The organism is Endozoicomonas montiporae CL-33, from assembly GCF_001583435.1.
GTDB lineage: Bacteria > Pseudomonadota > Gammaproteobacteria > Pseudomonadales > Endozoicomonadaceae > Endozoicomonas_A > Endozoicomonas_A montiporae.
On sequence record NZ_CP013251.1, the window covers coordinates 5107633 to 5221379 of the forward strand.

Annotated in this window: 119 protein-coding genes, 1 tRNA gene and 1 pseudogene (2 of these 121 only partly in view); 48 read left to right on the forward strand and 73 right to left on the reverse strand. The window is 48.5% G+C overall.

The genetic code is table 11. The features are described 5' to 3' along the window. The 4 genes from galE to EZMO1_RS23580 all read left to right on the forward strand — a co-directional run. On the forward strand, positions 1-920 hold the 3' portion of the coding sequence (gene galE / locus EZMO1_RS23565; protein WP_034877856.1) for a UDP-glucose 4-epimerase GalE. Its footprint begins 97 nt before the window's first position; 920 of the gene's 1017 nt are visible here — the last part of the coding sequence; its start codon lies off the left edge, out of view; its stop codon occupies positions 918-920. A 30-nt stretch (positions 921-950) separates the two neighbouring features. Next, on the forward strand, positions 951-2000 hold the full coding sequence (locus EZMO1_RS23570) for a UDP-glucose--hexose-1-phosphate uridylyltransferase (RefSeq protein WP_034877855.1): 1050 nt from the start codon (positions 951-953) through the stop codon (positions 1998-2000). Positions 2001-2034: 34 nt separating this feature from the next. Next, positions 2035-3177 (forward strand): galactokinase, encoded by a 1143-nt coding sequence (gene galK / locus EZMO1_RS23575; protein ID WP_236632059.1) that lies wholly within the window; start codon positions 2035-2037, stop codon positions 3175-3177. 457 nt (positions 3178-3634) lie between these two features. Beyond that, on the forward strand, positions 3635-4690 hold the full coding sequence (locus EZMO1_RS23580) for an aldose epimerase family protein (protein WP_034877852.1): 1056 nt from the start codon (positions 3635-3637) through the stop codon (positions 4688-4690). A 28-nt stretch (positions 4691-4718) separates the two neighbouring features. On the opposite strand, the gene EZMO1_RS23585 is transcribed toward EZMO1_RS23580, so the two are convergent. After that, on the reverse strand, positions 4719-5732 hold the full coding sequence (locus EZMO1_RS23585; RefSeq protein ID WP_034877851.1) for a LacI family DNA-binding transcriptional regulator: 1014 nt from the start codon (positions 5730-5732) through the stop codon (positions 4719-4721). 613 nt (positions 5733-6345) lie between these two features. Here EZMO1_RS23585 and EZMO1_RS23595 point away from each other — a divergent pair. Continuing rightward, entirely contained in the window at positions 6346-7803 is a 1458-nt protein-coding gene (locus EZMO1_RS23595; protein WP_034877848.1) for an SLC13 family permease, read from the forward strand. Positions 7804-7852: 49 nt separating this feature from the next. Here the strand turns inward: EZMO1_RS23595 and EZMO1_RS23600 are convergent, their stop codons facing one another. From EZMO1_RS23600 to lptM, 8 genes are all read right to left on the reverse strand, one after another. Beyond that, positions 7853-8065: a hypothetical protein gene (locus EZMO1_RS23600; protein WP_034877847.1), complete on the reverse strand. Its 213-nt coding sequence runs from the start codon at positions 8063-8065 to the stop codon at positions 7853-7855. Between the two features lie 169 nt (positions 8066-8234). Further along, a complete protein-coding gene (gene udp, locus EZMO1_RS23605; protein WP_034877846.1) occupies positions 8235-9005 on the reverse strand; it encodes a uridine phosphorylase in 771 nt (256 codons plus the stop codon). Positions 9006-9110: 105 nt separating this feature from the next. Then, on the reverse strand, positions 9111-10121 hold the full coding sequence (locus EZMO1_RS23610) for an NADP-dependent oxidoreductase (protein WP_034877845.1): 1011 nt from the start codon (positions 10119-10121) through the stop codon (positions 9111-9113). A gap of 61 nt (positions 10122-10182) precedes the next feature. Beyond that, on the reverse strand, positions 10183-11097 hold the full coding sequence (gene xerC, locus EZMO1_RS23615; RefSeq protein ID WP_034877844.1) for a tyrosine recombinase XerC: 915 nt from the start codon (positions 11095-11097) through the stop codon (positions 10183-10185). Further along, positions 11097-11840, reverse strand: a complete 744-nt coding sequence (locus EZMO1_RS23620; protein ID WP_034877843.1) for a DUF484 family protein — start codon at positions 11838-11840, stop codon at positions 11097-11099. The genes xerC and EZMO1_RS23620 overlap by 1 nt, the downstream gene beginning before the upstream one ends. After that, positions 11837-12667, reverse strand: coding sequence for a diaminopimelate epimerase (gene dapF / locus EZMO1_RS23625; protein ID WP_034877842.1), 831 nt, complete (start codon positions 12665-12667; stop codon positions 11837-11839). The genes EZMO1_RS23620 and dapF overlap by 4 nt, the downstream gene beginning before the upstream one ends. A gap of 168 nt (positions 12668-12835) precedes the next feature. Next, positions 12836-14125, reverse strand: coding sequence for a diaminopimelate decarboxylase (lysA, locus tag EZMO1_RS23630; RefSeq protein WP_051790358.1), 1290 nt, complete (start codon positions 14123-14125; stop codon positions 12836-12838). Between the two features lie 217 nt (positions 14126-14342). Beyond that, positions 14343-14495, reverse strand: coding sequence for an LPS translocon maturation chaperone LptM (gene lptM, locus EZMO1_RS25980; protein ID WP_082212271.1), 153 nt, complete (start codon positions 14493-14495; stop codon positions 14343-14345). Between the two features lie 118 nt (positions 14496-14613). On the opposite strand from lptM, the gene cyaY reads away from it, so the two are divergent. The 3 genes from cyaY to brnA all read left to right on the forward strand — a co-directional run bounded on the left by cyaY (position 14614) and on the right by brnA (position 15488). Further along, a complete protein-coding gene (gene cyaY, locus EZMO1_RS23635; RefSeq protein WP_034877841.1) occupies positions 14614-14931 on the forward strand; it encodes an iron donor protein CyaY in 318 nt (105 codons plus the stop codon). 73 nt (positions 14932-15004) lie between these two features. Then, positions 15005-15277: a BrnT family toxin gene (locus EZMO1_RS23640; protein WP_034877840.1), complete on the forward strand. Its 273-nt coding sequence runs from the start codon at positions 15005-15007 to the stop codon at positions 15275-15277. Next, positions 15267-15488 carry a type II toxin-antitoxin system BrnA family antitoxin gene (gene brnA, locus EZMO1_RS23645; protein ID WP_034877839.1) on the forward strand — a complete coding sequence of 74 codons (222 nt, stop codon included), beginning with the start codon at positions 15267-15269 and terminating at the stop codon, positions 15486-15488. The genes EZMO1_RS23640 and brnA overlap by 11 nt, the downstream gene beginning before the upstream one ends. Before the next feature lie 99 nt (positions 15489-15587). On the opposite strand, the gene EZMO1_RS23650 is transcribed toward brnA, so the two are convergent. Continuing rightward, on the reverse strand, positions 15588-15914 hold the full coding sequence (locus EZMO1_RS23650; RefSeq protein ID WP_034877838.1) for a hypothetical protein: 327 nt from the start codon (positions 15912-15914) through the stop codon (positions 15588-15590). Positions 15915-15940: 26 nt separating this feature from the next. Between EZMO1_RS23650 and EZMO1_RS25985 the strand changes: the two genes are divergently transcribed. Further along, complete coding sequence (locus tag EZMO1_RS25985) at positions 15941-16093, forward strand: frataxin domain-containing protein (RefSeq protein WP_236632058.1); 153 nt, start codon at positions 15941-15943, stop codon at positions 16091-16093. An 84-nt stretch (positions 16094-16177) separates the two neighbouring features. Here the strand turns inward: EZMO1_RS25985 and EZMO1_RS23655 are convergent, their stop codons facing one another. Together EZMO1_RS23655 and tenA are read right to left on the reverse strand one after the other, a co-directional pair. Next, on the reverse strand, positions 16178-17284 hold the full coding sequence (locus tag EZMO1_RS23655; protein ID WP_034877837.1) for a porin: 1107 nt from the start codon (positions 17282-17284) through the stop codon (positions 16178-16180). Positions 17285-17867: 583 nt separating this feature from the next. Further along, on the reverse strand, positions 17868-18563 hold the full coding sequence (tenA, locus tag EZMO1_RS23660) for a thiaminase II (RefSeq protein WP_034877836.1): 696 nt from the start codon (positions 18561-18563) through the stop codon (positions 17868-17870). Positions 18564-18895: 332 nt separating this feature from the next. Here tenA and ftnA point away from each other — a divergent pair, with 332 nt between their 5' ends. Further along, positions 18896-19408 carry a non-heme ferritin gene (ftnA, locus tag EZMO1_RS23665; protein ID WP_034877835.1) on the forward strand — a complete coding sequence of 171 codons (513 nt, stop codon included), beginning with the start codon at positions 18896-18898 and terminating at the stop codon, positions 19406-19408. A 76-nt stretch (positions 19409-19484) separates the two neighbouring features. On the opposite strand, the gene elbB is transcribed toward ftnA, so the two are convergent. Together elbB and EZMO1_RS26375 are read right to left on the reverse strand one after the other, a co-directional pair. Beyond that, entirely contained in the window at positions 19485-20153 is a 669-nt protein-coding gene (elbB, locus tag EZMO1_RS23670; protein ID WP_034877833.1) for an isoprenoid biosynthesis glyoxalase ElbB, read from the reverse strand. Between the two features lie 120 nt (positions 20154-20273). Then, complete coding sequence (locus tag EZMO1_RS26375) at positions 20274-20528, reverse strand: hypothetical protein (RefSeq protein ID WP_145912719.1); 255 nt, start codon at positions 20526-20528, stop codon at positions 20274-20276. 450 nt (positions 20529-20978) lie between these two features. Between EZMO1_RS26375 and EZMO1_RS23680 the strand changes: the two genes are divergently transcribed. The 6 genes from EZMO1_RS23680 (at position 20979) to pgi (ending at position 28625) form a co-directional block, all read left to right on the forward strand. Then, positions 20979-22175 (forward strand): retropepsin-like aspartic protease, encoded by a 1197-nt coding sequence (locus tag EZMO1_RS23680; RefSeq protein ID WP_145912720.1) that lies wholly within the window; start codon positions 20979-20981, stop codon positions 22173-22175. Between the two features lie 591 nt (positions 22176-22766). After that, a complete protein-coding gene (gene pcnB / locus EZMO1_RS23685; protein WP_236632057.1) occupies positions 22767-24356 on the forward strand; it encodes a polynucleotide adenylyltransferase PcnB in 1590 nt (529 codons plus the stop codon). Then, a complete protein-coding gene (gene folK / locus EZMO1_RS23690) occupies positions 24353-24862 on the forward strand; it encodes a 2-amino-4-hydroxy-6-hydroxymethyldihydropteridine diphosphokinase (protein WP_034877830.1) in 510 nt (169 codons plus the stop codon). The genes pcnB and folK overlap by 4 nt, the downstream gene beginning before the upstream one ends. A gap of 215 nt (positions 24863-25077) precedes the next feature. After that, complete coding sequence (panB, locus tag EZMO1_RS23695) at positions 25078-25872, forward strand: 3-methyl-2-oxobutanoate hydroxymethyltransferase (protein ID WP_034877829.1); 795 nt, start codon at positions 25078-25080, stop codon at positions 25870-25872. 69 nt (positions 25873-25941) lie between these two features. Further along, on the forward strand, positions 25942-26793 hold the full coding sequence (gene panC / locus EZMO1_RS23700) for a pantoate--beta-alanine ligase (RefSeq protein WP_034877828.1): 852 nt from the start codon (positions 25942-25944) through the stop codon (positions 26791-26793). 167 nt (positions 26794-26960) lie between these two features. Next, entirely contained in the window at positions 26961-28625 is a 1665-nt protein-coding gene (gene pgi, locus EZMO1_RS23705) for a glucose-6-phosphate isomerase (RefSeq protein ID WP_086936440.1), read from the forward strand. 84 nt (positions 28626-28709) lie between these two features. On the opposite strand, the gene EZMO1_RS23710 is transcribed toward pgi, so the two are convergent. Next, the gene (locus EZMO1_RS23710) at positions 28710-29075 is read right to left on the reverse strand and encodes a hypothetical protein (RefSeq protein ID WP_034877826.1); all 366 of its coding nucleotides are present in this window, start codon (positions 29073-29075) and stop codon (positions 28710-28712) included. A 70-nt stretch (positions 29076-29145) separates the two neighbouring features. On the opposite strand from EZMO1_RS23710, the gene add reads away from it, so the two are divergent. From add to EZMO1_RS23735, 6 genes and pseudogenes are all read left to right on the forward strand, one after another. Continuing rightward, positions 29146-30138: an adenosine deaminase gene (gene add, locus EZMO1_RS23715; protein WP_034877825.1), complete on the forward strand. Its 993-nt coding sequence runs from the start codon at positions 29146-29148 to the stop codon at positions 30136-30138. Between the two features lie 240 nt (positions 30139-30378). Beyond that, positions 30379-31281 carry a hypothetical protein gene (locus tag EZMO1_RS23720; protein WP_145912721.1) on the forward strand — a complete coding sequence of 301 codons (903 nt, stop codon included), beginning with the start codon at positions 30379-30381 and terminating at the stop codon, positions 31279-31281. 196 nt (positions 31282-31477) lie between these two features. Continuing rightward, positions 31478-31582, forward strand: a pseudogene (locus EZMO1_RS28375) (AMP-binding protein); the annotation flags it as partial. Positions 31583-31666: 84 nt separating this feature from the next. Further along, entirely contained in the window at positions 31667-32779 is a 1113-nt protein-coding gene (locus tag EZMO1_RS23725; RefSeq protein WP_160174095.1) for a hypothetical protein, read from the forward strand. A 449-nt stretch (positions 32780-33228) separates the two neighbouring features. Continuing rightward, the gene (gene acs / locus EZMO1_RS23730) at positions 33229-35178 is read left to right on the forward strand and encodes an acetate--CoA ligase (protein WP_034877822.1); all 1950 of its coding nucleotides are present in this window, start codon (positions 33229-33231) and stop codon (positions 35176-35178) included. A gap of 19 nt (positions 35179-35197) precedes the next feature. Further along, positions 35198-35905, forward strand: a complete 708-nt coding sequence (locus EZMO1_RS23735; RefSeq protein WP_034877821.1) for an SDR family oxidoreductase — start codon at positions 35198-35200, stop codon at positions 35903-35905. A 46-nt stretch (positions 35906-35951) separates the two neighbouring features. Here the strand turns inward: EZMO1_RS23735 and EZMO1_RS23740 are convergent, their stop codons facing one another. The 6 genes from EZMO1_RS23740 to EZMO1_RS23765 form a co-directional block, all read right to left on the reverse strand. Further along, entirely contained in the window at positions 35952-36518 is a 567-nt protein-coding gene (locus tag EZMO1_RS23740) for an outer membrane protein (RefSeq protein WP_082212269.1), read from the reverse strand. Between the two features lie 115 nt (positions 36519-36633). Continuing rightward, positions 36634-36951 carry a stress response translation initiation inhibitor YciH gene (yciH, locus tag EZMO1_RS23745; RefSeq protein WP_034877819.1) on the reverse strand — a complete coding sequence of 106 codons (318 nt, stop codon included), beginning with the start codon at positions 36949-36951 and terminating at the stop codon, positions 36634-36636. A gap of 10 nt (positions 36952-36961) precedes the next feature. After that, on the reverse strand, positions 36962-37555 hold the full coding sequence (locus EZMO1_RS23750; protein ID WP_034877818.1) for an HD domain-containing protein: 594 nt from the start codon (positions 37553-37555) through the stop codon (positions 36962-36964). A 115-nt stretch (positions 37556-37670) separates the two neighbouring features. After that, positions 37671-38792, reverse strand: a complete 1122-nt coding sequence (locus EZMO1_RS23755) for a DUF2333 family protein (RefSeq protein ID WP_236632056.1) — start codon at positions 38790-38792, stop codon at positions 37671-37673. Positions 38793-38859: 67 nt separating this feature from the next. Further along, positions 38860-40812 carry a bifunctional diguanylate cyclase/phosphodiesterase gene (locus EZMO1_RS23760; protein WP_034877817.1) on the reverse strand — a complete coding sequence of 651 codons (1953 nt, stop codon included), beginning with the start codon at positions 40810-40812 and terminating at the stop codon, positions 38860-38862. Continuing rightward, positions 40809-41150, reverse strand: coding sequence for a hypothetical protein (locus EZMO1_RS23765; protein ID WP_236632055.1), 342 nt, complete (start codon positions 41148-41150; stop codon positions 40809-40811). Before EZMO1_RS23765 ends, EZMO1_RS23760 begins: the two co-directional genes overlap by 4 nt. 136 nt (positions 41151-41286) lie before the next feature. Between EZMO1_RS23765 and EZMO1_RS28380 the strand changes: the two genes are divergently transcribed. Next, a protein-coding gene (locus EZMO1_RS28380; protein ID WP_420809906.1) for an IS1 family transposase occupies positions 41287-42044 on the forward strand; the annotation gives its coding sequence in 2 pieces (ribosomal slippage) (positions 41287-41554 and positions 41554-42044; 759 coding nt in all). On the opposite strand, the gene EZMO1_RS23780 is transcribed toward EZMO1_RS28380, so the two are convergent. Next, positions 42032-42382: a transglutaminase-like cysteine peptidase gene (locus EZMO1_RS23780; protein ID WP_051790353.1), complete on the reverse strand. Its 351-nt coding sequence runs from the start codon at positions 42380-42382 to the stop codon at positions 42032-42034. The two genes, EZMO1_RS28380 and EZMO1_RS23780, sit on opposite strands and share 13 nt — an antisense overlap. Positions 42383-42514: 132 nt before the next feature. Between EZMO1_RS23780 and EZMO1_RS23785 the strand changes: the two genes are divergently transcribed. Further along, positions 42515-42591 (forward strand) — tRNA-Ile (locus tag EZMO1_RS23785). Positions 42592-43881: 1290 nt separating this feature from the next. Here the strand turns inward: EZMO1_RS23785 and EZMO1_RS27110 are convergent. The 16 genes from EZMO1_RS27110 to EZMO1_RS23860 form a co-directional block, all read right to left on the reverse strand. Then, a complete protein-coding gene (locus EZMO1_RS27110) occupies positions 43882-44028 on the reverse strand; it encodes a hypothetical protein (RefSeq protein WP_160174094.1) in 147 nt (48 codons plus the stop codon). 187 nt (positions 44029-44215) lie between these two features. Further along, positions 44216-44611 (reverse strand): HNH endonuclease, encoded by a 396-nt coding sequence (locus EZMO1_RS23790; RefSeq protein WP_051790539.1) that lies wholly within the window; start codon positions 44609-44611, stop codon positions 44216-44218. 492 nt (positions 44612-45103) lie between these two features. Beyond that, entirely contained in the window at positions 45104-45973 is an 870-nt protein-coding gene (locus EZMO1_RS23795; protein WP_034877815.1) for a helix-turn-helix domain-containing protein, read from the reverse strand. 68 nt (positions 45974-46041) lie between these two features. Beyond that, complete coding sequence (locus EZMO1_RS27475; RefSeq protein ID WP_145912723.1) at positions 46042-46230, reverse strand: hypothetical protein; 189 nt, start codon at positions 46228-46230, stop codon at positions 46042-46044. 160 nt (positions 46231-46390) lie between these two features. After that, positions 46391-47959 carry a YfjI family protein gene (locus tag EZMO1_RS23805; protein WP_051790349.1) on the reverse strand — a complete coding sequence of 523 codons (1569 nt, stop codon included), beginning with the start codon at positions 47957-47959 and terminating at the stop codon, positions 46391-46393. Further along, the gene (locus EZMO1_RS23810) at positions 47946-48947 is read right to left on the reverse strand and encodes a toprim domain-containing protein (RefSeq protein WP_034877813.1); all 1002 of its coding nucleotides are present in this window, start codon (positions 48945-48947) and stop codon (positions 47946-47948) included. The genes EZMO1_RS23805 and EZMO1_RS23810 overlap by 14 nt, the downstream gene beginning before the upstream one ends. After that, entirely contained in the window at positions 48944-49186 is a 243-nt protein-coding gene (locus EZMO1_RS23815) for a hypothetical protein (protein WP_034877812.1), read from the reverse strand. Before EZMO1_RS23815 ends, EZMO1_RS23810 begins: the two co-directional genes overlap by 4 nt. Next, positions 49183-49389, reverse strand: coding sequence for a hypothetical protein (locus EZMO1_RS23820; protein WP_034877811.1), 207 nt, complete (start codon positions 49387-49389; stop codon positions 49183-49185). Before EZMO1_RS23820 ends, EZMO1_RS23815 begins: the two co-directional genes overlap by 4 nt. Continuing rightward, positions 49386-49622 carry a hypothetical protein gene (locus EZMO1_RS23825; RefSeq protein ID WP_034877809.1) on the reverse strand — a complete coding sequence of 79 codons (237 nt, stop codon included), beginning with the start codon at positions 49620-49622 and terminating at the stop codon, positions 49386-49388. The genes EZMO1_RS23820 and EZMO1_RS23825 overlap by 4 nt, the downstream gene beginning before the upstream one ends. A 2-nt stretch (positions 49623-49624) precedes the next feature. Next, the gene (locus tag EZMO1_RS23830) at positions 49625-50248 is read right to left on the reverse strand and encodes an ash family protein (protein WP_034877807.1); all 624 of its coding nucleotides are present in this window, start codon (positions 50246-50248) and stop codon (positions 49625-49627) included. A 115-nt stretch (positions 50249-50363) separates the two neighbouring features. Beyond that, positions 50364-50759 (reverse strand): hypothetical protein, encoded by a 396-nt coding sequence (locus EZMO1_RS23835; RefSeq protein ID WP_145912724.1) that lies wholly within the window; start codon positions 50757-50759, stop codon positions 50364-50366. 65 nt (positions 50760-50824) lie between these two features. Continuing rightward, positions 50825-51067: a helix-turn-helix transcriptional regulator gene (locus tag EZMO1_RS23840; protein WP_051790346.1), complete on the reverse strand. Its 243-nt coding sequence runs from the start codon at positions 51065-51067 to the stop codon at positions 50825-50827. A gap of 174 nt (positions 51068-51241) precedes the next feature. Further along, a complete protein-coding gene (locus tag EZMO1_RS23845) occupies positions 51242-52096 on the reverse strand; it encodes a hypothetical protein (RefSeq protein WP_034877804.1) in 855 nt (284 codons plus the stop codon). Positions 52097-52190: 94 nt separating this feature from the next. Beyond that, positions 52191-52451: a type II toxin-antitoxin system RelE family toxin gene (locus tag EZMO1_RS23850; protein ID WP_034877803.1), complete on the reverse strand. Its 261-nt coding sequence runs from the start codon at positions 52449-52451 to the stop codon at positions 52191-52193. Next, entirely contained in the window at positions 52448-52645 is a 198-nt protein-coding gene (locus EZMO1_RS23855) for a hypothetical protein (protein ID WP_034877802.1), read from the reverse strand. The genes EZMO1_RS23850 and EZMO1_RS23855 overlap by 4 nt, the downstream gene beginning before the upstream one ends. Positions 52646-52713: 68 nt before the next feature. Continuing rightward, complete coding sequence (locus EZMO1_RS23860) at positions 52714-54108, reverse strand: tyrosine-type recombinase/integrase (RefSeq protein WP_034877800.1); 1395 nt, start codon at positions 54106-54108, stop codon at positions 52714-52716. A 439-nt stretch (positions 54109-54547) separates the two neighbouring features. On the opposite strand from EZMO1_RS23860, the gene EZMO1_RS27480 reads away from it, so the two are divergent. Continuing rightward, positions 54548-54781, forward strand: coding sequence for a hypothetical protein (locus tag EZMO1_RS27480; protein WP_222842162.1), 234 nt, complete (start codon positions 54548-54550; stop codon positions 54779-54781). 48 nt (positions 54782-54829) lie between these two features. On the opposite strand, the gene EZMO1_RS23870 is transcribed toward EZMO1_RS27480, so the two are convergent. The 14 genes from EZMO1_RS23870 to EZMO1_RS27485 all read right to left on the reverse strand — a co-directional run bounded on the left by EZMO1_RS23870 (position 54830) and on the right by EZMO1_RS27485 (position 70521). Then, positions 54830-55339 (reverse strand): hypothetical protein, encoded by a 510-nt coding sequence (locus EZMO1_RS23870; protein ID WP_051790343.1) that lies wholly within the window; start codon positions 55337-55339, stop codon positions 54830-54832. Between the two features lie 205 nt (positions 55340-55544). Further along, positions 55545-57062 carry a sulfatase-like hydrolase/transferase gene (locus tag EZMO1_RS23875; protein WP_145912725.1) on the reverse strand — a complete coding sequence of 506 codons (1518 nt, stop codon included), beginning with the start codon at positions 57060-57062 and terminating at the stop codon, positions 55545-55547. An 82-nt stretch (positions 57063-57144) separates the two neighbouring features. Then, positions 57145-58695 carry a transposase gene (locus EZMO1_RS25995; protein WP_082211531.1) on the reverse strand — a complete coding sequence of 517 codons (1551 nt, stop codon included), beginning with the start codon at positions 58693-58695 and terminating at the stop codon, positions 57145-57147. A gap of 175 nt (positions 58696-58870) precedes the next feature. Next, positions 58871-60472, reverse strand: coding sequence for a sulfatase family protein (locus EZMO1_RS23885; RefSeq protein ID WP_082212267.1), 1602 nt, complete (start codon positions 60470-60472; stop codon positions 58871-58873). A 176-nt stretch (positions 60473-60648) separates the two neighbouring features. Continuing rightward, positions 60649-61776: an MFS transporter gene (locus EZMO1_RS23890; RefSeq protein ID WP_034877797.1), complete on the reverse strand. Its 1128-nt coding sequence runs from the start codon at positions 61774-61776 to the stop codon at positions 60649-60651. A gap of 114 nt (positions 61777-61890) precedes the next feature. Then, positions 61891-62568 (reverse strand): 7-cyano-7-deazaguanine/7-aminomethyl-7-deazaguanine transporter, encoded by a 678-nt coding sequence (locus EZMO1_RS23895; RefSeq protein ID WP_034878648.1) that lies wholly within the window; start codon positions 62566-62568, stop codon positions 61891-61893. 65 nt (positions 62569-62633) lie between these two features. Next, positions 62634-63848: a cytochrome P450 gene (locus EZMO1_RS23900; protein ID WP_034877796.1), complete on the reverse strand. Its 1215-nt coding sequence runs from the start codon at positions 63846-63848 to the stop codon at positions 62634-62636. 102 nt (positions 63849-63950) lie between these two features. Then, on the reverse strand, positions 63951-64325 hold the full coding sequence (locus EZMO1_RS23905; RefSeq protein WP_051790337.1) for a YbaN family protein: 375 nt from the start codon (positions 64323-64325) through the stop codon (positions 63951-63953). 16 nt (positions 64326-64341) lie between these two features. Next, complete coding sequence (locus EZMO1_RS23910) at positions 64342-65157, reverse strand: NAD(P)H-binding protein (RefSeq protein WP_034877794.1); 816 nt, start codon at positions 65155-65157, stop codon at positions 64342-64344. After that, on the reverse strand, positions 65147-65575 hold the full coding sequence (locus tag EZMO1_RS23915) for a nitrous oxide-stimulated promoter family protein (RefSeq protein WP_051790332.1): 429 nt from the start codon (positions 65573-65575) through the stop codon (positions 65147-65149). The genes EZMO1_RS23910 and EZMO1_RS23915 overlap by 11 nt, the downstream gene beginning before the upstream one ends. 11 nt (positions 65576-65586) lie before the next feature. Next, a complete protein-coding gene (gene hutX / locus EZMO1_RS23920) occupies positions 65587-66084 on the reverse strand; it encodes a heme utilization cystosolic carrier protein HutX (RefSeq protein ID WP_034877792.1) in 498 nt (165 codons plus the stop codon). 19 nt (positions 66085-66103) lie between these two features. After that, complete coding sequence (hutW, locus tag EZMO1_RS23925; RefSeq protein ID WP_051790329.1) at positions 66104-67636, reverse strand: heme anaerobic degradation radical SAM methyltransferase ChuW/HutW; 1533 nt, start codon at positions 67634-67636, stop codon at positions 66104-66106. 77 nt (positions 67637-67713) lie between these two features. Continuing rightward, positions 67714-70041: a TonB-dependent hemoglobin/transferrin/lactoferrin family receptor gene (locus tag EZMO1_RS23930; protein ID WP_222842163.1), complete on the reverse strand. Its 2328-nt coding sequence runs from the start codon at positions 70039-70041 to the stop codon at positions 67714-67716. Between the two features lie 294 nt (positions 70042-70335). Next, on the reverse strand, positions 70336-70521 hold the full coding sequence (locus tag EZMO1_RS27485; RefSeq protein ID WP_152557057.1) for a hypothetical protein: 186 nt from the start codon (positions 70519-70521) through the stop codon (positions 70336-70338). Positions 70522-70720: 199 nt separating this feature from the next. Between EZMO1_RS27485 and EZMO1_RS23935 the strand changes: the two genes are divergently transcribed. From EZMO1_RS23935 to EZMO1_RS23955, 5 genes are all read left to right on the forward strand, one after another. Beyond that, positions 70721-71392, forward strand: a complete 672-nt coding sequence (locus EZMO1_RS23935; protein ID WP_051790327.1) for an energy transducer TonB — start codon at positions 70721-70723, stop codon at positions 71390-71392. Between the two features lie 45 nt (positions 71393-71437). Then, positions 71438-72127, forward strand: a complete 690-nt coding sequence (locus tag EZMO1_RS23940) for a MotA/TolQ/ExbB proton channel family protein (RefSeq protein ID WP_051790326.1) — start codon at positions 71438-71440, stop codon at positions 72125-72127. Beyond that, positions 72124-72546, forward strand: a complete 423-nt coding sequence (locus tag EZMO1_RS23945) for an ExbD/TolR family protein (protein WP_034877790.1) — start codon at positions 72124-72126, stop codon at positions 72544-72546. The genes EZMO1_RS23940 and EZMO1_RS23945 overlap by 4 nt, the downstream gene beginning before the upstream one ends. 174 nt (positions 72547-72720) lie before the next feature. Next, positions 72721-72918, forward strand: a complete 198-nt coding sequence (locus EZMO1_RS26390; protein WP_145912726.1) for a hypothetical protein — start codon at positions 72721-72723, stop codon at positions 72916-72918. Between the two features lie 57 nt (positions 72919-72975). Further along, positions 72976-73968 (forward strand): ChaN family lipoprotein, encoded by a 993-nt coding sequence (locus tag EZMO1_RS23955; protein WP_034877788.1) that lies wholly within the window; start codon positions 72976-72978, stop codon positions 73966-73968. A gap of 53 nt (positions 73969-74021) precedes the next feature. On the opposite strand, the gene EZMO1_RS23960 is transcribed toward EZMO1_RS23955, so the two are convergent. Genes EZMO1_RS23960 through sfsA form a run of 4 tightly spaced genes read right to left on the reverse strand, consistent with a single transcriptional unit; the run spans position 74022 to position 78415 of the window. Next, complete coding sequence (locus EZMO1_RS23960) at positions 74022-75512, reverse strand: hypothetical protein (RefSeq protein ID WP_034877787.1); 1491 nt, start codon at positions 75510-75512, stop codon at positions 74022-74024. 56 nt (positions 75513-75568) lie between these two features. Further along, positions 75569-76660 (reverse strand): DegT/DnrJ/EryC1/StrS family aminotransferase, encoded by a 1092-nt coding sequence (locus EZMO1_RS23965; protein WP_034877786.1) that lies wholly within the window; start codon positions 76658-76660, stop codon positions 75569-75571. Further along, positions 76657-77595: a Gfo/Idh/MocA family protein gene (locus EZMO1_RS23970; protein ID WP_034877785.1), complete on the reverse strand. Its 939-nt coding sequence runs from the start codon at positions 77593-77595 to the stop codon at positions 76657-76659. The genes EZMO1_RS23965 and EZMO1_RS23970 overlap by 4 nt, the downstream gene beginning before the upstream one ends. A gap of 52 nt (positions 77596-77647) precedes the next feature. Then, positions 77648-78415, reverse strand: a complete 768-nt coding sequence (gene sfsA / locus EZMO1_RS23975; RefSeq protein WP_051790323.1) for a DNA/RNA nuclease SfsA — start codon at positions 78413-78415, stop codon at positions 77648-77650. A gap of 358 nt (positions 78416-78773) precedes the next feature. On the opposite strand from sfsA, the gene dksA reads away from it, so the two are divergent. The 6 genes from dksA (at position 78774) to EZMO1_RS24005 (ending at position 87607) form a co-directional block, all read left to right on the forward strand. Then, positions 78774-79217, forward strand: coding sequence for an RNA polymerase-binding protein DksA (gene dksA, locus EZMO1_RS23980; protein WP_034877784.1), 444 nt, complete (start codon positions 78774-78776; stop codon positions 79215-79217). Between the two features lie 172 nt (positions 79218-79389). Next, the gene (gene gluQRS / locus EZMO1_RS23985) at positions 79390-80280 is read left to right on the forward strand and encodes a tRNA glutamyl-Q(34) synthetase GluQRS (protein WP_034877783.1); all 891 of its coding nucleotides are present in this window, start codon (positions 79390-79392) and stop codon (positions 80278-80280) included. A gap of 260 nt (positions 80281-80540) precedes the next feature. Beyond that, positions 80541-81872, forward strand: a complete 1332-nt coding sequence (locus tag EZMO1_RS23990; protein ID WP_034877782.1) for a WD40 repeat domain-containing protein — start codon at positions 80541-80543, stop codon at positions 81870-81872. 257 nt (positions 81873-82129) lie between these two features. Next, positions 82130-82882: a hypothetical protein gene (locus EZMO1_RS23995; RefSeq protein WP_034877781.1), complete on the forward strand. Its 753-nt coding sequence runs from the start codon at positions 82130-82132 to the stop codon at positions 82880-82882. Positions 82883-83171: 289 nt separating this feature from the next. Continuing rightward, positions 83172-86222: a sensor histidine kinase gene (locus tag EZMO1_RS24000; protein ID WP_086936441.1), complete on the forward strand. Its 3051-nt coding sequence runs from the start codon at positions 83172-83174 to the stop codon at positions 86220-86222. Further along, a complete protein-coding gene (locus tag EZMO1_RS24005; protein ID WP_034877778.1) occupies positions 86219-87607 on the forward strand; it encodes a sigma-54-dependent transcriptional regulator in 1389 nt (462 codons plus the stop codon). Before EZMO1_RS24000 ends, EZMO1_RS24005 begins: the two co-directional genes overlap by 4 nt. A 10-nt stretch (positions 87608-87617) precedes the next feature. On the opposite strand, the gene EZMO1_RS24010 is transcribed toward EZMO1_RS24005, so the two are convergent. From EZMO1_RS24010 to EZMO1_RS24025, 4 genes are all read right to left on the reverse strand, one after another. Further along, positions 87618-88010: a hypothetical protein gene (locus EZMO1_RS24010; RefSeq protein WP_034877777.1), complete on the reverse strand. Its 393-nt coding sequence runs from the start codon at positions 88008-88010 to the stop codon at positions 87618-87620. 51 nt (positions 88011-88061) lie between these two features. After that, positions 88062-88310 (reverse strand): hypothetical protein, encoded by a 249-nt coding sequence (locus tag EZMO1_RS24015; protein ID WP_034877776.1) that lies wholly within the window; start codon positions 88308-88310, stop codon positions 88062-88064. 16 nt (positions 88311-88326) lie between these two features. Then, positions 88327-88728 carry a hypothetical protein gene (locus tag EZMO1_RS24020; protein ID WP_034877775.1) on the reverse strand — a complete coding sequence of 134 codons (402 nt, stop codon included), beginning with the start codon at positions 88726-88728 and terminating at the stop codon, positions 88327-88329. Positions 88729-88915: 187 nt separating this feature from the next. Continuing rightward, a complete protein-coding gene (locus tag EZMO1_RS24025; RefSeq protein ID WP_034877774.1) occupies positions 88916-91126 on the reverse strand; it encodes an FAD-dependent oxidoreductase in 2211 nt (736 codons plus the stop codon). Positions 91127-91287: 161 nt separating this feature from the next. Between EZMO1_RS24025 and hemB the strand changes: the two genes are divergently transcribed. Together hemB and ppk1 are read left to right on the forward strand one after the other, a co-directional pair. Then, entirely contained in the window at positions 91288-92313 is a 1026-nt protein-coding gene (hemB, locus tag EZMO1_RS24030) for a porphobilinogen synthase (protein WP_034877773.1), read from the forward strand. A gap of 321 nt (positions 92314-92634) precedes the next feature. Continuing rightward, on the forward strand, positions 92635-94830 hold the full coding sequence (gene ppk1 / locus EZMO1_RS24035; protein ID WP_034877772.1) for a polyphosphate kinase 1: 2196 nt from the start codon (positions 92635-92637) through the stop codon (positions 94828-94830). A 46-nt stretch (positions 94831-94876) separates the two neighbouring features. Here ppk1 and EZMO1_RS24040 read toward each other — a convergent pair whose 3' ends face one another. Further along, positions 94877-95671 carry a carbon-nitrogen hydrolase family protein gene (locus EZMO1_RS24040; protein WP_034877771.1) on the reverse strand — a complete coding sequence of 265 codons (795 nt, stop codon included), beginning with the start codon at positions 95669-95671 and terminating at the stop codon, positions 94877-94879. Positions 95672-95777: 106 nt separating this feature from the next. Between EZMO1_RS24040 and EZMO1_RS24045 the strand changes: the two genes are divergently transcribed. Both EZMO1_RS24045 and EZMO1_RS24050 read left to right on the forward strand, forming a co-directional pair. Next, on the forward strand, positions 95778-96545 hold the full coding sequence (locus EZMO1_RS24045) for an NRDE family protein (protein ID WP_034877770.1): 768 nt from the start codon (positions 95778-95780) through the stop codon (positions 96543-96545). Positions 96546-96617: 72 nt separating this feature from the next. Further along, positions 96618-97031 (forward strand): hypothetical protein, encoded by a 414-nt coding sequence (locus EZMO1_RS24050; RefSeq protein WP_034877769.1) that lies wholly within the window; start codon positions 96618-96620, stop codon positions 97029-97031. 17 nt (positions 97032-97048) lie between these two features. Here EZMO1_RS24050 and EZMO1_RS24055 read toward each other — a convergent pair whose 3' ends face one another. The 5 genes from EZMO1_RS24055 to EZMO1_RS24075 all read right to left on the reverse strand — a co-directional run bounded on the left by EZMO1_RS24055 (position 97049) and on the right by EZMO1_RS24075 (position 101257). Then, positions 97049-97429: a DsrE family protein gene (locus EZMO1_RS24055; RefSeq protein ID WP_034877768.1), complete on the reverse strand. Its 381-nt coding sequence runs from the start codon at positions 97427-97429 to the stop codon at positions 97049-97051. 9 nt (positions 97430-97438) lie between these two features. Beyond that, a complete protein-coding gene (locus EZMO1_RS24060; protein WP_034877767.1) occupies positions 97439-97852 on the reverse strand; it encodes a DsrE family protein in 414 nt (137 codons plus the stop codon). 30 nt (positions 97853-97882) lie between these two features. Then, a complete protein-coding gene (locus EZMO1_RS24065) occupies positions 97883-98206 on the reverse strand; it encodes a Rossmann-fold NAD(P)-binding domain-containing protein (protein ID WP_034877766.1) in 324 nt (107 codons plus the stop codon). Between the two features lie 184 nt (positions 98207-98390). Continuing rightward, positions 98391-100667, reverse strand: a complete 2277-nt coding sequence (ptsP, locus tag EZMO1_RS24070) for a phosphoenolpyruvate--protein phosphotransferase (RefSeq protein ID WP_034877765.1) — start codon at positions 100665-100667, stop codon at positions 98391-98393. A 98-nt stretch (positions 100668-100765) separates the two neighbouring features. Further along, positions 100766-101257 carry an RNA pyrophosphohydrolase gene (locus tag EZMO1_RS24075; RefSeq protein WP_034877764.1) on the reverse strand — a complete coding sequence of 164 codons (492 nt, stop codon included), beginning with the start codon at positions 101255-101257 and terminating at the stop codon, positions 100766-100768. Positions 101258-101569: 312 nt separating this feature from the next. Between EZMO1_RS24075 and EZMO1_RS24080 the strand changes: the two genes are divergently transcribed. From EZMO1_RS24080 to EZMO1_RS24090, 3 genes are all read left to right on the forward strand, one after another. Continuing rightward, positions 101570-102226, forward strand: a complete 657-nt coding sequence (locus EZMO1_RS24080; RefSeq protein WP_034877763.1) for a histidinol-phosphatase — start codon at positions 101570-101572, stop codon at positions 102224-102226. 82 nt (positions 102227-102308) lie between these two features. After that, entirely contained in the window at positions 102309-103055 is a 747-nt protein-coding gene (locus EZMO1_RS24085) for a tryptophan 2,3-dioxygenase family protein (protein WP_034878633.1), read from the forward strand. Between the two features lie 3 nt (positions 103056-103058). Continuing rightward, entirely contained in the window at positions 103059-104186 is a 1128-nt protein-coding gene (locus EZMO1_RS24090; RefSeq protein ID WP_034877762.1) for an aminotransferase class V-fold PLP-dependent enzyme, read from the forward strand. A gap of 10 nt (positions 104187-104196) precedes the next feature. Here EZMO1_RS24090 and EZMO1_RS24095 read toward each other — a convergent pair whose 3' ends face one another. After that, the gene (locus tag EZMO1_RS24095; RefSeq protein WP_034877758.1) at positions 104197-105390 is read right to left on the reverse strand and encodes a class I SAM-dependent rRNA methyltransferase; all 1194 of its coding nucleotides are present in this window, start codon (positions 105388-105390) and stop codon (positions 104197-104199) included. Between the two features lie 40 nt (positions 105391-105430). Beyond that, positions 105431-105916: a GNAT family N-acetyltransferase gene (locus EZMO1_RS24100; RefSeq protein ID WP_034877757.1), complete on the reverse strand. Its 486-nt coding sequence runs from the start codon at positions 105914-105916 to the stop codon at positions 105431-105433. A 232-nt stretch (positions 105917-106148) separates the two neighbouring features. On the opposite strand from EZMO1_RS24100, the gene EZMO1_RS24105 reads away from it, so the two are divergent. Beyond that, positions 106149-106502, forward strand: coding sequence for a hypothetical protein (locus EZMO1_RS24105; RefSeq protein WP_034877756.1), 354 nt, complete (start codon positions 106149-106151; stop codon positions 106500-106502). A 10-nt stretch (positions 106503-106512) separates the two neighbouring features. Further along, positions 106513-107316 carry a phytanoyl-CoA dioxygenase family protein gene (locus tag EZMO1_RS24110; RefSeq protein ID WP_034877754.1) on the forward strand — a complete coding sequence of 268 codons (804 nt, stop codon included), beginning with the start codon at positions 106513-106515 and terminating at the stop codon, positions 107314-107316. Here the strand turns inward: EZMO1_RS24110 and EZMO1_RS24115 are convergent. Both EZMO1_RS24115 and EZMO1_RS24120 read right to left on the reverse strand, forming a co-directional pair. Continuing rightward, a complete protein-coding gene (locus EZMO1_RS24115) occupies positions 107296-108132 on the reverse strand; it encodes an amidohydrolase family protein (protein WP_034877753.1) in 837 nt (278 codons plus the stop codon). The two genes, EZMO1_RS24110 and EZMO1_RS24115, sit on opposite strands and share 21 nt — an antisense overlap. Positions 108133-108148: 16 nt before the next feature. Then, entirely contained in the window at positions 108149-108793 is a 645-nt protein-coding gene (locus EZMO1_RS24120) for an N-acetylmuramoyl-L-alanine amidase (RefSeq protein ID WP_034877752.1), read from the reverse strand. 156 nt (positions 108794-108949) lie between these two features. On the opposite strand from EZMO1_RS24120, the gene EZMO1_RS24125 reads away from it, so the two are divergent. Further along, positions 108950-109360, forward strand: a complete 411-nt coding sequence (locus EZMO1_RS24125) for a phnA protein (RefSeq protein WP_236632053.1) — start codon at positions 108950-108952, stop codon at positions 109358-109360. Between the two features lies 1 nt (position 109361). Here EZMO1_RS24125 and EZMO1_RS24130 read toward each other — a convergent pair whose 3' ends face one another. Continuing rightward, entirely contained in the window at positions 109362-109955 is a 594-nt protein-coding gene (locus EZMO1_RS24130) for a DUF938 domain-containing protein (RefSeq protein WP_034877750.1), read from the reverse strand. Positions 109956-110022: 67 nt separating this feature from the next. On the opposite strand from EZMO1_RS24130, the gene EZMO1_RS24135 reads away from it, so the two are divergent. Next, positions 110023-112524, forward strand: a complete 2502-nt coding sequence (locus EZMO1_RS24135) for a hypothetical protein (RefSeq protein ID WP_061509739.1) — start codon at positions 110023-110025, stop codon at positions 112522-112524. 8 nt (positions 112525-112532) lie between these two features. Here EZMO1_RS24135 and EZMO1_RS24140 read toward each other — a convergent pair whose 3' ends face one another. Continuing rightward, entirely contained in the window at positions 112533-112889 is a 357-nt protein-coding gene (locus tag EZMO1_RS24140; protein ID WP_034877748.1) for a hypothetical protein, read from the reverse strand. Between the two features lie 288 nt (positions 112890-113177). Here EZMO1_RS24140 and fliO point away from each other — a divergent pair, with 288 nt between their 5' ends. Continuing rightward, positions 113178-113600 carry a flagellar biosynthetic protein FliO gene (fliO, locus tag EZMO1_RS24145; RefSeq protein WP_034877747.1) on the forward strand — a complete coding sequence of 141 codons (423 nt, stop codon included), beginning with the start codon at positions 113178-113180 and terminating at the stop codon, positions 113598-113600. 106 nt (positions 113601-113706) lie between these two features. Here fliO and EZMO1_RS24150 read toward each other — a convergent pair whose 3' ends face one another. Then, positions 113707-113747, reverse strand: partial view of a hypothetical protein gene (locus tag EZMO1_RS24150; protein WP_034877746.1) — the 3' end only. Its footprint extends 304 nt past the window's final position; the window shows 41 of its 345 coding nt (coding positions 305-345); its start codon lies off the right edge, out of view — the gene reads right to left on this strand; its stop codon occupies positions 113707-113709.

Sequence of the window (113747 nt, forward strand, 5' to 3'; positions counted from 1 at the left end):
TATGCAACGCCAAGGAAGAATCCCTGAAACGAGTATCACACCTTGCTGGTCGTGAAATTGTTTTTAAAAATGTAGATATCCGCGATATTTCAGGGCTGAGAAAAGTCTTTTCATCCTATCCCATTGAAGCTGTCGTTCATTTTGCAGGCTTGAAGGCAGTGGGCGAATCAACCCGGCTGCCAATGAAATATTATGACAACAATGTCAATGGTACTCGCTGCCTGCTGGAAGTCATGAATGAATTCGATGTACGTCATCTGGTCTTCAGCTCATCAGCCACCGTCTACGGAGATCCGGAAACCGTTCCTGTCCGTGAAGATTCCCCTACTGGCACACCAACCAATCCTTACGGGCGCACCAAACTGGTTGTCGAGGACATGCTGAAAGACCTGTATGTGTCTGACAACCGCTGGAACTTTAGCCTGCTACGCTATTTTAATCCGGTTGGCGCGCACGAAAGCGGCATGATCGGTGAAGACCCTAATGGCATTCCCAACAACCTGATGCCATTTATTGCCCAGGTAGCTGTTGGCAAGCGTGAGCTGCTGAATGTATACGGCGGTGATTACCCGACAGAAGACGGCACTGGCATTCGTGACTATATCCATGTTGTCGATCTGGCTGAAGGGCATCTTGCAGCTCTGAAAACCCACTGGAGCGATACCGGCGTTCACACTTACAACCTGGGTACCGGAAATGGCAGCAGCGTATTGGAAATGCTGAGTGCTTTTGAAGTCGCCTGTGGCCACAGCATTTCCCATAAAATTGTCGAACGCCGTCCGGGGGATATTGCCGAATGCTATGCAGACCCATCCTGCGCCAACGAAAAGCTCGGCTGGAAAGCCTCCCGAACTATTGCGGAAATGACCGCTGACACCTGGAAATGGCAAACCTCAAATCCAGATGGCTACAGCGAATAGAACGAATAAAGGAAGTAAAGCGTGAATTCTATGAAATTTAATCCAGTCGATCACCCGCATCGCCGCTATAACCCCCTGTCAGGTGACTGGATTCTGGTTTCTCCTCACCGTGCTAAACGACCATGGCAGGGACAGGTAGAAAAGACAGCAAACGACATTCGTCCGGCTCACGATCCGGACTGCTACCTCTGCCCCGGCAACGAGCGAATTACCGGAGACAGTAATCCGGACTACACCCGGCCTTATGTCTTTGCCAATGATTTTCCGGCACTGCTGACCGATACGCCAGATGCCGCCGGCGAGTCAGACCTGTTCCGGTCATCCGGTGCCCGTGGCGAGGCAAAGGTGATCTGCTTTTCACCGGATCACAGCAAAACCCTGCCACAGCTGAGTGTTGAAGAGATTCGACAGGTCGTGGATGTCTGGTCTGAACAGGTAACAGAACTGGGCAGCCAATATCCATGGGTGCAGCTATTTGAGAACAAGGGGGCGGCAATGGGCTGTTCCAACCCTCACCCCCACGGGCAGATATGGGCCAGCAGTTTTCTCCCCAATGAAGCACGCAAGGAAGACGACAACCAGAGACAATGGCTGACCGACAAAAACACTAACATGCTGGTTGAATATGCCCGACAGGAGTCAGAGTCTGGTGAGCGAACAGTGGTTGAGAATGATGACTGGATTGCCGTTGTTCCGTACTGGGCAGCCTGGCCATTTGAAACCCTGTTGTTGCCCAAGCGTCATATTTTGAGAATGCCGGACCTGACAGACGCTGAACGTACGACACTGGCAGATATTATCAAACGTCTGACGACAAAATACGACAACCTGTTCCAGACCTCTTTCCCGTACTCCATGGGCTGGCATGGTGCACCAACAGGTGATGGCAGCTATCTACAGGAAAACTGTGAACACTGGCAATTGCACGCACATTTTTATCCACCGCTACTGCGCTCCGCTACAGTCCGTAAATTTATGGTGGGCTTTGAAATGCTGGCAGAATCCCAGCGGGACCTGACCGCAGAACAGGCAGCCGAGCGCCTGCGTGATTTGCCTGAAACCCATTATCTGAACGCCTGACAGGCACTCTTTACAGAAATTAAGAGCCATGGATATGAAACAACAATTAACTGCCCTGTTTGAGAAAACCTTTGGAGCACAGCCCGAGTTATTTTATCAGGCTCCGGGACGGGTCAACCTGATTGGTGAGCACACCGATTATAACGACGGTTTTGTACTGCCCTGCGCCATTGACTACCAGGCCATCATTGCAGCTACCCCAAGAGACGATCAGAAGATTGTTGTAACAGCGGCAGCTTTTGACGGACAAACCACCGAATTTGAACTGGCCCTGCCCATTGAGTCCAGTGAAAACGCCAGCTGGAGCAACTACGTCAGAGGCGTGGCAACCGCTCTGCTGGAACGGGGACTGGAGCTGAAGGGTGCCAATATGGCAATCATCGGTAACGTACCTCAGGGTGCCGGGCTGTCATCATCTGCCTGCCTGGAGGTTTGCGCCGGGTTGGCATTGACACGCATGGCCGGTCATGATGTCAGTCTGAAAGACCTGGCTTTAATTGGTCAGGAAGCTGAAAACCAATTCGTTGGTGTTAACTGCGGCATTATGGATCAGATGGTGTCAGCCCGTGGTGAGGAAGGCCACGCCATGCTGCTGGACTGCCGAAGTCTGGATACCCGCTCGGTTGCAATTCCGGAAGGCGCCGCAGTAGTGATTATCAACTCCAACAAACAGCGTGGGCTGGTTGATTCGGAATACAACACTCGTCGTCAACAGTGTGAGGCCGTAGCCAGACATTTTGAAGTGAAGGCTCTCAGGGACATCAGTGTCGACATGCTGGAAGCCCGTAAAGACGAGCTTGATGAAGTGGCATATCGCCGGGCTCTTCATGTGGTAACAGAAGACGTCAGAACCCTGGAAGCTGCGGAAGTGATGCCAAAGGGTGACCTGAGACGTATGGGTGAGCTGATGGCTGCGTCCCACGCATCCATGCGGGATGATTTTGAAATTACGGTGCCCGAGATTGACGCCATTGTCGATATCGTCAAGGCAGTCATTGGCGACGAAGGCGGCGTTCGCATGACCGGTGGCGGCTTTGGAGGTTGCGTGGTTGCCCTGGCTCCGGAAAGCAAGATTGAAGCGATCAAACAGGCCATTGATAGCCACTATAAAACCATGACCGGACTGGTCGCTGATATTTATGTCTGCAAGGCCAGCCAGGGTGCCTCTGTGCTCTGACTCTCCCCGCCCTATCGGGCGAGGGTTCTTGATCGCTCAAGAACGTTTCTGTTTCACAGTTCGTTGCTCAGGGAGCAGGCTTGGTTATCGCATAAAAGCTCCGCAGCGGGAGCTTTTACGATGGCGAATCAACCCATGCTCCCCAAGTCTCACACAAACTCCGCAGACTTGACATCCCGTGTGCCCCACGGTAGGTCTACAAGAGACAGAAGCAAGAGTAGCAAGCTACGTACAAATACTCAACCGGAACGCTCTGCGTTCCCGCCTTATATCACCGCCCGATTGGGCGATGCTTTACGGCGAAACTGGTAACAGAAACCCGACAATAAAAAGGTATCTGCAACCCTTTTTATTGTCTTATACCAATTCATGTTTAGAAGACGGAATTGGTATTAATAGCTTCCCACGACTCACGCCGGTTCTGACCGGCGTTTTTTTTCTACTTTTTGTGCTGACTATGACAATCAAACAAGCGTATTTTGGTCAAACTTCACGAGGTGAAACGGTTACCCGCTACACCATGACAAACGCTCAGGGAACTGAGGTGTCGATTCTGAATCTTGGTGGTATTATCCAGAGCCTGAAAACGGCGGATAAGAACGGTCACTTTGCGGATATTGTGCTCGGTTGTGACAGTGTTGCTGACTACGAACATCAATCAGCCTATCTCGGAGCCCTGTGCGGCCGTCATGCCAACCGAATCAGGGAAGGTCAGTTAGTCATTGATAGCAGGCGCTATCAACTGGCCTGCAACAATGGCCCCAACCATTTACACGGTGGTAGTCGTGGGTTTAATGAGCGCATCTGGTCTGTCAGCGCAGAGCATAACGATTCTGAATCCCGACTGATTCTGCGTTATCAGTCACCCGACGGTGAAGAAGGTTATCCGGGTAATCTGGACTGTGAGGTGACCTACTGCCTGAATAACCGGGATGAACTGACTATCAACTATCGCGCTGTTACTGACAAGACAACCGTCGTAAACCTCACCAACCATTCTTATTTTAATCTTAAAGGCTCAGGCAATTGCCTCGAACATGAGGTGCAGTTATTTGCCGACTGTTTTGTCCCTGCCAATGCCTCATCAATTCCACTTGGCGAGATACGCCCAGTCGCAGGAACACCTTTTGATTTCACAGAACCCAAGATGATCGGTCAGGATATAACGGCTGATGATCTTCAGCTATTACAAGCTCGTGGATATGATCATACCTGGGTATTGAATCAGGACAATTCTCCAATAAAACAATGTGCCATAGTCAAAGACCCCGGGAATGGTCGCCGACTGACCGTTAAAACCACTCAGCCGGGTGTGCAGTTTTATACGGGCAATTTTCTGGAGGATATCCCCGGAAAAGCAGGGCGCCGGTATAACCAGCAGGATGGTTTCTGCCTGGAAACCCAGCACTTTCCGGATGCCCCTAATCAGCCCGATTTTCCGTCAACCGAACTGAAGCCTGACGAAACATACCATCACACAACGGTGTTTGCTTTTGATCTATGGACAGACTGAAGGTAAACGGGGATTCAGTGCCTCTTTGTTACAACTGCCGAACGGACTCCCGGCTAACGATCTCGGGCGCAAACTCGAGAAGAGGGCTGCCTGAGTCTAATCCGTCACACAGTGACAGTGCCAGCTCTGCGGACTGTGCCGCCATTTCTTCAATGGGATAACGTACTGTAGAAAGCTCGGGGTTCAGGTATTTTGCCAGCAAAACATCATCAAAACCTAACACAGAGACATCCGCAGGTACCTGAATTTTCTTTTCCCTGAGAGCGGTCATACAACCGGCTGCCATAGCGTCGTTATAAGCAAAAATTGCGGTAAAATCGACCTTTCGCTCCAGAAGCTCCAGTGTGCCCAGATAACCGCCTTTTTCATCTGGCTGATTATCTGCCACCAACTTGCGATCCGGCATAATCCCGTGACTGATCAGTGCTTCCTGATAACCTTGCAATCGTTTTCGTGAATCTTCCAGCTCAAGGTGTCTGGATTCAGCGCCACGGGATAAAAACGCAATACGCTTGTGCCCATGTTCAATAAGGTAGCGGGTTGCCATTTCACCCGCCTTAAGATTATCCAGGTGAATGCATCGTCCTTCAAAGCCATGAATAAAACGATTAATCAACACTGCAGCAGGCTGAGACTGCAACAGCTCCATCACATGGTAATCCGCCAGGGATTTAGTATGTACAATCAGGGCGTCGCAGCGCCGTTCGATTAATGAGCGAATCGCTTTATGTTCCTGTTCAGGATTATGGTGTCCGGCATTGATTAACAGCTGCTTACCATGAGCATTTGTCACCTTTTCAACCCCTTTCATCATCAGGCTGAAAAACGGGTCCCCAAGATCGCCGACCACCAGACCAATGGTATCCGACTTCTGATTGACCAGTGCCTTGGCGAAGCTGTTAGGCTTATAGTCCAGCTCAGACATCGCCCGCAAAACGGCTTCTTTTTTCTTGTGGACAACACCAGCACTGTTATTGACAACACGTGACACTGTGGAGATGGAAACCCCTGCCAGTCGGGCAACATCTTTTATATTCGCCACTTTGAACCTCTGAAGCCAAGACCTTAATAGTCATATTGTGCCAGAATCTGGCATCGATATGCTGCCATCAGTCAATACTCTGAAAAGGTTTACAACATGAATGACTGAAAAAGGCAAAATATATGGGGATACTTCAGAGTAGCCATCACGATTTGGTTATCTTGAACCGACCCACAAGCGAACTGGACGGTTATTTGAGAACACTCCCTAGGAGTCTGTCCGAGAATAGTCTGCCCTACCGGCAACTGCTCCTGCGTTGCCCTAGCTCCGGCATCCATGCCGTCGTGCGGTCGTAGTAAATTGGTCTGAAAATCCGCTTTTGTTCGTCAAATAGCTCGCTATTCTCCTCTCAAAACCGAATTTTTATCCTCAATTTTCTACGATCCTCGCTACGGGCGCTATTCTCGGACAGCCTCCTACGTGTAGTGCACTTATACCCGTTCCATTTTCTAAACATGAATTGCTGTTAATGCATCATTCCTGAAAATTATCAAACCGTAGACCTCTATTTTCTGGAAAAATTCACACCTCGCACAAAAAAACTGATCCAGATCAAAAAATATTTCACAGGTTCCCGCACACTGAAGGGTATAACAATAAAAAGGAGGTCTTCATGACTACAGCTACTTCTGCCTTCACCCGTGGTGCGCCCGGATTATCCTACTGGGCCTCACTGTTTGCCGGTCCCATTATCTTATTTATGACCATTATTACCCCGCCACCTCAGGGCATGACACAGGACGCCTGGTACATGGTTGGTGTTGCAACCCTGATGGCTGTCTGGTGGGTTTCAGAAGTGGTGCCCATTCCGGTAACAGCGCTGATCCCCATGGTTGTGGTGCCATTGCTCGGCATTGCCAGTATTCGCGAAGTGACAGCCCCTTTTGCCAACCCCACCATCTATCTGTTCTTTGGCGGATTCATGCTCGGCATGGCAATGGAACGCTGGGATCTGCATAAGCGCATTGCCCTGAACATCATGCTGACAACCGGGGTTAAACCCAGCCGTCAGGTTGCTGGTTTTATGTTTGCCACGGCATTTCTAAGTATGTGGGTATCCAATACCGCCACCAGCGCCATGATGTTACCCATCGGGCTGTCGGTAGCGGCAATGATGAAAGGTACGGATGAAAATAAAGAACGCTTTGCCAAAATGCTGTTACTGTCTATAGCTTACAGTGCCAGTATTGGCGGCCTTGCGACGCTGATCGGCACGCCCCCCAATGCTCTGCTGGCCGCCTTCCTTAATGAAACGTATAACATTGATATCGGTTTTGCCCAGTGGATGATGGTTGGACTGCCCATTTCGTTCATGATGCTGGTTGCCACCTGGTGCTGGCTGACCAAAGTCAGCTTCAAAATAGACGACACTGAAAGTCCTGATGCCCGCAGTGTTCTCAGGGGGCAGTTGGACGACCTGGGACCACTGACGCGTGGTGAGAAAACCATTGGGATCATTTTTGCCCTGACCGCCATGGCGTGGATTTTCCGCCCCTTGCTCAAAGGGTATGTGCCAGGCTTATCGGATGCCGGCATTGCGGTGGCAGCGGCTATCAGCCTGTTTATCGTTCCGGTGAATCGCGATGAACGCATTTACGTTCTCACCTGGGACAAGGCGACCCAGATTCCATGGGGTGTGCTTCTGCTCTTTGGGGGCGGCCTGACACTGGCAGCGCTGATCAAATCAACAGGTCTGGCGGACTGGATTGCCGATGCCATGAGCATTGTTGGCGGCCTGCCTATCCTGCTGGTCGTTGCTTTTGTTGTAACCGTGATTATTTTCCTGACGGAGCTGACCAGTAATACCGCCACCGCCGCAGGTTTTTTACCCCTGATGGGCGCACTGGGTGTTTCTCTGGGCATCGACCCGATGATGCTGGCCGTCCCGGCGGCACTGGCAGCCAGCTGTGCCTTTATGATGCCGGTTGCCACACCACCCAACGCCATTGTCTTTGGTTCAGGCAAACTGGAAATCTCGGATATGATCAAGGCAGGATTTGCCCTGAATATTATTGGTGTGATTCTGGTGACTCTGACAGGTTACTATCTGGCTTCAGCTGTTTTGATTTAAATTGAGAGCGATAGAAAAGCCATGCTAACCAGCATGGCTTTTCGCATCATTACTTTGTAAAGTTTTCCGCTAATTGGGTCAGGGCTTTAAAGTCGCTACTATCAGAATCTGCTCCGCCCTCTGCACTTTCCAATGACTTCTTCAATTGATCTATATATAGATATTCTTCTCTTTCACGCCTGTTTGTTTTGCTTTTAATACCCGAAGCTGCATCCTGATCTCCTTTATTGGGACCAGGGATGTCCAACACAACGGCAGCCACATAACCAGTGTTTTCAGATAATCCACCTAAACTCTTTTCAACAACATCCTGTTCTTTTCAAAGACTATTCTGATAGTAGAGACAAAATTTTTTATAGAGAAGTTCCAGCAACCGTCCAGGTTGCTGGATAAGGGAACTACTTAACCGTCAAGATTATTTCTGACTTCTTTCACTGCTGATCCAGAAGCAAATCAGCGGCATTCACCACCACCCTGACCGCTCTGGCTTCAGCCTCGGCAATTTTCGACTCATCAGGTATTTCCTGACGGGTTCGGTTCACGATCACAGCAGCGACACAGCCAGCTTTTAATCCGGAGGCCGCACACATGGTAAGCAATGTAGCCGATTCCATTTCGTAGTTCAGCACGCCAAGCGCCTGCCACTCTTCCATAGAGCCCCGAAAACGGCGGATAACATGCCCTGTCACAGTATCGTAACGTTCCTGCCCGGGATAAAACGTATCAGACGATGCAGTAATGCCCACCTGATAATCCGCTGATTCAGAACGAACGGCAGACACCAGCGCCTCGGTGCATTCAAATGAAGCAACCGCAGGAAATTCCATAGGGGCAAAATGAGTGCTGGCACCATCAAGACGGACTGAAGCATTGGTGACAATCAGACTTCCGGGTTCGATATGTTCCTGAATGGCTCCCGTAGTGCCCACCCGTAGAAAGGTTGTGATACCCAGCTGAGCCAGCTCTTCTACAGCGATAGACGTTGATGGCCCGCCAATGCCGGTAGAACAGACGACAACCGGTTTACCATTCAGCTCAGCCAGCCACGATGTATATTCCCGCACACTGTTGAGAAATATCGGGTTATCCATCTGACTGGCAATGCGTTCAACCCGGGCAGGATCGCCGGGAACAATAGCCAAACTGGCTCCCTTTAGCTGGTCACGGGTAATGCCAAGATGAAAAACGGTATTCGCAGGCATCTGATGAACTCCTGTAGAGTGTTATCAACGCCTATGAGTATTGTTGGTATTTGCGTTTTCTGCACTGCTTAACGTCAAACAATGCAGAACTACACAGCCCGATGGTCAGGTCAGTTTGACCAGCATTTTTCCCGTATTTTTGCCCGAGAACAACCCGATAAAGGCTTCAGGCGCTTCTTCAATTCCCTGATACACGGTTTCTTTCCAGCTGACTTGTTCAGCCTGAATCCACTGCGCCATTTCCTGAACAAAGGCAGGGTAGCTATCCCAGTGATCGGTGACAATAAAACCCTGAACCTTAAGTCTTTTAACCAGAATCTGAGCCAGATTAGCCGGACCGGGTGCAGGGGCTGTCGCGTTGTATTGATCAATCATTCCACACAACGCAATACGACCATGATCGTTCATTACATCAAGCAAAGCTTCGAAGTGTTCACCGCCAACATTTTCAAAATAAACATCAATGCCATTGGGGCAATGCTTTATGATGTCGGAACGAAGGTTGTCTGTCGTCTTGTAATTCACCACGGCATCAACGCCAAGCTCGGACATCAGATAATGCGCTTTGGCATCAGAGCCAACACTACCCACCACACGACAGCCTTTTAACTTGGCAATCTGGCAGACAATGGAGCCAACCGCACCGGAAGCCGCCGATACAAAAACATGGTCGTCTTCTTTCAGTTCACCAATGTTCAGCAGCCCTGTATACGCTGTCATTCCCGGCATTCCCAAAACCCCCAGAAATGCCTGCACCGGCACTCCCATGTCTGGCAATGGCTGTAAGTCTGAACCGTTACTGACGAAATATTCTCGCCAGCCATTCATATGAGCCACCTTGCTCCCCACCGCAAAAGCCGGGTTATCAGACTCTATGACTTCACCAATGGCACCGCCATCCAGCACTTCACCCACAGCGAAAGGTTCAACGTAGCTTTTCTGTTCCGTCATACGACCACGCATGTACGGATCAACAGACATCCAGAGGTTTTTTACCAGCACTTCACCTTTTTTTATCTTGGCAAGCGGTGTACGAACCAGTTCAAAATGCTCTTCAGAAGGGATACCTTCAGGGCGTTGCCGAAGGTGGATGGCTTTATTATTTTCTATAGACATACCGATTAGCTCCACAGGCTGAACCCGTCAAGCGTACTTTGCTTCTTGAGCAATTACACGACTAATCTTTATTTTTTTTACGGGCTCTTGGGTGTGCCTTGTCGTATACATCGGCCAGATGTTGAAAATCCAGGTGAGTGTAAATCTGGGTGGTAGAAATATCACTGTGCCCCAGCAATTCCTGAACCGCCCTGAGATCGCCACTGGACTCCAGCATATGACTGGCAAATGAGTGCCTGAGCATGTGGGGGTGTACCGAAGTGGGCATGCCCTGCTCCTGCGCCTGTCGTTTAACCCGGTTTTGCACCTGTCGCTGACTGATACGCTCACCCTGCTTCGACAAAAACATCGCCTGCTCGTCTTTGACCGGAAACGTTGCCCGAACTGTCAGCCATTGCTTAACCGCATTTCTGGCTTTACTGCCAACCGGTAATAAACGTTCCTTACCGCCTTTGCCCAGAACTTTGACCTGCTGATACTCTTCTTTAAAACTCTCAAGATTCAGTCCGACCAACTCGGACAGTCGTAGTCCTGAGGAATAAAACAACTCCAGCATGGCCTGATCTCTCACCACCAGCGGATCATCGTCACTGTTTTCCAGTAACGCATGCATCTGATCGGTGTCGAGTGTTACGGGTAGTTTTCTTGAGGCTTTAGGCGCTGACAGACCTTTGGCGGGATTACCTTCAACCACTCCCTGACGGTTAAGGTAGCGAAACAGGCTACGAACAGAAGACAGCAACCTCTGCAGGCTTTTACTCTGTAAACCCTGACGGTGCAATTCCGCCAGCCAGTACCTGAGTCGTTTTTCCGAAATATCAGACCATGAAAAGAGTGCTTGCGCTTCCAGCCAAACCGTCAGTTTGGCCAAGTCACGGGTGTAAGCCGACAGTGTGTGGCGGGAGCTGTTTTTCTCGAATTTCAGATAATCCAGAAACGCATCAACATCCTGCTGAAAGGGTGTTTTTGGCTGCATCAGATAAACCGGCTTAACACACGACAGAGTACATCACTTAAATACCCCAGAAACAGGTTACCCATGGATGCCCTGAAGTGATTTTCATCACGACTGCCCAGCGCCACCACACCCACCGAATCGGGAAAGTTCAGGGGAGACAGCGCCACAGAGCCAATATTGGGGTGATCATTGGGAAACAGAAATTCCAGTTCTTTTTCTGCCAGACGCCCGCACACCACCTTCTGGCCACCGTTCAGGTTCACCAGCAACTCACCCAGTACCGAGTTGGCAATATCGGGGTTTTCAGTACGAACCGGGCTCTCTACAGGCTCTTTATTAAACAGAATCAGGGCATGAAACTCGACACCAAAGTCGTTTTCCAACCCATCACGAAGGGTTTCTGTAACCTGCTCCAGATCGCGGCTTTCGATCAATGCCAGAACCAGACGGCGGGAGCTGTCAAACAGCCGGTCGTTATCGTGAGCAACACTGATCAGACGATTCAAACGTTGTTTTAACTCGTCATTACGCTCACGGAGCAACATCAGCTGTCGTTCATAAAGGGAAATGGCAGAGCCGCGCTGATGGGGAAGGCTTAACGACATCAGCAGATCATCCTGTCCCATAAAAAAGTCAGGATTCTGCTGCAGATACTCAGCCACTTCTGCAGAAGTCAGCTCATCAAGCGGTTTCTTGTCAGACTCGTCACTGGAAAGTGTCGGAATGGCTGCGCTGGACTCAGGAGTGGCTGAATCGGTCATAAGCGGGTTTGTCCTTCAAATACCCTGGAAGCAGTTCCAGTCATAATAACGGAGTGACCTTCACCCGGCCAATGAATGTTCAATGTGCCTCCGGGCAGATTGACCCGAACGTCATCACCCAGCAGCCCTTGCAATTGCCCGGCCACCACGGCGGCACAGGCACCGGTGCCGCAGGCCAGAGTTTCACCAACGCCCCGCTCAAATACCCTGAGGTTGATCTCGGCTTTATCGAGAACCTGCATAAACCCGACATTACAACGTTTAGGAAAACGTTTGTGTTGTTCAATAACAGAGCCCAGCCGCTCAACAGGCGCACGATTCACATCGTCTACCTGCAAAACCGCGTGAGGGTTACCCATGGAAACAGCGCTGACTTCATATTCTTCACCATCAATGCGCAGATCGTAGGTAGGCCGTTGCTCCTGCGCCCTGAAGGGAATATCTTCCGGCACTAAACGGGGCACACCCATGTCTACCGACACTTCACCATTGGCAAGAATATTCAGCTCAATATTGCCACCAGCGGTTTGCACATGAATCGTATCCCGACCAATGAGCTTTTTATCCCTGACAAATTTGGCAAAACAACGGGCACCGTTGCCACATTGCTCTACTTCGCTGCCATCGGCATTGAAAATACGGTAACGAAAATCCATATCCGGATCGGTGGGTGGTTCCACAATCAACAGCTGGTCAAAGCCCACGCCAAACTGACGATCTGCCAGTCGGCGAATTTTATCCGTGGGCAACCTTACCGACTGAGTGACCATATCGACCACCATGAAGTCGTTACCCAGCCCATGCATTTTTGTAAAATGTAACAGCATAAAAACTCGTTCTGTCCTTCCGGTGGTTCAGGCTTTTTATCAGGCTATTGCGCTAGGAGGCTGTCCGAGAATAGACTGCCCTACTGCGGTGACAGCAAATTGGTCTAAAAAATCGCTTTTGTTCGTCAAATAGCTCGCTATTCTCCTTACAAAACCGCTTTTTCATCCTCAATTTTCTGCCATCCTCGCTACGGGCGCTATTCTCGGACAGCCTCCTGGCATAGTTTCCGGCGCCAGCTGTTCTGCAATGGTTTCACGACGTCGAACCAGATGCATCTGATCACCATCCACCAGAATTTCAGCACAGCGGTTACGGCTGTTGTAGTTCGAACTCATACCAAAACCATAAGCCCCTGCTGATTTCACCGCCAGCAGATCACCCTCTGCTATTCGCAACGCCCGGTCTTTGCCAAGGAAGTCACCGGTTTCACATATTGGCCCTACAATATCGCAAACCAGTGCTTCTTTACTATCATCGGGTCGAACGGGATCGATACCATGCCAGGCACTGTAAATAGACGGACGCAGCAAGTCATTCATGGCGGCGTCCACTACGGCAAAATTCTTGTGATCTGTGCGTTTGATCAGCTCCACCTGTGTCAGCAAAATCCCTGCCTGACCGACAATCGATCGACCAGGTTCAACCACCAGTTTCAGGTTTCGTCCTTCCAGCCGTGCCTTCACTGTATTGAGATAATCCGAAGGTGTCGGAGGCGTTTCATCGTTGTAGGCGATGCCCAGCCCGCCACCGATATCAATATGCTTCAGCTCGATCCCCAGTTGTTTCAGGTTATCAACGAGTAACAGCAAGCGATCCAGAGCGTCGATAAAGGGCTCACCGTTGGTCAGCTGGGAACCGATGTGACAATCGACACCAACAACATCGATGTTCGGCATTTCGGCTGCCCGCTGATAAACCGTCTGCGCGCGATTGATATCAATACCAAACTTGTTGTCCCGCAATCCGGTTGATATATAAGGATGGGTCTGGGCATCAACATCAGGGTTCACCCGCAGTGACACCGATGCCAGTTTGCCCATGGATTCAGCGATCTGCTGAATGCGTTCCAGCTCGGTTTCTGACTCAACGTTAAAACAATGAACACCGACTTGCAGAGCGCGCTGAATTTCATGGCGCTGTTTTCCTACCCCCGAGAACACCACTTTGGCCGGATCACCGCCCGCTGCCAGAACCCGTTCCAGCTCACCCACGGAAACAATATCAAACCCGGCACCCAGATTGGCCAGAATATTCAGAACCGCCAGATTGCCATTGGCTTTTACGGCATAAGCAATCAGGTGAGGAACATCGTACAAAGCCTCTTTATAGGCTTTATAGCCTGCTTCCACCCCTGCACGGGAATACACATAGGCGGGCGTACCAAACTGCCCGGCGATGGAAGAAGCTGCCACCTGTTCGGCGTGCAGCTCTCCCTCTCGATAGGAAAACCAGTCCATGAATCTGTATTATCTCTTGTTATTTACTGGCGTTGTGGACACTTCGTAGGTTGGGACGAGCGAAGCGACCTCCCAACACGGGTAGTTGATTCAAACACCAGAGCCTGATGTAGAGCTACGTCACCGTGTTGGGAGGTCGCGTTCCGCTCGTCCCAACCTACGACATTTGTTTTTAGTAAGAACAAAGGTACACAACATAAACGACTAATTTAAAAGCTTACTGCTGTGTGAATTCAGGGGCAGTGGCGTCTTTCGGCAGCTCACTATTGGGTAGATACAGGTCACCTTTCTGCCCGCACCCTGCCAGCATGAAGGTACAAAAAACCAATGCCGTCATTGCTTTTATTGTTCGTTTAAAAGGCGCTGTCATCAGGAGTTCCCTTTTAAAATCCGCTTTATCGTCGATCCCGACAGTATAACTGTGGAACCTGTCCGGACTCTAGGGAATAATCGTAATCAATCTTAAATGATGCGTATCAGAGAAAACGATGAACGAAAACCAGTTTAACCAGAAACTTGATGAACTGATGATGGCGATTGAAGACGCCATTGAAGAGCAGGAACTGGATATTGACTATGAAACTTCAGCCGGGATTCTGACCCTGACCTGCCCGAACAACAGCCAGATTATTCTCAGTCGGCAGACACCGCTGTTGCAACTCTGGCTGGCCGCCAAAAGTGGCGGGTTTCATTTTGATTTTGATGCGGGTAAGGGTGAATGGGTGTGTAAAGGAGAGCTATTGATAGAGGTATTAAACCGGTGTTTATGCGACCAATGCGGAACCCAGACTACTATCGAGCTGTGATTGCCATAAGGTCAGTTGTCTAATTTATTTTTTATACTATTTTTATCCTTAAGGGTACTATAATGGTATAAAAATGAATCATCATCAATTTGAATACGATGAAGCTAAAAGTCTGACAAACAAGGATAAGCATGGTATCGACTTCGATGAAGCAACTGCTCTCTGGGATGACAGTAAGCTCGTTTGCCTGCAGTCGAAAGTGATAACTGATGAAATTCGCCTGCTGTTCATTGGCCAAATAAGGACAAAACACTGGACTGCAGTAGTCACAAAACGCGGAGATAACCTCAGAATTATATCGGTGCGTCGATCCAGAAAAAACGAGGTGAGTATTTATGAAAGCTAAAGACTTAGATAAAAAGTTTGATGACGGTGAAGACGTTCTGGAATATTTTGATACTGAAAACCCTCAGAGACCCAACCTTGAGGCAAAGAGAGTCAATATTGACTTCCCGGCATGGGTTGTTGATGAGCTGGACAAAGAAGCCAACATCATTGGTATCAGCCGTCAGGCACTGATTAAAACCTGGATTGTTGACAGAATAAGACACCATTAACAGCTAATGTAACGCTGCGTGAATAAAAAAGCTCCTGAGCTTTCACCCGGGAGCTTTTTCATCAGACACAACCGTGACTACTGCTAACTGATCTTCCGATTAGAAGTAGTAGCGAGCCTGTACGGTGTAAGTGTCGTCTTTTTCTTTCTTGCCTTTGAAGCCAGTCTCGTAGTCACGCTTCCATTCGAAAGCGAACTGCATTGGACCAGTGGTGTAAACCGGAGCAAAAGCAAAGGTTTTCTGCATGGCGTTGGAAGTGTCGCCGTGCGCCTTTTCCTTGTCGCCAACCAGACGCTCGAAAGAGGACTGAATAGCCAGACCTTCAGTGATCATGCCCAGTTCATACTGACCAAACACCTCGAAGCCTTTGGACTTGCCAGCCAGACGAGAAGGACTGCTTGGGTTTACTTTACGGCTGTTGATCATTCTTTCTCAGTCGTCAGACGCCGCTGTTGCAACTCTGGCTGGCCGCCAAAAGTGGCGGGTTTCATTTTGATTTTGATGCGGGTAAGGGTGAATGGGTGTGTAAAGGAGAGCTATTGATAGAGGTATTAGACCGGTGTTTATGCGACCAATGTGAGAAGTCAATCGCTTTGAAGCTATAGTAGTTTGAAAAGAAAAAGCTCCGCAGTTTTCACTACGGAGCTTTTGAGACACTGTTCAAGACAGCTACTTAACCAATCAAACGATTAGAAGTAGTAGCGAGCGTTGAAGGAAAAGATGTTGTCATTTTCTTTCTTGCCAGCTGCATTCTTGCTGTCGTTTTGGTCGTACTGAACACCAAACATCATTGGGCCAGTCTGGTACTTAACACCGATAGAAGCAATTTTCAGCTCTTCTTTGGTCTTGGCACCGGAAGCATCCTTGTCGAAGTCCAGGTTCTGGTAAGCACCAAATACTGCCAGACCGTCAACCAAGCTGCTCAGAGCATAGCTGGCGTACAGGTCAGTTGCTTTTGCTTTTTCAGCAATAAGGCCGCTCTTCAGGGAAGCGTGATGCTTGAATTCACCGTAGTTGAATCCGACATACAGATCTTCGTGGTCAAACTTCACACCGAATACGTGTGCTTTAGCACTGTCGCCTGCGTGATTGATGTGATCTGGCTTAGTATCACCTTGAGTGGTTTTATTAAAGCGAGCCTGACTATAGGTATAACCCACAGATAAGCCCATTGGCAGGTCGTAGCTTACCGCAATCTGTGACGCGCCTGTTTTACGGTTCCACTGTTGGAAGTAGTCAATCTGATCAGCATCTTTCAGGGTTCTTGTGTCACTGCTTTTCAGCTGATATTGCAGACCAATGTTCAGACCACCAAAGGTATTGCGGTAAGCGAACGCATCGTCAGCACGACCAGTACCGTGGATTCCACCATCACCATTCAGACCATCGTAGATACCGATAGCGATACCACCGTTGAACAGCAGGTTATCGGAAGCCCAGTTAGCTACGTCAGAGTATACAGACCATTGTTTACCAGCAGTCAGAGCACCAAGCTCGCTGTGATCCAGACCAACGTAACCCAGACGGTTACCGAATACATTTTCTCCAGACTTGGCAGTTGGATCAAAGCTCCACTCAGCAACACCGATAGCAGTCAGTTCGCTGCTCAGCTTGTGGCCGAATTTGAAGTTGATACGAGAACTGTCGTTACCCATTTCTTTGTTGTCGTCATTGGTGGTAACACCAATACGACCACCGATGCTCAGGCTGGTGGTGTCGTCGTTATAGACTTCCAGGGCCATTGCCTGACCGGCAACGAGGGATGCTACTACTGTGGCAAGCAGTTTCTTCTGCATTGCTAACTCCTGACTAAATGCGTTGTGTGGCAAAATACAGCCGCTAGTTATTTGTTAAGTACAGGATCGTGAATCAACCATCCCTGCACAGCGGCAGTGAGGCGATTATGAATAGCATCTTGTACGAGCGTCACATCACTAAAACAGATACCCCGATTCCCAAAAATAATTTCCTCTCGGATAACACCTACAAAAGGCAACAGATGTAAGAAGAAGAGCACACAAACCGGACAAGATGCCTACCCGAGAGCGCCTAAACCATAAAGCCTGAATATTGTTACAGTGTAAAACCTTCAGTAAAAGGTCATAACCATGTATGAAAAATCACCAACTGTGGTGTTTTTTTACGGGCAGGGTGTAATTTTTTGTGATTTTGAAAGATTTTTACTCACAGTTTTTGTCACATTTTTGTCATAAAAAGGACACTGATAAGGTATTATCAGGAATCATTCAAAACGCGATCAAAAACATTCCTCATTCGTCGTTTAATTTCAAAGAGTGACACTACCGGATGATATCAAATGCCCGATAGTGATCGTCTTAAAAGCAGTTTTACATTACGCTGACATTTTCATGACAGAAGTCAGAATGAGCAGTTGATTCCCATATCCCAGAATCCGATTTCCAGACGTGTTGCTTCCTGAAAGGTTTTCTGCAACGACACCAGACGTTTTTCTGTAAAGCGGGAGGATGCGAGTCGTTCTATCGTTTCTACTGTCTTCACCGAGCCCGCCAGAAACTCATCACTGCCATAGGTCTGAATCCAGTCCCAGTAGGGATTGCCTTCCTGCTGTGTATTCGGATCGTTAATCAAACGTTCGCCAATTTCTGCGTACCCCACCGAACAGGGAGCCAGTGCCACTTGCAAATCCAGAATATCACCAGCCATACCTCGTTCCAGAACATAACGGGTGTACGCCATGTTGGCCCGGGCTTCAGGTACCTGAATAACGTCCTGCTCGGTCAGCCCCCAGACTTTGCAATAGTTCAGGTGTACGCTGGTTTCAGCCAGCACACCGGCTACACCGGCCGAAGCAGCTCGCATATCTTCAGGGTTATCGGACTTGTACACCGCCAGAGCGTAAGCCCGGGCATAATGAAGCAGAAACAGGTAATCCTGTTGCAGGTAATGCTTGAAAGACGCCAGCGGCAATGTGCCATCACCAATACGCTGGACAAACTCATGGTGACAATAGGCATGCCAGTCATCCTTGCAGGCAGACTTTAATTGTCCGAACAGTGTGCTCGGATCGTAGAAAATCGACGTATCAACACTCATTGTTGCACCTTTTACAGATAGGCTATGGTAATTGGCTAGGAGGCTGTCCGAAAATAGTCTGCCCTACCGGCAACTGCTCCTGCGTTGCCCTAGCTCCGGCATCCATGCCGTCGTGTGGTCGTAGTAAATTGGTCTAAAAATTCGCTCTTGTTCGTCAAATAGCTTGCTATTCTCCTCTCAAAACCGAATTTTTATCCTCAATTTTCTACGATCCTCGCTACGGGCGCTATTCTCGGACAGCCTCCTGGAGTCTCGGCATTTTAAGGAATAAAGCCGTTGGGGCAACTGGATTTACGTTCTATAATCGCACAGCAAACCAGAAGGAGTTCCTTATGCTCAGCCAAAAAATGATTGATAAACTGAACGAGCAGATTAACCTGGAGTTTTACTCTTCCAACCTGTACCTGCAAATGGCCTCATGGTGCGAGGCACAGGGCCTGGACGGCTGCTCCTCATTCTTCAGAAAGCACGCTCAGGAAGAAATGCAGCACATGCAGAAACTGTTTGATTATGTCAATGAAACCGGAGCCATGGCAATTCTGGGGGCTATTGATGCACCACCTCATGAATACACATCCGTTCGCCAGGTGTTCGAGCTGACCTATGAGCATGAGTGTGAGGTGACCCGCAGCATCAACACGCTGGCTCATACCGCATTTTCTGAACAGGATTTCAGTTCATTCAATTTCCTGCAGTGGTATGTAGCTGAGCAGCATGAGGAAGAAAAACTGTTCAAGTCCATTCTCGACAAGATCGATATGATCGGTACGGAAAGCAACGGCTTGTATTTCATTGATCAGGAAGTAGCAAAAGCCCAAACCGCGGCTCACGCACCAAGAGCCTGATCAATATACGCAGGTCGGGACGAGTAAAGCGACTCCCAACCTGCGCTTTCAAAAGTGATCGTTTTGAACGCAACGCCTACGCCAGCTGTAAAACTTTCTCCACCAGCTTTTCAATACCCTCTGCGGCTTCACTGATGCGATTTGCCAGCATATAGGCAGGCGTCGTCACCAGTTTGCGTAATTCGTCCACCACAATATCGTCCACAGCACAGTTAACGTGCTTAACGCCTGTCGCTTCCATTGCGGCAGCGGTTTCGGCATCGTTACCAATGGTGGCTTGCACACCTTCACTGAAGATTCGCCCCGCCATTGCCGGTGCAATGCACATTAACCCTATTGGCATGCCTTCGTCGACAAACGCTTTGGTGATGGCCAGCACATCAACCTGAACCCGTACTTCAGCACCGTTAAATGCAAAGTCAGACAAATTCTTGGCTGCACCAAAACCGCCGGGCAGAATCAGGGCGTCATAGTCTTCGACATGCAATGACTGTATTGGTTTGATTTCACTGCGGGCAATGCGGGCAGATTCAACAAGAACATTGCGCTCCTGCTCCATTTCATCGCCGGTACAATGGTTGATCACGTGATGCTGCGGAATGTCCGGAGCAAAACACCGGTAGTCTGCTCCCTGACGATCCAGAGCCAGCAACGTAAGAACCGACTCATGAATTTCTGCACCATCGTACACACCACAACCAGACAGAATGACAGCGACTTTTTTGCCTGTACCTGTTTGACTCATGCTCACTTCCCCCTTCTTAAATTCAGAACGGAATATAAATAATATGCCCTCTGCGAATGAGAGTCAGCAAAGGGGTGAAGATAGATTAAATATAACCATGCACTCACATACGATTCCGCATTATGGAACCACTACTTCCCCACGCGCATAAACGACACGCTGAGAAGAACCTGAACTGAACCCGCAGTAGCCTTTGACCTTGCAATAAGTCAGCGGGTCGGCCACCAGCGAGAACGTGACTGCTATTGGCAGAGCGACTGAAGTAGCAATTACCCACCCGCTATCGTCCCCTTCTAACGCTGCTAACCCCGTGCTACCAAATGGCTCAAACCCTGTCAGAGCCGTTGAACCTGTATCAAAAGAAGGTTCGCACATTCCGGTGAGGCCGCTTGATTATGAACCGATGTAATCCTGACAATGCCCGTATCAGGCACAAAAAAATCCGGTTCCATCACATCCAGTGGTTTGAAATTTTCATTGAACTGGCAAAGCATTTCCCGGTGTGACGCACTGATATTTTCATTACGCACACTCATCATGCTGGCGCAGTGCGCACTTGGGAAATAAGCCCTTGGCACCATGGGAACAGTAAGACTTTGAGCAGGCAAATAACGAGAGAAATGACAGAACTACCAGCAGGAGACTACAGCAGGCTTTGTTTATAAACATGATTAATCATTATGTTTGGATAAAATCCGAGCAATACTAGTCAAAGAAGACTGGCCCGACAGACATTTAATCCTTTTCAGTAAAAGCAGCTGACTAAACTGAAATGGCATAACCGGCAACCTGCCAGACATCCACATTGAACGGCGGATAATACGTTTGAAAAGACTGATCATCATCCACTCTGTGGTCTTGTCAGCCCTGATGCTGGGAACCGGCATCATTGCCGGGTGGTGGTTGCATCATCAACAGCCCCAATCAGTCAGTCAAAACAGTAGCAACCCGTCATTTCAGCTCAAATGGCACAATCCCCATTCGAACCCGGGCACATTTCACGTCACAGAGCCTCTCTGGAACAGTACCACCACGGAAGAACTCTCCATGTTTTTAATGGCTCTGGACGAAAACCGCATTGATGATGCGCTGGTGATTTACCAGCAGAATGAGCGATCAGGTTCCGCCGTCTTCAACCTCTTACAGCAAAACCTGAAAGAATGGTTAAGCCAGCAGGATGCACAAATAAGCATCAGTGTTCTTGAACGCATCACCCAGCATTATTATCAGGACGAGCGACTACTGACTCAGCTTGTCAGCCTTTATGAACATCAGGGCAGGCTGGAACCCGCCATTGTTACCCTGATCAACTTAAAAAGCTTTACAGATAATAGTGATACGCGCTCAGGCCTTGATGAACGCATTCATCTTCTCAGCCGAACATTTTTCAACCAGCAGCTACAGCTGGACCAGTTGGAAACACTGCTCGCACTGTTTCAGCGCCTGTCTGCCCAGGAAATGGATTACGGTTTTTACCGATTTGCCCTGTCCCAGATTTATCTGGCAACCGGTGATAACGGCAGCGCCATTCGCGAGCTGGAAGTCCTGCAAACCCATTCAGAGTTTGGACGACAAGCTTCGCAACAACTGATGGCGCTATTGCCTCCGCCACCGGTGGACGAGGAGGAAGAGCTTCCCGCCAGTGCCATTGCCCTGACGCCCAGAGGGGGACATTTTCTGGTGGACGTTTCTGCGGGTACCAAAGAAACCGTGAGGCTTCTCATCGACACCGGCGCCAGCCTTACGACCCTGCCTTCTGAATTCCTGCAGAGGTTACGCCGGAAAAAACTGGCAGCCCGGGTCGGGCATACACATCTGAAAACAGCCGGAGGCGAACAGTTCGCCCCCATCTATCTATTAAAAGAGCTGCATATTGGTCACTTTATCGTTCGAAATTTGCAGGTGGCCGAACTGGATCTTTTCGAGCTAGGATCTGAAGGGTTGTTGGGAATGGACGTTCTGAGCCAGTTCCGCTTTCACCTTGATCAGGACAAAAGTACTCTGACCCTGCATCAAAGGTAACACTTTGCGAACCACCACCTATACGTGTTACCCGAAACGCCAAACGTAGCAATCTGCCCGACACAGGTAACACAATTCACACCTTTAAAGCCTGAAGTCAAACACCAGATTCTCGCTATTACATTGATTTAAAAGATTTTTATAAAAGCTGGCACGCAAAGTGCCCTACAGACCACAAACAATAACAATAAAAGCAGCCCGTCTAATAACAACAATAAGGGCGCGGCGAGTTGATTGTTTTACAGGATGACACCTTTTCAGCCAGTAAAATTATCGGCTTTCCAGTTACTCAGTGTGCTGACAACAATAATAAGAATGAGCATTGCTGAATACAGGGGAATTGACTTCCCCTGTTTTTCTTTTTATCCCCTGCCCGCCTGCTCCTGCAACAACTTTCGCCCAACCAGCCAGTTACCGGCTGTTTGAACCCATTGCACAATGCTATGATGTATCCACAATGGCATTGCCTGCTAGGAGGCTGTCCGAGAATAGACTGCTCTCATTCGTTAAAAACGCTCTCTGAAGCATTTTCGCGAATCAAATGCCAGACCAACAATCCGAACTTAACCAAGGCTTCATGCAAAACTCACCATGTTAAGCACCTCTATCATGGCTCTGGTGCTGGCCCTTACTCTTGCTTTTACAGCTATGCTCTTCTGGCGCAGGCAGAAAAGGGAAAACCAACCACAGGATGTTCCACCTGAAACCAGCTCACAGGAAATTTTCTCCGATACCGGCTCAACCGGTGATCTGACTATGCAGAATCGTGCTCATAAACATCATGATGGTCACCATCGTGGCAGGGGCAAAAAGGGTAAATGCCGCCCGGTCAGCCTGACCAACAGCCCTGACCGTCAGGTCATTCCAAGAGACCATCATCCCGTATCACGACGGGAAATCAGCGATAACGCCCTGAAAGTACTGCACCGACTGACCAGCAACGGCTTCGACGCTTATCTGGTGGGCGGCTGTATTCGCGATATTTATTTTGATCTTCACCCCAAAGACTTTGACGTTGCCACCAATGCAACGCCCGAACAGGTTCGTCGCCTGTTTCGCAACTCCCGGGTGATAGGCCGACGCTTCAAGCTGGTTCATGTGCTGTTTGGGCGTGAAATGATTGAAGTGGCTACCTTCAGAGCCAGTCACGACAATAACGCCACCAGTCAGGAGCATGGCCGGGATAAGTCCCACCATTCAGATTCGGGTCGAATCCTGCGTGATAACGTTTACGGCTCCATGGAAGACGATGCTTTGCGTCGGGACTTCACAGTCAATGCCCTGTATTACGATGCGCGCGATTTTACCGTGGTGGATTTCTGCAACGGCGTGCAGGACATCGAAGACGAAGTACTACGCCTGATCGGTGACCCGGTCACCCGCTACCACGAAGATCCGGTGCGAATGCTGCGGGCGCTTCGCTTCAAGGCAAAACTGGATTTCACCATTGATCCGGAAACGGCTGACCCGATTTTCGAATTGGGACATTTGCTGCGGGATATTCCAGCCGCCCGCATGTTTGACGAAATACTGAAACTGCTGCAATCCGGCAAAGGGGTCAGAACCTTTGAACTGCTGCAAGAGTACGGTTTGCTGAAACACCTGTTTTCGGCCACCAGCCATTGTCTGGAAGCCGGTGATGACTACTGTGAAGAACTGATCTACAGTGCTTTGCGCAGCACCGACAAACGCATTGTCAAAGATCGTCCGGTCACGCCAGCTTTCCTGTTTGCAGCACTGCTGTGGGGGCCTTTGCAACGTCAGTTCCGTGATTTACAGGAGCAGGGCATACCGCCCGTGCCTGCCATGCAGCAGGCAGCGATGATTGTTCTGGATAATCAATGTGCCCATACCGCAATCCCCAAACGTTTCACCATGACTATTCGCGATATCTGGGACATGCAGTATCGTCTGGAACGCCGCCAGCCCAAGCAGATTGACGGACTTCTGGCACATCCCAAATTCCGCGCGGCTTACGACTTTCTGGTACTTCGGGAAGAGTCCGGCGAGCAACTGGACAACGCCGGACAGTGGTGGACCGACATTCAGGATGGCAATGAGCAGGGTCGCAACGAGATGATTCGTTCCCTCCGTAACCAGCCTGGCGGCAATGGTCGTAAACGACGCCGTCGTCGCCAGCCCAGAAAACGCTCTCCACAGAACAGGAATCCGGAGTCATGACCAGGGCTTACATCGCACTGGGCAGCAACCTGGAAAATCCGGGCTTGCAACTGCAACGAGCCGTCGATGAGATCGATAGCTCGACAGGCATACAGGTGACCGGTTGCTCAAAGCTTTACCAGAGTGTGCCGCTGGTTGCAGAACAGGTACCGGAAGGTCAGCCAGACTACTGCAATGCGGTGGTAGAAGTGGAAACCACACTGCAACCCATTGAATTACTGGATGCCGTGCAGACCATAGAAAAAAACCATGGTCGTATACGTTCGGTACGCTGGGAGCCTCGCACGCTTGATCTGGATATTTTATTGTTTGGCAATGAAACCATCGACAGCGAGCGGCTGACGGTTCCTCATTACCAGATGCATGTACGCAACTTTGTCCTGTGCCCTCTGCACGACATCGCCCCGACCCTGTCGATGCCTGATGGCAGAAGTATCGCGAACCTCTTGCAGGTCACAGGTACGGCAGGACTACAGATGATTGCCGATCAATATCCGTGGTTTTAGCCTGATTCTTGCAGTGTCTGGCAATGCGACTTTGATAAACCGTTGCACTGCCAGATACTGCGAACTGACACATCGCAAAGCTTTCCGTATAATCCCCGCCTGAACCAATTACTTCGGAAATACAGCGCCCATCAATGACAGTTGAGTACTGATACCCATTCAACCTTCTAAAGATGAACTGGTATTACACTGATGGCTGCTTAAGGTCTTAACAGATGGCTAAAGTTACCCTGCAAACACTGGCAGCAAAAAAAGAGTCCGGTGAAAAATTTGCCTGCCTGACTGCATACGATTCCACATTTGCAAATATCGTCAGCACTCAAGGGGTTGAAGTCATCCTGGTAGGAGACTCACTGGGTAATGTTGTCCAGGGAGAAGACACCACCCTGCCCGTGACCGTTGATGATATGTGCTATCACACCCGTTGTGTTGCAAAAGGCAATGAAGATTCCCTGATCATGGCAGACCTGCCGTTTGCCTCTTACCATGATGTTGATCAGGCGATCATGAACTCGGCACGCCTGATGCGTGCCGGTGCCGACATGGTCAAACTGGAAGGCGAAGGCTGGCTGCCACCGATTGTGACCCGACTGCGTGAGCAAGGCATTCCGGTCTGTGCACATCTCGGATTAACGCCCCAGTTTGTCAATGTACTGGGCGGATACAAAGTTCAGGGGCGCGAAGTCGATCGTGCCAATGCCATGATTCAGGCAGCTATTGATCTGGAAGCGGCCGGTACCGCTTTGCTGTTGCTGGAATGCGTGCCAGTCAGCCTGGCGCGTGAAATCACCAGAGCCGTTTCCATTCCTGTGATCGGCATTGGAGCCGGTGCCGATACAGACGGTCAGATTCTGGTGAGCTACGATATGCTCGACCTGACACCGGGCCGCAAAGCACGCTTTGTTAAAAATTTCATGGAACAGGCAGGCTCCCCCCGGGGAGCTGTTGCCAACTACGTCAAAGAAGTAAAAGACGGCAGTTATCCGGCAAAAGAGCATTGCTTCAATTAATTGCTTCAATTAATTGCTTCAATTAATAGTGTCAACCAAGACCTTTGGAAGGTGTTTCAGTCAAGCATTATGAAAACCGTTCATACAATCTCTGAAGTTCAGGCTGCGGTAGCGGCGTTAAAGGCAGAAGGCAAACGTGTTGGTTTTGTACCCACCATGGGCAACCTTCACGGCGGACACCTGACACTGGTCGAAAAGGCCAAAGAAGCCTGCGACGTGGTCGTGGTCAGCATTTATGTGAACCCGCTGCAGTTTGGTCCTAATGAAGATTACGACTCCTACCCCAGAACCATGGAGCAGGACAGTCAGCTGCTGATGGATCACGGTGTTGATATTCTGTTTGCCTGCCAGACCACCGAGATCTATCCGGAAGGCAGCGAGAACCATACCCATGTGTCTGTTGATATTCTGGACGGTATGCACTGCGGAAAAAGCCGCCCGGGCTTCTTCACAGGCATTGCAACGGTGGTGACCAAACTGTTCAATATCGTGCGCCCGGATGTGGCGGTATTTGGCGAGAAAGATTTTCAGCAGCTGACGATCATTCGCAAAATGGTGCGGGACATGTGCATGCCCGTGGAAATCATTGGCGCTGCCATTGCCCGTGAAGCCACCGGACTGGCCAAAAGTTCGCGTAACGGGTATCTGACTCAGGAAGAGCGGGAAGTGATTGCCCCTACCCTGCATCAGTGCCTGCAGGATGCCCGTAAAGCAATTATTGCCGGCGAGCGAGACTATGATCTGCTGCGCCGCAATGCCTTTGCCAAACTGGCTGAAGCAGGGTTCAAACCCGACTACTTTAATATCAGCAGCACCCTGACGCTGTTGCCAGCAGGTGCTGAAGATCAATCGCTGGTGATTCTGGCGGCGGGCTACCTGGGCAAAGCCCGACTGATCGACAACCTTGCGTTTGATCTCTGATTTGTAATTACTGTATTTCTTCGTACAAAACTGTAGGTTGGGACGAACGAAGTGACTCCCAACACGGAAGCTCAATTCAAGTCACCGTGTCGAGTGTCGCATACGCTCAACCCAACTTGCAGCTAACGACTCTCTAAACCAACGAGCTACACCCACGAGGTTTAACTGTGAGCACTCATTCATCTCCGATGACCCCTCTGAGTCATCTCTCCTCTTCTGACAAGCTGGTCGAACTGCAAAAGCAGCTGGCTGGTACTCATCTGCGCGACCTGTTTGACGCTGACAAACAGCGTTTTGACAAGTACACCATGGAAGCTGCTGGTCTGTTTCTGGATTACTCCAAAAACCTGATTAACGACGATGTTCTGGCAAGCCTGACCAAAATGGCTGAAGAAGCCAAGCTGCCAGAAGCCATCAAAGCCATGTTCTCCGGTGAAAAGATCAACAACACTGAAGGCCGTGCCGTACTGCACACTGCTTTGCGCTATTTTGGCAAAGACCCGGTGATGGTCGATGGCAAAGACGTTATGCCAATGATCCGTGACACCCACAAGCGCATGAAAGAGATCACCCAACAGGTGCACAAAGGCGAGTGGAAAGGTCACACCGGCAAGCCGGTTAAGCACATTGTGAACATCGGTATCGGTGGTTCCTATCTCGGACTGAAAACCGCCATCAATGCCCTGACTCCTTACCACGTGAAAGGTCTGGAGCATCACTACGTTGCTAACATCGACCCGAACGAAATCTCTGAAGTACTGCGCAAGATCGATCCGGAAACCACTCTGTTCATCGTGGCATCCAAGTCTTTCGGTACTCTGGAAACCCTGCAGAACGCTCAGGCTGCCCGCAAGTTTATGCTGGATCAGGGCTGTGCCGAAGCTGATATTCGCAAGCACTTTGTCGCCATTTCCACCAACCTGAAAGCCATCGACGAGTTCGGTATTGCTCAGGAAAACACCCTGCCACTGTGGGACTGGGTGGGCGGTCGTTACTCTCTGTGGTCCACCATTGGTCTGATGATCAGTCTGGTGGTTGGCTTCGATAACTTCGAACGCCTGCTCAAGGGTGCTGGCGACATGGACAACCATTTCAAAACCGCACCACTGGATCAGAACATGCCGGTGCTGATGGGTATGCTGGGCATCTGGTACCAAAACTACTTTGGTGCCGAGTCTCACGCAGTAATCTCTTACGATTACTTCCTGCGTGATTTCCCGGGTCACCTGCAGCAGATGGATATGGAATCCAACGGCAAGCGCACCACTCTGGACGGCAAAACCGTTGATTACCAGACAGGTGCCGTTATCTGGGGTGGCACCGGCACCAACGATCAGCACGCTTACCACCAGCTGCTGCATCAAGGTACACGACTGATCCCTGTTGATTTCGTTGCTCCGGCCACTTCTCACAACCCGCTGGGTGAACAGCACCCATGGCTGTTTGCCAACGCGGTCGCACAGAGTCAGGCGATGATGCAGGGCAAAACCATGGAAGAGATCCGCGACGAAATGCTGGCTGCTGGCGTGGCTGCTGAAGACGTTGAACGTCTGACGCCGCACAAAGTGATTCCGGGTAACCGTCCAAACAACATGATTGTGCCTGAGAAAATCACTCCGGAAGTAGCTGGCGCACTGATCGCACTGTACGAACAGAAAGTGTTTGTTCAGGGCGTGCTGTGGCAGGTGAACTCTTTCGATCAGTGGGGTGTGGAGCTCGGTAAAGTACTGGGTAACCGTGTTTACGATCGTATCACCGAAAAAGGTGCAACCTCCGATCAGGACAGCTCTACCAACGGTCTGGTCAATCGCTTCAAGCAGTTTAATGTCTGATTGATTGCCGGGTTGATATAGTAAAAACGGAGCCTGATGGCTCCGTTTTTATTTCTTCGATGAATGCATCAATACACCATCGAGTTAAGCACCAAAGTGTTGCTTAGCCAGAGCTTCAATAACAGCTTTGTTTTCTTCTCCCAGCTGTGCATACAAATCATCTACAAACTTCTTTCTGGCGGCTGTTTCAGCTATCAGCTGGTGCTGAGTTGCTTTCAAGTCATCTCGTATTTGTTCATCATGCTTAAACTTAAGCTTCAGATCCAACAACTGCTTGTTCTCTTCAGCATAAGCTCGTTCAGCTTGATTGATCTCAGCCAGCATTTCCTGTTCCTGATCAACAAGCTTCTGTTCAAGCTCAAATACTTGCTGCTTTGTCTGTTTAAGATCTGCTTGAAGAACCTCGTTACTATTATCACCGGATTCATAAGCTTCCAATTTAGACTGCATAACCTGAACTTTAGACTTACGTCATATTCCCTGCAATACTGCGCCTACGACACTAAAAAGAGCCAGTTCAATGATCGACAAGTCCATCCCGTTAACCGACATTCACCGCCATCTAGACGGCAATATCCGTCCGGAAACCATTCTGGCACTGGGGCAACAACACAACCTGGAACTGCCCGCCAATACGCTCGAAGACCTGATTCCTCATGTTCGTGTACTCAGTAACGAGCCTGACCTGGTCAGCTTTCTGACCAAACTGGACTGGGGCATCAAGGTTCTGGCGGATTACGATGCCTGTCGCCGTGTTGCCTATGAAAACGTTGAAGACGCCCTGAACGCACAGATTGACTACGCGGAACTGCGTTTCAGCCCCTGGTACATGGCAATGACCCATAACCTGAACCCTGAAGGCGTGGTAGAAGCGGTGATAGACGGGGTAACGGCTGGCAGTCGTGACTTTGGTGTCAAAACCAACCTGATTGGCATTATGAGTCGCACGTTCGGGCAGGAAGCCTGTCAGAAAGAACTGGATGCCTGCCTTGCTTTTAAAGACAAACTGGTAGCCATTGATCTGGCGGGTGACGAACTGGGTAAACCCGGCGAGCTGTTTACAGACCACTTCAGGCAGGTTCGTGAATCAGGTTTGAATGTGACTGTGCATGCAGGCGAAGCTGCTGGCCCCGAAAGCATGTGGCAGGCCATTAACGATCTGGGTGCCACGCGCATTGGTCATGGCGTTAAAGCGATTTCCGACCCGAAATTAATGGACTATCTGGCAGAACATAACATCGGCATCGAGTCCTGCCTGACCTCCAATATTCAGACCAGCACCTTCCCGGATATTGCCTCTCATCCATTGAAGGCATTTCTGGATCACGGCATTCTTGCCACCATTAATACCGATGACCCAGCCGTAGAAGGTATTGAGCTGCCCCATGAATACGAAGTGGCTGCACCAGCCGCGGGTCTGACTCCGGCCGATATCCGCAAGGCTCAGGAAAACGGACTGACGATTGCTTATCTTTCCGAAGACGAAAAGCAACAACTGAAAGCCAACTGTTAATATTTTCACGGCAGGTTATATGAACGCCACATCCATATAACCTACTGTCGTTTGTGCTGGATATATTTCAATCCTGTGCCAACCTCATACCTCCTAAATCAATGAGTTGAGAAGGTTGTAAGGATGAGATTCAGATCATTTCTGATAGCAGCATCGTTGTGTATTGCTTTTCCTACTGTTTCTGCTGCCGATGTATTTTCCTGTCCTGATACTGATGAAATAACAATGATAAGAAATAACATGGAAAATACCCCTAGCTACAAAAAATGGCAATCAAACCTGCAAACTCCAACAAAAGGTATGCCAGAGGTACTCGCCACAGCCAAATACGAAAGCAATGGGGAGAACGACAAAACAGAAAGCCTGCACAGCAGCGATATGCCGTTTAAAATCCACTTTGTTGAAGCGGTTTACAGTAGCGCTATGACTTACACCTGCTACTACGAAGCTGACCGCCATGATCTCAAAGGCTTGTCCGTTTCGTTGCGCCTCAGTGAGGCCTACATCCCTGGTTCAATTTACCTGCCACTACTGCTGGAGACTTCAGGCAAGCACTGGATCACGAACAAGCAGGATCACTGGACTGAGTACATGGAAGCAACATACAAAGTATGTAGTAAATCCGCAAAGGATTGTGCTTTCCATCTGCCACGGGTCGCTGCCAGATCAAACGTCGAAACGCCTAAGCCTTCAAATCAGGCCGCTTCATTTCGCATCCATTTATCTCTTGCTCCTGACCCCACCCGCTTCGGAAAGGGGTTGTATCTGAAACAATTAAATTCAACCGAATACCAGTTTTTAGAGCCATTCGAAGGAAAAGCAATCAATGGTACTGGTATCACTCTGGTTGATAGCGACTTCTTTGTTGATATCAATGAGTACACCAAAGCCAGAGAAGGTAATCAGGACAATCAGGAATGCGACGTACACTCGAAATCTGCTGCCAAATGTTCCTGTTCTTCCGAAAACCTGAAAGCAGCGGTTAATGCCAATGGGCATGTTGTGCTGGATTTATTCGCAGCTTACAAAGAGGACTCATTCACGGTTGCCAAAGCGGATTGCAACCTGTTTTTTATCCCTGAGTTAACTGAAGAACATGAACCACATGACCATTCCATAGAACAAAATAAGGAAGAATTGTAAACACTTAGCCTGAAACAACATCATCCGGGAGAGGGGTCACTCTGAGACCTCTCCCGCTTTAAATTTTTCCAGACAGCTGCATCCCCACTTCTATACTGGTTGATCTTTCACCAAGAGATTCAGCCAATGTCTGATACGAACATCTATCCGGTTCCTGACCACTTTCAGCAAGCCTGGATGACACTCTGAAAAATTAGGTATCAGTCGGGGTGATCGCATCTGCATCTATATGCCTATGATCCTCGAGGCAGTCTTTGCCATGCTGGCTTGCGCCAGAAGCGGAGCGGCTCATACTGAAGTCAACTGTTAATATTTTCACGGCAGGTCATATCAATGGCAAATCAATATAGCCTGCTGTCATTTGTGCTGGATATATTTCAATCCTGTGCCAACCTCATACCTACTAAATCAATGGGTTGAGGAGGTTGTAATGATTAGATTCAGACCGTTCCTGATAGCAGCATTGTTGTGTATTGCTTTTCCTGCTGCTTCTGTTGCCAGCGTGTTTTCCTGCCCTGATGTTGATGAAATAACAATGACGGAAAATAAAGATGCACCTGACGACCGTCGATGGCAGGCCAGCCTGAAAAAACTGCCAAAAGGTATGCCTGCACTGTTTGCCAATGCCAGATTCATATCGAATGGAAAGTATGCTAAAGACTCCGGAGCAACGAAGAGTCTGCACAGCTCGGATATGCCTATTAAAATTCACTTTCATGGAGCAATGTACCTTGATGACTCAACACTGACTTATGCATGCGCTTACATCGCTGATAACTCTGATTACTCAGGTCTGTTAATTTTACTGCAACTCAGTGACATCTACATTCCGGAGTCTAATGAGATGCCCTTATTACTGATGCCTGCTGGCAAACACTGGCAACGTTACATTAACCATAGGGGAGCTTTGGAAGAGTCTATTACATTCAAAGCGTGCGAAAAATCTGCGAAGGATTGTGCTTTCCATCTACCATGGGGTGCTGTCAGATCAAAGACGGATACTCCCAATAAATATGAAGGTAAAGAAGCATTATTAATCCAACTAATAGCAGATCCTTACCCCTATTATACCGATGACGACGATTGTGTTTCTTATAATCAAAACATCTTTAAAACGTACTTTTCTGAGTCAAATTCAGTCCAACATAGTCTTATAAATGGATTAAGAGAAAGCACCACATTTAATTACGCTCAAATCGATCTGTATGATCACGGTTATATCGATATTAATGAGTTCACCAAAGCCAGAGAAGGTAACGAAGACAATCAAAAGTGCAACTTAGACTCGAGGCCTGTTGCTAAATGCTCCTGTTCTTCCACAAACTTCCTGAAAATGGCTAATGCAAAAAAAGGGCATGTTATGGTGGATTTATTCGCTGCTTACGACGATAAACACAAGGCGACCAATGCGGCTTGCAGCCTGTTTTTCATACCTGGTTCAACCAGACAGCCATTATTACCACACAAACATTCTGAAAGGCATGGTGGAGAACTCTGACTCTCCCCGAACTTTCGGGCGAGGGTCCTTGATCGCTCAAGGACGTTTCTGTTTCACAGTTCGTTGCTCAGGGAACAGGCTTGATTATCGAATAAAAGTTCTACAGTGGGAGCTTTTACGATGGCGAATCAACCCATGCTCCCCAAGTCTCACACGAACTCCGCAGACTTAACATCCCGTGTGCCCCACGGTAGGTCTACAAGAGACAGAAGCAGAGTAGCAAGTTACGTACAAACACGCAAACGGAATGCTTTACGCATTCCCGCCTTATATCCCCGCCCGCATTGGGCGAGGCTTTACGGCGAAATTGGTAAAATCTCCGTATTTAAATAGCCGGGGAGGCTGTATAACTCAGGCAGCAACTCCCACAGTCAATTGAGTATAAATTTTTCCGGATAGCTGAATACCCGCTTCTATACTGTTTGATCTTCAACCAAGAGATTTAGCCAATGTCCAAAACGAACATCTATCCGGTTCCTGACCACTTTCAGCAAGCCTGGATGACAGACGATAAGTACCAGTCCCTGTACCGGTATTCGCTGGAAAAGCCGGAAGAGTTCTGGAGCTACAAGGCTGAACACTACATCAACTGGTTTCGCCCATGGGATACGGTTTACGAAGGTGACTTCGGCAAAGGGGATGTGACATGGTTCAAAGGCGGTCAGCTGAACGTCAGTGTTAATTGTATTGACCGTCATCTGGAAAAACGTGCCGATCAGGTGGCCATCCTTTGGGAAGGTGACACACCCGATGAGCAAAAAAGCTATACCTATCAGCAGTTACACGACGAAGTCTGTAAACTGGCTAACGCTCTGAAACAGTTGGGCATCAACCGGGGTGACCGCGTGTGCATCTATATGCCCATGATCCCCGAAGCAGCCTTTGCCATGTTGGCCTGTGCCAGAATCGGAGCCGTTCATACGGTTGTTTTTGGCGGCTTTTCACCGCATTCCCTGCAGGATAGAATTCTCGATTGCGATTGTCGTGCCGTTATCACTGCCGATGAAGGCATAAGAGGTGGCAAAGCCATCCCGCTGAAAACCAATGTTGACGAAGCCCTGCAGCATTGCCCCGGAGTGAAGAATGTACTGGTGGTAAAGCACAGTGGCAGCGATATCAACTGGGTTGAAGGTCGGGATCACTGGTATCACAACCTGACTGCTGATCAGCCTGCAGACTGTGATCCGGAAATAATGGACGCCGAAGACCCGCTGTTTATCCTTTATACCTCTGGCTCTACCGGCAAACCCAAAGGGGTACTGCATTCCACCGCAGGTTACATTCTCTACACCACCGTCACCTTCCACTATGTGTTTGATTATCAGAAAGGCGAAGTGTTCTGGTGTGGCGCCGATGTTGGCTGGATTACCGGTCATTCCTACATGGTTTACGGGCCTCTTTCCAATGGTGCCACCACCCTGATGTACGCAGGGCTGCCCTTCTGGCCGGACGCATCACGTATCTGGGAAATCGTTGACCGGCATCAGGTTAACATTGCCTACACCGCTCCAACCGCAATCCGGGCGTTGATGGCAAAAGGTAATGACTATGTTGAAAATTCATCCCGTTCCTGTTTGCGCTTGCTGGGCACAGTGGGCGAACCTATCAACCCTGAAGCCTGGCACTGGTACTACAGCGTTGTAGGCGACAACCGTTGTCCGATTGTGGATACCTGGTGGCAGACCGAAACCGGCGGCATGATGATCACGCCCATGCCCGGTGCTCACGGTTTGAAGCCAGGCTCTGCCGCTCGCCCGTTTTTGGGAATTCGACCTGACTTGCTGGATGATGAAGGCAACAAGATTGTAGGCCCCGGTGAAGGTAATCTCGTGATTTCCGGTTCATGGCCGAGCCAGATTCGTACACTGTATGGCGACCACCAAAGAATGCTCGACACATATTTCAGCCGATTCCCCGGTTACTACTGTACTGGTGACGGTGCCCGCAGAGATGAAGACGGTTATTACTGGATTACCGGCAGGGTTGATGATGTACTGAATGTCTCCGGGCATCGTCTGGGGACTGCCGAAATCGAAAGTGCTCTGGTGCTGCATAAAGCCGTGGCAGAAGCTGCGGTCGTAGGTATTCCTGACCCGGTAAAAGGAGAAGCCATTTACGCATTTGTCATGCCGATGGATGGTATGGAGCCTTCTTCAGAGTTAGAAAGCGAATTGATTAAACTCACTGCGTCTGAAATTGGTCCAATTGCTAAACCGCAGCGTATACAGTGGACGGTAGCACTTCCCAAAACGCGCTCCGGAAAAATCATGCGACGCATTTTGCGGAAGATAGCCGAGGGGGATACGGACAATCTGGGGGATACGACCACACTGGCAGATCCATCTGTGGTCAACCATCTGATAGAGCGTTCCGTTTCCGGTCAGCAAAACAACAGCTGAAAAAGCTCCGGTACACAATATGGATATTCTGATCACAGGTGGTAATGGCGGTATTGGTCTGGCAATGGTACAAGCCATTCTGAATACCATGCCTGATGCCACTGTTCATGCCACCTGGCGATCAAAGGAGCCAGAGTTTCAGCATAATAACCTTGTCTGGCATTCGCTGGACCTGACCGATGAGTCACAGATAGAAAACCTGTCCAAGAGGCTTTCAAAACTGGACTGGCTAATAAACGCTGCCGGGCTTCTGCACAATCAGACTCACATGCCTGAAAAAACCATACAGAGCATTGAGTCTGATTTCTTTCTTGAAAGCCTGAAAGCCAACACACTTCCCAGCCTGTTGCTCGCGCGATATTTTCAACCCGCCCTCAAGCAGTCTGAAGACAGTCGTTTTGCCGTCATTTCAGCCAGAGTTGGCAGTATCTCGGACAACTATCTGGGAGGCTGGATCAGTTATCGCTGCGCCAAAGCCGCCCTGAACATGGCATTGAAAACGATCAGTATTGAATGGAAAAGAACCGTTCCAAAATGCACTGTTCTGGCACTGCATCCGGGCACAACGAACACCCCGCTTTCCAAGCCATTCCAAAGGAATGTGTCGCCGGAAAAATTGTTCAGCCCTGAGAAATCCGTTCAACAGCTATTGAACGTTATTAAAACGTCGTCGTCTGATAGCACAGGACAGTTTCTGGCTTACGATGGAACCGAACTACCTTGGTGATGCTGGTCACCAGCAACAAACTGGTGACAACAGCAGAAAGAGTTCGTCAGAACTGATACTGCAGGCCAACACTGATCAGATGTTCTCTAGCTTTTTTACTGGTTGTATAAACACCAAACCGGGGCTGATCAAACTGATTGTATCGATAGTCGATCCGGGCTGACATTCTCTCATCAAACCGGAAGCGCCCACCAAACCCCAGTGACCAACCATTTTTATCCTGACTGAAGCTGGCATTGTTGGCAGGCTCTTTGAGTTTGAACTCACTTCTGACCAGTCCTGCCCGTCCATAAAGGTCAATGCTTTGAGTTACTGGTACTCCCACAAGACCACTGATACCGAGAATGTTCTGCTTTTCATACTCTGGATGCCTCGACTTCATGGTCGCTTCATTCCAGATAAAATCCGCTTCTGCGGCAATAAACAGTGACGGGAAACTCAACTCATAACCGGCGTAAGCACCGTAACTGAAGAAGTTTGACTGACGGGAAGTGCTGACGTTGGACAAATCGCCCTTGATCATCGAAGTGCCGATTTGCCCACCGACATAAAGCCCGTTGGCGGAGACCGGAAGCGATGCGCAGAGGAGTAATACTGTGGAAATTTTCCTCATCTCAGTTTCCTTCCTTTATTGCTGGTCGTTTTATGGGAAACTGAGATTAATGAAACAATACTGCCTTTCAGGCTGCACTGATGTAAGGCAATCTTTCCGTCGATCAGGCGGCTTCTTATCCGCCTGATCGTTTGGCGTCATAACCTTCTTTTTTCAGTACATCAACCATAACGTCCACATGGTCGCCCTGTAATTCAATGTTGCCATCTTTAACAGAACCGCCACCGCCTGCCCGTTTTTTCAGTTTTTTGGCAAAGGCTTTCAGGTCATTACCTGCCAGCGGCAGACCACTGATAACCGTTACCGTTTTTCCGCCGCGTCCTTTTTTTTCCGGACGCACACGGACATTACCATCACCGATGGTTGCCTGTTCAGGCTTCTCTTCTTTTACACGACCAACGTCGGTTGAATAAACCAGTCTGCTGTTGCTCATCGTTACTTTCCTAAGGTTTCAACCAACCTTTCTCTACCGCCAGATCAATCTGGCTTAATGCATATTCATGAAGCTCGGGAGCCACGCTTTCCAGATACTGGTTGCGCTTCAGCACTTGGGCACGACTGATGGAATGCTTTGACCAGCTGCCGCCATTATTGTCCATATTCTGCAGCAGAGGCAGCATGCAATCCATGGCTTTGGCAAAACGGGCGTCGTGGGTTTCCAGAGCCTCAAACTCCTGCCACAGTGCCATGACATAATCCCGCTGACATTCTGGCAGCAAGCCAAACAACCGCTCAGCGGCTTTGATTTCTTTATCTTCCTGACCCGCCACCTGATTGGCATCAAACACGAACGCATCACCGGCATCAATTTCGACAATATCGTGAATCAGCAGCATGATCGTCACACGATGAATATCCACCGGCTTAGACACATAATCCACCAGCAACGTCGCCATCATGGCAATGTGCCAGCTATGCTCGGCACTGTTTTCCTGTCGGCTGTTTTCCGACTTCACCATGGTCTGACGGTACACCGACTTGAGTTTATCTAATTCATTTATAAACTCGATTTGCTGCTTCAGGTTCTCAGCAGACATAAGGCTCCTTACACACGATTAATTAAACACTATTCATTCAGGAATCATTTCAGGAAGTATTCCGCAAAGGCTTTGCTGACTCACATACACAGAAAGCCTTTGCGGTTGGCGGGGCTCAGCCCTGCTCTAACAGACGACGCAGGTCGATGATTGCGGCATTAGCGCGGGAAATATAATTCGCCATAACGAGGGAGTGATTAGCCAGAATGCCAAAACCACTGCCATTCAGAATAACCGGACTCCAGACAGTATCCTGAGTGGCTTCCAGCTCACGAATGATCTGACGCAGGCTGACGGTGGCATTTTTCTTTTCCAGCACATCGGCAAAGTCTACTTCTACCGCTTTCAGTAAATGGATCAGCGCGTAAGCCGTACCACGACTTTCATAGAAAACATCATCAATTTTGTTCCATGGTGTTTTCACATCCACCACATCATCTGCGGATGTTGATTGTTGCGCCGCTGCATCGCCAGCCAGATCCGTGTTCAATCTTGGTTTCCCAACACTGGCACTCAAACGCTGGGACAGACTGCCAAGACGGGTTTCCACATCAGCCAGCCAGCGGGTCAGGTTATCTGCCCGGGCATAGAACTGTGCGGGGTCATCCTTGCGTGGCAAACGGTTCATATAGCTTTCCAGCTTCTCGATGCCACGACGATACTCTTTTTCACTGGATGGCAGAATCCAGCTTTTGGAATCGAAGTTAAACTGTGGCTCGGCAATCGCAAGGTCGGCATCTTCACGGGACTGAGACTGCGAACGGCTCATATCCTTACGCAGAGCCCTTGCCATATCCCGCACCTGAATCAGAACACCCAGTTCCCAGTTCGGCATATTATCGAGAAACACACCGGGCGGCATAATGTCATTGCGGATATAACCACCGCGTTTGGTCAGCAGGGTATCTGCCAGACGGTACAAAGCTGCAGTGGTGGTATAGCCGGTAACGACTTCACCGCCATTGGCTTCGGCCAGCAGCTCTGCATTTTCTTTCACCGAAAAAGGCTTGGGAGGAATGCTCCAGTAAATACCCAGAGCAGAGTAAAAAATCACAATAACAGCCAGAATGCCTGCCGCGCCCCTGCCACTGACTTTTCCTTTGATGGCACTCAGTGAATTCGCAAAGGCACCTGAAAAACTGCAACCTTGTAACTTACTGCCTGACTCGCCACTTAACTTGCCGGTTATTTTCTGCATTGTTGTAGAAATGCGCTCTTTGATCTCATCCAGAGCCATAATGTCCTCACCACCATTCCAGCCGTAAGGCGCATTATCCTCTATTCATGCACGGAGGGCGAGTGTTTCAGAGCCTCTGTGGCCGACCGAGATAATATCCCTGACCACCCTGAACGCCGAGTTCCTGCAGTTGTAACCAGTCTTCTTCCTGTTCAACATCCTGCGCCAAGAGCAGAATATCGCGACTCTTTGCCAGCATGGCCAGCGTCCGGATATAAAACTGGTTACCCTGATTGTTGCAGAGCCCACGCACAAAACTGCCATCGACCTTGATGTAATCGAGCTCCAGCTCATGCAGGCTGGTGATGGAACGACTGGCAATACCGAAATGATCGATAGAAAAACGGCAGCCGGTTTTCACCAGTCGCCTGACAAGATAGGGCATTGCTTCACCCGCCATCACCAGAGTTCGCTCGGGAACTTCCAGTATCAACCTGGCTGTCACATCGGGTACGGCATTTAACGTTTCCAGTAACCAGCCTGTAAATCCGTCATCCAGCAAAGAGCGCGGAGAGAGATTGACACAGTAACGCGTCTTGCCATCATCTTTGCGCATATGCACGATCAGTGTTTCAACCACCAATTTGTCAAAATCGGCATGGAGATCAAACCGTTCCACCATAGGCAGAAAAGCTTCTGCCGGAGCCAATTCTCCCAACAGCCGGAGGCGGGCAAACACTTCTCTGAAGACAGATTTTCGATCAGTGTTGTAAACGGTCTGAACAAACAGCTCGACTTCCTGCCCTTTCAATACCTGTTTTAACGACTCCTGCCAGTTACCCTCACTCCAGTGGTGATAGGGCTGATCATGACTGCCATCGACTTGTTTCACTTCCCAGCCGCTTCTTCCGGACTGATGCTGAAGCCCCCGGAGCAACCGGTCTGATTCCTGAATGATTTCCTCTGCATTGGTTCTGCCCACATGGGTTACCGTTGCAATGTGCAGGCGATCCTGACCGTCCTCACTCAGAAAGAAAGGCAATGAAGCCATTGCCCGAAAGCAAGCTTCAGTGACCCGTCGGCTTTGCTCCAGATCACAGGCAGGGACAAAGACACAAAACACCGTACCACTGCGCCGACCGACCACCGCTTCCGGCCAGGTCTCAACCGTTCTGCTGATTCGACCGGCAATATCCACCAACAGCAAATCAGCCGCATTCCGGCCATTCTTCTTGTTAAAGCCATCCAGCCCGGAAATCTGTGCCATTAACAAAGCACCGCCAGATTCGCCACGCTCTTCATCCTGCAAAACATTAGCAATGCGGTCATCAAAAGCCCGGCGGTTCAAAATACCCGTGAGGGCATCTTTGACCGAGCGTTTGCGCAACTCTTCGGTGAGCATCATTTTTTCGGCAAACTGTTCCTCCAGATTGCCTGCCATACGGTTCATTGCCTCAACCACACGGCGCAGATCTTTGTTTTTTGGCAATACATTCTGCTGAACAAATGATCGCTCACAAATAGCGTTTGCCTGTTTTTCCAGTTTTTTCAACGGACGAAGAGTTACGTTAAGAAGAAGGTTCAGCCCCAGAATCGCCAGTAAGAGTCCTCCACCAAAGAGCAATAAACCATGCAGAGTCTTACTCCACAAACTCCGATAGGCATTACCCGGATGACTCGCCACAAAAATAATGCCTGCCGGCATCCATCCCCGGTTCACTTCGGACGCCACCATGGGAGCTTCAAGATTAACCAGTTTGATAAACCACACTGGCACATCATCCAGCCGCAGTTCATGCTGACTGCTCGCAATCAGGTTGCCATTTTGATCAACAAAACGGATCAGACGGTAATAACCCCTGTCAAACACCACATCCACCAGAGAATCTATAGCCGCTTTATTGTCAGGCTCGGTGGTTGCAATCGCCACTCCAAGAGACGTAGCCGTGTCCTGAGCGTGGGACTCCAGCTGATCCTGCAAATAGCTGCGGGCATCAATGATGTTCATGACAAAACTGCCCGAAAACAGCAGAAGCAGCAGGATTGTCAGATACAGCGCCAGTTCCCTGATTAAAGTCATGGTTTTGTCCCTGTTTTCGGTCCGGGTTTTCTGGTCTCGTCTTTAGGCGTCTGGCTTAAATCATCATCCAGTTCCGAGCCCAGCCGTTCCCTCAATTCCATCCATAAACTGATCCGGTCAGCCTTGCCGACTCTTACACCTTTACCTCGCTGGCGGGAAATCCACAAGCCATCACCATTAAAGTTATAAACCGGCTTCAAGTCTTTGCGTTCACTGGCAGGCAGGATTTTGCCCTCAAGGTTATCCAGTACCAGAGGCTCCTGTCCGGTCTTTGGGTAATACGTCAGCACCATATGCGCCTGATCGATTCTTAACGCTTTAACATACGTAATCCGCAACCGTTCATCAGCTACTCCCAGCTCCCTGAGGGTAAAATATTTGGCAATGGAAAAGTCGGTAGTGGCACAGTTCTGTGATTCTAGCCCTGTCTGCTAAAATACGACATTCGGCAACTTTGAAAAATGCGGTTTAAAAATGTGCCTTACGCAAGTCCTCTGTACAACATGTGGCAGTAACCAAGTTCGGCCTTTCGGATACAGCACTCATGATGTTCCACGATACTATTGCTGTAATGACAAATGTGAAATCAAAACCTTCATGCTTGAATATCGCTACAAGGCCTGTGAGCCTGGCGTTAAAGAAAAAATCATCGATATGGCAATAAATGGCAGCGGAATCAGGGATACAAGTAAAGTACTCGGAATAAGCAAGACAACAGTAATAAAGACTCTAAAAAAAAAGAAAGCGGTCTGGTAAAGGTCAACCCAAATATTCAAACTATTGATCTCAAGTCAGATGCAATTATTCATGTAGGGCTTGTCTGCCAAGAGGCTGAGCTAGATGAGCAGTGGTCGTATGTTCATGATAAATCGAACCAACGCTGGCTTTGGTATGCTGTTGATCACGCTACAAATACCGTGCTTGCTTATGTTTTCGGAAAACGGAAAGATGAAGTTTTTAAAGAACTCAAAACACTTCTGAAGCCATTTGGTATTAATAAATTTTACACCGATGATTGGGGAGCCTATGAGCGACACCTTGATGAAAACATGCATATTATTGGTAAAGCAAACACTCAGAAGATAGAGCGTAAAAACCTTAATTTTCGGACTTGGATTAAACGGTTGGCCAGAAAGACAATTTGTTTTTCAAAGCTCGAAAAGATGCACGATATTGTTATTGGATTATTGATTAATAAAGTTGAGTTTGGGGTCAATATTCACGCGATATAACAGTTCTGGCCCACTACCGAAAAGTCCTCGCAATCACCACCACCACTGGCAAGAAACTCAACAGGGGTCGCCCAGAAATCCTCTTTACCCCAGTGCTCCAGATCCGTGACAAACTCCAGACGGTTGAAGAAAATATTCACTTTCTCCAACTTTTCCATCTCTCTCAGACTTTGGCTGTTCTGAATCAAATCCTGCCAGGCGTGCATACGCCTGACCGCCATTTCGCCATAGAGCTTCTGTACATTGTCCAGCAGTTTTTTACTCACATAAAACTCGCTGGCCACCGCCAGAGAGAGAGTACACACCACAAAAAAATTGAATATAAATCGAGCTAGCATGACGAGCCGGAATAAGCGCCAGTGATCCACCTTAAGATATGCTTTCGGCCAATCAGTCGATTTTTATAAAGTTACATGAAATCAGAGGGTTGGCGTTGAGGCGTTTATATGCTTATAATTCACAACCGCTGTGGGCCCATAGCTCAGTTGGTTAGAGCAGTCGACTCATAATCGATTGGTCGCAGGTTCAAGTCCTGCTGGGCCCACCATACAGAATAAGCCTTGTAGAGTTATTGAACACTCACAAGGCTTTTTTGTTTCTGTAAATGCGCCCACCTTTGCGCCCTCTTTGTGTCGGGCTGTAGCGGTATCACAAGGGAATCTAAAAGCTGTAATTATTCAGCTACTTAGCTGCTTATACTCCCTGCCTGCTATGAGCCACACACTTATACTCATATTTGAGTAAAAGCCTAAATAACATCAAATTGACCTTGCCATTATCTGCGCCTCCTTTGCGCCCCTTTAGCTATCCCAATCATTTTAAAAAAATGAAAACACGTAGGGTAGGTAGCCCCAGAAACCCCTAAAAAGTCTTAGCCTTTATCAATATCACCAAGGCTACAAAAGCCAAGACTTCAAAGCTGGTGGATTTTTAACAGTACAGGATAGTCCACCAGCCAACAGAATAATTTTCAAAACACACAGGGTGGCTACCAGTAAGAACCAGTAAAAAGTATTCTTGTTGTGCCTGCTCTGACCCACTCCATCAGCAAATTGATAACTGCTCAGTGTTCAGGTGGGTAAGGATCATAAAACCGTATATCTGGTTTCTTAAACTAGGATTTCCTAGTTTGATTCATCTGATCGGGTGGAGAGTCAGACTACAGATTTGTAGACCGGCCTACAGGTGGGTAGGGGTGGTTGTATCTCTAGAGTCTTCATAGCCCCGGACCACTGCCCCAGATATATTTTCATCTGTCCGGACAAGATATTTTCAGGAAGTTTAAGGAAGTTCTATCAAGCATTGCTGTAGCCCAGTATTTACAGGGCTTAATGCTTTTTAGAGTGATTGGAAGATAAGAGGCTATCCCGGACAAGTCGGACAACAAAACTACACAGGGTAGGGGCTGTCTTTATCTCTGGAGCCTATAGAGTGCCGGACCACTGCCCCAGTTAGATTTTTATATTGCCACTTCAGAAATTTTGGGTTGCTGGTGGTTTGGTAGGTTCTTTCTAACCAAAGTGAGGCGGGTGGGAATGGTCGCGGGAATTTTGGTGTGGATGGGTCTGCTGTAGTCCGTTTCCGGTTCCGCTCTTCTGAATGGGTAAAAGCCCGTAGTTGCTGGCCTTGCGTCAAAATCAAAAGCGGAACCGGGTAGCTCAATCAGCCTGTTTCCTATCTTGGCTATACAGGATCGGTAACATTTCCCAATGACGTGTAACCGCACACAGAGACAAGGAATGCTCCAGTAACTAACCTTCTGTGCCTATCTCGAAACAACCAAAAACTGCGACAGAGCCTCCCCGTCGAAACAATCAAGTCGCGATCTTTTGCCCAGCTAATCAATAATGCCGTGGTCTTTCTTTACCTGCTCTATCCACTGACTGTATTGCTCTGCGCTGCGCCTGTTTGCTTCTGCCTGCTGTTTCCTTCTGGCTTCACTTATAGTCTGGGCTTTCTGTCTGACCTTTACCTGCTTCCTCATTCTGTACGCTCGCTGTCTACATGAGTCAGAGCAATAGCGGCGGGATAGTCGCCCTTGAAGATCGGTTTTGCAGCTCTGGCACTGTGCCATTTTTGTGTCTCTCTCTGACTGGTTACTGTAACGGGGGTAAATTTTTAATTTCGCGCACATAAAAATCTAACTAGGGCGGTGGTCCTGCTGCTATAGGCTATAGAGATTCGTTTACCCCCCTCCCCCTTGCTGTCGCTCTGGCTCCTTCTCTGCCAGTCTTCACAGCATGACAACGACGGCAAAGTGTTTGTAGGTTGCTTAGTTCGTCCGTTCCACCACTGGCCTTGTTAATGATGTGGTCAACAATGTTACCCGGCTCGATCCTGCCTTCACGCATACAGGACTGGCAAAGGTAACTGTCTCTCTGTAATGCCTGCTTGCGTAGTTTTTCCCAGGCTGAACCGTAACCGCGCTTGTGTCGGTTGCCCTGCCGACTCTGTCGTTTCTGCCATCCGCTTTCGGTCTTCTGGTGTTTTTCACAGTAGCCTGACTTGTGGGTAGTGGTACCCGGGCAGAGTGGCTGACGACAGGCTCGCTTTAGTCGTGCTGGCATTGTGTTATCTCTCCTTGCTTGTTCTTTTTCGTCAGTGTCGTCAGGTCTCAGCCCAGCAACCACGGGGAATACCCCCACCTGCTGCTGACGACCATAGGACCCCGAAATTTACTCAAAACCCGCGCTCTCCGTCTCCCCGTGGAGATAAAAAATGATACAGGGTCCCATCAGTTATTTCTGACGGTGCTATGTGGCTTCAGGTTGTTGTATCAGTGTCTTGTGTAGTGGTTGATATGAAACCGCCAGTCTTTCACCACACAGACAGGTTACTGCTCTTGGTCAATGCCTCCAAGCCCTGTATTTAAAAGGGGTTACGGCTTTTGACTCATGCCCTTACTGCTCTACTGGTTGTTAATCTGTCCAGCCTGTTTGGTTGCCGTTTAGAAGATAACAATTAAACAACAACCACCTTCCGGAAAGTTTCATAAATAGCCAGATTTCGCGCCACAGTAGACCCGTAATGCCGGGGTGCTGGAAAGAACCTATCTAAAGTCAGTTGGTTAACAATAAGCTGTTCGGTTTATCAATAAACTGTTGATACGACACACCGTAGCGGCTTAACCAATCCTGCTCTAAACCTGATAACGTCTCTTCAAGCTCCCGTTTCTCTTTGCGATCCTTCCTTACCAATTCATCAGGAACCGAACCACCAGCCCAGTGAGCGGCAAACTGTGAAGCCATGCCACAGAACCGGATACGGTCACGGGTTTTCTGTATCTGGCCTGATAGTCTTGCTGCTTCAAAATCAAAACCTTCAGGCGCATGTTTCACATAGTCATTAATGACTGACTCAGTGATAACGGTTTGAATGATCTTTGCCCTGATCGGGTCGAAAGGGTTACAGCCTGAAAGAAAATCAATCAGTTCCTCTCGTTTGTAGTAGCCGATCTGGTGGACAATATCGCTATTGTCCTGCTCGCTATCCGTCACCCTTATTTCATACAGTCCACCAGCAGACTGAGCCAATGTATCCAGCCTTTCAGCCTCCTGTTCTGTTATCTGTCCGTGTTCCACATCAAACCAGAAATCACAAAGCGTTGGGTCTGTACGATCAATGGTCAGTACCGGCATATAGTCCAAGACAAAACCAGCCTTAGTAATGGTTGTATACAAGCTGGCTGTTTGCTGTTGTGCGAATAACCCAGCCTGCCGCATTAATACACTGTCGTCGGTATAGTCTGGTTGTGCCCCTTGTGCCCCCTTCTGAAAACCACAAGAGCGGCTACGATCATTTAGACCCTCTCGGGTAATCACTCGTCTGATACTGGTGGCTGACTTAAAACCCATCTGTCGGGCAATGGACTTGTAACCGTTCCCCTCCTGATAAAGCCTGATAGCTTCCTGTATCTGGTCTGGCTTCATATTGTGCCCCTTGTGCCCCCTTGTATCGGGCAAAAATAACCGGGCATAGATAACCCGGTGTAGCTGGTTTATTGCTGCCTTTGTTGTTGCTGGTATGGGTGTTGACTGTGAAGCCTTGTCATTGGTCTGAAAGGTTGCCAGTTCTGGCTATTACCGTTTCGGTACTCCCCCTCGATACACAGCCCCAGCTCGGTATCATTGGTTAGTCTGGTAATTCTTACCTGAGTGGCTGGCACTCCCAAAAATGAAGCCAGCATATTAATTACCGCCCACTGATTTGTTATGAATCGTTGTTCAGCATGAATAAGCACTGTTGTTCTCCCCCTGAAAAATGAAAAACGTACAGGATAGGTAGCCCCAGAAACCCCTAAAAAGTCTTTAAGGGGGTTTTCAGGGGGTCTTACCCCTGTAGCTTTTCTAATCTGTCTGTTCATCTGGTAAGCAGTACGGGTTTATATGGTAGGTAACAGAAGGACGACCGCGCCCTTTTATCTCTTCTTTGACCAAGTAACCGTGAAGCTCCAGCCACACTAAAGCCTGCTCCCGGTCATTATGTTCGGTGAGTCCTACCCATCCTTTGTTTTTCAGGTGAGTCATTTTGAAAGTGCGGGGTAGTTTATCTAGCCGGTCTTTCAGTATTCGCGCCCCTGCCAGTGGATCATCAGCCAGTGCGTAAACCCTCCGGGCGTGAGTCTCCAGCACATCACACCAGCGAATAGCCATTTCTGCTGAGTCCTTGTTAATGCTTCCTGCTGCCCCGTACCGGACAACGTGAAACACAAGGGCCAGTGAAGGCATGAGAGACGGAAACTTACCAAGGTGGCTCTCTATCTGTAGGCTGATAGCATCCCCAGTAATGCGAGCCATCAGACCACAATACCAGGCGTTAAATATCTGCTGTGCCTGATTGTCAAACCTGAGCGCGAGCCTGTCCTCTTCTTCTGGCTGGTACTCGATGTCGTTTAATCGCTGGAATACCTGAAACGCTTTTTCCTTGTGGGCTTTGTTGGGTATCCGGTCAACGAAACGAAATACCCCTTTGTCGGGATAAACCATTAACTGAAACCGTTCTACCAGTCCGTCATCACCTGCCCCCTCGCGTTGTGACAATAGCAGGGGTAATAACTTACCGGGTTGAATACCTCCCAACAGGGATACAGTGTTTGAAGGAATATAAACATCATCACGGGTGATACGGTCATAACTGAATGTGCCGTCACCGTTGAAAGCTTCCAGCCAGAACGCTCTGTCCTGCTGCCGGTCATCCCGGTTAAGCCCAGCGATCCAGCCGGACAGCTCGTCACGGAACAGCAGTAAACCCCACGGGTTTTCAGACAACAGAATACCCAGCTTCTCTACAGTAGCGTCATTGACTATATAGCGTTGGCTGACAGGTTGTTCAGGGTCTCCCGAGTCATCCATTAACAGGGCTTCAGCGGCTTTCAGGTCGCCTTTTTTAACCAGAGTTGCGGCTTTCTTTTCAGCCTCTTTGGTTGCCATCTGGCTTAACTTGTCTTGTGTCCGATACCGCTTTAGTCCTTCCTGATATTCGCCTCTTGCCACAGCTTCCAGTCTGTTTAATGGAGAGGTAGCGGATTTGATGACGGGTGTTTTTTTCTGGCTTGGCCTGCCAATACAACAGCCCCACAGGTTAGGAATAATAGCCCAGTCATCATATTGCTTTGGTTTTACACTGACCTTTCGACCAATCAGACTCGCCAGTGCGGTTACGGCAGAGACAGCGGCATAATCAAAGGGCGCATTGTCCATACGTTCCACTATGTCCACCAGCCAGCCTGATAACTCCTCTGGAACCATATCAGGCGTTATCGGTTTGACGGGTAACAGGTCGTTTTTAATGGGCTTCAGTTCAGGCCAGTCTAAAACGGGTTGGTTCTGGCTGGTGGTTATGCCACTTTGCCGAATAGCTTCTGATACATCGTCTGGCTGAATAATAGCGACTGCTGCCTTGTCACATAGAGCCATCTTTAAGCCCTCCACTGGCAAGATAAAAATCAGAAAAATCGGTTCCGTTGCTGGTGGCCTGTACCTGAGTTGGCAACAACACTGCCGCCCCAATCGCTTCAGCCGCTTTCAGGGCTTCAGACAGTCCGGGGTTATCGGGTTGGTGGGTGTCATTGTCAGCCGCCACAATTAAACGACTGTCAGGGTTCTGTTCTCTGGCGATCCGGGCGACAGCTTCAAGGTTGCCTTTCCCCATAGCTGCGTAAACTCTTACCGCTTGGTTATCCATCAGGTACAGGCTTGCCCCTGTTGCCCAGCCTTCACAGATATACACTGTCCAGCTTTCACCGCCGAAACGATGATAAACCCCATCACGTAGACCACCAGCAAGAGACAGCTTTCTTCCTTCCGGTGTAATGCGCTCCAGATTAACCAGCTTGTGACCATCAATGTATAAAGCCACCAGCAGTAAGCGGCCTTGCTGATACAGCCCCAAGGGTGGGAGCTGCTTTCTGACAAGGTAAGGGTGGTTCGGGTCTGCCGGTTGTGCGTCAGCCAGAATACCCGGCACTGTAGCGGCTACCTGTTGTTGTCTGTTCCGCTTTCGTGCTGCTTCCTGCTTCTGCCTTTTCTGGCGTTCCTGCTTTCTGGTTTCCATTAGTCCAGCTAAACGGGCTTGCTCTGCCAGTTCTTCAGCTTCACTTTGATAAGGCTTGCGCTCGATGCCCAGATACCGGCCTACCTGTTCGACGGCTTCAGGAAAACGACACTCCTGCATTTTCATAACCAGACTAAACCCGTCACCTGATCCGCAATGACGACAGAAGTAATTGCCATTGTCTGCGCTTTTAAATTCGTAACGGTCTCTGCCGCCACAATGGGGACAGGGAATATTGCGCTTACGTGGGTTTACCTCGTTATCAGTCAGCCCACACACGGCCTGTAAGATGCTATCCCACTGACCACCAGCCGCCAGCTTTACCCGTTCGGTGTAAATATGCGCTTTCATTGGCTGGCCTCTTTGCTCTCTTCTGACTCTTCGTGAAGCCTACAGGCGAGTAAATCCAGTGAGCGACAGTGATACTTTAATGACTCTGCTATGTAAGTCAGTTCAGTACTGGTCAGCCTTCCGCTCATGCCACATTCAACCGATACCAGCTCCTCTGACAACAGGCGAGCCAAGCCATAAGCCGGACTGCTGTTATCGTTTAACCCCTTGGTGATTTCTGCCAGCTTATAATTGTTCATGCTCTGGCTTCTCCTAGCTTGTTATTAGTTTCTTTCAGGAGTTCGATTAATACGCGGTAAGCTGCTTTGGCTTCGTCGTGCTGTTGCTGCCAGTACTGGCGGGTTTTCTCGCTGGTATACTGGCCTCTGGCGTAATGATTCGCTTCAACCTGCTGCGTATTCAGGGCTACAAGGGCAATCTCAAGGGCTTGCTTGCGGTTCATGGTCGCGCCTCCAACTGGATCTTTTCCAACAGGTTCCAAGTGCGCGACTTCATTAATTCTCGCTGCGCCAGCTTTGCGTACTTCTTGTCTTCGTCGGTCAGTTGGTTGTAGCTGTACTCCAGAATCAGGGACAGCTCACGTAAGGTGCGGATAATGGCTTCAAGCTGCCGCTCAGTGAGAACTATGGTGATTTCGCGGCTCTGGTCTTTCGGGTGGCGGGTTAAAAGTCTCATGACTAAACCCTCCAGCCACATACAACAGCATTAAGCCTACGGGCTTCTTTTCTGGCTTGCTGGTGAGAGTTAAACGACAGGACAATGTAACCACGTACACGACGGTTACACAGGATTGGTGAATGACCTTCAAGTAAGGCAAGACGGCAGGTGATAGCCATAGGACAGTCTCCTTGTATTGTGGAGCCTGTCACCCAGAGTGATAATTCTGATTTGGTGACAGGACTGAAAGGGTTATCACCACCGGCATACAAGGAAACCGGCCTACCCGAAGGTAGCCCCTTCAGCCCTGCCATAAACTGGTAGGTATGCTGAAAATCTGGCAACAAAAAAGGACGATAAGCGTCCTGTTGCGCCTTGTATAATACCGGGGTGATAATCCGGGTTACAGATTTTGCTGTAACGCTAATTACATTACCGTAACGTTCCATTACTGGCAATTGGTAATTTAAATATAGGCTGGTGGTTTGTCCTTCCTCTTGCCCTTGCTGGCTGTTTTTCTTGTGTTGTTCTTTGTGGTGTTCATGCTCCGCAAACCCACATAGCACAAGGGTTACCCTCTGTTGCTCTTTTGGTTGCTCATCACTGGGCAATACTCGCCCCCTGACGGTTATGTCATTTAACATCTCATCACCTGAACTTGAATGCGCCAGAGTAGCAAGGGGACTTTTCTCCCTTTGGGACTTCTTACCCCTTTTCACTGTTAGCTACCCTGTATGTTTTCTGAATCGAAGATTGCCGTTAGCTGGCTTGTTCATGGGGTACAGTGTCGGGGAATTGATCCACCAGCATTGAAGCAAGGTCATTGCTTAGTGGTTCGGCCCCCCGTTTCACACGGTATTGATTCAGGTGGTTAAGTGCTTCTCTGGCTGCTTTACGATCTGGCAAGCGATAGCGTTTAAAGTTGGCCTGATCACCATCTTTACGGGTGTAGGGGTCTTGGTGGCGAGCAATAACAATGCCCTGCTTACCCAGTCGTGAAACGTCCGTGTTTAGGCAACTGCTCCAGAACAAACCGGGTTGATGCTGGAAGGGATAGCCTTTGTACGGGCTGGCAACTTCAATCTGACGTAAGCCCTTCAATCCTGTTTCAAGAAAAGCATACAGGCTGTTTTCTAATTTCGTTGGCTGCTTCATAATGATCATTCCTTGTGAGGTAGCGGGCTTTCCGGTGGGGGACTGGTCGCCCGTTGTCCTTGCCTTCATGCGGCTTCTGTCTGACGTTGCTTTTCCCAGTGTTCGAGTAAAGACTGCTTCCAACGAACACAGCGCGGTCCCATCTGTACCGGCTTTGGAAAATTCACATTGTCGTCATTCATCCAACGATATAGAGTCGTGTTGCCAATTCTGTAACGGCCTAATACCTGCTGTCGGGTGAGATACAATTCTGACTGTTGTCTGATTGCTGGCTGGTGGGTCTGGTTGGACTGTGCTTGAGTATTCATGCGTAGCATCCGTGTCTGTTAAACCGTAGTTACAGATAGCCATGCTATGCGGGGGAAGGTACGTTTTTTTGGTGAAGCTTCCCGTGTTGTGCTTTGACTATCCACGGGAATGAGACTAAGAGGGTCAGGACTGAAAAAACCGTATAATTCGGATAAAAAAACCGTATACGGAAATTAGTTGTACTCCTGTATCAGTTTCAGTGCTTCTGATATTTTTCGTTCGGAGCTTTTCAGGTATCTGTCTTTTTTGAACCGCTCTAACAGTACATCCCTTATGCTTTCGGCTGAAATTCTACCTGATGAAAGTTTCATTTTCTTACGCTCCAACGGCCTTTTTCCAGTGTCATCCAATTCGGCTAAAACTGTTACCAATGCCCCTATAATTGTTAAGTATGACTCTTTTGTTCTATCAGAAGGTTCGACGCTTTCACCCTTTTCAGGCAGAAACGATATTTGCTTCTGATGATCAATCAAACATTTTTCTACATAGCTTGATATTTTTGAAAAAAAACTAACGCTATATTCGTCGTCTGGAGACTCTTCATCAATGCTGCTGTAACTACCTTTAAAGGCATTTATATAAACAGACAATACATCCCGTGTAATTCTTATTTCTCGCCCAATGTGATAGTCCATTTCAAGAAATAAGTCTTGTAAATCTTCCGTCCAATAATCCGATAGAGTATAACCTTTGCTCTCTATCCACTGTCCTAAATCCCACGGCGAGATAAAAATTTCAGATAATTCTGGTTCATGGTAATCATTAAATAAACCTTTTTGAGAATAGAAATTATCGGAGTTTATATCGCCCTCTCGCAAAGCCTCCAATAGTTCATCTTGAATCTTTTCTCTTAAGTGGCTCGTATCACTTAAAAATTTTTCGGTAAACAAATCTTCAAAAGATTTTATAGTAAGTTCGTCAATGTTAGGACTATAGGCGCACTCCCTGACAACAAGGGTAACAGCGTCTTTCAAGGAAAGAATCTGATCCTGAGAAGCTCCAACGTCTTCAAAATTATCTACTAGCATCACTGCCTCCAGTGATACCCACAAACTGATAGGCCAGACAAAGCGGGTGGGTTATCCGCTCTTTCGGGTACGCTTCCCTAGTCCAGCCAAACGCTTAACGGTAAACCTCTTTACGGTGGCCCACCTTCACAACTTCGATTAGCAGTTGTCCGTTGTGTATCTGGTACACGATCCGGTAATCACCAGACCTTACCCGGTATGTGTGTTCTGTCCCTGCCAGTTTCCGGCATCCGTCCGGGTGCGGATCGTCTGTCAGTGATTCAGCAAGAGCCACCAGCTTAACGACTGCTGCCTTTGGTAGCTTCCTGAGTTCTTTCTGTGCTGACTTCTTCCAGCGTAATGCGTACCGCCTCATAGTTTGCCGTCTGCTTTCAGAGACTTAATAAGCTCCTCATGGGATACAGTCTCTTCTTCCCGGCGTTCTGCTACGGTTGCCAAATCCTCAAGGTCTTCTAAAAGTTCTTGATACTGACCAACCGGCAAGACGACAGATACACGGTTGCCCTGATCGTCTGTAATGTATTGCGGTTTCTGTTGTCTGACTGGCATTGTGTTTTGCCTCTATCTTGATAAAGCCACTTTCTAGGGGTTTTAGGGGTGTCCTACCCTATGTGTTTTTATAAATTACTTTGTTGGCTGGTGGACTGTTTGTACTGTTCAAAATCCACCAGCTTTGTATTCTCGCCCTTGATAATTTTTTCAAGTAAAGCATCGTAACGCTTTAACGCTTCCCGCTTTTCTGGCAAGCGGTCTGAATGGTCATAGTGTTTACTTTCAATACTTCCATCCTCCCGACTCTGTAACAGAAAGCGTTGCTCTTGCAGAACCCGGCTTTCAATCAGCAAATTCGTAGCGGTTGTGCGAATATCCTTAGCCGTGAAACTTTCCGGCAACTCTTCGCCTTTTGCCTTGGCTTCTGCCTCCAGATAGAAACAATAGTCCCTAATCCTGTGACTGAAAGTAGAAATATTAATAGGGCCCCTACCATTAGCACTGAAAGGCCATTCAAAGTTACCTGATATTATCGCTACCTCTTCCAGAATACTGACAGCCCTGTTAGTCAGTGGCATAACCCGCTTTTTAGGAATACCGCCTTTCCCCTTGCGCTCGATAAACGTAAACGTTCGTCTGTTAAAGTCTATGTCTGACCACTTACACTGTCGTAACTGCTCCGGTCTATTGCCTGCTGTAGCCAACATGAAACGTAGTAACAAGCCGTATATAGGCGATCTGTTACTTAATATTGTGCTGAAGTCATGCCATAGCCGGTGTATTTCTTCGTGTGACAAATAGCGGTCTCTGACCCGTTCGTAGTCTGTTTGTCTTGGTACTGCTGCTACAGGGTTGTGCTCAATTAGAAAACGCTTACCGTGTGCCAATTGTTCACGGGGATCATTATCAGCTTTCATTCCGTATTCATAAGCGGCGTGTAGGTAGCTTCTTAACCGGTTGCTGGTGGTCGTTATCCCTTTCTCGATCATGCGTCTGATAATGCTTACTATGTCATCAACAGAAACTTCACGGGCTTTTCTACTGGCAAGATCGGGAAAAGGCTTTAGAACATAACGTTCAAAACAGCCTTCTACCTGACTGGCTGATTTCTTCCCCTGTCGAACAAGTGCGGCTACATAGTTTTCACATAGCTCTCCAAGCGTTCCCTGCAAAGCTTCAAGTTCAGATTTCCTTTTTCGTTCCGCTCTAATTCGTTCCTGCTCTTGCTTTTGGCCTGTGAGGTGCTCCTTTAAGTCACCGTCACACTCCCTGCGAGTCTTCGCCAGTTCTTGTACTCTGTCCCGACACTCTGCCAGTGAATAACCATTACCGTCTCTGGTCGTTTTGTACTGACCTATCTTGACCTTGCTTTCCTTGCCTTGGTGCTTGTAACGATAGTAGACCTCAACGGTTCCACTCTTCCGCTTTTCCAGCAATAAAGCCCCATCACCCCGACTGCCTACAGGTTCACTGAGCTTGTACTTCATGCTTTTGATAGCTAAAGCGGTAAGTTTTCCCATTCTTTGACCTCTTCAATCTGTACTGACATTTGCGCCCACTAACGCAAGGTGGGCGCAAGCCAGAAAATGCGCCCACATTTGCGCCCTCTTTCTGTCGGACTAGTGAGGTAAACTATAGTACAGTCTGGAATTATGCGGGAAAGAAAAACCCAAGTAAATAAAGGGCTTGAGCCATTTTTAAGCATTTTATGGAATGGTACGGCAGTACGGTTTATCGGGACTCATAATCGATTGGTCGCAGGTTCAAGTCCTGCTGGGCCCACCATGAATTCCAAAGCCTGAAGTGTTAGTAAGCACTTTGGGCTTTTTTGTGTCCGCTGATTAGCCCAGCTATTGCCCCCACCTGCCGCCTTCCTCTCTAAAGCTGACAGAATAATAAACGATCAATAAAATGTACTCTGCCGTTATCCGAAAGCTATAAAACATTGAGGAAATATCCGTGAAAACATTGATGACGTGTCTGGTCGCCTCTCTGTGGGCTTCCGTTTCTTTCGCAGCAGTGAGTAGTAAAACTGGTAGCAAATCCAATGGTGATGGCGGTCTGCCAGTTGTGCCATGCTATGTGGAAGGTGAAAAGGTTTCTAAAAAAAGCATTCCAGTGAATATCTGTCTGACTCAGTATAAAGGCAGCCCCAGCAAATCCTCATCCTATAAGAAACGTTCAACGAAATAGGCTCATGAATAACGCTCAGATTAAATAACCTGAGCGTTATTCTGCACATTACTGGGAATAAACAGGAACCATTTCTTCCTGCAATTCCTTTGGTACTTCACTCAATGTTTTAATAGTCAGCTCTTTCCCTTCCGCAGGTTGAGTGACAAGCATCTCATCAAGCTGAGCCGATGCCGTAGGTGGCAGCTTCCACATAGCTCCTGTTATCGGATCAACAATTAGCATACCAATCAAACCGCCTAGGAGTATGTTCCCCATAAACCAGCCATCCATTGTGGAGTTGACGGTTATCGTAGAACCTGTGTATCCCGGCTTTTTAAACTGAACGGTATAGCTTGCTGCGGAAAAATACCCGGAGCCACTATTCAAAGTGACAGTACCGGGGGTTGTGCCGGAATGAATAACCTGTCCGTTTTGATTCGTAATTGTGAATGTAGCACCGTCGGGTGTTGACTGAAGCGTGACTGGGTAACTACTCTCACTGAGTACAGAGGCACAGCCTGCCATCAGGAGGGAACCAAACAGAACCAGCCCCAGTCCAAACTGCTTATATTGCATTTTACGTCCTTGACTATTTTTATTATCAATGTGTTTTGCTTGTCGCTCATTTATTTCACTGGATTTGACCTGCTATGTAAACAACATTTGACGTTTAGTTGAGATTTCCATTACAAATAAAGCATTGGACAAAGAAATACACCTGTCTCAAATCATACTCTGAGACAGGTAGCGGGTTGGCAAACTTTATAAAACGGAATACCTATTATGAAGCATCAATCACAGCTCGCGCCTTGGCACGCCGAACCTCATTCGCGGCATCTTCCGCTTCTCTTACTTCTTCGCCTTGAGCCAGGCGTTCTTCACGACTGTGATGACCGTTGTAGTGTGGAAATTGTTGACGGTTCCAGCCCCAGCGCGGGGTGTCATTCTCGGCATTCCATTCGTTGTAAGCGGTCAGAAGACGCTCAGCTTCTTTAGGAAACTTTTCAGTCAGTTCGTGCTGTTCTTCCCTATCTCCAGACAGGTTAAACAGCATAGGCTTCTGTCTGATTCGACGAGCGTTTTCATCGTAAAGTTTCCAGTTTCTGTCTCTAACAGCCCAACCTCTGGAGTTCGCCCAGAACAGGAAGCGATCTTCCAACTGACCCACTTCCCCGGTCACCAGCGGCAAAAGGTCTTCACCATCCAGTTGCCACTCGGCTTTGTTTTCAATACCGGCAGCAGACAGGAAGGTGGTCATGAGGTCTAGCGAAATAATGGGCTCATCAATAGTTTGCCCCGAAGGAATGACACCTTTCCAGGACATGGCAAATGGAATACGAATCCCCCCTTCCCAGAAACTTCCCTTCTCACCTCGCAATGGTGTGTTTAAAGAGTAATTGTCGTTTCGCTTGCCGCCATTATCCGCCAGGTAGACAACAATTGTATTATCTGACAAACCTTCTTTTTCCAGCTTGTCGAGAATCTTTCCGATGTTTTCGTCCATGTTGTAATTCATGGCGACAGCCTTACGACGATTCTCATCTTCAATATCTGCAAAGCGGTCCATATCAACCTGCTTTGGTTCCATCGGGCTGTGAATCGCATTGAAAGCGACATACAGGAAGAACGGTTCGTCCTTGTTTCGCCTGATATAATCAACTGCTTCATCGCCAAACTTGTCAGTCAGATACTGATCGAAGTTATCTACCAGCTCACCATTGCGGTAGATAGCCGCCTCTTTTTTATAATCGTGCTTGGCTTCATTCATTGGGCCAACATAATAGGTCGCTGCACCATTATTAAAACCAAAGAACTCTTCAAAGCCCCTGTTATGAGGCCAGTATTCTTCTGGCTCTGCGTCGTGCCACTTACCCACCATGCCTGTGCGATAACCGGCATCAGCCAGATAATTCGCCATGGTAGGCACACTCAAATCAAGCCCTAGCGGCGTATCGGCATCCCGGGAATAAGGTGCCGTATTATCGTGGTAGCCAAAACGTTGTTGATAGCGGCCAGTGATCAAGCCTGCCCGGGAAGGGCCACATACGGTTCCGGTCACATACCCGGAACTGAAGGTCACACCATCCGCTGCAATACGATCCATATTGGGCGTGACTACATCCTGACTGATGTTCTGAAAACCGGCATCGGCATAACCCATGTCGTCTGAAAACAGAAGAACAATATTCGGTCGCCGGGCTTCAATGGCACTGGTTGATACAACCGGGGCTGCCCAGCTATTGATTGATAAGGCACAGGCTGTTGCCAAAAGACCCGATTGCCATTTAGTTGCTTTCAACCTAAATTCAGCAGTTGAGCGATTACCCACCGCGCTCTAAGAGAGCAATGCCAGCTACTATCCTGCTAAACCTTGCTTTCGCTTAACTTGAGTTAATAAGCTGGACAGGCGTAATAATTTCACCTTTTGTTAAAAATTTCGACACAGCCCTCGTTAATATTCGGCACCAGATATCAATTGGAGTCAACTGCGCTGCAGTCTTCTTAATGGCATCAAAAAATACACAGAGATCTTCCTGCATTGTTTGGATCTTTTTTATCAAATTATGCTGACTGGTAATCGTTATTTTTTTCTTACGCCCACTCTCTGTTAACTTGCCAATAGCACTCATCAATAATGGCCTGCTGGTTATTGCTTCTTTATGCGAATCAGGATTGCTCAGTCTTACAAACAAAGTCCACCAGTTATATGCCAGTGCAACCATCCTTGATAGAATACGACATCGCTTTATATCCTTGGTTGTGTAACCTCCCCATCCCCAGTGATTTTTGATTTCATCAAAATTATTTTCACAGTCAGCTCTGTCTCTGTAATGATCTATGATGGATACAACGTCATTATCAAGACTGGTCACTAATACTGAGTACTCAAAGAGTTTGATGTTTTCAGGGTCTGAGATAAAAGCGATTTCTTTTTGCTTCTTATTATTCTCTTTCTCCAGCAACAGAGAATCACCTGATAATCTTCTTCGAACAATAATGATTCGTCTTGATTTCTCCCAACCACCTAGTTTTAATTCTGACTCCTTGCCTTCCCAATATCTGTTGTAGCGAACCCATCCCCCGCTACAGTGCGCATGGTATATGGACTTTTTGACGTTGGCTGTCTTCTTTACTTTGAATAGATAACCACAATTTGCTTGTTCGAGTTCTGACATCACTCTGTCACTGCCCCAGTCACAATCACCTCGAACAAATTCAGGCCAACACTCTTTTGGTAGACGGTTTAATAGATTTATTAAACCGGGCAATGAATGCTTACTGTTTCCTTTATCACCGGGCTGAACTTCAACATCAAGAACCAGCTTTAAATTAGCCATCATGTAAGAATGATAAGTATGTGAAGGACGCCCTTTCTTATGAGGGTTATAACCTGTTTCTGCTCCTTCCTGACTTCCGTAAATGGTTTTTATCGTAACGTCGACATCTAATATCCATGGTAACTTTAATAAGGGTTCATAGCATTCCTGCAAATGATGCTGCATCCATTCAACACCTTCTTTCTCATCTATTTTGAGTAAACCCCGACGAGCAGAATCATCACTGACTACCTTTGTCATACCCAGTAATTTGGGATTCACTCCATCCCCGGTTAACGTTCCAATATGAGCATAACGTTTGTGACCTGAGAGTATTGAGAGAAAAAGGGAACCTATTACATTAACTTTTTCAGGTGCGTTATTGCTTTTGTAAGTTAAAGGGCAATCTTCAACCCATGGTTCAAATCTACAACCTGTTTTTAAAAACTGAATAAAAAAGGGTAACTGCCCCATTGGTGTGACTGATGCGCCAGGTTCCCACTCAACATGGATTTTTCCCTCAAACGTGTCCACTTCAAGAGAGGTCGTTGAGCACTTTTTGCTGAGTTCTTTAAGTTCACCTTTTGGGTGAACAGATTTTGGTGGAAAAATCATCTGTATCCCTCTTCGCAGATGGGGTTACAGTTTAGTCGGGATTCTCAAGTGATGAATTTAGGTTCAATGTTCTATCCAGAAAGATTTGAGTAAAAGATGAAGAGGTTTGAATGAAAAAGAAGGAGGTGGAGGCCTGCTCAGAGCAGACCACCACTAATGAGGATGATGAACAGGATTACTCTTGTGCAGCTCTGTTGGCAGCTCGTCTGGCACGACGCTCTTCTTCACTCAACCTTTGGCGTCCCTGATTGTTTTGGTTATTCCGGTTGCGACGGGCACGACGCTCCTCTTGCTTGATACGGATTTTTTCAAGCTGGGCTTCCGGCATCAGAGAGTTCTTTTTCGGGTAGTCACGCTGCATCATACGATCCAGCTTGCGTGGGTTATCACTCACCGCCAGCATCGGCAGAACCGGATCGTTATGCTCTTCCATCCACTGTTCCAGACGATCACGATATTCATTGACCACGTCTTGGTATTCCGGATGATCGATCAGGTTGTTCAGGCTGCCCGGATCTTTTTCCAGGTCGTAAAACTCCTCTACAACACGTTCCCGGAACATCGTTACTCGGTCGTGTAATGCTTCATCATCACTGTCGAGCATCGCATTGATGATTTCGCCTTCATTGGAGTTGCGATAGTTCGCACCTTCCTGACTCCACGGGTTAAAGATGTATCCGTATTTTTCACTCTGTACGGCACGCATTGGGGTCGCCGGACCGCCAATCTTGTAATCAATCTGGGTGTAAACGTACTCACGGTTGTCCTGCTCTTCACCACGCAACAACGGTAAAAAAGTTTCACCATCAAAGCTGGCATCCAGATCAATACCTGTTGCATCCAAAATGGTTGGGAAGATATCGACAGTAGAGATAAAGTTTTTGTCGTCTACATGACCGCTTTTCAGATCACCGTTAGGCCAGTTCACAAAGAAATGTGTCCGGCTACTGAACATGTACGTGTTGGCTTTAGCAAACGGGAAAGCAGAACCATTGTCAGACAGGAAAACCACCATGGTGTCTTCAGCTACGCCTTTCTCGTCCAGTGCTTCAATGACCCGACCAAAGGTATCGTCAAGACGTCGTACAGAGTTGTAATAATGGCTCAGCTCCAGACGCGTCTGCGGCAAATCTGGCAGATACTCAGGCACAATCACTTCATCGGTAGAAAACAGCTTGGAAGGCTTGGCAATATCACCGTTGCGCATCGGGTTTTCAGGATCGTGGAAGGCTCGATGCGGGTCGTGAGAGTTAACCATCAGGTAAAAAGGCTGGCCGTTCTTTTTACTTTCAGCAATAAAGTCTTTGGTGAATTGATAGTACAGCTCGGGGTCACGGCCGGCACCCAGTTCACGATAATCCTGAACATAGTTCCACTGGTAATCCAGATCGGGCGTTGAATGGGATACCTTGCCCAAAACACCAGTACGGTAACCATGATCAGACAGTGTGCCCATTACGGTAGGAATGGATTGGTCTTTCAGGTTCATGAAACCCATCATACCGCTACTGATACCGTACAATCCGGTGGCCATAATGGATCGGCTGGGCATACAGATGGAGGTATTGGAGTGTGCATGCATAAACTGCACGCCCTGCGCCGCATACTTATCCATATTCGGGGTCAGGTCAGGTAACCCTTCTGTAAACAGGCTGAAGACTTCATAGCCCAGATCATCTGCGGTAAACAACACAACATTGGTAGGTGTTGTATCCGCAGCTGCCATATTGGCAGAACAGGCCGCTGCAGCCGCTATTGCCAGAAGAGTCTTTCTCATTGCTTATTGCCCCCGAACCATTCATTCGAAATATTCCTTTCGGGTTCGGAATATAAAGGAAGGGGCACTGCAGCCTGAGTGATCTAAATCAAACAATCACAGGTTAAAACACGTACGAAAGACTATGTAACATTGAAGCAACAATAAGCAAAACTTGGATGGTATTTTGTGTTAAATCAACCTCTGATAAAACTGACCATAGCGATCGCAACACATAGCAGAACAGACAAACCAACCAGTAGCCAGTGCCAACCCATGGACATGAACAGGCTACCCGGTAACAGGCTGCTGAACGCTCCGCCAAGGTAGTAACTGGTCAGATAAAACCCATTCACAACCCGACGATGTTGAGGAATATTCTGGTTGAGATACGCTGACAGCCCGCTGTGTACCATAAAGACCGTACCACACATAATTGCAACAGCGATCAGGCAGGAGCCATAATAATCCACCACCAGAATCAGCATTCCCAACAGTAAAGAAATCAACACCAGCCGAAAAAGAAGCCGGTCATTACCTGCGAATCGTCTTATTTTCGGCATCATCATTGAGCAAACAATGGCGCATAAATACCCGGTATAAAGGAAGGCAATTTGTGCAGCGCTCAATGCCGGATGCTGTGAACGCATGTGAAAAGGCAGGTAATTAAGTACTGAAGCCAGACAGCAGATTGCTGTAAATATGATGAATACACAGGCCCAGACATCTTTACGACCCAAAACATCTGCCAGTGCCGTCTTCAGTTGAATCTGTTCAGGGTTACCCGAGGTTCGATCCAGAAACAGAATAAACGGTGAAACACAGAGCATGGCACAGCCAAGCGCAATCCAGACCGGTGCGTGATGACCGGCAGAAATCAGGGAACCACTGAGTAGCCTGCCACACACAGAGCCTGCAACAGAAGCCGACACATACCACACCACGGCGGCACCGGATTTGCCCGAAGTATCCGCCATTGCAGTCATCAGTGCCGGTAAAATAGCGGAAAACAGCAGACCTTCCACCGTTTTCAGCGCAAGTGCATGCTCAATATGAACCACTGACGCAAAAAGAATCTCCATTCCTCCCAGCAGAGGCAGACACACCAGCAATAACGTTCGGGCCGGGATCGCTCTTAAAAACAGACCGGACAGCAGTGCTCCAAGACTGAGCACCAGCATAATGCGTGTCACCAGTTCAGAGGTTTGTGCAGGGTTTGATTGAAAATAGTCTGCTAGATAGGGCAGAACAGGCTGAGGGGCATAGAGGCTGCCAAATACCAGAATAGTGACAAGTAAAAGAATGCCCTGCTTAAATACAACCAAAACTCACCCCTGAAAAGAACTGCTTTTTTTCATTCAACAATCAATGAGCAGGTTGACCTACCTGATTCGAGAACATCCAAGATAGAAGAAATCCATCGACCTGCAAGCTGACTGTTAATCATTGGAAAAACGCTTCGACAGCGGCCTGCTTTCTTTGTTAGACAGGATGACCCTGATTAAATACTTCAGCAGCACGCCGTAAGCAGGTAAAAACAGCACTAAACACACCGATAGTTTGAAACCGTATTCAGAAATAAAGAAATCTACCCAGTGATCAGCCATAAAGGCATCAGAGCTGGCATAAAAGGCGGTGAAAAAGAAAACAAAGGTATCGACAAGATTACCCACTACCATGGAGCCCAAAGGGGCTACCCACCAAGCTGCGTATTGCCTCAGTCTGGAAAATACCTTTATATCCATGAGCTGCCCCATCAGATAAGCAGAGAAGCTGGCCAGAGCTATGCGGGCAAAAAAACTGTTAAACGTTAAAAGCGCATCAACCCCGACATAGACACCCTGACTCCAGACCACCGACACAACATAAGACAGCAAAAGAGCAGGAATCATTGATGCAAAAATAATTTTCCGGGCCAGAGGCGAACCAAAAATCCGAACGGTCAGATCCGTTGCCAGATAGACAAACGGAAAAGCAAAAGCACCCCAAGTGGCATGAATACCCAAAATACTGAACGGCAATTGCACTAGATAATTACTTGAGGCAATAACCAGAATATGACAGCAGGCAAGAATCAATAATGCACGCCTTTGTTGTGCACGCTCTAATGACAACACACGCATCGTCAATAGCCACCACTCTCTGAATGAACGTCTGTTTTGAAATAGAAGCAGACCGCCATTCAATAAAGAAGTTTCAGTGATTCAAACCCTCTGAACATCACCGTGTTGCACCGTCTGACAGGCAGATTGGCAGGATCAAAGCACAAATCAGAACAAGCCTGAATCAACTGTACAAAAGCGACTTTCAACTCTGCCTTGGCCATTAATGCCCCCGGACAGACATGCGGCCCTGTGGAAAAGGACAAATGCCTTGATGGTTCGCGGGTGATATCAAATTCATCCGGACGATCGCACAATACCGGGTCATGGTTCGCCGCCAGTAGTCCGATAGCCACAATATCACCCGACGCTAACTGACCACCTTCCAACTGAATATCACCTTTAGCCGACTTAAAAATGAAAGGAACAGAAGAATCAAACCGGATAATTTCTTCAATTGCCTGTTCAATAGCATCAGGGTTTTCTTTCAGCCACTGCCATTGATCGGGATGGCTTAATAACTGATAAACCCCGTTACAGATCATTTCGGTTGTGGTCAGATGTCCCGCAGCCATTAACAGGCCGCTCAGTGAAGCAGCCTCATTGATTGAAATCAGGTCTTCCGCACACGCCTTTGCCATGCTGCCGAGCAGGTCATCCGATGGGTGATCCATTCGCTCCTTGAGCAAATCAGCAATGAGTTGCATATTCTCAACACTGGCCTGATTGGCTTCGCGGGCAAAATGTTCGAGCTGATCACGGGGGGGCGAGCCAAAGATTCGCCCAAGCCTGATCGTATTGGTAATAAACTGCTCGCGATATTCCTCAGGCATACCGAACAAATCGCATATCACTTCCGAAGGATAAGTCCGGGCAACCCGGCACACATCAATATGCCCGTCTGCCATTTCACTGGATAGTAAACTATGGAACTGCTGCTCCATTACAGGCACCCAACCCTGTACCGTCGGCTTATGAAAGAACGTGTTCGCAACCTTGCGGAGTCGGGTATGCTCTGGCGGATCGAGCTGAATCATCGAATACTGGCTGTTTTCAATGTAATCAGACAATGTGCCGGGAGGAAGTTGGGCGGCTATCTCCTCCATGAAACGCTGGCGACAGGAACTGATCTGAGGATGGGCAAGCAGTGTTTTAACGTTTTTATAGCCCGTCACCACATGAAACCCTAACGACTCATCATAGAAAACAGGCTGCTGCTCTCTCAGGGCTTTATAAACAGGGTATGGGTGATCAAGATGCTCAGGTGCAGCAATATGGTATTTATTGGTTGTCATTCTCGGCTCGGGTATCTGGAAAGCCTGCTCAGACCCCAGGAGGTCTTAAAACTCTGGTTAAAAAGTAGCAATACTTCCAGATACTGTCGAAGCTGGGAGGACTTAAACCTCGTTAGAATCAGGGATCACACGGATCAGACTCACACCCGTCATGACACAAATCCCGATAAATACCAGCAGAATCTTAATTTTCATGGGAGCCAGCGCAATACTGATTACAAAACTGGCAATCGTTAGCAATAAAGCCTTTTTCTTGTGGCTTGCCTGCATGCCCCGGTGATTCTGCCAGTTCAGAATCACCTGACCGAACCGGGGATGGGAAATGAGCCAGTTGTACAGACGATCGCTGGAACGGGCAAAGCACCAGGCCGACAACAGCACCAGAGGTGTGGTTGGCAGCAATGGTACAACAATCCCCAGAATGCCAAGTCCCAGAGACAGACAGCCACCAATCACCAGCAATATCTTTTTCATCATCCGCTATTCAATCTCGTTAGCTGTCCAGTCCGGCCAGCGGATCAGGATGCTTGAACACATACCCCAGACGCTGCTTCAGTTTGTCACAGTTTACAATGCGGTAAGGGGAAGGATCGTCGCTGAAAACCGGAGCTGGCATACCCGCGCTTTCACAGGCTTTGGTGTAAAACTCACGCTTGAGCGGGTGCTCGTCAGCCGATGCGTTAAACGCCTCGCCCCATACATCCTGCTCAATGATAGCAGTGATAACGCCTACGCAATCGTCCACATGAATCATATTCACAGGGTCGTTGGCACCTTTCAGCTCACGCCCGGCAAAGTACATGCCCGGGTTAATGCCACCACCCATCAGGCCGGAAAAACGCACGACAGTCGTTGCAAACTCGTCACGGCCGGTAAAGGTTTCTTCCAGAGGCAGCCAGGAAAAACCCAGAAACGGGCTGGCTTCATGAGTCGCGTCCTCTTCACGCACCTCATCACCTGTTTGCGGATAAACAGAGGTTGTGGCAACAAACAGCACCTTTTTGATGCCGCTGTCTGCTGCAGCATTGGCCAGATTTTCAAGAATGGCCGGATAATCCTGAGGCGCTCGCATGGAGGGCGGAATGGTAATGACCAGAACATCCGCTTCCAGAGCCGCTGTCAGATCGCCCTGAGGCTGAGGGTCAAAACTGAGAATATGGGCATCCAGTCCTTCAGCCATCAGAGTGTCACGCTTTTCTGCACTGGTCACCGTTCCGGTGACGTCATAGCCTTTGGCTTTCAGGGTTTTCCCCAGAGGCAGGCCGACGCGACCATAACCCACAATGCTGATACGAGGTTTACTGCTCACTTGCTATTACCGTTTCTTCTGTATCCTGCTTACGTCGCTTCTTTTTCGGCAGATCAGGTACCGGCTTGCGATCATGCAACAGATGTCGGATAGCCAGTATCGGATGCTTCAGCAACATACGCGGACCACTGTAAATCATGATGGTCCGGGCCAGCTCTTTCATCTCTTTTTTATAACAGTGAACCGGACAGTACTTGCAGGTTGGCTTGTCCTGACCATAAGGGCACTTGGACAAACGGTACTCGGCAAAGTCCTTAAACTCGCTGCATTCAGCACATAACCCGGAAATACTGCCGTGGTTTTTCAGGCTGTGATGATCACGACAATAAATATGTGTCATGGCAACAATGGTTTTGAACTCTTTTGCCAGTTCGCCCTCTAGTGGTTCCTTAGCGCGACGCGCAACCTGCTTTTTCATGCTATTTGCTCTTAAACTGCAAGCTTTTCCAGCGCTTCAAACTTTTCCAGTTGTTCAGCGACAAAGCTCTTGTCTTTATTACGACGAATATAAAGTTTAAAGACTGTTTTACCAGTGTGACTGAAGAATTGCACAGACTTTGTATCAACACCGTGGAAAGGTTTGGATACCAGGGCAATTTTGCTGAAACCGTCCAGCTTCAGATGACCTTTCAGTGGCGTGTCACGGTCGCTCATATTGTAGTAACCAAACTTCTTGCCACCTTTCGGGAAAACACCGGCCAGTTCAAAGATGTGACCTTCCACATCGAGAACCGTCAGCACTTCACCCCAGGTACGAAACTCTTCGGTTAACGTTTCAAACAGGCTACCATCCAGCACAGTAACCATGTCTTCCGGCAGGTTGGATACGGCTTCCAGCTCTGAAATGTTCAACTCGGCCGCGATTTCTGCTGGCAGCTTTTCCGGGTTTTCAGCAATCAGTTTGCGTACAGCTTCTTGAGTGTTCATTGATTTGACTCCTAACTTCTTATTTGCGAATCCAGTTAATTAACTTGTGTACCGGGCAGCCGGATGGAATGTCTTCCTTACCAGTGAAACCGTCTTTCCCAAAAGAGTGACCTTTTGGCATTTTATCGAGCATGCTTTTCGGCATTTTTGCCATCAGCTTTTCCAGCTCGTCACCGGTTTTGTTGTGACCGCCCATGTGGTTACCGGACTCTGCCACTTCTTCCGTCAGTTCCAGCATGTAAGCCTGCAGACCCTGATTCATATTCACTGCCCAGAACTGCCCGGCCAGTGTCAGGTTCAGATAATGTCCGGAACGTTCTGCCAGACCGTTAGCCACCCATTCTTCAAACAGCGGCTCACAACGGGTGCTGAATTCAAAACCACTCTTGTCCATCTCTTTCAGGTTCAGGTAACCCAGGTCAAAGCCAGCACCGGCGGCACCAAACGCTTTGTAAAGAGCGCTTGGCACGACCACGCCCATCACCGGCTTTTCACCGTTATCGATAGCGGCAAAATAATCATCCAGTTTGCGATGCAACATCATGCTGTGACCGGCAATGTTGCCGCCCGCACCGGAACCGAAAGGAATGACATCACAACCGGATTTGGACAAATGGTTGTAAATATTACGTTCGCGGGTTGTACGACCCCAGTGGCTGACACTCAAACGACGATAGTGGTGTTTGTTCAGATGCTCGATACCGGCTTTGAACATGCCCGCCTTTTCAGCCGTATTGGCGGGTTCCGGCATGCTGCCTTTTTCAATGCTGGCCGCCATGCGGGTACCACCCATCAGAATCAGCTGATACAGGTCGGCACCATCAATACCGCTTTCAACCAGTTTGTCCAGATCTTCCAGCCAGCCTTCCATGGTCTGATAAGGCAGGCCAAAAATCAGGTCAACGACAACGGCAATCTGTCCGGTGGACATGAGTTTCTGCAGGCGTTCGTTCAAGACTTCTTCCGTATCAATACGGCTCATCTTGCGACGAATTTCACTGTTGAAAGTTTGCACACCCAGAGAAAAACGGTTGAAACCGGCTTCGACACAGGCATCAATCTTGTCATCGGTCAGACCATTAAAACGTGACTCAAACGTCACTTCGCAATCGTTTGCCAATGGCAGATTGTCACGAATAACTTTACCCAGACGGCGAATCTGTTCTGCTGTCAGATCAGTCGGCGTACCACCACCAAAATAAACGGCATGAATCGGTGCGCTCTGCACATTCGGCATCTGTGCCGTCATTTCGATTTCACGTACCAGATAATCGACGTATTTTTCGACCATGGCTTCTTTGGTGGTGTTCTGGAAAAACCCGCAATAAGAACACTTGGTACGGCAGAAAGGAATGTGGAAATACGCGGCACGCTTGCCTTCACCAAAAGGTTTGGACATCAGCTGGTTCCAGCTTTCCTGCCACATCATTGGCGGCAACGGTGTCCCGGCACCACGACTGTGGGCCGAGGTTTTCAGATCGAACGCATGGCGCAGAGGGTCAGGCACAGAACGTCCCGTCATGGCTTCTGTCAGAACAACTGGTTTGGTCATGGTGTGTACAAGTCCGTATAAATCTTCAGAAACGCCAAAAGGCGCATACGCGCCTTTTGGTTATTTAATAATCAGAATTAGATTTCCCATTTCACGCTGACGGAGTAGTTGCGGCCCGGCTGGGTCAGGCGGTTAATACCGGCATAGTCATTAGAGAAGCCACGAACATCGTCCCACATCCAGTACTTTTTATCGCCAATATTAAAGATACCGGCACTTAGAGTGATGTCCTGATGAGGCTTGTAATAGGCTGTCAAATCAACTAATCCATAACCTGGCGTGGCAAATTGACGACCACCATGATCATCCATACTGCCTTCTGAATCAGTATTTGAGATATCTCGTGTCTTCTTACGGGAAACCAGAGTTAAAGAGAGGTCGCCACCCCAATCCTGATAAGGTGCGTCATAGCCAAGGCCAACAAATGCTTTCAGAGGAGCAATACTGTTCAGCGGTTCGTTTTCATGCAGCACACCATCCATATCTGTGACGGTACCCCGACCATGGGCGTATGCTACTGCACCATTCAAACGGGAACCTTCGGGTGCACCAAACTGATCGAGCCACATCATACCTTTAAGCTCAATCCCTTTGATCGTCGTATCATCCAGATTCTGATACTGGAAAATCTGCGGATTAAAAATACCGCCGCCTCTGCCCAGATAAACTTGCTCACTGAAATCATCATAAGTGTTATAGAAAGCTGTCACTTCCATGCTACCCAGATCGCCATTCAGCCTGAAACCTGCTTCAATTGACTGGCTGCGCTCTGGTTTCAAGTCTGGATTTGCCAGCACTTGCACAGCAGGAACATCGGTCTTTTCAAAGTACAACGCAAACAGGTCTGGAACACTGTAGCCCTCACTGTACTGGGCAAATACAGAAACAGCGTCATTGACTTTGTAGACAGTACCTAAGCGACCAGTCCAGCTGTTATGAGTTCGGTCACCCACATCCTTACCATTCTGGTAGCGGTCATCAACTTTGGTGTCGATTTCAAAGCGATCGTAGCGGATACCCGGTGTCACAGTCAGTCGATCATTCATCAAGCTGATTTCATCCTGAAGAAACACGCCAAACTGATTTGTAGTGGCTACGGGCGCATAACGCTCGACCTCTGGGGTCCCTGGATTATTACCAGTCAAGGTATACGTTTTGTTCAGGTTATCCTGTTTTTTGTTTTCATAGTTGAAACCGTAGGTGAACAGATGGTCGGCACTTCCCATCAACACTTCTTTATTGAAAGTGGTATCAAACTGCCAGCTGGTTTCTGTATAGGTGTAATCGAGTCTGCGACGATCACCACCCTGAAATGATTTACGTTCAACTTCTGAGACTTGGTTAGATTCACTTTCCTGCCAGTTAAGCGACCACTTTACAGTATCAAATGCGGCATTGTAGGCATCCCACTCATGGAAAACACCGAGACGTTGACGCTTGGTTTCATCATCAGCACGGAAGTCACCATAAGTTTCACCGGGCATACCATTTGTAGACGTGCCATAGCTGGAGTATTCAATAATGTCGGACTCACCTTCTGCCCATTCAGCGGTCAGCCCAATACGATGATCGTCGTTTATCTGATATTGCAGTTTACCCAGCAAACTCTGGTTTTTATAGTTTTGTGGGTCAGCTTCTTCTCGAGAAACGCCTTTTCCATCGTAACCGCCACCGTAGGTTTCCATTTCATTACCACTACGACGGTTATAAATCAGCATACTTTCCAGATCACCAGAACGATTAGCAATGGTCATAGACTGGTTATTGCTTGAGTCTGCACTGCTATAGCCCGCTTTAATGGACGCGTAAGTGTCGTCACCTTCTGCTTTCAGATAGTCAGCCGGATCTTTGGTTGTGAAGGCAACAACACCACCAATTGCATCACTGCCATGCAGAGTAGAAGCAGGACCTTTAACAATGTCTACCTGCTTCATATTGTCGATATCAAAAAAGTTGCGCTGAGACTGGATAAACTTTTCGTAACCAAATGCCTTAGCCTGGTCTACGCCATCCACAGAAATTTTAACCCGGTTTTTATCCATACCGCGGATGTTAAATCCACCCAGACCAAAGCGACCACCGTCGGTAACTTCTACACCAGGCTCATATCTCACCAGATCACGGATATTTCCAACCACCTGCTTCTCTGCATCATCAGCCGTAATCACAGATACGCTGCTTGCAATATCATCCAGTTCCCGCTCGGTACGTGTCGCCGAAACCGTTACCTGATTCATCAGGGTTGGCTGGGTACGGGGAGCTTCCTGCGCGACAGCTGTCGTGGCAACAATGGAAGCAATGGCAACAGAAAGGCTGCTTTTGCGGATCAGGGATGGATTCATGTGTGTCTGTACTTCTTCAAAAAACTTCAGTGTGCCGACACTCATTCGACGAAACAGTTGCAACAAAGGTTTGTAACAATGGTTTGTAACAATGGTTTGTAACAATGGTTTGTAACAATGGAATGATGGTAGGGGCAGCGCACTATGACCAAGTGGGTACGATGGTATGCAAAGAAACTTTCAAATGCAAATCATTATCATTTGGTTTTATACCTATCTAACTTCGACTTGACCCAGATCAAACTACGAAACCTGCTGTTTTTTTTAATTCGTTCCTGAAAAGAACGGGCTTTTCATAGAAAAGCCCGAAAGAGTGGAGATCGATTTGCAAACGTCAGGGTTTCAGAAAAACCTTTATCAGCACTGGCATAACCGACTTTGGCAGGCAGGACCCGCAACATCCTTCACCTCTTTTTCAGTACGAGTCGCAGTAACAGTCACCTGCTGCATCATTGTCGGTTGGGTAGTCGCTATTTGTTCAGCGTGAACCATGGCAGAGGTCGCAGCTATTACCGCAATTGCCAGCCTGTTCCTGTTAAACATGATTGATAACCTTGTTGTTTTTAGTGTTTGAGTTGCCGGAAGGCTGAGTAATTTTTATTCACTCCTGATTTTTCATTGCGGATACTACGTAAATGCAATACCAAATGCAAATTATTATCATTTAGATCATTGAACAAACAATTAACATCAAGTACTCTTGTCCTCGATTTCTGGAAACACTCGTCGTCACGACAACAATATGCCTAGGAAACTGATATTTACGTTGCTCGCTTCCATTGCCGCTCACGCCGCAGTGGCATACCAGCTCATCCATAAAACAGAGGAAGAGCAGCACACCATCAGCATGGGCAGTGTGAAAGCACCGATCAGCATGACTTTTTCAACCGTGACGCTGCCTGAACCGGAACCTCAGCCAGAACCCAAACCCAAGCCAAAACCGGAAATAGAGCCGCCTCCCGAACCGGAACCCGAGCCGCCAGAGCCCAAGAAAGACACATTGGTGATTCCCGACCCGATCCCTGAGCCAGAGCCAGAAGAAGAAGTGGTTGAGGAAGAGATTCCGGAACCGGTAATCGAACAAGTGGTTGAAAGCGCCCTTGAAGAAACCGAGGTTGAAGGCTTAAGCGATGAACCCGTATTTGTCAGTGAGCCGGAAATACTGAACTGGACGCAGCCCCGATACCCACGTTCGGCTCAGCGTCGAAATCAGCAGGGTGTTGTCATGCTGGAAGTCACCGTTGATGAAGACGGCAAGGCGCTCACCATTTCGGTTTTGGAATCATCAGGCTTCGATACACTCGACCGGTCAGCCATTGCCGCCGTAGAAAGCTGGGAGTTTAAACCCCAGAGACGCAACAACCATTTTGTTCAGTCACGGGTGCATGTACCGGTGGCTTTCCAACTGAATTAATCAAGTACTTTTCCTGCGGGAAAAGAGATAAACAGGTAGACACACATGATCACTGAACAGATTGCTTCAATGGGAATGATGGGCTGGCCACTGGCAGTGGCTTCCTGTCTGAGTTTTGCCCTGATTCTTGAACGACTTTTGACGTATGCCATGCTGCCGTCTCTGAACCGGAAGAACATGCATAAGCTGTTTGATGAAGTGCGTGGCTGTGCCAGCTGTCGCAACACTAAAAACAGTGTGTGCAAAAACCTGAGAAACGGCAAAGGCATTCGCCACGGTATTGCTGTTCTTCTGAGCCATAACAGTGCCAACAAGGAAATGCGTGAAGAAGTGGCAGGTCTGTGGCTGTTGAAACAGAAACGTCACCTGCACTCCTGGCTCAAGCCTCTGATGCTGATTGGTATTCTGGCACCTATGTTGGGTCTGCTCGGTACGGTTATGGGTCTGATTGAAATGTTCCGCAACATTGCTGCCGTTCAGGGGCCCGTGACTCCGGATATTCTGGCTGACGGCTTATGGGTTGCCATGTTCACTACCGCATTTGGTCTGATTGTTGCCATTCCGTCTCTGGCTGCTGCCCATGGTCTGGGCGTATGGGCTAATCACTACATGGCCCGTCTGGAATTTGCCATGAACCACGCCAATCTATTGCTGGAAGGTTTGAAAATGGACGAGCACGGTCTGGCAGATGAATCCGAAGGCACAACACCTTGCCTGAAGGCGGTTGCCGCATGATTCGCATTAACGACGGCGAAGAAACCAGTGCTTCGTTTCCAGCTGCCGACCTGACACCGCTGCTCGATGTTGTTTTTATCGTCATGGTGTTCCTGCTGTTCACCGCCAATGCCCAGACACTGAGCCTGCCGATAAACCTGCCGGAAGCCAGCCGGGAACAGGCCGAAGTCACCCATGAGCCAAAAACCCTGACCGTCAGCATTCTTTCCGAAGGCAAGCCCTGGGCGGTGTCTGAAGAACGCTACGACAGTTTTGAAGCCTTTACCGCTGCTCTGTTGAGCGAAGTACAGGCGGAACCGGACACCACCGTTCTGGTAGCAGGTGATAAAGAAGCACCGCTGGGGAACCTGGTTCAATTGATGATGTTTCTCAGTGAGCACGACATCACCGCAGCACAGGTATTAATGGAGGACACCTGATCGTGAATGCCTTAAAAAGAATAACAATAATGATGATTACCGCCGCGTTGACCACGGCGGTTCAGGCAAAAGAAACAAACATTCCCCGCATCATTACCTCTGCTCATACCCTGATTGAGCTGGCTAGGAGCCTGTCGGACTTACCACTGACCTACTGCGAAAAAGCCGGATTTGGTGATTTTTTCAGACCACGGCAAAGGCACAACACCGCAACAGCTGATCGATATGCAGCCCATTCTGAAGCAAACTCCGGCCGGTAAAAACGGACGTTTGGTTGCCATTGATCCGGGGATGTTGCTTGGGGGTCTGGGTCCGCGAACCGGTGAACTGGCGGTAGAGCTGGCAAAAGCCTTTTTCCCACCTGAGTCCTGACACTCACTACAGGGAACATTCCGGTGCCAGAAATAGTCTACTCTGTGTTCAACATTCATGTTTCTGCGCCGGATTATCCAGAACATCATTGTCCAGTCGTCGTTATTCACCGACTGGCCTAACGCGATCCGGGCAGGCTCCAAGGATCGCGCCATGACAAAACTGACAAAAATATGCTTCGTTATCCTCGCTTTCACGCTGGCAGGCTGTGCCCAATTAAGCAGAGATCAGGAACCCTCCAAACCGTCTGCAGAGATCTGGGACAGTAGTAACAAGCGCTGGATCAATGAAACCGAGCTGGCAAAGGGCTTGCAGGATGCACGCTACATTGTGGTGGGTGAATTGCACCAGAGTCGTTATCTTCAGAACCAGCTGCTAAACCTTCTCAAGACCCTGAATAAAGAACAGTGGCTGGAAGCGGTTGCCATGGACTCGCTGCAGTCAAAGTTGAATGCAGAAGAGCTGACTTATCTGGAACAGCTCGAAAAGCAGAGTCCGGCACTTCACAGTCGTTATAAATCCCTGATCGAATGGCTGGAACAAGAAGAGATACCGGTGATTGCCGCAGCGGTTCCCATGGACAAGTTGCAGGCAATGAAAGACAAAGAAGCCAGAAAGTGGCTCAAAGCCCAAACAGGCAAAGCCTTGTCTGAACAGCAGATGCAACAGCTTCGAACCATCATGTCCCAAAGCCATCCGGCCTCCAAAGACAACCTTGAAGAAAAAGTGGATTACCTGCTGGCAGCCCAGCAACTACAGGATTATTTTATGGCTCGAATGCTGCTGGCTGTGAAGGAAAACTCGGTTCTGATTACCCGGGCGTTTCATGCCCGTAATGATCTGGGACTGGCACCTTACCTGAAAGCGGGCGAACCAGACGCTAAAGTGAAGAGTCTGCTGATGATATCCACCGATGACGACGATGAAGTGCAGGATGAACTTAAAGCCATGTCTCGTCAGTACGATTACATCTGGCTGAAACATCATGGCAAAAGCCTGATGCTGGCTCCTGCCGGTGACAAGGTTAAACAATCCGAACAGCAGAAATAATATTCAGTCTCCCTCACCTCCTGTCACTTACATGCAGCCATCGTGGCTGCCAATCACTCGGGCAGGAGGTAAACCCGATAGCCATTACCCCGATGTATGGGTAAATAACCCTGTTGCAGATAATACTTTTCACGAAGACTGATAAACGGCTCGACAACCGTATTATGAAAAGTGGCCATGCAGGCAACTTCGCCAATTAGCATTACAAACTGTCTGAAACAGCCAACTTCACCCTTGCACGCCAGCACTTCTCCCACCTCTTTCAAGTCATTACCCTGTTCACGCTCTTGCCTTGTATTTTCTATCAGGCCGACAAGCTGTTTCTGAAAAAACGGAATGCCTGAAGCCAGCTCGCGCATCAATTGAATATCATCAATAAAATCGAGTATGACCCAGCTTTCAAGGCTTCTCAGATTGTCGGCATGGGCTTCAAGCATCAAACGGCATTCATCAACACGCTTGGCATTCTGCCCGAAAAACAGCTTGAGATACTGGCAGGATTGCATTGAATCAGAGGCCATCTGATGAACAACCGCTGAAAACTGATGCAGTACCAAGCTCTCCTGCAAGGCGTTCGGGCTGGAGAAGCCGGGAACCGGTTTAATCCAGTGCGTATTCGTTCGGTGCGATGAAGACAAAACCACCTCAGACCATCCGGCCATGCTTCGATCAAAGAGATGTCGCCATTCATCATTTCTGACCATTAGGCCGAGCCACTGTTTATCCACAGTTCCAGAATCAAGCAACATACCCAGCTGAATCAGGTGTGAAAATTTCCCGTGTCCCCAGCTAAGACCAAACACTGTGTCGTCCAGAAACAGAGCACTATTCAACACCTGTTCAGCCACTCTTGGCTCGACAAAACCCGAAAACACGACAGGTCTCTCAAAACCCTTTTCTTTAAACGACAACTGCCAGACAGATTCAGAGAAGACTTGTTCAATCAAGCCGTGGGAAGTATTTTCAAATGGCATGGATGATGATTCAGGCACCGGGATAAAACCTGTTACGTCGTCATACAATGACAGGCTTTCAACATGAGCCAGTGCTTTCAGCTCCAGTCTGGAAACATCGAACTTGGTCTTTTTTAGTGCAATTTCGCGTATTTTTACGCCCAGCTTTGCCAGATAAGAGAAATAATTCAGGGGCGCATTGACTCGGGCAAACACATCACTGGAGCTAAAAGAAACCAGAGGTTTTATGTCGATTGAGTAGATCGTTTTGCTGACGGCACCAAACAGAAAATCCCGCTTTTCCAGAGGGACAAAATTAAGGTAGTAGTTTGAAAACCCTTTTTGACTCCGAACTTCATTAACAAACGACCCATTGAGCCCTTCATTGAGCCCTTCATTGAGCAAGCCATTGAACGACCCATTGAACGACCCATTGAACAAGCGTTCAGCCGTTTCTTTCTGAACAGACAGGCTGGTGAAAGAGCCATTATAGCGATGGTTCGTCACCCAGAGAGCCTCAGTGTTACTGGTTTCTGCCGAAGCGCAAGACAGCAGCATTAACAGAAAAGCAGCAACAAACCATCGGAACATGATTGTGGTCTTTTATTTATACAGAACACGCAAAATAGCAAAAGCTGACTGCTTGTCTAATGTCCAGATCCGAACAAAAGCACCTGCTCTGCTACCGTGTTCACCTGATTCTGACTCATACCGGGAAAAACAGGTAAAGACAGGCAGTGGCGACTTATCTTTTCAGCCACTGGCAGTTGGCTGAACTTTGCCACATCCATCAGCGCAGGCTGACGATGCAAAGGCATCTGATAATAAATCGCGCTGGCTATATGGTTTTGCTCCAGAGCCTGCCTGACCAGATCGCGATGTTCCAGCAACACAGTGTACTGATGGAAAACATGCCCCTCACCTTCCGGCAGCTGTATATCGCTGCGGCAAAATGCCTGCCAGTACCATTCAGCCACCTGTTGTCGTTGCCGGTTGTATTCATCGATATGCCGCAACTTTACTCTCAACAAAGCGGCCTGAAGTTCATCCAGACGACTATTGTAGCCTATCTGGTGATGAAGGTAAGGCTGCTGGCTGCCATGATTACGAAGCTGGATCAGCTGCTCTGCCAGTGCCTTATCCTGTGTAATCACCAGGCCACCGTCCCCAAACCCACCCAGGTTTTTACTGGGGAAAAAACTGAAACACCCGAAGTGGCCGTAGGTACCCGTATGCTGCCCCTCAACTGAAGCACCAAACGACTGTGCGCAATCTTCCAGTAGCCATAACCCATGCTGATGACAGAATGCCTGAATCTTTTTGACCTCGACAGGCAAACCAAACAAGTGAACTGGCAAAACAGCTTTAGTCTTGTCAGACAACGCCTGTTCCAATAGATCAACATCAAGGTTAAAAGACTCTGGATTAATATCCACAAACACCGGGCAGGCACCCACCTGAACAATGGCTTCGGCAGTAGCAAAAAAAGAGAACGGAGTGGTGATCACTTCATCTCCTGCTACAATGCCAGCAGCGGTTAAGGCCAGCACCAGTGCATCGGTTCCGTTGGCACAACTGATGGCGTATCGACTGCCAAGATATTCCGCCACTTCCTGCTCAAAAGCCGCGACGTTGCTTCCCATGATAAAACGTCCTGAGCGCAGCACTTCCAGTGCTGCCTGCTCCAGTTCGTTCTGTATAGAAGCGTGCCAGACGGTTGGATCAACCATTGAAATCATTGTTCAGCTCCGGCAATGATGTCTGAAATCCGGGTAGCCACTTCCAGTGCCCTGTGACCGCTTTCACCACAAACTCTTGGCGTTTTGCGAAACCGGACACAATGAATAAAGTCAGCAATCTCGCGTTTCAGCGAATCGCTATCCACATAGCTGAAGGCTTTGTGCTCAATTGATGGAACGCCGGGATACTGTTCACCCTTTCCCTTGAAGTACTGTTTGACCGAGAAGTTCTGGAAATCAATGCTAAGACAGGCATCCTGCTGAAAGATCCTCATCTTGCGCTTACTGTTTTCACTGATCCGGCTGGCTGTGATGTTTGCCACACAACCGCTGGCAAAGGACAGCCGGGCCTGAGCGATATCCACAGAACGGGAAAGAACGCTCGCACCATTGGCAGCAATCTGACTGATTGGGGAATCCACCAGATCCAGCACAATATCAAGATCATGAATCATGATGTCCATGATGACATTGATATCCATAGAGCGTGGTTTAAAACCGGCCAGCCGGTGAGACTCAATAAACCGTGGCGCCTGAACCATTGGGCGTATATCGGATAACACAGGGTTAAATCGCTCCAGAAACCCCACCTGCATGATCAACGATTTTTCCCGTGCCAGATTCACCAACCTGCGGGAATGTTCAGTGTTATCGCAGATGGGTTTTTCTATCAGAATATGAACGCCTGCCTGTAAACAATCCAGGGCTACCTGATAATGGTGACACGTAGGAACAGCAATGCTGACCGCATCAACCTTGCCAAAAAGTTCACGATAATCGACAAAAAACCGGGTTCTGCATTCATCTGCAACCTTACCTCCCCGCTCTTTATCAATATCAACCACACCTATCAATTCGTTGTCAGGTAATTGAACGTATTTCTGCGCATGAAATCGCCCAAGATAACCCGTACCAATAACCGCGGTCCTGAGCATAGTCGCCAGTGATCCTCAGGGTTGGATTTTTCCAGCTCCTAAAGATAGCTGTTTATTTTCCACTGACGGTTTCAGACTGGTTGAAATGCTGTTCAACCAGAACCGGCAACTCCCTTTTCAGTTCAATACCTTCCGGCGAAAGTTCTGCCCCCCATGCCACCACTTCAACCCCTGCTTTGATCGCTTCACGCAACGCTGCGCCATATTTTGGATCTATTTCATCAGCAGGTGACACCCGGTCAATCCCGGTATGCTGCACACAAAAAAACAACACCGCCCGTCCACCGCTTTCGCAAATCTCCATGAGCTCACGCAAATGTTTTGTACCACGACTGGTGACAGCATCAGGAAAAAGGCCTAATCCGTCACCCATGGCCAGAGTGACGCTTTTCACTTCCAGATAGCAGTCGGGCAAAGCTTCACCGGTCAGCAAAAAATCAATGCGACTGTTCTCAACACCGTATTTCACTTCCCGTCGAATGTTGCCGTAATGTGCCAGCGACGCGACTTTTCCTGCCTGCAGTAACTCTTCAACCAGAGGGTTTGCCCTGACCGTATTGAGACCTGCCAGAGTCATACGTTCCCTGCCGTTGAAGGCAACGGGAATTTCAGCCTGCTCCCAGGTGCAGGGGTATTTGCGTTTGGGATTATGGGAATCGGAATACCAGACACGGTGACCGGGGTAGAGGCAGTTTTTCATGGAGCCGGTATTCGGACAATGCAACGTAATCTGCTCACCGTTTGCCAGCTCAATGTCGGCCATAAAACGCTTGTAACGCCGGATCAGACGGCCTTCCTGAAGAATTTCTGGATATTTCATACTATATTGTGATTAAACTATTGTTTGATATTCAGTTTTTTCATTCTAAGATAGCGGACTGGGTATTTCCCGAAATTACTGTCTGATGTCAATAAGTAGTGAATAAACATCGACGTGACCAGATAAGTCGATGACATTTTTGTGGCGGATTGTCATCGGTTTTGGTAGTTTCTCCGCTTCTGTTAGGAAGGCAAGAGGTGAGTGTCTGTTTAAAAGTCAGGCACCCGAAGTGTTGACCTCAGCTTTCAGGGAGGTCGGGCATAAGGCTGTTAAGCAATAAAGCCAGCCCGACATCGGATGGAAAGCCGTGAGAAATGCGTGAGCACGGCTACTAGAAAAAGGTGATGAGGCTGTAATCATGTCAGCACAGAAAAAAGCGGATCAAGGTAATCTGCTCCGTTCCTTCACTCCATACCAGGAGAAGGACGGCGAAGAGTACATGAATGACAAACAGGTCGAGCACTTCACCAACATCCTCAGGCAGTGGAAGCAGGAGTTGATGGAGGAAGTGGATCGGACCGTAAACCACATGCAGGACGAAGCCGCGAACTTCCCTGACCCGGCAGACCGTGCCAGTCAGGAAGAAGAGTTCAGTCTGGAACTTCGTGCCCGCGACCGCGAGCGTAAGCTGATTCGCAAGATCGAAAAAACTCTGACTCGTATTGAGGAAGAAGATTATGGTTTTTGTGATTCCTGCGGGGTGGAGATCGGTGTTCGTCGTCTGGAAGCTCGTCCTACTGCGACACTTTGCATTGACTGCAAAACTCTGGCAGAGATTAAGGAAAGGCAGCTGGGTCAATAACTAATGCAGACATGATCTGTTAATGGTTTAACAGATTGCTCAGCATAAAGCAGCCCCATTGCGTGACCATCAACAAGCCGCGACCGTTGCATTATCGTGCAAAGTCTCGCGGCTTGGTTGTATGCGTTTGGTCGTCGTAACCATTTATCTATATGTCACCTTTATCTCTTCTATGACCATTTCGCCGTACGTTGGACGATTTGCCCCTTCTCCCACAGGCCCCCTGCATTTTGGCTCGCTGGTTGCAGCTTTAGCCAGCTATCTCGACGCTCGCCATCAGGATGGAACCTGGCTGGTTCGTATGGAAGATATTGACCCACCCAGAGAACAGCCGGGTGCTGCGGATAAAATTCTGAAAGCCCTGGACGTGTACGGACTGCACTGGGATGGAGAGGTGCTTTACCAGAGCCAGCGTAGTAACGCTTATGAAGAGGCCATGGAGCAACTGAAACAATCTCAGGCCATTTACCCCTGTACCTGCTCACGCAAACAACTACAACCCTATCAGGGTATTTACCCCGGATTGTGCCGCAATGCTTCCCTGAACACTCTTCCGGATAAACCTTATGCCTGGCGGCTGAACAGTCAGGACGAAATCATTGAGTTTGATGACCGGATTCAGGGACATCAGCAGTTTGATATGAAAGCACTGGGCGACTTTATTGTGCAGCGCAAGGAAAGGCTTTTTGCTTACCAGCTGGCGGTTTGTGTAGACGACGAGTTTCAGAAGATTACGCACATCGTTCGTGGCAACGACCTGATCGATTCCACCCCACGGCAAATCAGCCTGCAATCTGCTCTTGGCATGAATAAGGTAACTTATGCCCATATTCCAGTGATTGTTCAGGACAATGGTGACAAGCTCAGTAAACAGAATCTCGCTCCTGAACTACCTCTGGACAATCCGCGACCACTGCTGTTGAAAGCATTACAGGCGTTGGGGCATGTGCCTCCGAAAGGTCTGGAGGGTGAAAGCACAACATATATTATTAACTGGGGTGCAGAAAACTGGAACCCGGACAAAATCATCAGATCTTCTTCCCTGCTCGAAAGTGACCTTTGAGCAAATGTGTTTTTGAGTAACAAATGGAATTGGAAAAATCTCCCGTGTCCAGCCCTGACTTTCCGCCAAGCTGTAACTAAACGACAAAAGTCTACCATTTATCCACTTATCCACTTATCCACTTATCCACTGATGGTATAAACTTTGTAAAGATAGTGTTTCGTGCCGGAATGGATTCTCTCGAGTTTACCTGTTTATATCCATCGCCTTTGAAGATGTGGGTAGGTTGTTTTTTATTCATTAGATATTGGTGGTCACTAATGAAAACTACAATATATATAGGTGTTATAACATTTATTTTTTCACTGCTTGAAGTTTATGCCGAAGAAGTCAGATACCTCAAACCTGAAGAAGTCGCCACTGGTGACTGTGATGTCTGGAATGCCGTCTTCACAACCGAAAACCAGTTTGTACTCACCTGCGGTGACTCTGCCGAGGTCTGGCAAACCGGAGGTTTTGAGACTGAACGTCAAAACGTAATACACGACACCGGCTGGACTGATTTAGTAAAAGGTCCAGAGAATAGCTATTTTGCAACAATATCAGGCGGTGGTTTTAAAATCAAAATATGGAAGGTTACACCAGACGGTAATCCAGTCTTTGTATCAGTCCATGATAATTACAAAGGCACAGAAACACGGTTTGACAAAATACACTCAGTCGTGTTTGACAAAAATGCTCTGTTTATGATGGGGGATACAGGCTTCGTCTACATTGTAGGACTGGATAAAGCTATGAAGCTGGGACAACTTTTTACCATACATACTCGCAACGTTACCTCCGTTGCTATCGATACGAAAGTTACCAAAGTAGCTGATACGAATATCACCAAAGTAGCTGATACGAATATAACACTAGCAATTGCCCTGGATAACAGCAAGCATCAAGTTATACTCGCTAATTTAATGTCTAATCAGGAAAGTATAGGGGGGGGTTTCAAATATACATCACTCTTCTACCCCAGCACTGTCCGAAAGCTGCTCTTCGTACCCGATGATCGCTTGCTCGCTGCTGTGACAGATTCAGGGTTTGAGTTCAGGCATGTTAACGATTGGAGTAAGGCTTATCATATAGCGTCATCCGTAAATTGCACAGATATCTCTTACAGTAAAAACGGGGATATCTTTGTTGGTGTTTGTGACGATAAAAAAGCGTATCTGTTTCGGAAAGGTCGTAGCAGTATCGCTTCTATTGAGGTATTCAACCCCGTTCATTTTATAAAATTTGACTGGAACTCTGGAGTAAACAGATTCGCAGTCGTTTTAGACAGTGGCAATATAGTTTTATGGAAGTTGATTTATGAAGGAATGTCCGACGGAAGAGCTAGCTACTACCAATCAAAAATCGCTACTTTGCGCCATAATGGCACTGTTGAAAAAATCGAGTTTGGCTCTTCTGGACAGATTCTGACAGTATCCGGTGGTAAAGCCAGGCTTTGGGATGAAGGCGTGTTAATACCTTCTGAAAACACAACTGACAGTGATGAGCATCATCTGCTGGTTCGAAAAAGCGGACAGGTTGGCTCGTTGACAAATATCAGCATGATCTTTCTGGCTGCATTAGCGGCAGCGCACCCTAATTTTCTGGAATAAATCATGTGATAGTCAAAACCGGAAATAGCGGGCACTTCGGCCAGTAAAAATTTAGAGGCTACTCATATCATAATATCCTGAATAGTAACCTCAACCATTCAAGGTGTGGCAATCTTTGACTGCCAGTCCATTGCTTTAGCAACGGACTGAATGGTATACATAAACGATGAGAGTCACTCTCGAACAATCACAGCACCTATAACCTATAAGAAGCTTTTGTTCACAGCTGTTTTAACAATGCATATCAGGGATTGATTATGTCAACGTTTTACAAGGCAGTTGTATTTTTATTGTCCGCCTTCTCAACCTCATCAGTCATCGCACTGTCGCCTGATAACGTGGCGCCAATGCCCAATGTTCAGATAGATATCTCCAACTCTGAATTTTGTCAGAAAGCACGTTACGCACGTGACTCTGCCATTAGCAAAGAACCCGACCTGACCAAAATAGATGCGGTCACATCGGAAGATGCTGCTCTTTGTTTCACGCCTGACGAAAACCTGTACTTTGTCGCCAATCAGGAAGCGCAGGATATTCTTGGCCCCCACGCCCCATGGTATCTGCAAATTGCTTCGGAATTCCGTGAACGGGTGACAGAAGCCTGTCGTATAATGGGCTATCAGAATGATGAAATCAGCCGCGCCTACGACCATTGTATTGAAAATCGCTTTGAAGAGCTGATGGGACCTTATGAAGATAAGTACCGCCGGGAAGCAGGTAACTATGTGGTCAAGCGGAAACAGATCGCCGAAAGTCTGGTGGTTCGTTGCGATGCAGCGCTGAGCATCAAACGCGGCCGACTTCCCAAGGGCATGCGCTTTCCTCTGGCTTACTACAACAAACGGGCTGCGTCTCTGCCAAACTGGTTTGTCGAAGAAAAGCTTGATGATCCGAAGTGGATAAAAAAAATGAGTCAGCTCAAAGCCAATGAGCTGATGAATGAAGTACTTGGTCAGGACTGCCCCGGCAACATGGTGTTCTGGGTAACCTATAACGCTCCTGATTACTAAGAAGTTTCAGCTTCCCCGCCCAAATAACCCCCAACCAACACAAAAAGGTACAAGCCGCAAGATTTTGCGGTTTATTGCTATTAGTTATAACATGGCAGTCCAGCTGATGAGCACTGTCGTTCTATGTATATCTATCGTCTGGTACTGGCCCTTGTCATAGGCATTTTCCTCTTCTCGACCGCGATCATGGAGTGGTGGATCACCTATGGCAACTCCTGGTATCAGCCCTGGCTGTTATGGCTAATGGTTGTCTTTGTAGGTTTCCTGCTGCAGCCACGAGGGGACGTTGATGGGCTATGATCTGGAACCCCTGTTATTTGTCAGTGTCGCTTACCTGCTGCTGTTATTTTCTATCGCATGGATCACTGATAAAGGCTGGATTCCGCAGTCTGTTGTACGACACCCGTTAACTTATGTTCTTTCTCTGGGCGTTTATGCCAGCAGCTGGGCTTACTACGGCAGCATTGGTATAGCCAGAGACAGCGGCTACCTGTTTCTGACTCTGTATATAGGCATCAGTGGCGCTTTTCTTCTGGCACCCATACTGCTCACCCCGATTCTGAAGATCACCCGTTCTTATCAGTTGAGTTCCCTCGCCGACCTGTTTGCTTTTCGCTTTCGCAGTTCGGCTGCGGGTATCTTTGCAACGTTGATTATGCTGGCCAGTATCACACTCCTGCTGGCCATGCAGATTCAGGCAGTATCAGACAGTATTCATCTGATTAATCAGGATATTTCCAGAATTAATCTGGCATTCCTGTTCTGTGTACTCGTCACCCTGTTTGCCATTTTGTTTGGCACCCGACATATATCCAGCCATGAGCATCATCAGGGTCTGGTGATGGCTCTGGCGCTGGAGTCCATTCTAAAACTGGCTGTTCTGCTGACGCTGGGCTTTGTTGCGTTAAATGAAGTCTTTGGCGGGTTTGATGGGTTAGAACTTTGGCTACATTCCAGTAACGACAACATTGCGACCATACAGAAACCCATAGAAGACAGCCCCTGGCGCAGCATGCTGCTGTTGTTTTTTGCTTCTGTGATTGTCATGCCACACATGTTTCACATCACGTTCACTGAAAATCGGGACGAGCACTCTTTGAACGTTGCCAGCTGGGCTTTTCCATTGTTTCTGCTGGTACTCAGTCTGGCAGTGCCTGTTTTGACCTGGGCCGGAATCAAACTGAACCTGCCATTCAGTCCCGAATATTACGCGCTCGGCATAGGCAGGGCCCTGGATAAACCCTGGCTCACTGTCGTCTCTTTTGTTGGCAGCCTGACCGCCGCCAGTGGCTTGATCATAGTAACAACTCTGGCGCTGTCCTCGATGATTCTTAATCATCTGGTCATGCCGTTCTGGCGGCCTAAAGCCAACCTTGATGTTGATATTTACCGGGCACTGGTCCGGCTTAAACGACTGCTGATCAGTGCACTGATCATGACGGCCTACGGATTTTATCTGTTATTCGACAGCCAGCATTCACTCTACAGCCTTGGACTGGTCGCCTTTGTCGGGGTACTTCAGCTGTTGCCCGGCGCTCTGTGCGTTCTCTACTGGCCCAAGGCCAACCATTACGGATTTATTGCCGGATTATCTGCGGGCTGTTTAATCTGGCTGGTGACAATGCTGGTGCCATTAATGATTGATATCAGCCTCTACAATCAGTCGTTAGTCGTTTATCAGAATATGCTGTACGACAACTGGCACAGGATCGTTTTTCTCTCACTCGGTGCCAATGCAGGGCTTGTTGTTGTTATCTCTCTGTTCACCAGAATGAGGCCTGTTGAAGCCAGTGCCGCAGCGGCCTGTCAGGTTGAAAGCCCTACACGCAGCAACCGAAGAATTCCCATCGCATCATCCACCTATGAGTTTCAGGAAATGCTCAGCAAACCGCTGGGCAGCATTACAGCCGCTAAAGAAGTTCAAAAAGCCCTGTGTGACCTGAATATGCGGGAAGACGAAACACGCCCACACGCCCTGCGTCGTTTAAGAGAAAGGCTCGAAAAAAATCTGTCTGGTCTGTTCGGGCCAACCGTTTCCCACGGAATCGTCGAAACCTTCCTGCCCTGGGATCAACAAAAAGACTATGTGGCCCAGGATATTCACTTCATGGAATCACGACTGGAGTCCTACCATTCAAAGCTCAGCGGACTGGCAGCCGAACTGGACAGCCTTCGTCGTTACCACCGGGATACTCTCGACAAACTGCCTCTGGCGCTATTTTCCGTTGATGCGAATCAGGAAGTCATGTTGTGGAATCAGGCTATGTCGAAAATGACCGGCATTGATGCCAGTAAAGTGGTTGGACTCAACATACGACATTTGGCGTCTCCATGGAATGAGCTGCTTTGTCAGTTTTCATCGCTGGACAACCCGCATCTGCATAAACATAAGCTTGAAGTGGGAGGAACCCAACGATATTTCAGTATTCACAAAGCGATGGTAGAGGCACCGGCATCTGACACCTCTGGCAACATTTCAGGTAACCTTTCAGATAATAAAGTTATGCTGCTGGAGGATCGCACGGAAAACCAGATGCTTGAAAACCAGTTGTTTCACAGCGAGCGGCTGGCTTCTATTGGTCAGCTGGCAGCAGGGGTTGCCCATGAAATAGGTAACCCGATCACAGCCATCGACAGCCTTGCCCAGGAACTTAAGATTCTTTCAGATGAATCTGATACCCGGGAAGTGGCCTCGCAGATGCTCGACCAGACTCAGCGCGTAACCCGAATTGTACAAACACTGGTGAGCTATGCTCACAGCGGACAAACACGACATGAGGACAGTAAATCAGCCGTTGTTTCCTTGAAACACTGTGTTGATGAAGCCATCAGCCTTCTACAACTGAGTCATAAGAACAGTCAGGTCCGGTTTGAGAACCTTTGTCACCATGACCATCTTGTCGCCGGAGATCAGCAAAAAATACAACAGGTTTTGATAAACCTGATCGCTAATGCAGTCGATGCATCCAAAGCTAACGACAAAGTTTCTCTACATACCGCTGCCAATGCTCACACTGTTACTCTAACCATAGAAGACCAGGGGCATGGTATTCCGCCATGCATTCAGGACCGGTTATTTGAACCCTTTTTCACCACCAAAGAGGCTGGAAAAGGTACTGGGCTCGGACTGGCTCTTACCTGGAATATCATTGAAGAGCACTTTGGTTCAATCCGGGTTGAAAGCCCAGTCAATAAGGTTTTAAAAACCGGTACGCAGTTCATTATTTCTTTGCCCAGATACGAAGCAGAGAATCATTCAGCAAACAAGAATATCGACCCGGCAACCAGAGAGTCTATTGCCTCTCGCCCGGAGTCCATGATGGAAGGGGAAGTCTTATGAGTCACGGAAATATTCTGATTGTAGAAGACGAAGAGATTATCCGGGCATCGTTGAAAAGACTCCTTGAACGGCACGGACACACCATCAGCGAGGCGGGTTCAGTCCATGAAGCAGAGCTGTCGTATACGCTGAATGACTTTGACCTGATCATCAGCGATCTTCGCCTGCCGGGTTCGCCAGGCACCGAAATGATCAATCTGGCAGGCGATATACCTGTGTTGATTATGACCAGTTATGCCAGTCTCAACTCTGCCGTAAGTACCATGAAACTGGGAGCGGTCGATTATATTGCCAAACCTTTTGACCACAGCGAAATGCTGGAGCGGGTTTCCGATATTCTTGCCCGTCGTCCAAAGGTGGATCATCCGTCTGGAGCTCAAAGTCAGAATAATGACGTAGACAGTGACCAGGAAGGCTTTGATGGCATTCTCGGGCAATGTGATGCCATGCGGCTACTGTTTCGCCGCATTAAAAAGGTAGCTCCAACTCACGCTACCGTTCTGATTCAGGGCGAATCCGGTACGGGTAAAGAGCTGGTTGCACGATCCATTCACAGCCACAGTACACGCTCGAATGGACCCATGATTTCGGTGAACTGTGCAGCCATCCCTGAGACATTGATTGAATCGGAGCTGTTTGGTCACGAAAAAGGTTCGTTTACCGGTGCCACTGCAGCAAGAACAGGTTTGATTGAAGCCGCATCCGGCGGCACGCTGTTTCTTGATGAAATAGGTGAACTGCCTCTGGAAGCACAGGCACGATTATTAAGGGTTCTTCAGGAAGGCGAGATCCGTCGTATAGGTTCCGTTCAATCTCAGAAAGTCGATGTACGACTGATTGCAGCTACACACAGAAACCTCAGGCAGCTGGCAGCCAACAGTGAATTTCGTCAGGATCTGTACTATAGGCTGAAGGTGGTTGAGCTGAGAATTCCTGCATTGCGCGAAAGGGGCAAAGATATTTTAATGCTGGCTGAAAAACTTCTGGATCGTGTTTGTGAAAAACTCGAACAAGAGTCACATTCTTATTCTCCGGAAGCGATGGCGGCTATCTGCCAACACCAGTGGCCTGGTAATGTTCGCGAGCTGGAACACGCCATTGAGCGGGCTGTCATCCTGTGCGATGACAACATCATCACGCCGGAATATCTGGATCTTGATGTTCGGGTAAAAGCCTCCTTGTTTAAAGTCGATGCACAATTACAGCATGAGAGTCCTGCTCAGGACGGCCTGACACTGGAAGATTACTTCCAGCGTTTTGTACTGGAACATCAGGAACAGATGACTGAAACCGAACTGGCTCAAAAGCTGGGTATCAGTCGTAAGACTCTCTGGGAACGTCGGCAGAAGTTGGGGATTCCTCGAAAGAAAGCATCAGCTAGCTGACTTGGGAAAATCAATCCCGACCTTTTTTCAGTTCTTCCATTTTAAGTTCACTCTGGAGGGTCTGTACGGATTGGGCGGCGTGTATTTCAGCAGTTTGCAGTTTTTTCTCTCTGGCTTGAAGGGATTTGTAAAAGGCTTCGGCGTCATCCAGTTCCTGCTTAAGCCTGTCGATCCGTTTTGCTAATTCTTCATCCGGCTCGTTACTGCTTTCAAGCATCGCCATATTGCCATTCAGTCTGGACAGTTGTTGGGCCTGCTGACCCGCATCGTGTTGAACCGATGCAATTTCTTCACTTAACGCTTTATGGAAAGCAATAGATTCATTCAACTTCTTGTGTAGCTGGCTCAGATTATCTTTTTTCATAGGGTTTGGTATGCCAGCCAATAGACCCTGAGCTGGCATAGAATCTCCTTTTCATTGATAGACGAATGTTAATTATAGATCTGTCAGCCTCTATGGCCTTTTCTGGTTACTGGGCAATTCAGACCGGAGTTGTCTGGCAAAAGCTGCTTCAGAGGTGGCAGCATTTTTGTTTCTTGCGGCACGAGCGGCCATCATTCTTTCTCTGGCAGAGCCTGGTTCGGTTTTGGCGTCGTTGTCTGTTTTATTATTTGCCTGAGCAGATTTTTGATTGGACTTGAAAGCCTTGAGCTTTACTTGTGCCTCTTTCAGTTCTTGCTTTGCCTCGGAAATAGAACCCATGACTTGACTACTAATCCTACTCTCTCTCCTTGGTTAAACCAGAAACCTCATCATCACCGAGGTTATACTCTTTCAAATGATTACTTACTATGATGTCCTTTATTGATTCTTTAAGGTTATTAGCAAACTTAAGCTCCTGTGTCAGCGTGTGAACTTGCTGCTGAAGTTCTTTCTCGCTGCCTTTATTTTCCGCCTTATTTCGGTTCGCCCTGAAATGCTCAACCCCTTTCATTAATTGTGTTAACTGTTTATCTGCAGAGTTTGGCGCAGGGCGAGACTTCTTCGCTTTAACAGCCTCTGCAGGCGGTTGTGGCGCTTTACGCTTTAAGATTGAGGTTTGCTGTGGAGCAGAGCCTGAGCGAATTCCCCGGCGTATCATGGCTTGGCCCCGATGCCGCGTAATCTTGGAGCGATTCATGCGTCCGGGATTGGATGCCTCTTCTGTAGAAACCTTACCCGTATCCTTGCTCCGGTATCTCCCTGAATCGGTGCGACACTGCCCTGAAAACTGTCGATTGAAGCCATGAGTCCCTGCTGTACCCCCATAAAAAACAAAGAGCCTCAATCAGAGGCTCTTTCATAAATCTAGCAGGTTGGCTAAATGTTCAGTGGCGCATCCATGAATGATACCGCTTAACCCATTCCAGCACCTTTTGTGGTGCATGAGCCCGCTTCCACTCGCCCGCTGCATACTTGTTGGATTCACTCAGAGTCGGGTAAATATGAATAGTGCCCAGAATTTTGTTCAAACCAAGGCCGTGTTTCATCGCACTGATGTATTCAGTAATCAGCTCACCGGCATGATAACCAACAATCGTTACACCCAAGATTTTATCCTTACCGGGTCGGGTCAACACTTTGACAAAGCCCCGGGCTTCTTCATCAGCAATGGCGCGGTCCAGGTCGTCAATGCCGTATTTCGTCACTTCGTATTCAATTCCCTGGTCCTGAGCCTCAGTTTCGTTCAGCCCTACCCGTGCGACTTCCGGATCAGTGAAGGTACACCAGGGAATCACCGAATAATCCACCCTGAACTTCTTAAACCGTCCAAACAGGGCGTTGACGGCGGCATACCATGCCTGATGAGCGGCAACATGGGTAAACTGGTAAGGCCCGGCCACATCACCACAGGCATAGATATTTGGAAAGCGGGTCTGCATAAAGTCATTCACCTGCAACGTTCCACGCTCGGTCAGTTCCAGTCCGAGGGTTTCCAGCCCCATATTGCCGGTATTCGCCTGTCTTCCCGTGGCAAACAGAACGGCATCAAACTCTATTTCAACTTTCTCTCCCTCTACGCCCGCTTCCAGCCATTGCCGGTCATCCTCTGCATGAAAAGACCGGGCTTCATGCTTCAGCCTAAGATCGACACCATCATCCGTAAACTGTGCCTGAACCTGCTCTGAGACATCCGGGTCTTCCCGGTGCAGCAGACGGGTACCATGATCAACCTGAACGACATGCACTCCGAGACGGGTAAACGCCTGGGTCAGTTCACAGCCGATAGGACCCCCGCCAATAACCAGCAGGGTGCCGGGTTTCTCGCGAATCTCCCAGATAGTGTCCGAGGTATACCATGTCACACGGTCAAGCCCCGGCAAAGGTGGCACATAAGGCCGCCCACCACTGGCAATAATCAGGTTTTTACTGGTGATACCCTGTCCGTCAACTTCCACTTCCCAGGGAGACAACACTCTGGCAGTACCGGTAACACAGTCAACCCCAAGGCCGGTATAGCGTTCCACAGAATCGTGGGGCTCGACTTTGCGAATCACAGCCTGAACCCTTTCCATAACCGCTTCAAAATTCACATCGGCTTTAACATTCTCAAGCCCGAATTCCCCTGCCCGTCCCATATAATGTGCCATTTTGGCTGACCGAAGCAGTGCTTTGCTGGGCACACAGCCGGTATTCAGGCAGTCTCCTCCCATTTTGTGCTTCTCGATAAGGGACACCTTTGCCTTGACGGCTGCAGCGATATAACTGCTAACCAGCCCGGCGGCACCCGCCCCGATGACTGTCAGGTTATTATCAAAGTGAGCCGGTTTGCTGAAGGGTTTATAAATCCGCCGCCTGCGCAAAAGCTCCAGCCCGCTGCGGGCCAGCCAGGGAAACAGCGCCAGCAAGACAAACGAACCAATCAGTTCCGGCGTCAGAATCCCTGATACCGACAACTCTTCTACCTGCCCCAGCTGTGCCCCGGCGTTTACATACACCACCGTCCCCGGCAACATGCCCAACTGGCTCACCCAGTAAAAGGTCCAGACCCTGATAGGCGTTAGCCCCATCACCAGATTAATCACAAAAAACGGAACAGCCGGAAATGAACTACCCCGGAGCAAGCTCCGGGGTATCAAGTTAGCTCTTGAGTAGTTCGCAGCAAGCTGCGGGGAATTAGACCCAAGGCTTCGCATTAAACGCAGGGTAGCCAGATAAAAGGCACCATCCTTCCGTACGCCTTTGTTGATGGTGTCCATATAATCGCTGAAGTTTTTCTGAACCCAGTCCCTGAGCAGAGTACGGGAAAACAGAAAGGCGAGTGTTGCCCCGATCGTACTGGCAAACGAAATAATCAGAAACCCGGTACCAAGGCCAAAAATAGCCCCGCCAATCAGGGTAAGAATGGCGGCTCCGGGCAGCGAAAGCCCTGTCACAGCCACATAAACAAGAAAGAAAATCCCAATGGTTAACCGGGGGTTATCGGAATAAAGCGGCTGAAAGAAATCTCTGGTCAGGTACTGCTGCACATCCAGTGAGTAAAAGGCACCAATGGCAGCAGCCAGCACCAGCAGCAACAGGATCTTTGATTTATTCATTCGTCACACTCGTTTGTCTGCAGGCAGCACAAGACTTATTAGGTATTTTCCGTATAATCGCATCAAGGGCTCCGGTAGACAAACGCACAATGTTAAAAAGCCTGACTACTCAGAAGCCTGTGATGAAGATGCATTTTCACAGCAAGAGGTAATCCGCTTCCATGATTCAGCGCCCATTCCCAGGCAGCCGCCCGCGACGCATGCGTTTTAACAGCTTCTCCCGCCGTCTGATGCAGGAGCACTCTTTATCGGCCAGTGATCTGATTTACCCTGTCTTTGTTAAAGAGGGTGCCAATGACAGGGAAGCTGTGCCATCCATGCCGGGAATCGAGCGTGTCACCCTTGACCAGCTTCTGCATGAGGCCGATGAACTGGTCAGTCTGGGCATTCCTGCCATTGCCCTGTTTCCGGTTATTGAGCAGGAGAAAAAGTCTGACGATGCCGCTGAAGCCTTCAACCCGGAAGGGCTTGTTCAGCGAACGGTTCGTGCCATTAAACAAAAATATCCGGAACTGGGCGTTATCACCGACGTAGCCCTGGACCCTTATACCAGCCATGGTCTGGATGGTCTGGTGGATGAAACCGGCTATGTGATCAATGACCCAACCGTTGAGGTTCTGGTAAAGCAGGCACTATCTCACGCTGAAGCTGGCGCAGACATCGTTGCGCCTTCCGATATGATGGACGGGCGAATCGGGGCAATCCGGCAGGCGCTGGAAGCACACAGTTTCCAGAACACTTCTATACTGGCCTATTCTGCCAAATACGCATCCGCCTACTATGGGCCCTTCAGGGATGCCGTAGGCTCCGCTGCCAATCTGGGCAAAGGCAATAAATACACGTTCCAGATGGATGTCGCCAACTCCGATGAAGCATTGCATGAAGTGGCTGCTGATCTGGCAGAAGGCGCAGACATGGTCATGGTGAAACCCGGTATGCCTTATCTTGACCTAGTGCGCCGGGTAAAAGAAGAATTCAAAGTGCCTACTTTTGCCTATCAGGTCAGTGGCGAATATGCTATGCACAAAGCGGCTGCTGAAAATGGCTGGCTGGATGGCAACACCGTCATGATGGAGTCGTTGCTGTGCTTCAAACGTGCCGGTGCCGATGCGATTTTAACGTACTTTGCCAAAGAAGCTGCCAGACTCCTTAAGCCAATAACTGGCAAAGGGTGTGTCAACTCCTAGGAGGCTGTCCGAGAATAGCGCCCGTAGCGAGGATCGTAGAAAATTGAAGATAAAAATTTGGTTTTGAGAGGAGAATAGCGAGCTATTTGACGAACAAAATCGGATTTTTAGACCAATTTACACGACCGCACGACGGTATGGATGCCGGAGCTAGGGCAACGCAGGAGCAGTTGCCGGTAGGGCAGACTATTCTCGGACAGCCTCCTAGCCTTAAGAGTGAATATAAGGATGGTTTTATAAACAGAATCATTATTTTGTAACAGTTTTCTGGTAGCTTGGGGCTGTTTGCCCCAGCGCCCACCGATTGCAGTAAGAGTTCCTATGGACAATACCCAGCGCCCAACCCAGCAGCCAGCACCATCAGCCAGTGATCCCGTGGCAGAAACCCCACCGGCATCGTCCAAAGAGGCAGTAAAGACTCCGCCAAAAATCACCGACCTGAGCAATCCTGAATACTATCTTAACCGTGAGTTAAGCCATCTACAGTTCAATACCCGGGTGCTGGAACAGGCGCTGAATGAAGAACACCCATTGCTCGAGCGCCTGCGGTTTTTGTTGATCTACAGCTCCAACATCGACGAATTCTTTGAAATTCGTGTAGCCGGGCTAATGCAGCAAATCGGCTACGGTCGTGAACTGGTTGGGCTTGATGGCATGGGGCCGGGTGCGGTTCTGAAAGAAATTAACTCATACGCCAAAGAACAGGTTACCCGTCAGTATGAAATTCTGAATGAAACCCTGCTACCGGCGCTGAAAAAAGAGAACATCCATTTCCTTAAGCGTTCCGAGCTGAATGAAAAACAAAGAATCTGGATAAAGCGCTTCTTTTATCACGAAGTAATGCCCATCATCAGCCCCATTGGTCTTGATCCGGCTCACCCGTTTCCACGTCTTGCCAATAAGCTGTTATGTTTTATCGTTTCACTGGAAGGTAAAGACGCCTTTGGCCGTGATACGGGTATGGCGGTTATTCCAGCCCCCCGTTCGCTACCTAGGGTCGTTAAGCTGCCTGATGATATATGCGACAATGACGGTACAAATTATGTATTCCTGTCGTCCATCATACATCGCCACATAGAAGATCTATTTCCAGGCATGAACGTTAAAGGCTGCTACCAGTTCCGCCTGACCAGAAACAGTGATCTTGATCTGGAAGACGAAGTGGAAGACCTTGCCAAAGCTCTGCAGGGTGAACTGTTGTCCCGTCGTTATGGTGAAGCTGTACGCCTTGAAGTGGTGGATAACTGCCCACAACCACTGGTTGATTTTCTACTGAAAGAATTCAGCCTCACTGAAGAAGAGCTTTACCGGGTCAATGGTCCGGTGAATCTGACCCGTATGACGTCAGTCTGCAACAACAGTTCAAATGATGAACATCTGACCTTCAGATCATTCACGCCGGAATACCCCAAGGTTCTGCAAACCCGTCAAAACAGTACCGACAATGTTCTGGACTATGTCAAAAAAGCAGACATTTTGCTGCACCACCCCTATGAATCCTTTACGCCAGTGATTGATATGCTGCGTCAGGCAGCAAAAGACCCGAACGTGCTGGCTATTCGCCAAACCCTTTACCGAACCGGTGCCCACTCGGAAATGGCAGACGCTCTGGTAGAGGCCGCCCGTCACGGTAAAGAAGTAACCGTCGTGGTTGAAATACGGGCACGGTTTGATGAAGAAGAAAACCTTGCATTGGCATTACGGCTGCAGGAAGCAGGAGCAGTTGTCGTTTATGGAGTAGTAGGCTACAAAACCCACGCAAAAATGATGCTGATTGTCCGGCGTGAAGGCCGCAGCATTCAACGTTACGCTCATCTGGGTACGGGTAACTATCATGCCGGAAATGCTCGCTTATACACCGACTACAGCCTGTTGACCTGTGATAAAGACATCACAAACGACGTTCGCAAGATATTCCAGCAGCTCACCGGCATGGGGAAAGCGTTTAAGGTGAAAAAGCTGCTCCACGCTCCGTTTACCCTGAAAAAAGGTCTGATTGATCGCATCAATAACGAAGCAACCAATGCCAAAGAAGGCAAACCGGCCCGGGTAATCATCAAGATTAATGCCCTGACTGAAAAGCAGATGATTCGCGCTCTCTACAAAGCGTCTCAGGCGGGTGTCAAAATCGATCTGATTGTTCGGGGTATCTGCTGCCTCAGACCCGGCATAGAGGGCTTATCGGAAAACATCAAAGTGCGATCAATTGTTGGCCGTTTTCTGGAACATTCCCGTGTTTACTACTTTGAAAACGACGGTGAAAGTCAGGTCTACTGCTCCAGTGCTGACGGCATGAGCAGAAACCTGAATAACCGGATTGAAACCTGCTTCCCTATTGAAGAGCCCAAACTGGCGAATCGTATCAAGAAAGAGCTGGAGCTATTCCTGAGTGACAATGTGCGCAGCTGGACGCTGCAAAGTGACGGCTCTTATGTGCAGAACAAGCCGAATCGCAGACAGCGTCGCCGGAATGTTCAGCGCAAACTGCTTGAAACCCTGACAAACTACGTGCCTTAACAGTTTAAACATCAGGCTCGGGCTTCCTGAGACCTGAGTCTGATGTTCACAGCTTTCTATGTTCCAAGCAGGGCATTTTTGTGCGAATGTCGTACAGCACTTTCATATCCAGCTCTGCCACCAGAACCCCCGGGTCTTTGTTTGCACTGGCCAGCACCTCACCCCAGGGGGAAATAATCATACTGTGCCCCCAGGTTTGTCGTTTATTGGCGTGAAGCCCTCCCTGATTCGCCGCCAGCACATAGCACTGGTTCTCAATAGCACGGGCCCTTAACAATACTTCCCAGTGGCTTTGACCCGTTGCATGGGTAAAGGCCGATGGGACAGTAAGAATATTGGCACCGGCAGACACCAGTTTCCGAAACAATTCCGGAAACCTGAGGTCATAGCAGATACTTAAACCTATCTTGGCTTCGCCCATGTCCACCACAAAGGGCTGACTACCCGCCGAATAATCACTGGATTCCCGATATAAGCGGTGTTTGTCGGCCACACTGGCATCAAAGAGGTGAATTTTATCGTACCGGCTTTCCAGCAATCCCTGAGGATTAAAAACAAAGCACGACGCTCTGCTGTTTTCTGCTGCATCCAGCTGAAAAGGAATGGATCCACCGATCAGCCAGGCTTGATGTCGTCTGGCAGTATCGGCCATCCATTGCCTGACTTTCGTCGTATTTTTACCGAAGGCAGAAACATCACCACCTAACTGGGCAAAACATTCCGGTAGCAAAATAAGGTCGATTGACTGGCTGAGTAGAGGAGCAAGTAAATAATCAATAGAGGCAAGGTTGTCGTCAATATCATCACTGGAGCACAGTTGTACGACAGCGGCTTTAAGCATAGAGAAAACCTCAGTAATTTTATAAACAATACTGCCTGCAAAACTTTTTTTCTTTTCTTAACACTGACACACTTAAAACTGATAATAAATCGAAGGCTGTATTTTAATGTGCCTGATTATTTTCTCCTGGCAACCAGAAGCCAGACACCCAATGACCCTGGTCGCTAACCGGGACGAGTTTTATGACCGACCGACAAAACCAGCTCATTTCTGGCCAGACAACCCTGAAATATTTGGTGGTCAGGATGAAAAAGCAGGGGGCAGCTGGCTGGCTATCAACCGGTCAGGCCGCTTTGCTGCCGTGACCAATTATAGAAAGTGGCCTGCACCTGAGGGGCAAGTCTCAAGAGGTCATCTGGTCAAAAACTCCTTAAGCAGCTCACTACCAACCCATGAATTTCTACAAACGGTTCAGGAAAATTCGAACCTGTACACCGGGTTTAATTTTATTGCTGGCGATATGAACAAGTTGTATTACTACTCTAATATTGAAAACCGGATAGTCACTTTGAAACCCGGTATTTACGGACTCTGTAATCAATTTCTCAACTCGCCCTGGCCAAAACTGATCAAAGCAAAAGAAGCCGTCACCAAAGCTCTGGACACCGATAATTCTGCCAATCCTGCAACTCTGCTGGATATCATGCAGAACACTGAAATAGCCGTCGATCATTTATTGCCAGACACCGGCATAGGGAAAGAAAAAGAAGTGTTGCTTTCCAGCATTTTTATTCGTAGTCCAGAGTACGGAACGAGAAATACCAGTATCCTGACGTTTGATAATAATAATGGGATCAGCTGGCATGAGCAGACTTATGGCAGCAATGGACGTCATCAGTCATTGAAGCAATTTTCTATTGAGCTTAAAGCTTGAAGCCTGACAGAGAACAGCCATCACTACAAAAAGCGTCTACCTTCATACTGTGCTCTACTGGAGGATTGGACGATGACCGTTCAAATGCCAAGCTTTCGCAGTCTTTTTCTTGGATTGCTGTTTGTATCCATGTGCTCTGTGGCACAAGAAGCCAGTTGGGAAACCGTTGGCAGTGCCAAAGCCCGGTCAACACGACAAACGATTACCATACCTATTCCCGAATCCTTTCAGAGTAAAAATATAAAATCGATCCGGCTTCATGTTTCAAAAGGCGATATCAAAGCTAACTATGTCAGGCTGACTCTAAACGACGGTGATAAGATAGATGCCAGTATTCAAAGGATGATTCGGTCAGGCAATAACTCGAGAATAATCCCTGTGGAAATCAACGGTCGTACAATAAAGAAGGTCAGCCTGAATTACGGCTTACAGTCGAAAGAAACCGTACTTGTCAGCCTTCAGGTGCAACTAGCCAATGAAGACTGAACATTTCAGACCAATGCCTACCAGTGCCAGACCAGATCATAGCCATTCATGCACTCGGCAAGACCTGAGCGCGAAATATGGCTCAAACCTTCGAGTAACTCAGCATTTTTTATTCCTCTGGCTTCAAGGTCTTCACTGATAACAAACACTTTGCAGCCCTTCTCAATCAGGGTTTCAATATCACCTACAATATCCGGCGGCTGGGTCTGGGGGTCTTTTCCAATAGCCAGCCCGCCGGCATCCTGCTCCAGCACACCGTAATTCACAGCATTTCCCTGCAACAAGATATCCAGACCGGCACCGGCTCCTTTGATCGCATGGCTGAGCCAGATAATCGTATCATCCTGCTCCTCAATGGTTGCCCGATAAGCCGTTTCAACAATACTTAATACGTTCATGGTGATTTCTCATCGGGTTGGAATGACAAGCGTGTTGTCCGACGCGCTGGCAAATTTCCACAGGTCTGCAGGGCTACCACGTCCGACACCTTCTACACACTCATCCATGCCTCTTTCATCAACACACAGGCCACAGTTAATCCATTCCAGACTGCCACCACTGGCTTCTGCCAGCTTTTGCAGGGCAATAACCCATTTATGCGACAACGGGTGATCTTCTTCTTCCACATCTCTGCCATGTACAGCATTCGCGTGCGGCCTTTGCCGGGCAAATGCCAACCCTACGGCACCTTCATAAGCAAAGACTTTCAGGTGGTGCCCTTGCCGGGCAGCGATATCCAGCAACCGGAATGCGGTGGTTGTTCTGGCATTTTCAAAAGGAGCATCCATCAATGCAAAGGTCAGGGTTTTCTTTTCAGACATATCAAATCCCCATAAAGAAAATAGTATTAATCAATGCCAGAGCACTTTTCGACCTTCGACCATCTGTTCTATGACAATCTCAAGGGAAGCAGCCATAACCCCTTCTGCCAGAGAGCCCGGATCTATGCCACGCTCCTGCAGAGAAAAATCATCAGCAAGAATTTCTACTCCCTGTCGTGACATATCTGTCAGTGCTTTGGACGCATCGCATGGACGGGCAGGAAGAACACCATTTTGCACCAATAGAAGGGTGACTTTTTTGCCACTCCTGACCAGATCTTCAGCCAATTGGTGATAGTGACTGCAACCACTGTCAAAGGGGTCACGGGATTCAATTAACAGATAATCGGACATACTGGCTCCCTTGATAAAAAGATCGTGTAGCACGTCTTTTCAACAGCCGCGAACCCCGTTCACCATTGATGAATTAGCACGGAGCCGAGGTAGACGACAATTATTACTTATAACCTGGGAAAAATATGATTTGGAAAAATCAATGCCAGAAGGATAGACAACAATTGAGCAAAGGAAGGAAAAATCAATCTGCAAATCGACGACTCTTGATACCCAGCACCTTGCCAAGACCTTCTCGACAAAGAGCCAGTTCAAGAGAGCTGCGAATTACCTGGGCATTATCCATGGTTAATATTTCTGCGAGAATCTCTCTGGCTTTTTGAATAGTGATGCGCCGCAGTGCCCATTTAACCTTGAGCAGGTTGGCAGCACTCATCGAGAGCATATCGACACCCATGGCAACCAGCAGAACAGCCGCCACAGGATCACCTGCAATTTCACCACAGATACTCACCGTCTTGCCTTCTTTGTGCGCATCTTCAACCACTTTCTGCAAAGCCTGAAGCACAGCCGGATGATAAGAATTGTAGAGATCAGCCACACGCGGATTGTTGCGATCGACCGCCAGCAGGTACTGGGTAAGGTCGTTGGAACCGATAGACAGGAAGTCCACCAGTTTTGCCAGCTCCCGAACCTGATAAACCGCAGCAGGCACTTCGATCATCACGCCAACCGGGGGCATAACAACCGGCAAACCTTCTGACAGAACTTCAGTATGGGCCCGGTGAATAAGATGCATCGCCTCTTCCACCTCAAACACACTGGTGATCATTGGCAGCATAATGCGCAGGTTATCCAACCCGACACTGGCCTTGAGCATGGCACGAACCTGCACCAGAAAAATTTCCGGATGATCCAGTGTGACCCGGATACCACGCCAGCCAAGGAACGGGTTGTCTTCTTCAATGGGGAAATAACTCAGGGACTTGTCACCACCAATATCCAGCGTACGCATAGTGACAGGTCTTGGGGCAAAAGCTTCCAGCTGGTGACGGTAAATTTTTTCCTGCTCCAGTTCACTGGGGAAGCGCTCCCGTAACAAGAACGGTACTTCTGTTCGATAAAGGCCAACACCTTCTGCGCCCCGATCCAGAGAACGAACCGTGTCGGTCATCAGGCCGGTGTTTACCCAGAGCGGAATCCGGTAGTCGTCCGGCGTCAGGCAAGGCAGACCACTGATGGTTTCGAGACCTTCCGTAAACTCCTGCTCCTCTTCGACGACGACCTGATAATGTTCCAGCAGCTCGGCAGAGGGGGTTGAATAAACCAGCCCGAGATTGCCGTCAACAATCAACTGATGACCCGATAACTTCAGGAAAGGCAGGTCAACGGCACCCATCACCGTGGGTATGCCCATGGCACGGGCAAGAATCGCAGCGTGGGAATTGCCCGAACCCTGCACCGAAACAAGACCTGTCAACTGCTCACGGGGAACGTCGGCCAGCATAACCGGTGTCAGCTCTTCACTGACCAGAATCGTATTGTCCGGATAACAGATGTTGTTTTTGTTTTCTTTCTGAAGATAAGACAACACCCGTCGGCCAAGGTCTTTAACATCCGCAGCCCGCTCGCGCAGATAGGCATCTTCCATCTTTTCAAAGTTGCGAACATGCTCATCAATCACAGTACGCAAGGCACCGGGAGCCCAGCTGCCGGCACGAACCTGATTGCGAATTTCCAGCCCGAGTGCGTTGTCATCCAGCATGCGGAGATACACATCAAACAAAGCCTGCTCTTCAACCGGAAGCAGATCCGAGAGCTTATCAGCCGTTTCCTTCATCTCTGAGCGAACAGCTTCCAGCGCCTTGCCCAGCAAAGCCAGTTCGGCATCCAGATCGTCGTGTTGTCGATCCGGTACAGCCCCGAGATCCGCCGGAGGCACCACAACCACGGCTTCACCAATAGCCACACCGGTGGCTCCGGCAGTCCCCTGAAAACGGGCGGTTTTTCTGGGATTATTGGGTGTGACGTGCAGAGAGCCTGTCGCTTCGGCATGGGCTATAACCCCTGCCAACTGGGCAGACATCGTGACAAGAAAGGCTTCTTCGTGTTCATCAAAACGACGACGTTCTTTTTGCTGAACGACCATAACACCAAGAATCTGGCGGTGATGAATAATCGGCACCCCGAGAAACGAGTGGTAACGTTCCTCACCGGTTTCTTTGATGTAGTGAAATTTGGGATGTGTGGCAGCATCCTCAATATTGATGGGTTCTTCCCGCAGCCCGACCTGCCCCACCAATCCTTCTGACTGAGTCATTTTGGCAACGCCCACGGCAGAAGGATTGAGTCCTTCGGTAGCGCTCAGGGTGTATTCGCTCTGCTCAAGGTCAAACAGATAAACAGAACAGACGTCAGTGTGCATGCTGTCGCGAACCCGTTGCACAATAATCTGCAACGCAGCCCTGAGGTCAGAAGCAGCACTGACTTCCTGAACAATTGTGCGCAGGGTATTCAACATAGTCGCCTGCTCTCAACCTCCGGCTAAAATTCCTTTATCGGCTCATCTGCCATAGCGCATTTGCTATCAGTCACCTGTGACAAGCAGTTTCAGTGCTCTCAGCTTCCACCACTCTGCAAACGTCCAATCCTTGGAGCCAGCTCCCGCAAGGCTCGCCGATACACTTCCCGCTTGAAGGATACTACCTGCCCAAGGGGGTACCAATAACTGACCCAACGCCATCCGTCGAATTCGGGGGACGGCGTATGATCCACGCTGACACGGTCATCACCTGTGAGCAACTTCAGCAGAAACCACTTCTGTTTTTGTCCAATACAGAGTGGGTACTGCTCCCTGCGTACAAGACGTCGAGGCAATCGATAACGCAACCATCCCCGGGTACAGGCCAGAATTTCTACATCTTCCGGCTGAAGACCGATTTCTTCATAGAGTTCCCGGTACATGGCTTCTTCCGGAGATTCTCCATCATTGATCCCCCCCTGGGGGAATTGCCATGCGTCCTGTCTTATACGCCGCGCCCAAAGAACCTGACCGTGTTGATTTGCGAGGATAATACCGACGTTAGGTCTGAATCCATCTGAATCAATCACGCCTGCGGCTACCTAAAATGTTTCTTATACCGCATTGTTTCACAAACGGCGCAAACACAGCAACGAAGATGCCAATTTAGTTGGACTAATATTGATCTGCCTCTGAAAAGAGACAGGTTAGTCCTTACCTCGTGATTTATCTGCCTTCACAACCTCAACATTTTCTTTAAAAGACTGACATCAGTCCTAATTTTGTAACGCTGATGGCGTACACTGTTCCAGTCAGAGCTGCGTTCCTATTTACGGATATGCAGTTTTACGGATATGCAGTTATAAAAATGCTTTAAAACGTGGAGTTTAGCAGGAGGTTTTGTGGCTCTCGCAATTTTTGATCTTGATAACACCCTGATTGCTGGTGACAGTGATTACCTGTGGGGGAAATTCATGTGCGAGCAGAAGCTGGTTGATGTGGAGACTTTCCGCAGGGGCAATGACCACTTCTACGAGCAATATGAGCAAGGCACCATGAATATTCACGAGTATCTGGGTTTTGCACTGGAGCCACTGACCCGGTACAGCATGGAAGAACTAAAACACTACCATGACCTGTTCATGACAGAACAGATTCGCCCCATTATGCTGGAAAAAGCACGGACACTGCTGCAAAAGCACCGAGATCAGGGCGACCACCTGATGATTATTACAGCCACCAGCCGCTTTGTCACCGAGCCTATTGCCCGTGAGTTCGGGGTCGATACTCTTCTGGCTATTGAAGCGGAAATAAAAGACAACCGTTATACCGGTAACGTCGTTGGTACCCCCACCTTTCAGGGTGGCAAAGTGATACGTTTGCAGGAGTGGCTAACAGATAATCCCGGGTTCAGTCTGGAGGGAAGCTATTTCTACAGTGACTCCAAAAATGATTTGCCTCTGTTGCAGACAGTGGATTACCCCTTTGCCGTGAACCCTGATCCGGAACTTGAGCGGGTGGCCCGCAAAAAAAACTGGACGGTGCTTAATTTGCGCTAATCTTGGCTGATCCATCCACCCCTGAAGGCCAATGTCAGGCAGGGTATTGTTAGAAGTAAAAAGCGTTGGAGGTAAAACCCGTATGAACAGGGCTGATTTCTATGGACTGATGGAAGGGAAGTCTGACTTAGATTACGAAATTTATTTAAACACTCATACACTTCTGACTGCCCAGAAATCCTTTGACGCGCTGTGCAATCAGGATGAGCTAATGTTCCAGATCGTCCATCAGGTTGAAGAGCTGTGGATGAAACTGATTGCCTACTCGCTTCTGAATATCAATGAATACATTGAGCAAACAGAAACCTTCAGGGTATTGACACTGTTCGGGAGAGTCAGCCGTATTCTCCGGCTGATGACCCAACAGCTGGATGTGCTGGAAACCATGTCTCCCAAAGAGTATCAGCAAATCCGGCTGCAGCTCGGTAACGGCAGCGGACAGGAGTCACCCGGGTTTCGCACTCTTTTGAAAATGCCTGAACATCTGTGGAAGAGCTATAAAGAACAGTATCTCGACAAGCGGGGATTGAGTGTAGAAACCGTATACAATTCAGAATACGCTCACGACGATGCCTATGTAATAGCAGAAGCCTTGACTGAATTTGATGAATTATTTCAAACCTTCCGTATTCATCACCTGCTACTGATCCAGCGTTCCATTGGGGGCAACGCCAAATCTCTCAAAGGCCGCTCCGTCACCCTTCTTGAGCAGGGAGCCAGGCACCACTTCTTTCCCGAACTCTGGGAAATTCGTTCCAGAATGACCGATGAATGGGGCGGCGAATACGGTGTAAAGCGAGATAAAATCCAGAGCGAACCAAAAGGGTAATACATGATACCGGGCTACCCAAAGGAGACCTTCTTCGTACCCGATGGAATATATCTGCTCAGCCATTCCGTTGGCTGCCTTCCCGTTAGCACTGAAAAACACCTGTCGGATTCCTTTTTTCGCCCCTGGGCAAACTCCGGCGGTCATGCCTGGACAAACTGGCTGGATAATATCAACGCATTTACTCAAGCTCTGGCGCAACTCTTCAATAGCAATGCACAGAATTTTTGTCCTCAGGTTAATTTATCCAGCGCACTCACCAAGATACTTTTCTCGTTACCCACACCCACTCATCGAAACAAAGTGGTTTTTTCTGCCAGAGACTTTCCATCCATAGGCACCGTTCTTCAGAAGTATTGTAAAACTCTGGAACTTGAACCCGTCATGATTCCACAGGACAGGAATCTTGCCGACCCGCAAACCTGGAGTGACTTTCTGGATGAAGAGGTTTCCATCGCCCTGATAACCCACGTTGTCTCTAACACCGGTCAAAAGCTGCCGATCAGGGACATCGTTCAACTCTGCCGTGACCGAACCATTACATCGATCGTTGACATCGCCCAGTCGGCTGGAATTATTCCCGTTGACCTGTCTCACTGGCAGGCGGACTTCGTTATAGGTTCATGCGTGAAGTGGCTTTGCGGAGGGCCCGGTGCCGGTTATTTATGGGTCAGCGACAACAATATTCATGAATGTCAGCCGGACGATATTGGCTGGTTCTCTCACAAAGACCCGATGTCACTGACTATGAATAATTTTGAATATGCTCCTGACGCCAGACGTTTTACAGGCGGCACGCCTTCAGTTATTCCTTTCACGCTGGCGACAGAAAGCATCAAACTGATGCACTCTGCAGGCATTGAGCACATTCACTCACATAACAAGAAGTTGCTGAGCCGGCTGGCATCCCAGTTAAACGTTAACTCGCCCTGTCAACCAAACGAGCGCGGAGGCACCTTTGTGGTCTCTTTCAGCAATAATCAAAAGGCTCTGCAAACATTAACGAGTGCGGGCGTGCACTGCGACCTGCGCAGCGAAGGGTTGAGGCTTTCGCCCCACCTCTACAACTCGGCCAGCGATATAGACACGCTGGCTGAGTTGATAAACCCGCTGTTGGGCAAACGGCGGTAAGCGCTTATCGTTAAACGCGGGTAATGCGGGCGGTCATGGCCTTAATGTATTCCGTTTCCGGAATCGCAGGCAGGATTGGATGATCAGGTCCCTGATGACCCTGTTCAATAATCTGCAAAGTACGTTCGATATGACGGCTGCCTGCACGCAGAGCATCCAGCATACTGTCACGTTGCAGGTGCATGGAGCAGGAACAAGCGACCAGAATGCCGTCTTTACCCAGCAGTCGCATCGCCATTTCATTGATTCTGCGATAAGCCAGCTCACCGGCTTTGACATCTTTGCGTCGTTTAATAAAAGCAGGCGGATCAACAATGATCACATCAAACTGTTCACCTTCCGCTTTTAGTTGCTTCAGGGCTTCAAAAGCATCGCCCTGCATGGTGCCCACCTTGTCCTGTAAACCGTTCAGCTCTGCATTACGGTGCACCAGATCAACAGCCTTTTCGGAAGCGTCCACACAAATGACTTCCTCTGCACCAAACGCTGCGCACTGAACACCCCAGCCACCCACGTAGCTGAACACATCCAGAACCCGCTTGCCTTTTACATAATGACGCAGGCGATCACGATTCAGGCGATGATCGTAGAACCAGCCGGTTTTCTGCCCTTTCATCACAGGCGCCAGAAAACGCACACCGTTCTCTTCCAGCTCAACTTCATCAGCCACTTCGCCGTGAGCCACTTCGATGTATTCCGGCAGGTTTTCCAACTTGCGGGAAGTGCCATCGTTCTTCAGCAATACACCCGTTGGCTTCAGCACCTGCACCAGTGCTTCCACGATCTGGTCTTTTACCGCTTCCATACCGGCTGTGGAAATCTGTACCACCAGCACATCGCCAAAACGATCCACCACCAGACCGGGCAGGCTGTCGCTGTCACCAAAAATCAGTCGGTAATAAGGCTTGTCAAACAGACGCTCGCGCAGACTCAGGGCCACTTTGACCCGATGTACCAGCAGGGATTTGTCGAGCATGTATTTGGCATCACGGCTGACCAGACGGGCACAGATCAGCGTGTTTGGATTCACATACCCCGTACCAATGGCTTTACCAGCAGCATTTTCAATAGCCACCAGCTCACCCGTTTCAAAGCCTTTCAGTGGCGTTGCTTTGGTGTCCACTTCGTTGCTGTAAATCCACAAATGACCGGCTTTCAGACGGCGGTCAGCCCGGTCTTTCAACCTCAGTGCTTTATGAGTCATAAAGAAATATGCCCGATGGGTAATGAGTAATGGATGCGCATTATACAGATTCAAAGGTTCTGGACATCACGATCTTCTCCACACCGCTGATGTTATCCACATACTCTCTTTTTCTGACGTAGCCACGGTCTTCATAAAACTGAATGGTTTTAATATCCGGACCAAGGCACTCCACCTCTATGGATTCACAGAGCTGAGCTACCTCTTCTTCCGCATTGTCCATCAGCATCTGACCAATCCCCTGCTGGCGCATCGTCTGTGAAACCCAGACGATATCAATGTGATTGCCCTGAAGCGCAAGCATGCCAACAAGATCTGGTCCGGCAACCGCTACCAGCATTTGTGGCCAGATGCCGCGCACGTATTTTTCAATATCCCCGCCTTCAGACCATGGATGCAATTGCTCAGCCTCAACCAATTCTCCGTAACTGGACAGAAGCGACTCTTTACAAAGCTCAATCAGAGGCCTTATATCAATTTCCCGGGCTTTACGAATCTGTGTTTTATGGACAATAGGACTGCTCACTGGCCTGCCCCCTGTTAACTTCATGGGTGTGCTGGATATGTTGGGTTGCAAGCCGGAATATTCAAGCGGCCTACTTTCAGCCAGAAGTATTAAGGAGAAATCCACCGCAGGATCGGTAAAAACCCATCAATTCATCCAATAAATCTCATAAAGATTAGAGATTTACGGATAGGTTAGGACTCTATTCATCTTTAGTCTGCTATTTACTGTACTGAAGACAGGAGTATTACCCATGTCCAGTGATAGCCATAACAAAGAAAAACAGCTGATGGATACCTACCAGAAATCCCTTGCCCGGCTGTTAATCCAATACAACGACCTACCCGACAGTCAGCCTCTGCGCGAGCTGGTTGCCGCAGCCCAGTCCGGTTTTACCCAAGGTGCCAATGAGTTTGTTGACCAGGCATTGCAGTCGATTGAGCCCGGGGAAATGAAAGACTACCTGCGCACCTACCCACTGGCTCAGATTCTTATGGGTATCATTAAATTTCATGAGCTGAACCATGACACTCAGGTTATCCGGAATGTTGTAGAAACGCTGCTGGATAGTATCGAAGAGCAAGACAGAAACATCACGCTGCATTAAACTTCTGGTTATGAACATAACCAAACAACACCAATATACTCTGGCCAGCGAAGGCTATATTGTTCTACCCGAAATCATACCCCGGCAGCTTTGTAACGATGTGATAGACGTGATCACGTCGTTTACCGGGGCTAACCTGAGCAAGCCTGACAGCTGGTATGACAAAGAGCTGGGTCACAATGGTATTGTCCCTGTTCATCAGCATCAGGCGATCTGGAATGTACGACAGCAACCTGCCATCCATCAGGCATTTGCCAAACTTCTTGCCAGTGAAAAACTCTGGGTCAGACTGGATCGGCTTTCCTTTAAACCGCCACAACAGCAACCCGAAGCGTTTGACAAGCGCAACATCCATCTTGACTTTCCTTACCAGAAAATCACCTCTCTGCGTTTACAGGGGATTCTCTACCTGACAGATACAGCGGAAAATCAGGGGGCATTCTGTTGTGTGCCTGAACTCTTCAAACAGCCGGACGTACTGAAGAAAAAAGAAGACCTCTGGTTCACCGAAGAGGAGCTGGAAGGCTATGAAATCAAAAACATTGCCGCCAAAGCGGGCAGTCTGGTTATCTGGGACTCCCGCCTTCCTCACTCTGGCAACACGAATACATCGGACCAGCCAAGACTGGCCCAGTACATTTCAATGTGTCCGGAAGACTCGGAAGAGAGTCGTGCCAGCCGAATCGCATTATGGCAGGCAAAGCGGGCTCCCGAGAAATGGCGGAATATGCCCTATCAGAAAGACCCTGAAGAAGGGGAAGTCGCTGAACTGACAGAGCTTGGACAAAAACTGTTAGGGCTGACTCGCTGGTAAACGGTCGTCGTCTTCTGAAAATTCATGGCGGTTGAATCGTTCCACGCCGCCAATCCATGTCTGATCCACATGAATCTGGTCAAGACTGTTCTGGTGTGCCAGAGGATTGTCAGACAGCACCAGAAAATCTGCCTGCTTGCCCGCTTCAATGGATCCCGTTAGCTGATCCACTTTCAGTTCTTTTGCTGCATCAATAGTGAAACGCCTGAGCAATAGCATGATGTGCTGAGACTGGCTATTTTTATCAGCCGACTGTCCTTCGGTTTGAGCCATCGAATCGCTGATGGTTTTCAGAGGTTCTACAAAGTCACTGGTATAGGCTTTATGGTTTTTCTGGATAAAGACACGCTGGGGAATCAGGCCAATCTTCGACAACAGCTCCAGAGGTTTATTGTCAGCCTGACGAGGCAGGGCAGCACGAACACTGGTGACACCCTGTACCAGATAGTTCTGTACGTTATAACTTAGCGTACCCAGACCATCGGCAAACGAGATATTCATTTTGCTACTAAAAAAATGCCCCTGAGTATCAATAAAGCCGGGTATCAACGCTTTACCTTCCAAATCGACAACATGAGCATCTTCGGCCTTTTTACGCAGCGCCTCTTCAGTTCCGGTTGCCACAATCCGATCGTTATCAATCAGAGCCGCTTCAGCCAACGTGTCGTAATCGTCCATGGTAAAAACCACGCCATTCACGAACAGTTGTTTGCCGGCCGTAGACGGATTGAGGTAAAACCAGAGGTAAACCGAGGTCGCCAGCACAAACACAAATGCAACCACTATGGATACGATAAAGTAGCGAAGGATCTTCATAATCAGTCAACAGTTGTTATTCTTTCAGCAGCTTCACTACTGACTCGGTTAGAGAGCTGACAGCCTGCCAGTAGCGGGCACTTTCTTTAGTCTCGGCAGAAACTGTCTCAGCCAGAGGCATGAGCGCCTGATGCAGCTCATCCGGTAGAACCGCTTTGCGTTCAGGTGCTGTGACTTCAGGGTAGCATCGACGATAAAAACGCGGCCAGTCAAATAGCATTCCCGGATCAACCTTGCCGCGAAAACCGGCAATGTGTTCATGCCCCACTACCCTTTCAGGATCAGCCAGCCGGGGATAATGTTGCTTAAGCGTTTGCACCACATGTTGCAAAGCGTCGTACTGGGCATCTGTATACGAGAACAGATTACCGTTCAGGTTCACCAGCTCGATGCCTACCGAGTGATCGTTAAACGCTTTTTTGTCGCCGTAATAACTGACACCGGCATGCCAGGCTCGCCATGCCTTCCCTTCCAGACATTTGACCAGTTCATAAATGGCACCGTCCGTATCAATCACCAGATGGGCAGAAACGCCGTTGTCACGATGCATGAAAATATCAAGAGTGCCCTGCAAATCCACAGCCGTGTAATGCAGAACAACGTGCTCAACAACAATCTCGGTTTGGTCACAGTTAGGGCTGGTCAGTCGATAGACGTTCATAGGCAATCTCTGGTGCTGATCTTTTAAACCTATCACCAAACCATCTACATCTAAACTATCTGCATCTAAATCCTGCTGCCTGTCGCTTCTACTCTCTGAAGTCGTTACTATCCAGAGTCATTACTATCCAGACCAGATCACTCATTCAGGAGTTTAATGATGGCGAAAGGTTTGCAGAAACATCAGGAACGGGTTGATGCCCTGAATCGTCTGGGTAAAGACCTTGCCCGACGCGCCAGTTCAAAATGCGAGTTGTGCGAGGCTGCCGGTGTGCCACTGAAAACCCATGAAGTAGCCCCTGTTCCGGCAGAACCTGATATCGACCATTGCCTGATGGTGTGTGAAACCTGTCAGGAACAGCTGGGCTATCTGGACGGCAAGCCCAAACGAATACAAGCCGATCACTGGCGCTGTCTGGGCAAAACCATCTGGAGCTCACTGCCCGCCGCCCAGGTGGTTTCCCTGCGCGTATTGCGCCAGTTGGAAAACGACTACCCATGGGTGGGCGAAATACTGGAACACGCTTATCTGGATGCAGAAGTTGAGGAATGGGCTAATAACCCCTGAATCAACCTTTACTCCAGACCAACAAACGATTGTTGGCAGGCATCGCCACATCTTCCAGCAGCATCAAGCCATTATGACCGGCCTGCTGCTGGATCGCTTCAAAATCCCTGATTCCGCGATGAGGCTCCATCTCTTTGAGATGCCGGTCAAACGCTGCATTGCTGTCACTGGTAAACTGGCCCTGATAATTAAACGGGCCATACAAGGCAAACCGTCCTCCTTCTGTCAGCCACTTTCCAACCCCTTCAAACATTTTCACAACCGACTCCCAGGGCATGATGTGTGACGTATTGGCTGAAAACACATAGTCAATGCCATCAACCGGCCATGTATCGCTGCTCACATCCAGCTCAAAGGGGAGTTTGAGATTGGTCAGGCCCGCTTCCGATATCCATTGCCGGATACCCGGATGGTTGTCAGGCAAATCCGATGTCTGCCAGACAAGATGAGGCAAATGCTGTGCAAAACAAACCGCGTGCTGACCGGTTCCGGAGCCTATTTCCAGTACTTTGCCTGACTCGGTAAAGAAGTGTTCGAGCACTTTCAGGATAGGTCTTTTATTGTTTTCACAGGCTTGGGAAAAAGGTTTATTCATTGGAGCCTCTCTGCCGATAGCTAAAGCTGATAGTGACAACAATACCAGTAAAGCTCCGGAAAAAATCATGGAAGATTATAACGGCCCTCCCTCTCTGATGATGGCGTCTCTATACATACCGGATGAAACTACAGGCTCTATCCGTCAACAAGAAGCAACTTTTGAAGGCTATTCTATACGGGCACATAACCCGGAAGAAGCTGGATTGTTATCAGAAGTACAGGTAGGGGAGTTCGAAGATCCGCTAAACGATTGCCCAATCGCTACCCGGGAAGTCGCTGAAGCTAATGGAATACAGCCCCGATGGTTGTTTGAAAGCCCTGAGTATAATGAGGTTTTGGATTTAGCTTCTCAATACAATAAGTTTCCCAGAGCAATGACTGAGGCTCGAATGGAAAAACTTGCTGTACTGAAACAGCTTGAAGTTGCAGCAGACAAGTACCTTGAAAATTCAGACAATGAGAACAAAAAAGCATTCGTGCAAACTTCAATCAGAGATAAAATTAATGAGGAAAGACGATTAATTTTTGGGCTTGATCACCCTTATGGAAAAATATATCAGCCTGAGAATGAAAAAGAATCCAAAGAAAATTTTGCTCATGGTAATTCAGCCTCTATTGCTCTGGTCACTTATCAGGGAGAAAAGCCTGAAGACCCTCCATTTAAAGCCGTCTTCAAAGCCTCTGAACCTACAGAAATAAAAGCAGAAGCAGCAAAAACATTTGGTATTACAGGCGACTCTGAATCAGCCAAACTGATTCACCGAGCGGTGTTTTTTTATGAGCTGGACCTCCTGACCGGGATGAAACTCACTCCCCCCACATTCTATGCCATTCACAATGGACAGCCCGGCTCTTGTCAGGAGTTTGTTGAAGGCGTTCATGTCACAACCAGAAAGCACGTTCCTGAAGCCACCCATAAAGACTATATGGTAGATCTTGTACCCCAGATTGTAAGAGGAGAAGGGCTTGAAGAAGGTAATGGATTCAAGGTGAGTGATGAGTCAGGGCTTGATCCACTCACGCTTCCTGAAATGAGCGATCAGGAAATCAAGGATCTGTTCACAGCCCAAAAAATCCAGCTGACGAAAGAGCAGGTGGTCGATATCCCTCCTCTTGACCTGAGGCACCCCAAAACACAGAAAGCGCTTGCTGATGCCCAACTGCTTGATCACTTGGCAGGCAGTATCGACAGGAACATGAGTAATATCTTTTTTGTAAAAAAAACCGACGAAGAAGATGAACCTTATTACGATGTGCGTTTAATTGATAACGACCTGTGCTTAGCACCCGGTAATGTTCATGACAATGAAGAAGCGCATTCCTGGAAGAACCCCTATCGCATCAACATGTCCGGCAGAGTACCCAATTTTATTGACAGAGAAACCGCTGAAAGACTGAAACGCTTGACCTTTCATGAGGTATTTGAGCTGCTTCAGACCCACCAGCTGGGAAGAGCCGACGAAATAGCTTCACAGAGAGAACGCCTGAGTAAATCTATATCAGCGATAAAGGCAGCCCTGAAATCACCAGATAACAGGGCGCAGGTGACTTACCGATCTACCGCTAAATTATCTTTCGAAATGGATGGTAAAAAAGATGAAGCGACTGATGTGGTCGAAACTCACGAAGATATTGTTATTGTCGATGAGTGGGATGAGAATACTTATCGGCAAACCCTGACTAATAAAGCCAGCTATCTCTATAAAGCCAATGACTGCCGGATATCCGAGTTGGGATTGATGATCAATAGTAATCCTGAAAAAGCCGCCGAAGTCTGGGTAAACCAGTTTCATCTGTTTGGTGCTCAACAAATGGTACAAGCTTATGGCGATGATCGGGCTATCTTTCCTAAACTCGACTATTTTCGGCCTTACTATCAGGATAAAATCGTTCTTAAAAATGCTACCGATATCAAACGAGCCTGCGATTTCACCCACCATCTGGTCAAGCATCCCAGACAAAAACTTACCGACCTTGAGCAAAGGGAAAAATCAGACCACCTGCTCCCCATGATGCTGGGAAATAAAGCCACCGGCAAAGATATCGGTAAGGCCTTGCACTGGTGTAAAGAAAGCAAATTACTCAGTGCAAACACCCTGATGACCTTACTTCCTCAAGCCACCAGAATGGCTGAAGTTACTCCCGCCCATCAACAGAAGCTATCTAAACCCTTCATGACCAAATTCAAATTTATGAAAGAGGATGATAACTTTCCGACAACTCAGAAAACAATTGCTCTGTCTCAGTGCTTTGATTCATTGAGTAGAGATCGAGAGGCCATTGATATGCTGGTCTTTTACAGCTCACTGAATGCTCAAACAATACCGTTCTATATGGCAAAAAATAAAACACTGAATGTCCCAGACTGGGAAGAATTCAGACACGCCATGAAATTCATCACTCCCGAAAACCTGAAAGCCATACGGGATGAAAGCAAATCAAAACGTGAAGGTAAAATTAAGGAAGTCTGCTTTCCAGATGAAACAGGATTCAACCAGGAGAACATCAAAGCAGTCACAAAATTACTCACCCTTCACTTTAATGCCACTGAGCCCCTTAACCGCTAGTATGCCATTCAGTCAGAACTATTTTGCTCCTGCTGACTCAAATAGGCAGAAAGAGCCTTTTGTCGTTTGTGTCCTTCAACAATCTGTTTCTGAAGCTGACTGCGTTCCTGCTGACAGGTCTGAATAATTTCCTTATACAGTTGCTGCAAATCATCCAGTAGCTTCTGACTCTTTCTCGTCAACGCCACTTTACTGTCAGCCACCTCACTAATCACCTCTCTGGCCGCAGTTTCCAGACCCGCCAGCACTTGCCAGTCTTGTTTCTGATGAGCTTTGGACAAATCCAGGTAGCTCTGTTTCAGCTTTTGCTCGATATCCGAAGCGTTCATTGTCGGCTCCTGAAAAGCGATGGTTGCTTCATCCATTATTATCGTTTGGCGATGAATATTGTTTACGCCAGAGCGACTACCGGCCGCCTTGTTATTAACGAGTGGTCGTTTTATAGTCGAATAACAGCCGTTTATACCCATTGGATTTGGAGATGTGGGTAGGCGGCAATCGAACGAAGCCCCGTTATCTCCACGGATGGAGTGTATGCTGAGCAACGCAGGGAGCGTTGCCAGTGAGCCTACGAATAGTAGGTGATCGGGGTGAGCGCGAGCAGCCAACACCCCCACATCTTCAAAGGCTATGGGTATATCAAGGAACAGGAAATGGCTATTAGATACTACACTCTGCTTCCCTGCCTGCTTGTTACTCAAGTGTTTGCAGAAGAACAAAATCCCGGTATAGAAGACCTGAGCCTGATGCAGGTCGTTATGCCCCTGTTGCTGGTTATTGTGCTGATTTTTGTGCTGGCCTGGCTGGTTAAGAAAATGAACCCCGGCACCCCGACACTGGGACAAGGCATTACTGTCATAGCCAGTGCACCGGTTTCAAGTCAGGCGCGCGTTTGTCTGATTCGGGTAGGCGATAAAGATATTCTTGTTGGCGTGACCAGCCATCAGGTGACACCCATCCATACTTTTGAGGAATCACCGGTTCCAGCAGCTGAAGCTGAAAATCCACAGGATTTTGCCCACCAATTCAAACGCATGCTGAAAGGTAGCCGGAAGGAACAACATAAAGAAGGGTAAAACACTTCGGTGAATAACTCTACACCCTGTACAAACCGCCTGAACAAGGCTTTTCAGCCATTGTTCATCAGGTTATCCAACGAGTTATCCACAACCTCTTAAGGGATTATTGCTCCATCATTTTTCCCACCAGCATAATCATGGTCA

What these genes read in the sequence shown, in the direction of transcription:
- EZMO1_RS23570 (WP_034877855.1), top strand. Translation starts at nt 951, where the DNA reads ATGAAATTTAATCCAGTCGATCACCCGCATCGCCGCTATAACCCCCTG.
- galK (WP_236632059.1), top strand. Translation starts at nt 2,035, where the DNA reads ATGAAACAACAATTAACTGCCCTGTTTGAGAAAACCTTTGGAGCACAG.
- EZMO1_RS23580 (WP_034877852.1), top strand. Translation starts at nt 3,635, where the DNA reads ATGACAATCAAACAAGCGTATTTTGGTCAAACTTCACGAGGTGAAACG.
- EZMO1_RS23595 (WP_034877848.1), top strand. Translation starts at nt 6,346, where the DNA reads ATGACTACAGCTACTTCTGCCTTCACCCGTGGTGCGCCCGGATTATCC.
- udp (WP_034877846.1), bottom strand. Translation starts at nt 9,005, where the DNA reads ATGCCTGCGAATACCGTTTTTCATCTTGGCATTACCCGTGACCAGCTA.
- EZMO1_RS23610 (WP_034877845.1), bottom strand. Translation starts at nt 10,121, where the DNA reads ATGTCTATAGAAAATAATAAAGCCATCCACCTTCGGCAACGCCCTGAA.
- xerC (WP_034877844.1), bottom strand. Translation starts at nt 11,097, where the DNA reads ATGCAGCCAAAAACACCCTTTCAGCAGGATGTTGATGCGTTTCTGGAT.
- EZMO1_RS23620 (WP_034877843.1), bottom strand. Translation starts at nt 11,840, where the DNA reads ATGACCGATTCAGCCACTCCTGAGTCCAGCGCAGCCATTCCGACACTT.
- dapF (WP_034877842.1), bottom strand. Translation starts at nt 12,667, where the DNA reads ATGCTGTTACATTTTACAAAAATGCATGGGCTGGGTAACGACTTCATG.
- lysA (WP_051790358.1), bottom strand. Translation starts at nt 14,125, where the DNA reads ATGGACTGGTTTTCCTATCGAGAGGGAGAGCTGCACGCCGAACAGGTG.
- lptM (WP_082212271.1), bottom strand. Translation starts at nt 14,495, where the DNA reads ATGACAGCGCCTTTTAAACGAACAATAAAAGCAATGACGGCATTGGTT.
- cyaY (WP_034877841.1), top strand. Translation starts at nt 14,614, where the DNA reads ATGAACGAAAACCAGTTTAACCAGAAACTTGATGAACTGATGATGGCG.
- EZMO1_RS23640 (WP_034877840.1), top strand. Translation starts at nt 15,005, where the DNA reads ATGAATCATCATCAATTTGAATACGATGAAGCTAAAAGTCTGACAAAC.
- brnA (WP_034877839.1), top strand. Translation starts at nt 15,267, where the DNA reads ATGAAAGCTAAAGACTTAGATAAAAAGTTTGATGACGGTGAAGACGTT.
- EZMO1_RS23650 (WP_034877838.1), bottom strand. Translation starts at nt 15,914, where the DNA reads ATGATCAACAGCCGTAAAGTAAACCCAAGCAGTCCTTCTCGTCTGGCT.
- EZMO1_RS23655 (WP_034877837.1), bottom strand. Translation starts at nt 17,284, where the DNA reads ATGCAGAAGAAACTGCTTGCCACAGTAGTAGCATCCCTCGTTGCCGGT.
- tenA (WP_034877836.1), bottom strand. Translation starts at nt 18,563, where the DNA reads ATGAGTGTTGATACGTCGATTTTCTACGATCCGAGCACACTGTTCGGA.
- ftnA (WP_034877835.1), top strand. Translation starts at nt 18,896, where the DNA reads ATGCTCAGCCAAAAAATGATTGATAAACTGAACGAGCAGATTAACCTG.
- elbB (WP_034877833.1), bottom strand. Translation starts at nt 20,153, where the DNA reads ATGAGTCAAACAGGTACAGGCAAAAAAGTCGCTGTCATTCTGTCTGGT.
- EZMO1_RS26375 (WP_145912719.1), bottom strand. Translation starts at nt 20,528, where the DNA reads ATGTGCGAACCTTCTTTTGATACAGGTTCAACGGCTCTGACAGGGTTT.
- pcnB (WP_236632057.1), top strand. Translation starts at nt 22,767, where the DNA reads ATGTTAAGCACCTCTATCATGGCTCTGGTGCTGGCCCTTACTCTTGCT.
- folK (WP_034877830.1), top strand. Translation starts at nt 24,353, where the DNA reads ATGACCAGGGCTTACATCGCACTGGGCAGCAACCTGGAAAATCCGGGC.
- panB (WP_034877829.1), top strand. Translation starts at nt 25,078, where the DNA reads ATGGCTAAAGTTACCCTGCAAACACTGGCAGCAAAAAAAGAGTCCGGT.
- panC (WP_034877828.1), top strand. Translation starts at nt 25,942, where the DNA reads ATGAAAACCGTTCATACAATCTCTGAAGTTCAGGCTGCGGTAGCGGCG.
- EZMO1_RS23710 (WP_034877826.1), bottom strand. Translation starts at nt 29,075, where the DNA reads ATGCAGTCTAAATTGGAAGCTTATGAATCCGGTGATAATAGTAACGAG.
- add (WP_034877825.1), top strand. Translation starts at nt 29,146, where the DNA reads ATGATCGACAAGTCCATCCCGTTAACCGACATTCACCGCCATCTAGAC.
- EZMO1_RS23720 (WP_145912721.1), top strand. Translation starts at nt 30,379, where the DNA reads ATGGAAAATACCCCTAGCTACAAAAAATGGCAATCAAACCTGCAAACT.
- acs (WP_034877822.1), top strand. Translation starts at nt 33,229, where the DNA reads ATGTCCAAAACGAACATCTATCCGGTTCCTGACCACTTTCAGCAAGCC.
- EZMO1_RS23735 (WP_034877821.1), top strand. Translation starts at nt 35,198, where the DNA reads ATGGATATTCTGATCACAGGTGGTAATGGCGGTATTGGTCTGGCAATG.
- EZMO1_RS23740 (WP_082212269.1), bottom strand. Translation starts at nt 36,518, where the DNA reads ATGAGGAAAATTTCCACAGTATTACTCCTCTGCGCATCGCTTCCGGTC.
- yciH (WP_034877819.1), bottom strand. Translation starts at nt 36,951, where the DNA reads ATGAGCAACAGCAGACTGGTTTATTCAACCGACGTTGGTCGTGTAAAA.
- EZMO1_RS23750 (WP_034877818.1), bottom strand. Translation starts at nt 37,555, where the DNA reads ATGTCTGCTGAGAACCTGAAGCAGCAAATCGAGTTTATAAATGAATTA.
- EZMO1_RS23755 (WP_236632056.1), bottom strand. Translation starts at nt 38,792, where the DNA reads ATGGCTCTGGATGAGATCAAAGAGCGCATTTCTACAACAATGCAGAAA.
- EZMO1_RS23760 (WP_034877817.1), bottom strand. Translation starts at nt 40,812, where the DNA reads ATGACTTTAATCAGGGAACTGGCGCTGTATCTGACAATCCTGCTGCTT.
- EZMO1_RS23780 (WP_051790353.1), bottom strand. Translation starts at nt 42,382, where the DNA reads ATGCTAGCTCGATTTATATTCAATTTTTTTGTGGTGTGTACTCTCTCT.
- EZMO1_RS27110 (WP_160174094.1), bottom strand. Translation starts at nt 44,028, where the DNA reads ATGAGGAAGCAGGTAAAGGTCAGACAGAAAGCCCAGACTATAAGTGAA.
- EZMO1_RS23790 (WP_051790539.1), bottom strand. Translation starts at nt 44,611, where the DNA reads ATGCCAGCACGACTAAAGCGAGCCTGTCGTCAGCCACTCTGCCCGGGT.
- EZMO1_RS23795 (WP_034877815.1), bottom strand. Translation starts at nt 45,973, where the DNA reads ATGAAGCCAGACCAGATACAGGAAGCTATCAGGCTTTATCAGGAGGGG.
- EZMO1_RS27475 (WP_145912723.1), bottom strand. Translation starts at nt 46,230, where the DNA reads ATGCTGGCTTCATTTTTGGGAGTGCCAGCCACTCAGGTAAGAATTACC.
- EZMO1_RS23805 (WP_051790349.1), bottom strand. Translation starts at nt 47,959, where the DNA reads ATGGCTCTATGTGACAAGGCAGCAGTCGCTATTATTCAGCCAGACGAT.
- EZMO1_RS23810 (WP_034877813.1), bottom strand. Translation starts at nt 48,947, where the DNA reads ATGAAAGCGCATATTTACACCGAACGGGTAAAGCTGGCGGCTGGTGGT.
- EZMO1_RS23815 (WP_034877812.1), bottom strand. Translation starts at nt 49,186, where the DNA reads ATGAACAATTATAAGCTGGCAGAAATCACCAAGGGGTTAAACGATAAC.
- EZMO1_RS23820 (WP_034877811.1), bottom strand. Translation starts at nt 49,389, where the DNA reads ATGAACCGCAAGCAAGCCCTTGAGATTGCCCTTGTAGCCCTGAATACG.
- EZMO1_RS23825 (WP_034877809.1), bottom strand. Translation starts at nt 49,622, where the DNA reads ATGAGACTTTTAACCCGCCACCCGAAAGACCAGAGCCGCGAAATCACC.
- EZMO1_RS23830 (WP_034877807.1), bottom strand. Translation starts at nt 50,248, where the DNA reads ATGTTAAATGACATAACCGTCAGGGGGCGAGTATTGCCCAGTGATGAG.
- EZMO1_RS23835 (WP_145912724.1), bottom strand. Translation starts at nt 50,759, where the DNA reads ATGAAGCAGCCAACGAAATTAGAAAACAGCCTGTATGCTTTTCTTGAA.
- EZMO1_RS23840 (WP_051790346.1), bottom strand. Translation starts at nt 51,067, where the DNA reads ATGAATACTCAAGCACAGTCCAACCAGACCCACCAGCCAGCAATCAGA.
- EZMO1_RS23845 (WP_034877804.1), bottom strand. Translation starts at nt 52,096, where the DNA reads ATGCTAGTAGATAATTTTGAAGACGTTGGAGCTTCTCAGGATCAGATT.
- EZMO1_RS23850 (WP_034877803.1), bottom strand. Translation starts at nt 52,451, where the DNA reads ATGAGGCGGTACGCATTACGCTGGAAGAAGTCAGCACAGAAAGAACTC.
- EZMO1_RS23855 (WP_034877802.1), bottom strand. Translation starts at nt 52,645, where the DNA reads ATGCCAGTCAGACAACAGAAACCGCAATACATTACAGACGATCAGGGC.
- EZMO1_RS23860 (WP_034877800.1), bottom strand. Translation starts at nt 54,108, where the DNA reads ATGGGAAAACTTACCGCTTTAGCTATCAAAAGCATGAAGTACAAGCTC.
- EZMO1_RS23870 (WP_051790343.1), bottom strand. Translation starts at nt 55,339, where the DNA reads ATGCAATATAAGCAGTTTGGACTGGGGCTGGTTCTGTTTGGTTCCCTC.
- EZMO1_RS25995 (WP_082211531.1), bottom strand. Translation starts at nt 58,695, where the DNA reads ATGATTTTTCCACCAAAATCTGTTCACCCAAAAGGTGAACTTAAAGAA.
- EZMO1_RS23885 (WP_082212267.1), bottom strand. Translation starts at nt 60,472, where the DNA reads ATGAGAAAGACTCTTCTGGCAATAGCGGCTGCAGCGGCCTGTTCTGCC.
- EZMO1_RS23900 (WP_034877796.1), bottom strand. Translation starts at nt 63,848, where the DNA reads ATGACAACCAATAAATACCATATTGCTGCACCTGAGCATCTTGATCAC.
- EZMO1_RS23905 (WP_051790337.1), bottom strand. Translation starts at nt 64,325, where the DNA reads ATGATGAAAAAGATATTGCTGGTGATTGGTGGCTGTCTGTCTCTGGGA.
- EZMO1_RS23915 (WP_051790332.1), bottom strand. Translation starts at nt 65,575, where the DNA reads ATGAAAAAGCAGGTTGCGCGTCGCGCTAAGGAACCACTAGAGGGCGAA.
- hutX (WP_034877792.1), bottom strand. Translation starts at nt 66,084, where the DNA reads ATGAACACTCAAGAAGCTGTACGCAAACTGATTGCTGAAAACCCGGAA.
- hutW (WP_051790329.1), bottom strand. Translation starts at nt 67,636, where the DNA reads ATGACCAAACCAGTTGTTCTGACAGAAGCCATGACGGGACGTTCTGTG.
- EZMO1_RS27485 (WP_152557057.1), bottom strand. Translation starts at nt 70,521, where the DNA reads ATGTTTAACAGGAACAGGCTGGCAATTGCGGTAATAGCTGCGACCTCT.
- EZMO1_RS23935 (WP_051790327.1), top strand. Translation starts at nt 70,721, where the DNA reads ATGCCTAGGAAACTGATATTTACGTTGCTCGCTTCCATTGCCGCTCAC.
- EZMO1_RS23940 (WP_051790326.1), top strand. Translation starts at nt 71,438, where the DNA reads ATGATCACTGAACAGATTGCTTCAATGGGAATGATGGGCTGGCCACTG.
- EZMO1_RS23945 (WP_034877790.1), top strand. Translation starts at nt 72,124, where the DNA reads ATGATTCGCATTAACGACGGCGAAGAAACCAGTGCTTCGTTTCCAGCT.
- EZMO1_RS23955 (WP_034877788.1), top strand. Translation starts at nt 72,976, where the DNA reads ATGTTTCTGCGCCGGATTATCCAGAACATCATTGTCCAGTCGTCGTTA.
- EZMO1_RS23960 (WP_034877787.1), bottom strand. Translation starts at nt 75,512, where the DNA reads ATGTTCCGATGGTTTGTTGCTGCTTTTCTGTTAATGCTGCTGTCTTGC.
- EZMO1_RS23965 (WP_034877786.1), bottom strand. Translation starts at nt 76,660, where the DNA reads ATGATTTCAATGGTTGATCCAACCGTCTGGCACGCTTCTATACAGAAC.
- EZMO1_RS23970 (WP_034877785.1), bottom strand. Translation starts at nt 77,595, where the DNA reads ATGCTCAGGACCGCGGTTATTGGTACGGGTTATCTTGGGCGATTTCAT.
- sfsA (WP_051790323.1), bottom strand. Translation starts at nt 78,415, where the DNA reads ATGAAATATCCAGAAATTCTTCAGGAAGGCCGTCTGATCCGGCGTTAC.
- dksA (WP_034877784.1), top strand. Translation starts at nt 78,774, where the DNA reads ATGTCAGCACAGAAAAAAGCGGATCAAGGTAATCTGCTCCGTTCCTTC.
- gluQRS (WP_034877783.1), top strand. Translation starts at nt 79,390, where the DNA reads ATGACCATTTCGCCGTACGTTGGACGATTTGCCCCTTCTCCCACAGGC.
- EZMO1_RS23990 (WP_034877782.1), top strand. Translation starts at nt 80,541, where the DNA reads ATGAAAACTACAATATATATAGGTGTTATAACATTTATTTTTTCACTG.
- EZMO1_RS23995 (WP_034877781.1), top strand. Translation starts at nt 82,130, where the DNA reads ATGTCAACGTTTTACAAGGCAGTTGTATTTTTATTGTCCGCCTTCTCA.
- EZMO1_RS24000 (WP_086936441.1), top strand. Translation starts at nt 83,172, where the DNA reads ATGGGCTATGATCTGGAACCCCTGTTATTTGTCAGTGTCGCTTACCTG.
- EZMO1_RS24005 (WP_034877778.1), top strand. Translation starts at nt 86,219, where the DNA reads ATGAGTCACGGAAATATTCTGATTGTAGAAGACGAAGAGATTATCCGG.
- EZMO1_RS24010 (WP_034877777.1), bottom strand. Translation starts at nt 88,010, where the DNA reads ATGCCAGCTCAGGGTCTATTGGCTGGCATACCAAACCCTATGAAAAAA.
- EZMO1_RS24015 (WP_034877776.1), bottom strand. Translation starts at nt 88,310, where the DNA reads ATGGGTTCTATTTCCGAGGCAAAGCAAGAACTGAAAGAGGCACAAGTA.
- EZMO1_RS24020 (WP_034877775.1), bottom strand. Translation starts at nt 88,728, where the DNA reads ATGAATCGCTCCAAGATTACGCGGCATCGGGGCCAAGCCATGATACGC.
- EZMO1_RS24025 (WP_034877774.1), bottom strand. Translation starts at nt 91,126, where the DNA reads ATGAATAAATCAAAGATCCTGTTGCTGCTGGTGCTGGCTGCTGCCATT.
- hemB (WP_034877773.1), top strand. Translation starts at nt 91,288, where the DNA reads ATGATTCAGCGCCCATTCCCAGGCAGCCGCCCGCGACGCATGCGTTTT.
- ppk1 (WP_034877772.1), top strand. Translation starts at nt 92,635, where the DNA reads ATGGACAATACCCAGCGCCCAACCCAGCAGCCAGCACCATCAGCCAGT.
- EZMO1_RS24040 (WP_034877771.1), bottom strand. Translation starts at nt 95,671, where the DNA reads ATGCTTAAAGCCGCTGTCGTACAACTGTGCTCCAGTGATGATATTGAC.
- EZMO1_RS24045 (WP_034877770.1), top strand. Translation starts at nt 95,778, where the DNA reads ATGTGCCTGATTATTTTCTCCTGGCAACCAGAAGCCAGACACCCAATG.
- EZMO1_RS24050 (WP_034877769.1), top strand. Translation starts at nt 96,618, where the DNA reads ATGACCGTTCAAATGCCAAGCTTTCGCAGTCTTTTTCTTGGATTGCTG.
- EZMO1_RS24055 (WP_034877768.1), bottom strand. Translation starts at nt 97,429, where the DNA reads ATGAACGTATTAAGTATTGTTGAAACGGCTTATCGGGCAACCATTGAG.
- EZMO1_RS24060 (WP_034877767.1), bottom strand. Translation starts at nt 97,852, where the DNA reads ATGTCTGAAAAGAAAACCCTGACCTTTGCATTGATGGATGCTCCTTTT.
- EZMO1_RS24065 (WP_034877766.1), bottom strand. Translation starts at nt 98,206, where the DNA reads ATGTCCGATTATCTGTTAATTGAATCCCGTGACCCCTTTGACAGTGGT.
- ptsP (WP_034877765.1), bottom strand. Translation starts at nt 100,667, where the DNA reads ATGTTGAATACCCTGCGCACAATTGTTCAGGAAGTCAGTGCTGCTTCT.
- EZMO1_RS24085 (WP_034878633.1), top strand. Translation starts at nt 102,309, where the DNA reads ATGAACAGGGCTGATTTCTATGGACTGATGGAAGGGAAGTCTGACTTA.
- EZMO1_RS24090 (WP_034877762.1), top strand. Translation starts at nt 103,059, where the DNA reads ATGATACCGGGCTACCCAAAGGAGACCTTCTTCGTACCCGATGGAATA.
- EZMO1_RS24095 (WP_034877758.1), bottom strand. Translation starts at nt 105,390, where the DNA reads ATGACTCATAAAGCACTGAGGTTGAAAGACCGGGCTGACCGCCGTCTG.
- EZMO1_RS24105 (WP_034877756.1), top strand. Translation starts at nt 106,149, where the DNA reads ATGTCCAGTGATAGCCATAACAAAGAAAAACAGCTGATGGATACCTAC.
- EZMO1_RS24110 (WP_034877754.1), top strand. Translation starts at nt 106,513, where the DNA reads ATGAACATAACCAAACAACACCAATATACTCTGGCCAGCGAAGGCTAT.
- EZMO1_RS24115 (WP_034877753.1), bottom strand. Translation starts at nt 108,132, where the DNA reads ATGAAGATCCTTCGCTACTTTATCGTATCCATAGTGGTTGCATTTGTG.
- EZMO1_RS24120 (WP_034877752.1), bottom strand. Translation starts at nt 108,793, where the DNA reads ATGAACGTCTATCGACTGACCAGCCCTAACTGTGACCAAACCGAGATT.
- EZMO1_RS24125 (WP_236632053.1), top strand. Translation starts at nt 108,950, where the DNA reads ATGATGGCGAAAGGTTTGCAGAAACATCAGGAACGGGTTGATGCCCTG.
- EZMO1_RS24130 (WP_034877750.1), bottom strand. Translation starts at nt 109,955, where the DNA reads ATGAATAAACCTTTTTCCCAAGCCTGTGAAAACAATAAAAGACCTATC.
- EZMO1_RS24135 (WP_061509739.1), top strand. Translation starts at nt 110,023, where the DNA reads ATGGAAGATTATAACGGCCCTCCCTCTCTGATGATGGCGTCTCTATAC.
- EZMO1_RS24140 (WP_034877748.1), bottom strand. Translation starts at nt 112,889, where the DNA reads ATGGATGAAGCAACCATCGCTTTTCAGGAGCCGACAATGAACGCTTCG.
- fliO (WP_034877747.1), top strand. Translation starts at nt 113,178, where the DNA reads ATGGCTATTAGATACTACACTCTGCTTCCCTGCCTGCTTGTTACTCAA.